At 60.9% G+C, this 113779-nt stretch carries 112 protein-coding genes, 2 pseudogenes and 1 riboswitch (1 of these 115 only partly in view); of the genes and pseudogenes, 43 read left to right on the forward strand and 71 right to left on the reverse strand.

Going from position 1 to position 113779, the window contains the following annotated elements; genetic code table 11:
• Window positions 1–12 precede the first annotated feature (12 nt).
• From AXG89_RS04900 to AXG89_RS04920, 5 genes are all read right to left on the reverse strand, one after another.
• Window positions 13–297, reverse strand: a complete 285-nt coding sequence (locus AXG89_RS04900; RefSeq protein ID WP_083637493.1) for a hypothetical protein — start codon at window positions 295–297, stop codon at window positions 13–15.
• Window positions 298–471: 174 nt separating this feature from the next.
• On the reverse strand, window positions 472–822 hold the full coding sequence (locus tag AXG89_RS04905) for a copper-binding protein (RefSeq protein ID WP_062168254.1): 351 nt from the start codon (window positions 820–822) through the stop codon (window positions 472–474).
• Entirely contained in the window at window positions 819–3995 is a 3177-nt protein-coding gene (locus AXG89_RS04910) for an efflux RND transporter permease subunit (protein WP_062168256.1), read from the reverse strand. The genes AXG89_RS04905 and AXG89_RS04910 overlap by 4 nt, the downstream gene beginning before the upstream one ends.
• Window positions 3992–5443 carry an efflux RND transporter periplasmic adaptor subunit gene (locus tag AXG89_RS04915; RefSeq protein WP_062168258.1) on the reverse strand — a complete coding sequence of 484 codons (1452 nt, stop codon included), beginning with the start codon at window positions 5441–5443 and terminating at the stop codon, window positions 3992–3994. Before AXG89_RS04915 ends, AXG89_RS04910 begins: the two co-directional genes overlap by 4 nt.
• A gap of 7 nt (window positions 5444–5450) precedes the next feature.
• Window positions 5451–6740, reverse strand: coding sequence for a TolC family protein (locus tag AXG89_RS04920; RefSeq protein WP_062168260.1), 1290 nt, complete (start codon window positions 6738–6740; stop codon window positions 5451–5453).
• Between the two features lie 195 nt (window positions 6741–6935).
• Between AXG89_RS04920 and AXG89_RS41990 the strand changes: the two genes are divergently transcribed.
• Window positions 6936–7235 (forward strand): hypothetical protein, encoded by a 300-nt coding sequence (locus AXG89_RS41990; protein WP_062168262.1) that lies wholly within the window; start codon window positions 6936–6938, stop codon window positions 7233–7235.
• A gap of 37 nt (window positions 7236–7272) precedes the next feature.
• Here AXG89_RS41990 and AXG89_RS04930 read toward each other — a convergent pair whose 3' ends face one another.
• The 6 genes from AXG89_RS04930 to AXG89_RS04960 form a co-directional block, all read right to left on the reverse strand.
• The gene (locus tag AXG89_RS04930) at window positions 7273–7947 is read right to left on the reverse strand and encodes a hypothetical protein (RefSeq protein ID WP_236873372.1); all 675 of its coding nucleotides are present in this window, start codon (window positions 7945–7947) and stop codon (window positions 7273–7275) included.
• A 261-nt stretch (window positions 7948–8208) separates the two neighbouring features.
• On the reverse strand, window positions 8209–8832 hold the full coding sequence (locus AXG89_RS41995; RefSeq protein ID WP_062168267.1) for a hypothetical protein: 624 nt from the start codon (window positions 8830–8832) through the stop codon (window positions 8209–8211).
• Complete coding sequence (locus AXG89_RS04945) at window positions 8829–9647, reverse strand: DUF2092 domain-containing protein (RefSeq protein WP_062168269.1); 819 nt, start codon at window positions 9645–9647, stop codon at window positions 8829–8831. The genes AXG89_RS41995 and AXG89_RS04945 overlap by 4 nt, the downstream gene beginning before the upstream one ends.
• Before the next feature lie 10 nt (window positions 9648–9657).
• On the reverse strand, window positions 9658–10632 hold the full coding sequence (locus tag AXG89_RS04950; RefSeq protein ID WP_062168271.1) for a SphA family protein: 975 nt from the start codon (window positions 10630–10632) through the stop codon (window positions 9658–9660).
• Between the two features lie 53 nt (window positions 10633–10685).
• Entirely contained in the window at window positions 10686–11144 is a 459-nt protein-coding gene (locus AXG89_RS04955; protein WP_062168273.1) for a glycine zipper domain-containing protein, read from the reverse strand.
• Between the two features lie 78 nt (window positions 11145–11222).
• Window positions 11223–12026 (reverse strand): hypothetical protein, encoded by an 804-nt coding sequence (locus tag AXG89_RS04960; protein WP_062168275.1) that lies wholly within the window; start codon window positions 12024–12026, stop codon window positions 11223–11225.
• A 719-nt stretch (window positions 12027–12745) separates the two neighbouring features.
• Between AXG89_RS04960 and AXG89_RS04965 the strand changes: the two genes are divergently transcribed.
• The 4 genes from AXG89_RS04965 to aqpZ all read left to right on the forward strand — a co-directional run bounded on the left by AXG89_RS04965 (window position 12746) and on the right by aqpZ (window position 16168).
• Window positions 12746–13150, forward strand: a complete 405-nt coding sequence (locus AXG89_RS04965; RefSeq protein WP_062168277.1) for a helix-turn-helix domain-containing protein — start codon at window positions 12746–12748, stop codon at window positions 13148–13150.
• Window positions 13151–13195: 45 nt separating this feature from the next.
• The gene (locus AXG89_RS04970) at window positions 13196–13804 is read left to right on the forward strand and encodes a hypothetical protein (RefSeq protein WP_062168279.1); all 609 of its coding nucleotides are present in this window, start codon (window positions 13196–13198) and stop codon (window positions 13802–13804) included.
• 31 nt (window positions 13805–13835) lie between these two features.
• A complete protein-coding gene (locus AXG89_RS04975) occupies window positions 13836–15248 on the forward strand; it encodes a DUF2252 domain-containing protein (protein WP_062168281.1) in 1413 nt (470 codons plus the stop codon).
• Between the two features lie 176 nt (window positions 15249–15424).
• Window positions 15425–16168, forward strand: coding sequence for an aquaporin Z (gene aqpZ / locus AXG89_RS04980; protein ID WP_062168283.1), 744 nt, complete (start codon window positions 15425–15427; stop codon window positions 16166–16168).
• Window positions 16169–16258: 90 nt separating this feature from the next.
• Here the strand turns inward: aqpZ and AXG89_RS04985 are convergent, their stop codons facing one another.
• Window positions 16259–16462, reverse strand: a complete 204-nt coding sequence (locus AXG89_RS04985) for a cold-shock protein (protein ID WP_056364527.1) — start codon at window positions 16460–16462, stop codon at window positions 16259–16261.
• Window positions 16463–16741: 279 nt separating this feature from the next.
• Here AXG89_RS04985 and AXG89_RS42970 point away from each other — a divergent pair, with 279 nt between their 5' ends.
• Together AXG89_RS42970 and AXG89_RS04990 are read left to right on the forward strand one after the other, a co-directional pair.
• Window positions 16742–17008, forward strand: a complete 267-nt coding sequence (locus AXG89_RS42970) for a hypothetical protein (RefSeq protein WP_236873373.1) — start codon at window positions 16742–16744, stop codon at window positions 17006–17008.
• Complete coding sequence (locus AXG89_RS04990; RefSeq protein WP_236873374.1) at window positions 16935–20141, forward strand: autotransporter family protein; 3207 nt, start codon at window positions 16935–16937, stop codon at window positions 20139–20141. The genes AXG89_RS42970 and AXG89_RS04990 overlap by 74 nt, the downstream gene beginning before the upstream one ends.
• Window positions 20142–20154: 13 nt before the next feature.
• On the opposite strand, the gene AXG89_RS04995 is transcribed toward AXG89_RS04990, so the two are convergent.
• A complete protein-coding gene (locus tag AXG89_RS04995; RefSeq protein WP_062168285.1) occupies window positions 20155–20433 on the reverse strand; it encodes a DUF6440 family protein in 279 nt (92 codons plus the stop codon).
• A gap of 56 nt (window positions 20434–20489) precedes the next feature.
• On the reverse strand, window positions 20490–21623 hold the full coding sequence (locus AXG89_RS05000; RefSeq protein ID WP_062168287.1) for an aminotransferase class I/II-fold pyridoxal phosphate-dependent enzyme: 1134 nt from the start codon (window positions 21621–21623) through the stop codon (window positions 20490–20492).
• A 108-nt stretch (window positions 21624–21731) separates the two neighbouring features.
• On the opposite strand from AXG89_RS05000, the gene AXG89_RS05005 reads away from it, so the two are divergent.
• A complete protein-coding gene (locus AXG89_RS05005) occupies window positions 21732–22625 on the forward strand; it encodes a LysR family transcriptional regulator ArgP (RefSeq protein ID WP_062168289.1) in 894 nt (297 codons plus the stop codon).
• Between the two features lie 151 nt (window positions 22626–22776).
• Window positions 22777–25046: pseudogene (locus tag AXG89_RS05010) on the forward strand (patatin-like phospholipase family protein).
• Between the two features lie 16 nt (window positions 25047–25062).
• Here the strand turns inward: AXG89_RS05010 and AXG89_RS05015 are convergent.
• Both AXG89_RS05015 and AXG89_RS05020 read right to left on the reverse strand, forming a co-directional pair.
• Window positions 25063–26178, reverse strand: coding sequence for an ATP-binding protein (locus AXG89_RS05015; RefSeq protein ID WP_236873375.1), 1116 nt, complete (start codon window positions 26176–26178; stop codon window positions 25063–25065).
• Between the two features lie 138 nt (window positions 26179–26316).
• The gene (locus AXG89_RS05020; protein WP_062170288.1) at window positions 26317–27030 is read right to left on the reverse strand and encodes a response regulator; all 714 of its coding nucleotides are present in this window, start codon (window positions 27028–27030) and stop codon (window positions 26317–26319) included.
• A gap of 170 nt (window positions 27031–27200) precedes the next feature.
• Here AXG89_RS05020 and AXG89_RS05025 point away from each other — a divergent pair, with 170 nt between their 5' ends.
• Window positions 27201–28175 carry a VirK/YbjX family protein gene (locus tag AXG89_RS05025; RefSeq protein ID WP_062168291.1) on the forward strand — a complete coding sequence of 325 codons (975 nt, stop codon included), beginning with the start codon at window positions 27201–27203 and terminating at the stop codon, window positions 28173–28175.
• An 81-nt stretch (window positions 28176–28256) separates the two neighbouring features.
• Window positions 28257–28532, forward strand: coding sequence for a hypothetical protein (locus AXG89_RS05030; RefSeq protein WP_062000579.1), 276 nt, complete (start codon window positions 28257–28259; stop codon window positions 28530–28532).
• 19 nt (window positions 28533–28551) lie between these two features.
• Here AXG89_RS05030 and AXG89_RS05035 read toward each other — a convergent pair whose 3' ends face one another.
• Window positions 28552–29241, reverse strand: coding sequence for a hypothetical protein (locus AXG89_RS05035; protein ID WP_075357263.1), 690 nt, complete (start codon window positions 29239–29241; stop codon window positions 28552–28554).
• Between the two features lie 135 nt (window positions 29242–29376).
• Window positions 29377–30759, reverse strand: coding sequence for a sigma-54 dependent transcriptional regulator (locus tag AXG89_RS05040; RefSeq protein WP_062168295.1), 1383 nt, complete (start codon window positions 30757–30759; stop codon window positions 29377–29379).
• 272 nt (window positions 30760–31031) lie between these two features.
• Between AXG89_RS05040 and AXG89_RS05045 the strand changes: the two genes are divergently transcribed.
• From AXG89_RS05045 to AXG89_RS05060, 4 genes are all read left to right on the forward strand, one after another.
• Window positions 31032–31310, forward strand: a complete 279-nt coding sequence (locus tag AXG89_RS05045; RefSeq protein WP_062168297.1) for a GlsB/YeaQ/YmgE family stress response membrane protein — start codon at window positions 31032–31034, stop codon at window positions 31308–31310.
• A 161-nt stretch (window positions 31311–31471) separates the two neighbouring features.
• Window positions 31472–31744 carry a hypothetical protein gene (locus AXG89_RS05050; RefSeq protein WP_062168299.1) on the forward strand — a complete coding sequence of 91 codons (273 nt, stop codon included), beginning with the start codon at window positions 31472–31474 and terminating at the stop codon, window positions 31742–31744.
• Between the two features lie 116 nt (window positions 31745–31860).
• Entirely contained in the window at window positions 31861–32100 is a 240-nt protein-coding gene (locus AXG89_RS05055; RefSeq protein ID WP_062170290.1) for a hypothetical protein, read from the forward strand.
• 24 nt (window positions 32101–32124) lie between these two features.
• Window positions 32125–32373, forward strand: coding sequence for a hypothetical protein (locus AXG89_RS05060; RefSeq protein ID WP_062168301.1), 249 nt, complete (start codon window positions 32125–32127; stop codon window positions 32371–32373).
• A gap of 231 nt (window positions 32374–32604) precedes the next feature.
• On the opposite strand, the gene AXG89_RS05065 is transcribed toward AXG89_RS05060, so the two are convergent.
• The 7 genes from AXG89_RS05065 to AXG89_RS05095 all read right to left on the reverse strand — a co-directional run bounded on the left by AXG89_RS05065 (window position 32605) and on the right by AXG89_RS05095 (window position 40080).
• Window positions 32605–33009 (reverse strand): DUF488 domain-containing protein, encoded by a 405-nt coding sequence (locus AXG89_RS05065; RefSeq protein ID WP_062168302.1) that lies wholly within the window; start codon window positions 33007–33009, stop codon window positions 32605–32607.
• A 260-nt stretch (window positions 33010–33269) separates the two neighbouring features.
• Window positions 33270–35087, reverse strand: a complete 1818-nt coding sequence (gene glmS, locus AXG89_RS05070; protein WP_062000587.1) for a glutamine--fructose-6-phosphate transaminase (isomerizing) — start codon at window positions 35085–35087, stop codon at window positions 33270–33272.
• A 61-nt stretch (window positions 35088–35148) separates the two neighbouring features.
• Entirely contained in the window at window positions 35149–36510 is a 1362-nt protein-coding gene (glmU, locus tag AXG89_RS05075) for a bifunctional UDP-N-acetylglucosamine diphosphorylase/glucosamine-1-phosphate N-acetyltransferase GlmU (RefSeq protein ID WP_062168304.1), read from the reverse strand.
• Between the two features lie 96 nt (window positions 36511–36606).
• The gene (locus AXG89_RS05080) at window positions 36607–37431 is read right to left on the reverse strand and encodes an aspartyl protease family protein (protein WP_162916006.1); all 825 of its coding nucleotides are present in this window, start codon (window positions 37429–37431) and stop codon (window positions 36607–36609) included.
• A 451-nt stretch (window positions 37432–37882) separates the two neighbouring features.
• Entirely contained in the window at window positions 37883–38827 is a 945-nt protein-coding gene (gene ttcA, locus AXG89_RS05085) for a tRNA 2-thiocytidine(32) synthetase TtcA (protein ID WP_062168308.1), read from the reverse strand.
• On the reverse strand, window positions 38824–39225 hold the full coding sequence (locus tag AXG89_RS05090) for a dihydroneopterin aldolase (RefSeq protein ID WP_062000591.1): 402 nt from the start codon (window positions 39223–39225) through the stop codon (window positions 38824–38826). The genes ttcA and AXG89_RS05090 overlap by 4 nt, the downstream gene beginning before the upstream one ends.
• 30 nt (window positions 39226–39255) lie before the next feature.
• Window positions 39256–40080, reverse strand: a complete 825-nt coding sequence (locus AXG89_RS05095) for an SDR family oxidoreductase (protein ID WP_062168310.1) — start codon at window positions 40078–40080, stop codon at window positions 39256–39258.
• Between the two features lie 13 nt (window positions 40081–40093).
• Between AXG89_RS05095 and AXG89_RS05100 the strand changes: the two genes are divergently transcribed.
• Together AXG89_RS05100 and AXG89_RS05105 are read left to right on the forward strand one after the other, a co-directional pair.
• Complete coding sequence (locus AXG89_RS05100; RefSeq protein ID WP_062168312.1) at window positions 40094–41308, forward strand: class I SAM-dependent methyltransferase; 1215 nt, start codon at window positions 40094–40096, stop codon at window positions 41306–41308.
• Window positions 41309–41312: 4 nt separating this feature from the next.
• Complete coding sequence (locus tag AXG89_RS05105; RefSeq protein ID WP_062000594.1) at window positions 41313–41507, forward strand: DUF2905 domain-containing protein; 195 nt, start codon at window positions 41313–41315, stop codon at window positions 41505–41507.
• On the opposite strand, the gene AXG89_RS05110 is transcribed toward AXG89_RS05105, so the two are convergent.
• The 4 genes from AXG89_RS05110 to AXG89_RS05125 all read right to left on the reverse strand — a co-directional run bounded on the left by AXG89_RS05110 (window position 41504) and on the right by AXG89_RS05125 (window position 46431).
• Window positions 41504–42742 carry a multifunctional CCA addition/repair protein gene (locus tag AXG89_RS05110; RefSeq protein ID WP_062168314.1) on the reverse strand — a complete coding sequence of 413 codons (1239 nt, stop codon included), beginning with the start codon at window positions 42740–42742 and terminating at the stop codon, window positions 41504–41506. The genes AXG89_RS05105 and AXG89_RS05110 overlap by 4 nt on opposite strands.
• Entirely contained in the window at window positions 42739–43359 is a 621-nt protein-coding gene (locus AXG89_RS05115) for a glutathione S-transferase family protein (protein WP_062168316.1), read from the reverse strand. The genes AXG89_RS05110 and AXG89_RS05115 overlap by 4 nt, the downstream gene beginning before the upstream one ends.
• 28 nt (window positions 43360–43387) lie before the next feature.
• Entirely contained in the window at window positions 43388–44341 is a 954-nt protein-coding gene (locus tag AXG89_RS05120; RefSeq protein ID WP_062168318.1) for a complex I NDUFA9 subunit family protein, read from the reverse strand.
• A 122-nt stretch (window positions 44342–44463) separates the two neighbouring features.
• On the reverse strand, window positions 44464–46431 hold the full coding sequence (locus tag AXG89_RS05125; protein ID WP_062168320.1) for a lytic transglycosylase domain-containing protein: 1968 nt from the start codon (window positions 46429–46431) through the stop codon (window positions 44464–44466).
• A 50-nt stretch (window positions 46432–46481) separates the two neighbouring features.
• Between AXG89_RS05125 and AXG89_RS05130 the strand changes: the two genes are divergently transcribed.
• A complete protein-coding gene (locus AXG89_RS05130; protein ID WP_119024651.1) occupies window positions 46482–47048 on the forward strand; it encodes a 5-formyltetrahydrofolate cyclo-ligase in 567 nt (188 codons plus the stop codon).
• A gap of 124 nt (window positions 47049–47172) precedes the next feature.
• Here the strand turns inward: AXG89_RS05130 and AXG89_RS42000 are convergent, their stop codons facing one another.
• From AXG89_RS42000 to AXG89_RS05140, 3 genes are all read right to left on the reverse strand, one after another.
• Window positions 47173–47451, reverse strand: a complete 279-nt coding sequence (locus AXG89_RS42000; RefSeq protein WP_162916007.1) for a hypothetical protein — start codon at window positions 47449–47451, stop codon at window positions 47173–47175.
• Between the two features lie 444 nt (window positions 47452–47895).
• Window positions 47896–49062, reverse strand: a complete 1167-nt coding sequence (locus AXG89_RS05135; protein ID WP_062168321.1) for an IS30 family transposase — start codon at window positions 49060–49062, stop codon at window positions 47896–47898.
• 191 nt (window positions 49063–49253) lie between these two features.
• Window positions 49254–49766, reverse strand: coding sequence for a winged helix DNA-binding protein (locus tag AXG89_RS05140; protein ID WP_062001020.1), 513 nt, complete (start codon window positions 49764–49766; stop codon window positions 49254–49256).
• Window positions 49767–49921: 155 nt separating this feature from the next.
• On the opposite strand from AXG89_RS05140, the gene pxpB reads away from it, so the two are divergent.
• From pxpB to AXG89_RS05165, 5 genes are all read left to right on the forward strand, one after another.
• Window positions 49922–50575, forward strand: a complete 654-nt coding sequence (pxpB, locus tag AXG89_RS05145) for a 5-oxoprolinase subunit PxpB (RefSeq protein ID WP_062168323.1) — start codon at window positions 49922–49924, stop codon at window positions 50573–50575.
• Window positions 50572–51603 carry a biotin-dependent carboxyltransferase family protein gene (locus AXG89_RS05150; RefSeq protein ID WP_062168325.1) on the forward strand — a complete coding sequence of 344 codons (1032 nt, stop codon included), beginning with the start codon at window positions 50572–50574 and terminating at the stop codon, window positions 51601–51603. Before pxpB ends, AXG89_RS05150 begins: the two co-directional genes overlap by 4 nt.
• A 21-nt stretch (window positions 51604–51624) precedes the next feature.
• Window positions 51625–52377, forward strand: a complete 753-nt coding sequence (gene pxpA / locus AXG89_RS05155) for a 5-oxoprolinase subunit PxpA (RefSeq protein WP_062168327.1) — start codon at window positions 51625–51627, stop codon at window positions 52375–52377.
• Window positions 52378–52545: 168 nt separating this feature from the next.
• Entirely contained in the window at window positions 52546–53265 is a 720-nt protein-coding gene (locus tag AXG89_RS05160) for a DUF969 domain-containing protein (protein ID WP_062000602.1), read from the forward strand.
• Window positions 53262–54218: a DUF979 domain-containing protein gene (locus tag AXG89_RS05165; RefSeq protein WP_062168329.1), complete on the forward strand. Its 957-nt coding sequence runs from the start codon at window positions 53262–53264 to the stop codon at window positions 54216–54218. Before AXG89_RS05160 ends, AXG89_RS05165 begins: the two co-directional genes overlap by 4 nt.
• A gap of 822 nt (window positions 54219–55040) precedes the next feature.
• Here AXG89_RS05165 and AXG89_RS05170 read toward each other — a convergent pair.
• The 11 genes from AXG89_RS05170 to AXG89_RS05220 all read right to left on the reverse strand — a co-directional run bounded on the left by AXG89_RS05170 (window position 55041) and on the right by AXG89_RS05220 (window position 66356).
• Entirely contained in the window at window positions 55041–56120 is a 1080-nt protein-coding gene (locus tag AXG89_RS05170) for a TraB/GumN family protein (protein WP_075357355.1), read from the reverse strand.
• Entirely contained in the window at window positions 56113–57117 is a 1005-nt protein-coding gene (locus tag AXG89_RS05175) for a peptide ABC transporter ATP-binding protein (protein ID WP_062000604.1), read from the reverse strand. Before AXG89_RS05175 ends, AXG89_RS05170 begins: the two co-directional genes overlap by 8 nt.
• A complete protein-coding gene (locus tag AXG89_RS05180) occupies window positions 57114–58109 on the reverse strand; it encodes an ABC transporter ATP-binding protein (protein ID WP_062000605.1) in 996 nt (331 codons plus the stop codon). The genes AXG89_RS05175 and AXG89_RS05180 overlap by 4 nt, the downstream gene beginning before the upstream one ends.
• Before the next feature lies 1 nt (window position 58110).
• Window positions 58111–59028 carry an ABC transporter permease subunit gene (locus AXG89_RS05185; protein ID WP_062000606.1) on the reverse strand — a complete coding sequence of 306 codons (918 nt, stop codon included), beginning with the start codon at window positions 59026–59028 and terminating at the stop codon, window positions 58111–58113.
• Between the two features lie 4 nt (window positions 59029–59032).
• A complete protein-coding gene (locus AXG89_RS05190) occupies window positions 59033–60043 on the reverse strand; it encodes an ABC transporter permease subunit (RefSeq protein ID WP_062000607.1) in 1011 nt (336 codons plus the stop codon).
• Between the two features lie 113 nt (window positions 60044–60156).
• Window positions 60157–61791: an ABC transporter substrate-binding protein gene (locus AXG89_RS05195; RefSeq protein WP_062168331.1), complete on the reverse strand. Its 1635-nt coding sequence runs from the start codon at window positions 61789–61791 to the stop codon at window positions 60157–60159.
• 421 nt (window positions 61792–62212) lie between these two features.
• Window positions 62213–63052 carry a methylenetetrahydrofolate reductase [NAD(P)H] gene (gene metF / locus AXG89_RS05200; protein ID WP_062168333.1) on the reverse strand — a complete coding sequence of 280 codons (840 nt, stop codon included), beginning with the start codon at window positions 63050–63052 and terminating at the stop codon, window positions 62213–62215.
• 34 nt (window positions 63053–63086) lie between these two features.
• Complete coding sequence (locus AXG89_RS05205; protein WP_060817653.1) at window positions 63087–63440, reverse strand: phage holin family protein; 354 nt, start codon at window positions 63438–63440, stop codon at window positions 63087–63089.
• A 66-nt stretch (window positions 63441–63506) separates the two neighbouring features.
• Complete coding sequence (gene ahcY / locus AXG89_RS05210) at window positions 63507–64928, reverse strand: adenosylhomocysteinase (protein ID WP_062168335.1); 1422 nt, start codon at window positions 64926–64928, stop codon at window positions 63507–63509.
• 33 nt (window positions 64929–64961) lie between these two features.
• Window positions 64962–65102, reverse strand: a riboswitch (S-adenosyl-L-homocysteine riboswitch).
• Window positions 65103–65155: 53 nt separating this feature from the next.
• Window positions 65156–65878, reverse strand: coding sequence for an LrgB family protein (locus AXG89_RS05215; protein WP_062168337.1), 723 nt, complete (start codon window positions 65876–65878; stop codon window positions 65156–65158).
• Between the two features lie 10 nt (window positions 65879–65888).
• On the reverse strand, window positions 65889–66356 hold the full coding sequence (locus AXG89_RS05220; protein ID WP_062168339.1) for a CidA/LrgA family protein: 468 nt from the start codon (window positions 66354–66356) through the stop codon (window positions 65889–65891).
• A gap of 130 nt (window positions 66357–66486) precedes the next feature.
• Here AXG89_RS05220 and AXG89_RS05225 point away from each other — a divergent pair, with 130 nt between their 5' ends.
• Entirely contained in the window at window positions 66487–67440 is a 954-nt protein-coding gene (locus AXG89_RS05225; RefSeq protein WP_062000613.1) for a LysR family transcriptional regulator, read from the forward strand.
• Window positions 67441–67540: 100 nt separating this feature from the next.
• Here AXG89_RS05225 and AXG89_RS05230 read toward each other — a convergent pair whose 3' ends face one another.
• A complete protein-coding gene (locus tag AXG89_RS05230) occupies window positions 67541–69199 on the reverse strand; it encodes an OmpA family protein (protein WP_062168341.1) in 1659 nt (552 codons plus the stop codon).
• 217 nt (window positions 69200–69416) lie between these two features.
• Between AXG89_RS05230 and AXG89_RS05235 the strand changes: the two genes are divergently transcribed.
• A complete protein-coding gene (locus AXG89_RS05235; RefSeq protein WP_062168343.1) occupies window positions 69417–71117 on the forward strand; it encodes an isovaleryl-CoA dehydrogenase in 1701 nt (566 codons plus the stop codon).
• A 17-nt stretch (window positions 71118–71134) separates the two neighbouring features.
• On the opposite strand, the gene AXG89_RS05240 is transcribed toward AXG89_RS05235, so the two are convergent.
• From AXG89_RS05240 to fliE, 5 genes are all read right to left on the reverse strand, one after another.
• Window positions 71135–71455, reverse strand: coding sequence for an EscU/YscU/HrcU family type III secretion system export apparatus switch protein (locus tag AXG89_RS05240; protein WP_372237079.1), 321 nt, complete (start codon window positions 71453–71455; stop codon window positions 71135–71137).
• 2 nt (window positions 71456–71457) lie between these two features.
• Window positions 71458–72753, reverse strand: a complete 1296-nt coding sequence (fliK, locus tag AXG89_RS05245; RefSeq protein WP_062168345.1) for a flagellar hook-length control protein FliK — start codon at window positions 72751–72753, stop codon at window positions 71458–71460.
• Window positions 72754–72851: 98 nt separating this feature from the next.
• On the reverse strand, window positions 72852–73181 hold the full coding sequence (locus tag AXG89_RS05250; RefSeq protein WP_062000618.1) for a flagellar protein FliT: 330 nt from the start codon (window positions 73179–73181) through the stop codon (window positions 72852–72854).
• Between the two features lie 24 nt (window positions 73182–73205).
• Window positions 73206–73619 carry a flagellar export chaperone FliS gene (fliS, locus tag AXG89_RS05255; RefSeq protein ID WP_062000619.1) on the reverse strand — a complete coding sequence of 138 codons (414 nt, stop codon included), beginning with the start codon at window positions 73617–73619 and terminating at the stop codon, window positions 73206–73208.
• A 248-nt stretch (window positions 73620–73867) separates the two neighbouring features.
• A complete protein-coding gene (gene fliE / locus AXG89_RS05260; RefSeq protein ID WP_062168347.1) occupies window positions 73868–74218 on the reverse strand; it encodes a flagellar hook-basal body complex protein FliE in 351 nt (116 codons plus the stop codon).
• Between the two features lie 347 nt (window positions 74219–74565).
• On the opposite strand from fliE, the gene fliF reads away from it, so the two are divergent.
• The 13 genes from fliF (at window position 74566) to fliR (ending at window position 86124) form a co-directional block, all read left to right on the forward strand.
• On the forward strand, window positions 74566–76344 hold the full coding sequence (gene fliF, locus AXG89_RS05265; RefSeq protein ID WP_062000621.1) for a flagellar basal-body MS-ring/collar protein FliF: 1779 nt from the start codon (window positions 74566–74568) through the stop codon (window positions 76342–76344).
• Window positions 76334–77329: a flagellar motor switch protein FliG gene (gene fliG, locus AXG89_RS05270; RefSeq protein WP_056356390.1), complete on the forward strand. Its 996-nt coding sequence runs from the start codon at window positions 76334–76336 to the stop codon at window positions 77327–77329. Before fliF ends, fliG begins: the two co-directional genes overlap by 11 nt.
• Complete coding sequence (gene fliH / locus AXG89_RS05275) at window positions 77322–78023, forward strand: flagellar assembly protein FliH (RefSeq protein WP_075359344.1); 702 nt, start codon at window positions 77322–77324, stop codon at window positions 78021–78023. Before fliG ends, fliH begins: the two co-directional genes overlap by 8 nt.
• Window positions 78017–79573, forward strand: a complete 1557-nt coding sequence (fliI, locus tag AXG89_RS05280) for a flagellar protein export ATPase FliI (RefSeq protein WP_062000623.1) — start codon at window positions 78017–78019, stop codon at window positions 79571–79573. The genes fliH and fliI overlap by 7 nt, the downstream gene beginning before the upstream one ends.
• A gap of 38 nt (window positions 79574–79611) precedes the next feature.
• Window positions 79612–80061 carry a flagellar export protein FliJ gene (gene fliJ / locus AXG89_RS05285; RefSeq protein WP_062168349.1) on the forward strand — a complete coding sequence of 150 codons (450 nt, stop codon included), beginning with the start codon at window positions 79612–79614 and terminating at the stop codon, window positions 80059–80061.
• A gap of 44 nt (window positions 80062–80105) precedes the next feature.
• Window positions 80106–81554, forward strand: a complete 1449-nt coding sequence (locus AXG89_RS05290) for a flagellar hook-length control protein FliK (RefSeq protein ID WP_062168350.1) — start codon at window positions 80106–80108, stop codon at window positions 81552–81554.
• 211 nt (window positions 81555–81765) lie between these two features.
• Window positions 81766–82257, forward strand: coding sequence for a flagellar basal body-associated protein FliL (gene fliL, locus AXG89_RS05295; RefSeq protein WP_062168352.1), 492 nt, complete (start codon window positions 81766–81768; stop codon window positions 82255–82257).
• Window positions 82258–82325: 68 nt separating this feature from the next.
• A complete protein-coding gene (gene fliM, locus AXG89_RS05300) occupies window positions 82326–83324 on the forward strand; it encodes a flagellar motor switch protein FliM (RefSeq protein WP_062000627.1) in 999 nt (332 codons plus the stop codon).
• Window positions 83317–83754, forward strand: a complete 438-nt coding sequence (fliN, locus tag AXG89_RS05305; protein ID WP_062000628.1) for a flagellar motor switch protein FliN — start codon at window positions 83317–83319, stop codon at window positions 83752–83754. The genes fliM and fliN overlap by 8 nt, the downstream gene beginning before the upstream one ends.
• Window positions 83751–84269, forward strand: a complete 519-nt coding sequence (gene fliO / locus AXG89_RS05310; protein WP_062168354.1) for a flagellar biosynthetic protein FliO — start codon at window positions 83751–83753, stop codon at window positions 84267–84269. The genes fliN and fliO overlap by 4 nt, the downstream gene beginning before the upstream one ends.
• Entirely contained in the window at window positions 84269–85036 is a 768-nt protein-coding gene (fliP, locus tag AXG89_RS05315) for a flagellar type III secretion system pore protein FliP (RefSeq protein WP_062168356.1), read from the forward strand. The genes fliO and fliP overlap by 1 nt, the downstream gene beginning before the upstream one ends.
• Before the next feature lie 26 nt (window positions 85037–85062).
• The gene (fliQ, locus tag AXG89_RS05320) at window positions 85063–85332 is read left to right on the forward strand and encodes a flagellar biosynthesis protein FliQ (RefSeq protein ID WP_056356411.1); all 270 of its coding nucleotides are present in this window, start codon (window positions 85063–85065) and stop codon (window positions 85330–85332) included.
• The gene (gene fliR / locus AXG89_RS05325) at window positions 85333–86124 is read left to right on the forward strand and encodes a flagellar biosynthetic protein FliR (RefSeq protein ID WP_062168358.1); all 792 of its coding nucleotides are present in this window, start codon (window positions 85333–85335) and stop codon (window positions 86122–86124) included.
• 164 nt (window positions 86125–86288) lie between these two features.
• Here the strand turns inward: fliR and flgL are convergent, their stop codons facing one another.
• The 12 genes from flgL to flgB all read right to left on the reverse strand — a co-directional run bounded on the left by flgL (window position 86289) and on the right by flgB (window position 98534).
• Window positions 86289–87542: a flagellar hook-associated protein FlgL gene (gene flgL / locus AXG89_RS05330; protein ID WP_062168360.1), complete on the reverse strand. Its 1254-nt coding sequence runs from the start codon at window positions 87540–87542 to the stop codon at window positions 86289–86291.
• Between the two features lie 10 nt (window positions 87543–87552).
• Window positions 87553–89511, reverse strand: coding sequence for a flagellar hook-associated protein FlgK (gene flgK, locus AXG89_RS05335; protein WP_062168362.1), 1959 nt, complete (start codon window positions 89509–89511; stop codon window positions 87553–87555).
• 356 nt (window positions 89512–89867) lie between these two features.
• A complete protein-coding gene (locus AXG89_RS05340; protein ID WP_062170296.1) occupies window positions 89868–90623 on the reverse strand; it encodes a flagellar brake protein in 756 nt (251 codons plus the stop codon).
• A 408-nt stretch (window positions 90624–91031) separates the two neighbouring features.
• Window positions 91032–92051 (reverse strand): flagellar assembly peptidoglycan hydrolase FlgJ, encoded by a 1020-nt coding sequence (gene flgJ / locus AXG89_RS05345; protein ID WP_062168364.1) that lies wholly within the window; start codon window positions 92049–92051, stop codon window positions 91032–91034.
• 12 nt (window positions 92052–92063) lie between these two features.
• Entirely contained in the window at window positions 92064–93188 is a 1125-nt protein-coding gene (locus AXG89_RS05350) for a flagellar basal body P-ring protein FlgI (protein WP_062168366.1), read from the reverse strand.
• Between the two features lie 2 nt (window positions 93189–93190).
• Window positions 93191–93889, reverse strand: coding sequence for a flagellar basal body L-ring protein FlgH (locus tag AXG89_RS05355; protein WP_062000636.1), 699 nt, complete (start codon window positions 93887–93889; stop codon window positions 93191–93193).
• A 50-nt stretch (window positions 93890–93939) separates the two neighbouring features.
• Window positions 93940–94728, reverse strand: a complete 789-nt coding sequence (gene flgG, locus AXG89_RS05360; RefSeq protein WP_062000637.1) for a flagellar basal-body rod protein FlgG — start codon at window positions 94726–94728, stop codon at window positions 93940–93942.
• Between the two features lie 58 nt (window positions 94729–94786).
• Window positions 94787–95542 (reverse strand): flagellar basal-body rod protein FlgF, encoded by a 756-nt coding sequence (flgF, locus tag AXG89_RS05365; RefSeq protein WP_062168368.1) that lies wholly within the window; start codon window positions 95540–95542, stop codon window positions 94787–94789.
• Window positions 95543–95589: 47 nt separating this feature from the next.
• On the reverse strand, window positions 95590–96822 hold the full coding sequence (gene flgE, locus AXG89_RS05370; protein ID WP_062000639.1) for a flagellar hook protein FlgE: 1233 nt from the start codon (window positions 96820–96822) through the stop codon (window positions 95590–95592).
• A 24-nt stretch (window positions 96823–96846) separates the two neighbouring features.
• Window positions 96847–97578, reverse strand: coding sequence for a flagellar hook assembly protein FlgD (locus AXG89_RS05375; protein ID WP_062168370.1), 732 nt, complete (start codon window positions 97576–97578; stop codon window positions 96847–96849).
• Between the two features lie 10 nt (window positions 97579–97588).
• Window positions 97589–98014: a flagellar basal body rod protein FlgC gene (gene flgC, locus AXG89_RS05380; RefSeq protein ID WP_056356433.1), complete on the reverse strand. Its 426-nt coding sequence runs from the start codon at window positions 98012–98014 to the stop codon at window positions 97589–97591.
• 28 nt (window positions 98015–98042) lie between these two features.
• Window positions 98043–98534, reverse strand: a complete 492-nt coding sequence (flgB, locus tag AXG89_RS05385) for a flagellar basal body rod protein FlgB (protein WP_062001023.1) — start codon at window positions 98532–98534, stop codon at window positions 98043–98045.
• A gap of 235 nt (window positions 98535–98769) precedes the next feature.
• Here flgB and flgA point away from each other — a divergent pair, with 235 nt between their 5' ends.
• The 3 genes from flgA (at window position 98770) to AXG89_RS05400 (ending at window position 101312) form a co-directional block, all read left to right on the forward strand.
• Window positions 98770–100242 (forward strand): flagellar basal body P-ring formation chaperone FlgA, encoded by a 1473-nt coding sequence (gene flgA / locus AXG89_RS05390; protein WP_062168372.1) that lies wholly within the window; start codon window positions 98770–98772, stop codon window positions 100240–100242.
• A 189-nt stretch (window positions 100243–100431) separates the two neighbouring features.
• The gene (gene flgM, locus AXG89_RS05395; protein WP_062000642.1) at window positions 100432–100770 is read left to right on the forward strand and encodes a flagellar biosynthesis anti-sigma factor FlgM; all 339 of its coding nucleotides are present in this window, start codon (window positions 100432–100434) and stop codon (window positions 100768–100770) included.
• 98 nt (window positions 100771–100868) lie between these two features.
• A complete protein-coding gene (locus AXG89_RS05400) occupies window positions 100869–101312 on the forward strand; it encodes a flagella synthesis protein FlgN (RefSeq protein ID WP_062000643.1) in 444 nt (147 codons plus the stop codon).
• A gap of 38 nt (window positions 101313–101350) precedes the next feature.
• On the opposite strand, the gene AXG89_RS05405 is transcribed toward AXG89_RS05400, so the two are convergent.
• The gene (locus AXG89_RS05405; RefSeq protein WP_062168374.1) at window positions 101351–101635 is read right to left on the reverse strand and encodes a BrnA antitoxin family protein; all 285 of its coding nucleotides are present in this window, start codon (window positions 101633–101635) and stop codon (window positions 101351–101353) included.
• Entirely contained in the window at window positions 101619–101888 is a 270-nt protein-coding gene (locus tag AXG89_RS05410) for a BrnT family toxin (RefSeq protein ID WP_062000645.1), read from the reverse strand. Before AXG89_RS05410 ends, AXG89_RS05405 begins: the two co-directional genes overlap by 17 nt.
• Window positions 101889–102072: 184 nt before the next feature.
• On the opposite strand from AXG89_RS05410, the gene flhB reads away from it, so the two are divergent.
• Together flhB and flhA are read left to right on the forward strand one after the other, a co-directional pair.
• Window positions 102073–103293, forward strand: coding sequence for a flagellar biosynthesis protein FlhB (gene flhB, locus AXG89_RS05415; RefSeq protein WP_062000646.1), 1221 nt, complete (start codon window positions 102073–102075; stop codon window positions 103291–103293).
• Window positions 103290–105392, forward strand: a complete 2103-nt coding sequence (gene flhA / locus AXG89_RS05420; protein WP_062168376.1) for a flagellar biosynthesis protein FlhA — start codon at window positions 103290–103292, stop codon at window positions 105390–105392. The genes flhB and flhA overlap by 4 nt, the downstream gene beginning before the upstream one ends.
• A 1123-nt stretch (window positions 105393–106515) precedes the next feature.
• On the opposite strand, the gene AXG89_RS44590 is transcribed toward flhA, so the two are convergent.
• From AXG89_RS44590 to AXG89_RS05455, 8 genes and pseudogenes are all read right to left on the reverse strand, one after another.
• Entirely contained in the window at window positions 106516–107031 is a 516-nt protein-coding gene (locus tag AXG89_RS44590; RefSeq protein WP_442861743.1) for a cytosine permease, read from the reverse strand.
• A gap of 73 nt (window positions 107032–107104) precedes the next feature.
• Window positions 107105–107752 (reverse strand): annotated as a pseudogene (locus AXG89_RS44595) (cytosine permease); the annotation flags it as partial.
• Window positions 107753–107780: 28 nt separating this feature from the next.
• On the reverse strand, window positions 107781–108179 hold the full coding sequence (locus AXG89_RS05430) for an allophanate hydrolase-related protein (protein WP_062168378.1): 399 nt from the start codon (window positions 108177–108179) through the stop codon (window positions 107781–107783).
• Between the two features lie 61 nt (window positions 108180–108240).
• Window positions 108241–109200, reverse strand: a complete 960-nt coding sequence (arcC, locus tag AXG89_RS05435; protein WP_062168379.1) for a carbamate kinase — start codon at window positions 109198–109200, stop codon at window positions 108241–108243.
• An 18-nt stretch (window positions 109201–109218) separates the two neighbouring features.
• Complete coding sequence (locus AXG89_RS05440) at window positions 109219–110625, reverse strand: DUF1116 domain-containing protein (protein WP_236873376.1); 1407 nt, start codon at window positions 110623–110625, stop codon at window positions 109219–109221.
• 7 nt (window positions 110626–110632) lie between these two features.
• Entirely contained in the window at window positions 110633–112189 is a 1557-nt protein-coding gene (fdrA, locus tag AXG89_RS05445) for an acyl-CoA synthetase FdrA (protein WP_062170299.1), read from the reverse strand.
• A 133-nt stretch (window positions 112190–112322) separates the two neighbouring features.
• Window positions 112323–113210 carry a DUF2877 domain-containing protein gene (locus AXG89_RS05450; protein WP_062168383.1) on the reverse strand — a complete coding sequence of 296 codons (888 nt, stop codon included), beginning with the start codon at window positions 113208–113210 and terminating at the stop codon, window positions 112323–112325.
• Between the two features lie 29 nt (window positions 113211–113239).
• Window positions 113240–113779: the 3' portion of a cysteine hydrolase family protein gene (locus AXG89_RS05455; protein WP_062168385.1), read on the reverse strand. Its footprint extends 129 nt past the window's final position; 540 of the gene's 669 nt are visible here — the last part of the coding sequence; its start codon lies beyond the right edge, outside the window; it ends in the stop codon at window positions 113240–113242.

The following is a 113779-nucleotide window of genomic DNA, read 5'->3' on the forward strand; positions in this document are numbered from 1 at the left end:
CCCCGTATTGCATTACTGCACGGTCTTGGAAGCGCCCGGAGCGTTGTTAGGTGCCATGGCGTCCATGCTCGTGCTTTTGTCCATGGTTGGGTTTTGCGCAGTACTGGACGTGACACTATTGGTGCTCGATACCGGATCGCCCCAGTGCGTCATTCCCGCCGTCGCCGCTCCATGCGCATTTCCGCCGCCGGTACCGCCCTGACCGTTGCCGCCACCTTGTGCGAATACCACAGCCGAAGCACACAGCGAAGCAACCGAAACGCCCGCCACCACAACTCTCAGCATTGCCTTTTTCATGGATGTTCCCCTTAAGGCGCGAGTGCGAAATTGCGTCGCGTCAGAGCTCTATACGTGGCTTACAGGACGCTGGATGCAGCGTGGGAATTTGAAGTTTCATTTCGGATTGGCATGACTCGCGCAAAGGCAAAAATAAATCGCGCTGCAAGAGCGCGATTTATCGTCCAACATGAGTTATTGCTTTCGCATCGTCACAATCGTCATGGTGCCGCTCACGTCTTCAACGCGCACCTTCACTTTGTCGCCCTCGTGCGCCTGCTTGAGCATTGCAGCGTCTTTCGCCTTGAACGCCATCGTCATGGCCGGCATGCCGACGTTTTGCAATGCGCCGTGCTTGAGCGTGACCATGCCAGACGCGGTATCGACTTTCTTGATTTCCGCATCGGTCAACGCGCCTTTGGTCGACGCAGCCGGACTCGTCATTGCCCCGTTCATTTTCATGCCGGCCATGTCGTCGGCAAGAACCGATTGTGAGACGGCGAGCGCAGCACTGAGTGCCATCGTTAGACAAACAAGCTTCTTCATTTGATTTCTCCAGATTGAGTAGAAGGCACCAACGTGCCAAGGGGATGCCGCAACTGCCGGCGCTTCACGAGCAACCATGCAGCGGGAATGACGAACATGGACAAGAGCGGCGCTGTGACCATGCCGCCGACCATGGGTGCAGCAATGCGCTGCATGACTTCCGAGCCCGCGCCGTGGCCGAGCATGATGGGGATCAGCCCTGCAAGGACGACGGCAACGGTCATTGCCTTGGGCCGGACGCGCAGCACCGCGCCTTCGCGGATGGCATCGATCAGAAGCGCCTCGGTCATCACAACTCCGCCATGAAGCCGATGATCGAGCGCCCGCTTGAGATACAGCAGCATCACCACACCAAACTCGGCGGCGACCCCGGCGAGCGCGATAAAACCCACAGCTGTCGCGACGGAAACCGCATGACCCAGAGCCCATATCAGCCAGAACCCGCCGACCAGCGCAAATGGCACCGTCGACATCAGCAGCAACGCATCAGCAGCGGAATTGAAAGTCAGGAACAGCAGCACGAAGATGATCACGAGCGTGACGGGAATTACCGTGCGAAGTTTCGCCGATGCACGCTCCAGATATTCGAACTGTCCCGACCACGCGATCGAATAACCGGGCGGCAACACGACCTTTTCGGCGACAGCGCGCTGCATTGCCCTCACTGCGGATTGCAGATCGGTATCCCGGATATCGACGTACACATAGCCCGCAAGCCGCGCATTCTCGCTGCGAATCATGGGCGGCCCGTCGGCGATCTTCAGCGCCGCGACATCGCCGAGCATGATTTGCGCGCCGCGCTCTGTGACAATGGGAAGCCGTCGCAAGTTCTCCAGTGAATCGCGAACCTCGCGCGGATAGCGGACGTTGATAGGGAAGCGCTGCCGGCCGTCAATCACCTCGCCCACATTTTCCCCACCCACCGCCGATGACACCACCGACTGGATATCGGCAATCGCAAGGCCGTATCGCGCAGCCTTGAGGCGGTCGATATCCACATCGATATAACGACCGCCGTTCAGACGCTCGGCGAGCGCGGACGACACGCCCGGCACCGTCTTCACGGTCGCCTCGACTTGGGTTGCGAGCCTGTCGATCACGCCGAGATCGCCGCCCGATATCTTTACGCCGACCGGCGTCTTGATACCCGTCGACAACATGTCCAGCCGGTTGCGAATAGGCGGCACCCATACGTTCGATAATCCCGGCACCTTCACCGTCTTGTCGAGCTCATCGACGAGTTTTTCCGGCGTCATTCCCGCGCGCCATTGATCGCGCGGCTTGAACTGGATCGTGGTCTCAAACATTTCGAGCGGCGCGGGGTCGGTCGCGGTATCGGCGCGTCCCGACTTGCCGAACACCGTTGCAACCTCGGGCACGGTCTTGATCAGGCGATCCGTTTGCTGCAATAACTCGGACGCTTTTTCCGCCGATATCCCCGGCAACGCGGTGGGCATGTAAAGCAGATCGCCTTCATCGAGCGGCGGCAAGAATTCCCCGCCTAAGCGCGAGACTGGAATCGCCGTCAGCCCAAGCGCGATCACCGCAAGCGCGATCGCAACCCACGGACGACGCAACGTTGCCTCAAGCAACGGCCGATACGAACGAATCAACACGCGGTTGATCGGGTTCGCGTCCTCGTGCGGAATGCGGCCGCGCACGAGATATCCCATCAGCACTGGAACCAGCGTGACCGACAACAACGCCGCCGCTGCGATGGTGTACGTCTTCGTGAACGCCAGCGGCGAAAACAGCTTCCCCTCCCGGCCTTCGAGCGAGAACACGGGAATGAACGACATCGTGATGATGAGCAGCGAAAAAAACAACGCGGGCCCGACTTCTGCCGCCGATGCCGCGATCAGTTCCCATCGCTGCGATGCGGTGATCGGCTGATCCGGGTGGGCGTGCTCATGCGCTTCGAGATGCTTGTGGGCGTTTTCGATCATCACGATGGCGGCATCGATCATCGCGCCAATCGCGATGGCAATGCCGCCGAGGGACATCAGGTTGGCATTGACCCCCTGATAACGCATCACAATGAACGCAGCCAAAACACCCAGCGGCAGCGAAAGAATCGCTACAAAAGCGCTGCGCAAATGGAACAGGAACAGCGCGCAGACCAGCCCGACGATCACGAACTCTTCGATCAGCTTGTCGCGCAGGTTATCGACGGCACGTTCTATCAGCTTCGATCGGTCGTAAGTCGTGACCACTTCGACGCCTGCCGGTAACGACTTCCTGAGCGTATCGAGTTTCGCCTTGACGGCGTCGATCGTGGTCAGCGCATTCTTGCCGGAACGCATCACGATCACGCCGCCCGCGACCTCCCCTTCACCGTTCAATTCAGCAATGCCGCGACGCATCTCCGGTCCGATCTGGATCCGCGCGACGTCGCCAAGCAATACGGGCGTGCCCGAATCACTGGTGCGCAGTACGACGTTGCGGAAGTCATCGAGCGAATGAAGATAGCCCGATGAACGCACCATGTATTCGGATTCGGCCAGCTCGATCACAGACCCGCCCGATTCCTGATTGGCTTTTTTCAGCGCGTCGGTGACGGTCTCTTGCGTGATGCCATAAGCGCGAAGTTTGTCGGGGTCGAGCACGACTTGATACTGACGCACCATCCCGCCAATCGATGCCACCTCCGACACGTCCGGCACCGCCTTCAGCTCGAACTTGAGGAACCAGTCGTTGAGCGCGCGAAGCTGACCGAGATCGTGCTTGCCGGTTTTATCGATGAGCGCGTATTCGTAGACCCAGCCTACGCCGGTTGCATCGGGTCCCAGCGAAACCGCCGCACCTTGTGGAAGCCGGCTTTGCACCTGGTTCAGGTATTCGAGAACGCGTGAACGCGCCCAATATTGATCGGTCTTGTCGTCGAAGAGGACGTACACGAACGCATCACCAAACGACGAATATGCGCGAATCGTCTTCGCACCCGGCACGCCGAGCAACGTCGTGGTCAGCGGATACGTCACCTGGTCTTCGACCACTTGCGGCGCCTTGCCGGGATACGACGCCTTTATGATGACCTGGGTATCGGACAGATCGGGCAGCGCGTCGAGCGGCGTCTGCGTGACCGAATACATGCCCCAGCCCGTGATCAGAAGCGTCGCCAGCAGGACCAGGAAGCGGTTCGTGATCGACCATCGAATCAGTCGTTCGATCATTTTCCGGCCTCCATGCGATCCACCTTGGTGAGTTGGTAGCCATCGTCGGATTGCCTGAACGCGAAGTGCACGGTCTCGCCGGGTTTGACATCGGCGAACGCGGTGGGCGACGGTTTGCCGAAGCTCATGGTCATCGCGCCCCATCCCAATGCAGCTACGGGCTGATGCGACAACGTGATGTCGTGGCCAGTCACGGCTTCGACCTTGCCGGTGGTTTCGTAGGTTTGAACCGCAGGCGCAAGCCTTGGCAAGACCGACTTCAAGCTCGCCTCGGAATCGATCAGGAACTGGCCCGATGCGACGACTTCCTCGCCTTCGTTCAAGCCGTTGAGCACTTCGGTATCGCCGCCGGTATCGATCCCCGTTGTGACCGTGACGGGTTGCAGACGGCCATCGCCTTGCTTGACGATCACGACTGAGCGACTCCCTGTTGTGATAACCGATTCCGAAGGCACGACAAGCCGCGATGCCTTGGCTGCGCCGCCGATGCGCGCGCGCATCAACATGCCGGGGGTGAGCTTCAGGTCTTTGTTGTCGATCGAAAGGCGCGCCTGCAACGTGCGGCTTCCTGCAGTGATGCCGGGCAGGATCTCGCGGATGTGACCGGTGAAATGCTGCGCGGCATCGCCCGCGAACACGGCATCCACGCTCATGCCGGGTTTGACTTGCAGCGCCATTGCTTCCGGCACTTCCACCACGAGCCACAGCGGATTCAAGCCCGCGATCTTGGCGAGCGTCTGGCCGGGTGCGACCATCGCGCCATCGCGTACGTCGAGTTCGCTCACCACGCCATTCGACGGCGCCGTCAACGTGACGTGCGTCTGTGCCTTGCCGGTGCGATCGAGGCTCGCGACCACGCCATCGGGAATCGACAACGCCCGCATGCGTGCACGCGATGCCGCGAGCATCGAATCGTCCATGCCGCTGCGTTTCAACGCCAGATATTCCTCTTGCGGCGCGAGCCAGTCAGGCACGAACAGCGACGCAACCGGCGCGCCCTTGCTGATGCGCTGCATCGGCGCGTTCGCATACAACCGGTCGATGTAACCCGTCACGCGCGACTGAATGACGTCGGCGAGGGATTCATCGAACTGCGTTGTTCCTACTGCATCGAAGCTCGTCGATACATCGACTCGGCGAGCGGTTGCGTATCGAATGCCAAGGTTTTGCTGAAGGCCCGAATCGATCTTGATGCCTGTCGAAGCACCGCCTTCGTCCGCGAAAACAGGCTCTAGCTGCATGTCCATGAAGGGCGACTTGCCGGGTTTATCGAAGTGCTGGTTCGGCGACATCGGGTCGTGCCAATAAAGCACCTTGCGGCCGGCATTGGCTTCCTTCGCGGGCGTGTCGTCTTTGGCGCGATGCGTCCCTGCAACGTAACCCGCCGCAAGCAACGCGGCCGCCGCGAACACGGCAAGGACAGCGCGCGTGATGGTTTTTTTGTTCATCGTGGTCTCACTGTCCGTAGGTCATCGATGGCGGCACGATCTGATACTCGAGCTGCGCCCAGGTGAGCGATACATCGCGTTGAAGATCGAGCACTTGCAGGCGTGCATCGAGCAACGCGCGTTTCGCGGCGAAGGTGTCAGCGAGCGACCCTGTTCCGGCTCGATAAGCCGCGGTCGATAACTGCGAGCGTTGATCCGCGGCCGGCACGAGCGACGTGTTCAAGTTGGCGACGCGATCGCGTCCGCTTGCGAGCGTGGCGGAGAGGGTGCGGATGTCGGCATCGACTTGTCGTCGAGCATCTTCATACATGAGACGCGCCTTGGTGCCGAGTTCGGATTTCTCGGCGGTATCGCGGTCCTGGCGGTCGCGCCGGTTGAGCGGGATCGGAATGCTGACGCCCACTGACACCATGTTCGAGTACTGGCCGCCGCGCTGCTGATACGAGACTTCCCACGTCCAGTTCGGATTGCGGTTGCTCTGCGCGACGGCGGTGTCGGCATCGGCAACGGCGATTTCCGACGATGCGCTGATCAACGCAGGTTCGACACGCTTCAATTCATCCGGTGGCAGCGACGCAACGACCGACGTTGGCGCGGGCGGATCGCCGGAAATATCGCTGATGGGCGCCGCCGTCCATCGCGACAAACCGATAAGCGCCGTCTGCAACACTTGCTGCGCCTTCAGCAATTGGTCGCGTGTTTGCGCGAGCATGAACTGCGCTTGCGTGACGTCGGCGGCGCTCGCTTTTGCGCCTCGATACGACGCCTGCGTCGCGGCCAACTCGTGCACCATGTGATCGACAAGTTCTTGCTGCAACAACAACGACTGCTTTGCGTAAGCCGCGTTGAGCCATGCGGTCGCCGTCTGCTCGCGCACATTCACCAGTTGCGCGAGATAGCCGGAGCGTTCGCGATCGACTTCCTGATTGGCAAGCGCCGTACGCAAACGCCTCTTCTCAGGCGACACCCATTCCTGTTCGATGCCAACACGCCGCATCGTCATGAAGTCCTGCCCGATGGTGAAGCCTTGCGACCCATTCACAGGCAAGTTGTCGATACCGGCCTTGAGCGTCGGATCGGGTAACTGACCAGCCCGGATGACGCCTTGTGAACTTGCACGGACCGATGACTGCGCGGCCTGCATGGAAGCAGATCGATCGGTCGCCGATTGCAGTGCTGCATCGAGCGTCAAAGGCGTTTCCTGGGCAAAGGCTTTGACGCCGCCAAGCAATAGAAGAAAAGCGAGCGCGCGCTTACGCCCATGCCGGAATACCGGCACGGTAATAGATGAATGCATTTCTCAACCCCAACGGTCGATCCCCATAGGGAATCACGTCCTGAGTGCAGGACGACCTCGCCGCGCAAGCAGCGAACATTTAGCGAAGGGAATTAGAGTGAGCGAGGAGGTTTCCACAAGCCATCAGGCTCGCGGACGAAGAGCGATTGTCTGGCGTGGAAAAACACAGGCCGATATGCCCGCAAGGTCCGTGCAATGCTTGGCGCAGAGGCCGGAATGGTCATGCAGCCTATTTGGCACTGCACGTCCATCTTGCATGGCGAACTTTTGGATTTGTTGTCATGCCCAGATGATGAATCCGATACCGATGCCATGGAATCACAACCCGGCATGGACTCAGCCATGGCGCTTGTGGCATCCATGGTCATGCTCTGCATGGGACACGGTCCGGCCGAGCCGCTGGCTGCCAGCCCTGTTAAGGGCAGCACCGAGCAAAGCCACAAGACGAACAATGTGCGCAGGATTTTCACGACGGGAAGTATATCTCAGCGATAATTTCCGTGGTTTGACACTGAAGCGCTTTTCTAAAGGCTCAGTATTTGTTGAGCGGCGGAAGCGGCGACTTGGAATTACGTAATTTACGCTTTTGCTTGATGGCCCGGTTGAGCGCCTTCTCCGATTTGCGCCAATCAAACCTGGTCTCAAGCTGATCGGAATAATGTCCATGGACGGCGCTAATTAGTACATCGAGCTGTGGCTCGCCTGGCGAGTTCAGTTCGTCCACTCGTGCCGGGTGCTTGAGTTCAGGGCTTCGATCCATCCATCGATAAAGCAAGGGAATCGCGGACTTCAACGATCCCTTGCGCGCGGCAAGACGCAACGCTCGCCATGCCGGGCCGGCGCCGTTCGCATGGCCTTTTCGCGCATCCAGCAGCGCTTGGCTTAAACGCCTGAAGCGTGTCGCAAGCCGCGGATATACCCAGATCAAAGCCAGCACCAATATCAGAAGCGAGGCCACCAGGATCGCTTGCCAACGATCGATTACCAGGATTCGATGCGCGCCACCTTTGGACAATGCATCTGCGGGAATATCGAATAGCGGCCTTTCCTTCGCAGCTAACGCCGTGAAACTTACGGCCGGCAAAGCGATTGATTCCCTTTTTTGCGTCGCGATATTCCACCACTCTATTGTCACGGGCGGCAGCTTGAAACTGCCGCTGCGATCAATGACGTAAGTCACGGAATCAGTGCGCTCGCCTGCCACCAAACCGGCACGATCCTGAATGACGTTCTTGGTCGACGATGGTTTTGCGTATCGCTTGAGTCCTTCCATTTCGAAAGCGTTTGTACGGCAAGACCGTACTTTGCAACGCGGCTCGTTCGAGAGTCTGGATGACAAGAGCCAGCGGATTCGAGTCCATACCCATCTCCGGTTGATCGATAATCATCGTCATGCGTACATGACGCACTGTGACGCAGGAAAGACCGGCTGGTTTCGATCAGAAAACCAGCCGCGCGATGAAGCGGGTTATCGGGGTGCTGTGACCACGACGTACTGCACTTGCGTTCCGTAGTATTGAGGCTGATACCAGTTCGGGCCGCAATGCTGATAAGCGATGCCGTTGACGATCACGTTCGAACAGCTCGGCGGTAACGTAGCGACCGTCGCGCCGACCACGACCGCCGTTGTCACGCCCACCGCCACGCCGACAGCAACAGGATCGACGTACCAGCCGTCGTGGTAATGATCGTCATCGTGATGATGGTGGTCATCGTCGTGGTGGCCGTCGTTGCCGCCGCCGTCGTTGTGATCGCCCCCGCCGTTGTTGTGGTCATCGCCTCCGCCGTTGTTGTGATCGCCGCCGCCATTGTTGTGGCTACCACCACCTCCTCCGTTGTTGTTATGGCCGCCGCCACTGCCTCCGCCACCATGGCTTTCACCTACGCCATGCTGCATGCCACCGCCCGGACGGCCGCCTTGCGGCATGCCGCCGCCGTGAAACCCTCCGCCGCCATTGAAACCGCCCCCCGGCGGCGCATGGATACTGGTGCGCGCGCCGCCGCGAAAGCCGAATGCATACGCGCTCATGGATGTCGCGAGGAAAACGCCGGCAATGCCGGCAACTGCAATTTGTCTGGTGCGAAACATCATTCACTCCCCTCAAACGGCGTGCGCACAGCAGGCTTGAGTTCAATAGCCTTCGCGTTTGCCGCCGGCCGGAAAGTAAAGGTCGATGCCGGGAATTCCGGATTGATCTTCCAGTGATAAGTCACGACGTGCCGCGGATGCGCACTCTGCGATGTATCGATGGTCGCCATGCGGCATGGCAACGGACGCGAGCCGCTCTGGATCCATATTTCCCAGTCGGCGCCGCTTTGCTGATAGGCATAGTGGTTGCACCAGCGTGTATCGACGCGCTCGAGCCCAATGAACAACGCGGATGTCAGCGTGGAGTCGTCGACCTTGCCGTCGCCCCAGTAGAACAAGTCGGCAAGCGGTGTATCGATGTTGTAGGTGCTCGCCAACTCGCGCACGAGTTCGTCGTTTGTCGGAGGCGCGGGGTTGGTCGAGTAATAGCCCGGCGTCGTGTCGTAGATCGTGAAATGGCGACCGTCGTAGACGAGTCCCTTCTCGCCACGGCTGCCCGTGATGTCCGCCCTCATGCGGTTCGGGCGCTGAACCTTGACATCGGTTTCGTGAAGAAACGCGACGGTCTGGCCGCTGTCGAGAACGGCATCGGTTGCGGTCGATGCCGAGACCTCGAAGCGGCTGAGCGAGCGCAGGTATTGCGACATTGCGCCTAATGCATCGAGGGCTTTTTGCTGGCGCTCGGGCTGCACGGTCGTTGCCGTGCCGCTGGCCGGCTGCGGACTGGACTGCGCTATTGCGTTTGTCGCGCCCATACCGTACGCGATGCACGCGACGGCAAGCGCGACGCGCGCGGGTTCAAACTTACGGCTTGGCACATCGTCCTCCTTACTGAAAAGTAGCGCTGATCGAAAGCTCGACCGCATTGCCCTTCGGCCGGTTGAGCACTTCGAATTCGTTCACCCATCTGAGCGACGCCGATACCGGCGTGCCGCTCACTTTTCCTGCGTACGTGACCATCGGTCCGAGACCAACGGAATGGCCCTTCGCACCTCCAATGACGTCGGCGAGACCACCGCTGTCATCGCTGATCTGCTGGATCCATCCGCCGACCACACCCACGCCCCAACCGCTTGTGAAACGCTTGAGGGCGAGCAGGTCGAGCACGCTGATTGGTGCGTTGTGATAGTGAGTTTTATCGTTAGGTGTATAGAAGTTGATGCCGTAGTTCGCTGAAAGCTCAATGTTGTGCTCCGGCAAGAGCTTCGTATAAGCAACGGTTGGAATAAACGTCCACGTGTTCTGTCCGGCATTCGCAAGCCGGCTGGTGCTATAGGCGCCGCTAGGCGCGTACATCTGGACGCTCAACGCAATATGGTCGGTCTTCGTCAGGTGATAACCCGCCACGACCGGCGTGAACAGGATGTCGGCGAATTGCGTGGCCTTGTCGTTCGGCAGCCGGCCGTTGAATGACGACGCCGATGTCCACTGGAACGGCACGCCGAACTGCGTGGCGAAGTTCCATCCGCCAAGCGTTACGCCCCACGTCTTCACCGCGTTCAACAAGGTGTACGAGACGTGATAGTTGAGACCCGCTGTTACCGTTCCCGCAACCGGGATGCTCCTGCTCGTTCCGAGCGAGCCTTCGTAGTAGATCGTTGTGATGGAAAAAATCCAGTCCGACGAAGGCAGCACGATGCCCGCATAAGGCATCACCTGCATGCCCGTAATCGGCCGTCCGATCCCGCCCTCCGTTGCTCGGCTGGCGACGGGAACAGAGAGTGTCACGGCGGCGCACACGACTGCACTAATGTCCTTGCGCAGGCCGCTGCGTTTGCGTGCCTGCCTGATCGACGTCTCCATACTGCCTCCTCGCTGATGGGTTGTCGTGCTCGCCTGAGTACATCTCCGTAAAGCTACTGGACCGTATAGCCGCGTCCCTGCATGCATGCCGAGTACGAGCGCCAGTAGGTGCTCATTTCAGCCTGCTGACTCGCCTGCGCGTTCTGTGCCTGTGCTGCATGCTGCCGCCGGCTTCGCACACCGCCGGCCACCGCGCCGGCCGTGGCGCCCACTGCTGCGCCGTGGCCGGCATCGTTATGATTGACGTCACCAATAAGCGCACCTGCCGCAGCACCTCGCGCGGCGCCGCCAACTCGCGCGCCGGTCGGCCCTTGCGGCGGTGGAGGCGTTCCTGCAACAATGGCAGGATCAATACCGGTGTTCTGCTTCGCCCACGCGTAACACGCGCCGTCGTCCTGCGACTGCTTTGCCGGGCTTTGCCCGTGCGCCGGATAAACGGCGGGTTTCTGGGCAAGCGCTGCATGAGTGGCTACGGCAAGCGCGGCTGCGATTGCTAGATTTGATACTTTCATGACAACCTCAAAAACGATGTGTGCAAAGGGAGCTCCTCTTGCTCGCCAAACTTTCGAACGTCATCTTGTTTTGGATTCCTACTTACTAAAGGTCATGTTCAGACCGGCAAACAGGGTGAACTGCGGAACCCCGCGCCCCGAATGCGCGACCGAATATTGCGGCTCGATAAACGCGTTATAAATGGTCGTACCGGACTTCCACGCTTTGCCGCCGCCCAGGCCCACCGGTATGTAATAAGTCCCGTGCTGCAAGTCGAACGTCCATGTGCCCGTCGAACGCACATACCATCCACCCGGCAGATTGAAGATACCGAACGGCTGTGCAGTCAGCGATTGCACCGTCGGGCGACTGTCCTGTCCGGCGAAGGAGTGCTGCCATTGCACAAGCGCGCCAAGCAAACGCGCCTTGGTCGCACTGACTGCGACCGCGGCAAGCCCGGCCTGCCACTTGCCGCTGCCAAGGCTCGGATCTGTCGCCGTCGGCATGGTGAGCAACGGTCCGATACCGACCTGGATGCCCTCCTGCGAGAGCAGGAAGATGTCGAATAGATTGATATCGCCCAAACCTGTGTTGTAGCCGCCCGCTGGATCGGGCCGAGTACTGATGGGCAGCGTCGCTCGGAATATCTGCGGTACGCCAATCAAGCCATTCGGCCCAATGGGAATAGTCGGACGCAAGAGAAAATCGTTCGTATGCGAACTCGCACCGAAAACGCTCGGCGTATAGTAATTTTGAATATTCAACGACGCAGCCAGATTCAGCGGATTATTACTTTTATTGGCTTCATCGGCCGCACTCTGTGCGAGCGCCACGCCCGAAAATGTCGCGGCACTTAAGCTGAAGCAGAATGACCGGACGAATTGCGGCGCGCAAATTCCCATGATCTTCTCAATGTGCCAATTTATGAAAACGCACAGTCGGCCGAAGCGTTCAGTGAAGAACGCTTGAGTTCCGGCCGCACGAATGAATCCCTCCGGCTCTAAAGAGGGATTGGTGTATTTCAATGAATCGATGCCACTCGACGAGTAGCGACAATGAGCCTCAGGCAATGCGCCTGATGCGGGCAGTGGCCATCACGAGTCCTCGCAGAGCCAAGACAGACGTGAACGTGTCCAGTAATTCCTACCTTTCGCGGCAGGTATTGTCTTCCACAGTGTTCTACATTTGAACGGATGCTAGCAAACGTTTTCTGGTTTGCCAAAATTATTTTGTAACGACACGACGATTTAAATTAAACATCGAATTCGTTTCCATAACGTTAGCAAACATCTGACACAACATTTTCCGACGAGTCTCATTAGGTGAATAGAGATCAAATTTCAAGCAAAAAAATTTTCACAGGATCGCCCCAAATCGTTTGAAAACAGATATTGGTTTGGACAGTGGCTTCCATTGGGACCTGTCTCATTGGTCGAGGGATGGTTTTATTAATTATTTCGTGAATTATCAAATCCGAGAGGACTCTTCGTTTTGAATTGTTTAAGTCGAAACGAATCCCAGGATTGTTTCGATATGAGACCCGGACGCCGCGGCAAACCGGGACGGTCAACAAGCGGCGACGGACTGCCGTGCATTCCTGAAGACAAGGACAAGTGCACAGATGCTTTCTCAGCCCGAAAACCTGCCCAGCGTAATGCGCCGGATGACCGCGGGACAGATGCTGCTCGACGGCGCATCGGTTGACCGCGTGGCCGAAGAGCTTCACCTGTCGCTCGCGACGGTCAGGCGCTACAAGGCGCTCATCGACGCAGGCGGCCTCGATGCCTTGCGGCAACTCGGCGTGGGCGGACGCACCTCGGTACTGGACCAGCGCGCGCTCGAATGGATATCGGCGGCGTTGCAGGGCTCGGCTAGAACCCACGGCTTCGACAGCGACGCATGGACCAATGCGCGGCTGCGGTCGTTGATCGAAACGCAATTCGGCGTGCGTTATTCGCGCGTATACGTCTGGCAAATCGCCACCAATCTCGGCCTCGGTCATCTGTTGTCGAAGTCTCGCCGGTAATCGTCACAAGCCCGCTTACCATTTCAAACCGTATAGGAACTGCACATGACCCGTCACCACACTTCGTCGAAAATCAGCATGCATCTTGTACGAATTGCCATCGTCGTTTTCGCCTTGATCGCTGCGCCCGTCATGGCGCAGACAGCAGCGTCCAGCGTGGGACCGGACGGCGTGGGTGCAGCGGCGACTGCCGAGGCAAAGGCGCAGGTAGTAGGTATCGATACCGCGTCGAACAGCGTTGCGTTAAAGGGCGAAAGTGGAAAGATCGTGAACGTCGCAGTCAATCCGGACATTGCGGATGTCGGCAAGCTGAAGCTCGGCGACACCGTGAACATCCGCTACGAAAACGCACTGCTCGTGCGGGCGACCAAGGTGAAGTCGGACGGCATCCGCGAACGGATCGATGAAACCGCAGCCGTTCCCGAAGCCAACGGATCGACCGCCACGGCGCGGCGCGTACAGGTCGTCGCGACAGTCCAGAAGATCGACAAGGCGCATCGGACCATCACGATTCGCGGCCCGTACAGGACGGACACATTGCACGTGGGTCCCGACGTACCGCTGAAAGACATCAAGGTGGGTGACAACCTGCGCGCGGAATTCGTGGAAGCGACTGCCGTACTCGTGACACGTGACGGTGCTCCAATCAAATAATCGGCCACCGGACGTTTGAAGAGAGGCGGTCATGTCAGGTGAAAGCAAGACGGCGTCGCGCGTTGCCGCGGGCAAGGCGCATCGGGACAACATGCCACGCTCCGCGCATGGCAAGCTCGGGAAAATCGATCGCGATCCCATCGAACTGCTCGAACAAAGCAGCTACGGTCGCGTGAACCGTCTTGTTCCGCTTCGATATGGCCGCATGATGGCATCGCCATTTTCGTTCTTCAGGGGCAGCGCGATCCTGCAGGCGAACGACCTCGCACAGTCCGCCAACACGGGCCTGGTCATGCCCATTTGCGGCGACGCGCATCTGATGAACTTCGGCGGTTTCGCCACGCCGGAGCGCCAGCTCGTCTTCGACCTGAACGACTTCGACGAAGTCGCGCTTGGCCCATGGGAATGGGATCTGAAACGGCTTGCCGCAAGCTTCATGATCGCCGCGCGCCACATGCGCCTGAGCCGGCTGACAGCCGAAAAACTGGTCGAAACGGTGGTGTCGCAATATCAGACCCGCATGCGTGAGTACGCGCAATTCAGCGCGCTCGAACTCTGGTATGAACGCATCACGTTCGACCGCATGCTCGAAACCGCCGTCAGCCCCGAACGCAGGCGCATCTTGCGCAAGGGCATGGAAAAAGCGGCGAGCCGCACGCACGACAGCATGCTAGAGAAGGTCGCGCAATTCGATGGCGAGCACTGGACGCTGCGCGACATGCCGCCCGGCATGTTCCACATCCACGGCACGAATACGCTGTTCGATGCAGACGACGACTGGGTCGCGCTCGGCAACTGGCAAGCGGTGATCAAAGGCATGTTCCCGCAGTACATGAAGACGCTCACGCATGATCGCCGCGCGTTGCTGCGCCACTTCACCGCGCAGGATCTCGCCTTCAAGGTGGTGGGCGTGGGCAGTGTCGGAACGCGTTGCCTCGTGTTGCTGATGCTGGACGAACTCGGCAAGCCGATGTTCCTGCAGATCAAGGAAGCGCGCCGGTCGGTGATCGAACAGCACTTCGAAGCCGAGACCCTGGGCCATGCCGGCGAGCGCGTGGTGCGAGGCCAACGCGTGATGCAGGCCGCCAGCGATATCTTCCTCGGCTGGGGCACAGGTCCCTCCGGACGCCACTTTTATTTCCGGCAACTGCGTGACATGAAGCTGTCGGCAAACATCGAATTGTTCGATATCGATGTCCTCGAAGGCTACGCCCGTCTGTGCGGCTGGATTCTGGCGCGCGCTCACGCGAAGGCGAGCGGCAAGGCAATCGAAATCAGCGCGTATCTCGGCCAGGGCAGCCAGATGGCAGAAGCGCTGGTGTCGTATTCGAAGAACTACGCGGATCAGGTCGAACGGGACTTCGATCTTTTTACTCAGGCGTGCAGAAGCGGACGGCTGCTCGCTCGCACCGACGAAGACATGGCCGCCGACTTTCATGTTTGAAAGACGCATTTGCAGGGTCGATTTTTAAAATCCCTGACCTACACTGATTGCGTGACCGGCATTCCGTATTTATGCGCCGCGTCACACAGCAGACAAATAGTCAGGAGGACTAAAACGAATCAAAGCGGTCGCGCCGATTCTTCTCGAAACCCGTCGTATCTAATGGATGTCACATCATGCGATTACAACAGCGTCTCATAGCGGAGTTATTTGGCACGTTTTGGCTAGTAATTGGCGGATGCGGAAGTGCGGTTCTCGCCGCGAAGTTTCCGGGAACGGGAATCGGTTTTGTGGGGGTATCGCTGGCATTCGGTTTGACCGTGCTCACCATGGCTTATGCACTCGGCCATATTTCAGGCGCCCATTTGAATCCGGCAGTTAGCGTCGGGCTGGCAGTCGCCGGCCGTTTTCCGGCGAAAGAGCTGGTACCGTACATCGTCGTGCAGGTGATCGGCGCGACCCTTGGCGCGTTCGTGCTGTATCTGATTGCCTCGGGCGTGCCGGGGTTCGACGCCGCCGCCAGCGGCTTCGCCAGCAACGGCTACGGGGCACGCTCGCCCGGCGGCTACTCCATGACCGCCGCCCTCATCTGCGAAGTCGTGATGACATTCTTCTTCGTGCTCGTCATTCTGGGCACCACCGACGGACGCGCCATCTCCGGATTCGCGCCGCTCGCCATTGGCTTGTGCCTGACGCTGATCCATTTGATATCGATACCGGTGACCAACACATCGGTCAATCCGGCGCGCTCGACCGGGCCTGCGCTCTTTGCAGGCGGGGCGGCGCTGGGGCAGCTCTGGCTCTTCTGGGTCGCGCCGATAATCGGGGCGTTCATCGCGGGGGCGCTGTATCCGCGGCTCTTCCCGGAAAAGGTCACGGCAATCGCGCCGGCGCCGCTCGCCATCGACGCTGCGCCCTGACCCGGCAGCGCGCCGCCATAAAAAATGGCCCGCCAAGGCGGGCCATTCATTCACGCGATCAAGCTAGCTGTATCGAATTGAAGCGTCGAATTACAGCGGCTGGATGTTCGATGCTTGCAGACCCTTCGGGCCTTGCTTCGCTTCGTAGCTCACTTTCTGGTTTTCCTGGAGGGTCTTGAAGCCTTCCGTGCGGATTTCCGAGAAGTGCGCGAACAGGTCGTCACCGCCGCCGTCCGGCGTGATGAAGCCAAAACCCTTCGCATCGTTAAACCACTTCACAATACCTGTTGCCATTTGCTGATTTTCCTAGAAGAGACGTAATTCCGTTTGGTAGCGTCACCCGCCGTCAAACGGCAAAGCGTTGCTGCCTCCTTTTACCACGCGAAAATGACACTTTGCAATTGGATTCTCCCCGGAGTTCCCGGAAATCCTGTCCAAATAGCGCGTGTGCATAGTGCGGAGACACCTGCCGTTCATCCGAGCGGACATGCGAATAATAATTAAAACATTTGGTAAGGCAAAGAAATAAGTCTATTTTTATCTCTCATTAGACGTTCTGAGAGACCGGAGACAATGAAGAAAGCAGTCGACTTGGGCATTTGCGGCGCTGTTGTTTTTTCGGGAGCGATCGCGGGGTCGGTGAATGCCGCGTGCAGTTCGACTGCGCCAACAAGCGGCGCGAGCGTAGTGTGCAGCGGAACCGGCGTTGGTCCGGTGGCCGCGCTGACCGGGCTCGACCGGGGTCAATATCACCATCGACTCGACCGTGGCCGCCGCGCTCACGCGTGCGGCTTCGCCGGTATCGTTCAGCGTCGTGGGGGCGAGCACGATCACCAATAGCGGCGCGATTACGCTAACCGGCGGCGGCGGCTCGGGAACCAATCGAGGTGCGGTCCTCCTGGGCACTGCAAATAACAATCAGCTTACAAACGCTGCGACCGGCAGGATCACCACGACTGGCGCCTACAACGACGGCATGGCCGCCAATGGCAGCGGCAATTCCCTTGTGAACAACGGGTCCATCTCGACCGCCGGGCCGAACGCGTACGGCATGTCCGCCGCCTGGGGGCAGACAAATGTTGGTCAGGCCAACAACAGTTTGACCAACTCCGGAACGGTATCGACGAGTGGCAGCAACGCGCGCGCGGCATCCATAGTCGGCGGCAGCGGGACGATCAACAACAGCGGCAGCTTGTCGACGTCAGGCGCCAACAGTCCCACAGCGTATCTTCAAGGCAACAACGATTCGCTCGTGAATACCGGCACGATCACCGCGACCGGCGCCGACTCCGACGCGGTGTTCTCCAACACTGCGGGGTCGAGCTTTGCGGCGACTATCGAAAACCGGACGGGCGGTCGGATTTTCAGCCAGACCGCGGCGGCTGTCCGGACGCTGAACGGCGCGAGTACCGTCACGAATGCCGGGCTGCTGCAGTCCGGCGGCCCGCTGGCGATCGCCATGGGCAATGGGGCAAACACGCTGATCCTGCAGACAGGCTCGCAGATCATCGGCGGTACCGATGGCGGCGGCGGTCCCGGCGTGAGCACGGTGATCCTGCAGGGAAGTGGTGAGGCATCGAATGCCTTCACGCGCTTTCAGACGTTGCGAATGGACGGCGATGCCTGGACGTTCAGCGGCACGGGGGATTTCAACCTCGCCGAAGTGCAGACCGGCACGCTCAACCTGACCGGCCTGTTTGCGCCGACGACCGTCGCCCTGGTCGATGCTCCTGGCACGCTCCAGGCCACGGCGCAGAACCTGCCGTCCAACGTAACCGACAACGGGCTCGTGCGCCTGGCTCAAGATGTCGACGGCACCTACAGCGGCACGATCTCGGGCACCGGCGCGCTGGAAAAGGCCGGCGCGGGCACATTGACGATGCCCCCCGCAGCAGCCGGCGGCAACACGTATTCCGGCGGCACGTCGGTTCTGGGCGGCACGCTCGCGATCGGCGCCGATAACGCGCTGGGCGCCCCGGCCGGCGGGCTGACGCTCGACGGCGGCACGCTGCGCCTGAACAATGCGCTCGATCTGGCCGCGACACGTCCCATCGTGCTTGGCGCGGCGGGTGGTGTCATCGATACGCAAAATTTCGATACCACCATCGAGCAGAACATCTCGGGCGCGGGATCGCTGACGAAGCTCGGCGCCGGGCAGCTTTTGCTGCAGGCGCCGACCACATTTACAGGCGGCACCACGTTGAGCGCCGGCACCCTCGCCGTAGGCGACAGCTCGCACCCCGGCGCATCGCTTGGCGGCGGCGGGCCGGTTTCCATCGCGGCAGGGACGAATCTGGGGGGCTACGGGAGCATCGTCGGCAATGTCACCAACAACGGCACGATCTTCGCGGCGAATGCGCTGCCGGCGTTTGCATCGGGAGGAACCGGCGCGTTGAACGTGCGCGGGCAGCTCACGAACAACGGCCTCGCGCAGATTGCCGGGGCAGGCGTTGGCAATCAGCTTGTCGTGACGGGCAGTTACGTCGGGCAGAACGCCCGGATTGCGCTCAATACGGTCGTCGGTCCCGACAACTCGGCTTCGGACAAGCTGGTCGTCAGCGGCGGTAATGCCAGCGGGTCCAGCACGTTGCTGATCCACAACGTTGGCGGCACGGGCGCCGCGACCACCGCCGACGGCATCCAGGTGGTTCAGGCCGCGAATGGCGCCACATCGGCCGCGGGTGCGTTCTCGTTACCGGCGTCCATCCAGGCGGGCGCTTATACCTACTATCTCGCGAAGGGCGGCGTCACGGCGGGGACGAGCGAAAGCTGGTATCTGCGAAATACCGTCGCCGCCGCAGCGCCGCCCGTAGTCACGCCGCCGACCTCGCCAGGAACGCCCGGAACGCCGACGACACCGGCCACGCCCGGGACGCCATCGGAGCCCACAACACCCACGACGCCCGGCGCGCCCTCCGGCACGACTCCGCCTTCGCAGGAAGCCCCGTCCGTTCCCACCGCCGCACCTGGCACGCCGCCCCTTCCCGCGCCGCCGCCAGCTGGTTCAGCGCCCATCCCGGTGTACCGGCCGGAAGTGGCGCTTTACGCCGCCATCCCCATGGTCGCGCGCGAACTCGGCTTCCAGCAGATCGACAACTTCCACGACCGCCAGGGCGACCAGTCCCTCCTCACCGAAACCGGCGCGCTGCCGGCCGCGTGGGGCCGCGTCTGGGGCGCGCATTCGGTGCAGAGCCAGGACGGCGCAGCCAATCCTGAATTCGACGGCTCTGTTTTCGGCGCGCAAGTCGGTCACGACATCTACGCTGACTCCACCGCAAGCGGCCACAAGAATCACTACGGCCTGTTCCTGGGTTTTGCGCGCGCGACCGGCGATATCGATGGTTTCGCGCTCGGCTTTCCGAACGTGAACGTCGGCCATTTGTCGATGAATGCGTACAGTCTCGGCGGCTACTGGACGCACGTCGGCCCCACGGGGTGGTACACGGACGCCGTACTGATGGGTTCGTCGATTACGGTCGACCCGTTGTCGAATCAGGGAACCGGCGCAGGGACGCACGGGACAGCCGTGACCGGTTCGGTGGAAGGCGGCTTCCCGATAGCGCTCGGCAACGCGTTCGTTGTCGAGCCGCAGGCGCAGATCCTCTGGCAGAACTTGTCGCTCAATGACTTCAATGACGGCGTGTCGTCTGTCTCGTTCAACAATGGCAACACGTACATCGGGCGCCTCGGTGTGAGGCTGCAACACACCTTCAGCAGCGCAGGCGTGACGTGGCAGCCTTATGCGCGGGTCAGCGTCCTGCGCGCGTTCGGCGAGGGCGACAGCACGACGTTTGCAGGGACCACGACCATCCCGGGGAGCGTTGGACAAACATCGGGACAATTGAACGTGGGACTCGTTGCCCAGGTCACGCGCTCGGGCAGCGCGTTCGTGACGGCGAGCTACCTCACCAATCTCGGCGGCTCGCATCAACGGACGATAGGCGGCAACGCCGGCGTCCGGTGGAAATGGTAGAACCGGCTGCGTCCTACTGACCGAGTTTCGGCGCGCTGCAGTCGGGCGTGCCGTTGCTTTTGAGGAGCGGCGTGATGCCCTGCGCTTGGGCGATGAGATATCGGCAACCCGTTTCGTGATCGGTTTCCAACTGCAGATTGATGTCCTCGGTGGTCTCGCGCGTGAATCGGTTAAAGCTCGCGCGAGAGGCGGGTTTCAAATCAGCGCTCGGGATCGTCGGGACATTCGGTGTGTTCTGGGCATGCGCTGCGAACGACGCGCTTGCCGCCAGCAATACCAACAACCTCTTCATGTGCGTTCCTCGTGACGTTTTGCGCGCAAAGACACACGCATTCCGTTCGATGACATCTACCGCCCGAGGTTCAACCTGCCGCCTTGCTCGCGCAAATAGTTATCGAGGATGGCCAGGACATCCGGCAGATTGCGCCGTCCCAGGCCGATACGAATATGGGTATCACCGTGATCCAGCAACGTGCTGGGAAGCAGCAGCACGCCGGTACGTTCGAGCACTTCCGCGCAGAAGCGCTCCGCGCCGCCCTGCTTCAACCGCGGAAAGGCTACCGTGCCGGCGCGTGGCCGGTGCCATTCCAGGATCTCGTGATGGCGCGCAAAAAATGGATCGAGCAAAGCCAGATTGCTCCGGACAATTGCTGTATTACGCTCGATCAATGCGCCGGTATTGCGCACCGCGATGGCCGCTAGAAACTCGCTCGGCGCGCTATTGCAGATGGTCAGATAGTCCTTGAACGTGTTCATGGCAGCCAGCACATCTCGATCGCGCGTTGCAACCCAGCCAACGCGCAAGCCCGCGAGACCATGCGACTTCGATAACGCGCCAAGCGAGATCGCTTTCTCGTAGACGTCGCACGCGGCAGGCAGCCTGTGCGCCGGATCATGCTCGAGTCCCCTATAGACCTCGTCGCTGAAAAGCCAGAGACCGTGTTTGCGCGCGAAGTCGACGATTGCATCGAACCGTTCTCGATCCGGAAGATAACCCGTGGGATTGTGCGGCGCGCAGATGAGCAAGGCTTTCGTTTCGGGACGCAGCAACGTTTCGAGTTCGTCGGGATCGAGCGCCCAGCCCTCGGCTTCACGCGCCATCCAGGGCGACACCGATACACCCAGCGCCTGCGCCACCGAGTAATGCGACTGATAGCCAGGCATATGCACGATCATGTGATCACCGGCCTCGAGCATCGTGTTCACGAACGAGTAGATCGCTTCCTGCGCGCCTGTGTGCACGATCAGATCATCCGTGCCGATCGACTCGTACAAGGTTGCCAGTTCTCGCCGAAGCTCGGGCGCCCCTGGGTATTCCGTGTAGCCCAGCCACGTGTTGTTGAAGGCATCGGCAGAACCGGGTTCGAGCGCGAGAAGATCCGCGACCGACATCGACTCCGGGTCGGAACTGCACATCAGATAGCGGGCGGTGAATTCGTGAACGGCGAAGTAGCGTTCGAGCGCAAATGGCGTGGGTTGCATGGCGGGTCCAGGGAGAAGAGGCGTGACGGACGCTGGTTAAAGGCGTAGTCTGCCGGTCGTACTTTCATAAATAAAGCTAACTCTCCTAATGCCACTTAAGAAACGCTAATGCTTGACTATGCCCTTCTCGATGCGCTCGGCGCCGTGGTGCGTCATGGCTCGTTCGATCGCGCGGCGCGCGAGCTCAATGTGACGCCATCGGCGGTATCGCAGCGCGTGAAGCTGCTGGAAGAGCGCGTGGGAAGCGTGCTGGTGAAGCGCGGCCAGCCGTGTATCGCGACGCCACCGGGCGCGCTGCTGTGCCGCCATATTGAACGCGTGCGCCGGCTCGAAACCGAACTCGGCAGTCAGATGCCGACGCTGCCCGGCATCCTTGCCGAAGCGTGGCCGACATTTCGCGTCGCAGTCAACGACGACAGCGTGGGGACGTGGTTCATCGATGCCGTATCGGAATTTTGTGTCGAACGAGAAATGCTCCTGGACCTGGTGATCGACGACCAGGACCACACCGCGCAGCAACTGCGCGACGGCAGCGTGCAAGGCGCGGTGACCACGCAAGCCGAAGCCGTGCAGGGATGCCGGTCGACCAAACTCGGGCGCATGCGGTACCTGCCCGTGTGTTCGCCCGCGTTTTTCGATCGATATTTCGCGGAGGGCCTCACGCGTGACGCGTTGCGCCATGCGCCGCGTGTCGAATTCAATTCGAAGGACCAGATGCAGCGGCGCTTCATCCGCCGCATCACGCGCGCGGATCTCGATCCCCCGCGGCACCTGATTCCGCACGTGGCGGGTTTCGTGCGCGGCTGCGCGTCCGGGATGGGATGGGGCATGTGTCCCGAACGCATGATCCGGCCGCTGATCGAATCGAGCGAACTCGTCCGCGTCGTGCCCGGCGCCCATATGGATGTCGATCTTTATTGGCAGAGCTGGCGGTTGTCCATCGGCTGGCTCGACGATTTCAGGACCATGCTGCAAAACCGCGCAAAGGCATTTCTTGATTAGTCCGCGGCCGCACATCACGATCGCGATTTCGGGATGCGAAACACTGTAATCTCTCGAACTCGTTCCTTCTGCATCGGATACACGAGTCTTGTCGAGCAAACATTCCAACGATAAAAAAACCGCCAATCGCTCGAATCTCGCACGTCGGCGCTTGCGTTATGCCGCCGCGCTGCTTGTGCTCGGCTGCGCCGGCGCAGAGCGTCCAGCAGCGGCAGAGGGTGCTGCGTGCGTTGCGGATGCAGGCCCGTCGCCCCGGCGCGCGGTCGGCCTCGTGCTCTCGGGCGGCGGTGCGCGCGGCTATGCGCACCTCGGCGTGCTGAAAGTGCTGGAGGCGAACCGTATTCCTGTCGACTGCATTGCGGCGGCGAGCATGGGTGCGGTCGTCGGCGGTCTGTACGCGAGCGGCATGAGCGCGCAGGACATGGACAACCGGCTCGCGAAAATCAATCTTGCCGACGTCGCATTCGACGTCACCGCGCGCGCCGATCTGCCGCAATCGCAGCGGGAAGACGAGCGGCTGTATATGAACAGCTTGTCGTTCGGCTACGGCTCGCGCGGCTTCCGCCTGCCCGCCGGTCTTGTGCAGGGCACGCAGCTTCAGGCACTGCTGCAGGACTGGACGAGCACGGTGCCCGGGAACATCTCGTTCAACGCACTGCCCGTCCCGTTTCGTGCGATCGCCACGGACTTGCAGACCGGCCAGAAGGTCGTGCTCGATCACGGGTCGTTATCGCAGGCGATCCGCGCGAGCATGGCGCTGCCCGGCCTGTTCGCGCCGGCGGATGTGGACGGACGCACGCTGGTCGATGGCGGCATAGTCAGCAACCTGCCGATAGAAACCGCCCACGACATGGGCGCCGACGTTGTGATCGCCGTGGATATCGGTTCGCCGCTGCGGCCGCTCGATGCGTTGGCGTCGCCCACCGACGTGATGCAGCAGATGATCGGCATCCTGATCCATCAGAACGTCGCGCGGCAACGCGAACAGCTCAAGGCCGACGACGTGCTGATCGAACCCGCGCTCGGTTCCCTCAGCTTCACGGATTTCGCCAATGCGCGCCAAGCCATTGCTGCGGGCGAAGCTGCCGCCACCGCCGCGCTGCCGAAGCTGCGGCATCTGGCGTTGTCGCCTGCGGACTACGCAGCGTATCGCAGGGCGCATTCCGCGCCCGCAAGCAAGCCGGTGCGCATTACGCGCATCGAGATTGCATCGCAGGGCGCGGTGCCGCAGGCGCGCATCCGCGAAACACTACACGTGCAAGAAGGCGATGTGTACGACCCCGCGGCGGTTTCCAGGGACTTGCTGTCGCTGACCACGCTTGGCAATTTCGAAAGCGCGACGCAGCAACTCGTCGATAACGCGACGAACACACGCTCGTAATCAATACCCGCGATAAATACTGGGGCCCGAACTTCCTGCTCTTCGGGCTCGGCTTGTCGAGCAGTACAACCGATTCGGGCGGCTTCCGGCTGCACTTGGGTTATCGGCGGCCGTGGCTGACGTCGTCGGGACTGGAGGGGCGTATTGACGGCACGGTCGGCAGCGACCTGACCAGCATTCACGCGGAGTTGCGGCAGCCGTTGTCGAATACGGCGGGTTATTACCTCGCGCCTTACGTGGACTTTCAGCGGCGCTATGCGAACCTCTACGACGAGGACGGCAACGTCAAGTTGACGCAATACCTGATTCAAACGGAACGCGCGGGGCTCGACTTTGGCGTGCCGCTTTCCACGCTGGGCGATTTCCGTGTCGGCGTTGCGTACACGCATGCATATGGATCGCCGCAATACAACCTGCCGTCCAACCTTTTTGATCCAAGCCTGCCTCCAACGGACAACCTGTTTCCCGAGATCTACGCGCGGCAAATCAGCGCCCGGGCACGGGTGGTCATCGATCAACTCGACGACCCGCTATTTGCCCGTAAAGGTTATTTCGGCGAGCTTCGCGTGGAGCATTCGCTCTTTGCCGGCAGCGATAGTTTCACCGAGGTGTATGGCAAGGGTATTGTCGCGGCAACGTTCGGACGCCATAGTTTCAATGCGAGCGCGGAGGCCGGCGGCAATTTTGGCAGCTCGACCAACCTCACCAACCCACTTGGTTTTACGCTCGGGGGATTTCAACACTTGTCGGCGTATGCCGCCGATCAGTTGGCCGGCGACTCGATGTTCTACGGGCAGGTCACATACATGAACCAGATTGCCAGCTTCAACACGCCGCCAATTCGCGGACTGTTTGCGGGCGTCAGCGCGGAAGTCGGAAACGTCTGGCTGAAGGACTCGCAGTTCGGCAGCGGATCGCTCAAGCGCAGCTTCACGTTTTTCACTAGCGTGACGAGTTCGTTCGGACCAATTTATCTCGGTGTAGCGTTCGCGCCGGGCGGCAGGACGAACTACTACTTCCAGCTCGGACACGCGTATTGAGTTTGATCGGTGGTCTTCAGGCAGCAGCGCTGACAGGCCAGCTCAATTCGAAACGCGCACCGCTCAACGTCACAGGATCGGTCACCGCAATATGTCCGCGATGTGCGTTCAAAACCTGACGCGTGATCGCCAGTCCGATGCCGTAACCGCCTGTCTGGCGATCGAGCCGCACGAACGGATCGAAGATGCGGTCGCGTTCGTGTTCGGGCACGCCGGCGCCGTCGTCTTCAACAAAGATATGTACGTGCCCCCGCTGCACGGACAGCCCGACCACAATCCGTGCCTGAGCATATTTGCTCGCATTGCGCAGCAGGTTGCGCATGGCATACGACATCAGGCGCGTGTCCATCGCAACGCATGCGCACGGATTGATATCGACGTCCCGCACAATGCGCATATGGGTGTAGAGCAGCGTGGCGTCGTGAACCTGCTTGTCGAACCAGCTCAAAAGCGGCGTTGCTTCCAGGTTGGATTGCAGCGAACTATGCTCGAGGCGGGCGTAGGTAAGACTCATATCGATGAGTTCTTCGAGTTCAGTCACATCCTGCCCGATGCCCGCCAACGCCTCGTCATACTCCGCTGCCGATCCCGGCTGGCGCAGGATTTCAAGCGCAAAGCGCACGCGCGCAAGCGGCGTGCGCAATTCGTGCGAGATGCCATTGGTCAGTTCGCGTTGCGCCGCAATGATGCGTTCCATGCGCGCGGCGAGCGCGTTGAGCATGCGCGCAAGCGGCCCGATGATCACGCTATGCGACACGCGTGCACGTATGTTGAAGCGCCCGCCCGTGAAGTCGCTTGCGCGCTCGCGGATGATCGTCAGGTCGTGCCAGACGGGCCGCATCCACCGGTATGCAATCAGCGCGGGGAATCCGAACGTCACCGCTGCAATCAGTATTAGCGCAATGCCCGGTATCTGGCCGGCGCGACCCGGAGCAAGGGCAGTTGCTACCACCACAGCCGTCAATATCGCGACACTCAGCAGGCGGAAATACGCGCGCAGATAGAATCGTGACCAGCTTGGCGTGCGATCGGCGCGCGTGTCGGTCCAGGTGCGGCGGAAATGCAGCCAACGCCATTTGCAGTATCGGAGGAAGGGAAGTTTTTGCGCGGTCGCGTTCATGATCGGAGGCATCGGGTTAAGAGCGCGGAGGAACGTGAATCAGCATTCATATGCGCGCTTGAATGTTAGTCTCAGCGCGCAGATGACATTGTCGATATTGCACCATGCGATGTGCATTTTTGTAGCCGGCCATGTCTGAATGGCCGTGCATCATTCCCATGCGATCTTGCTGAATTGATAACCCTTGCCGCGAATGGTCTTGATGCGCTGCGGCGTGGCTGCATCGTCGTTGAGTTTGCGGCGCAGACGTGAAACGCCGCCGTCGATGGTGCGATCCAGCCCGTCGAATTCGAGTCCGCGCAATTGCCGCATCAGGCTCTCGCGGCTGACCACCTCGCCCGCACACATGACCAGCGCCCAAAGCAGATCGAATTCCGCCGATGTGAGCTCCGGGCTGCTGCCGTCGGGCAACCGGACGCTGCGCGTCGCGCGGCTGATTTCGAATTTGCCGAACGCGAACATGTCGGGCTGCGTTGATGCGCCGGCCGTGCGTTCCATGACCGTCACACGGCGCAGTTGGGCCTTGATCCGCGCAAGCAGGATGCGCGGTTCGACCGGTTTGTGAACGTAGTCGTCCGCGCCGAATTCGAGGCCGAGCACTTCATCGAACTGATCGTCGCGCGCGGTCACCATTATGATTACGCCATCGAAATGAGCGCGTGCCTCGCGGCATATCTGGAAGCCGTCCTTGCCGGGCAGGTTGACATCGAGGATCACCAGATCCGGCTGACGCTTGAGTATTGCGGGAATTGCCTCGTTGCCATGCCGGACGACATCGACCTCATAGTCGTTCTTGCGGAGATAAGCCGCGACCAGCGCCGAAAGGCGTTCATCGTCTTCGACGAGCAAGATCCGGAAGGGCATGAGGGACTCAGTGGTGACGCAATAGCGCCGAATGACAAACAGGATAGCGGATGCGCCGCACGCCACGAGCATGCCCGTACAAAACTCGACAAGACTCCACGCAATTCGACATGCCGGCCACGGCGCATGGATAGCATCCGTTCGATCGCAATCCAGAAAGGTCGTGCACGATGCCCTTGTTCTTTGAATGGTTTGGCGCGGGCCCGCAATCGCTCGCCGGATGGTTCGCCCGTATCGCGAACTCATGTGCAACGATAAATCACGCGAGCCGCATCTTATATCCGGGGACGAGCCGTTTCGCCCGATGGCGGCGGATTCGATTCTGGCTGCGCTCGCTGCTCTGGTGGCGCACGACCACGACGTGGCTCGAGCGCTGTGCGACATCGCCGTTGTCGAGCCTCGTGGAGCGTCAGCCGGTCGCGCTCGAACGCATGCACCGGCCGTTCCTTCATGGATGCTTCAACGCACGCGAACGGCTCAAGGCGAGCCTCGATCATTGCGCGATCACGCAGCAACGCGCGCCGCGACTGGCGAATCGTATTGCATTTGAAGGACGAGTATCGATTGCACGCATCTCGGTCGATGCAGACAGTTGGGACGTATCGCTCGAATCGATCGGGCATTTTCAGCGCGAAGGCGACTGGTCACTTTGCATTCGCGATGCATCCGGCAGACGCGTGGTGTCGTGCACGTTCAGCCTGGCATATCTCGGCGGCAAGGTGCTGCGCCCGCGCATGTGCATTGGCGCGGTCCAGGGCCCCGACAAGTCGATGAACGGCCGCGACCTTTTTCGTACGCTCACCAAGAAGTGGCTTGGATTGCGACCCAAGGTCTTTGCGATTTATCTCGCGCAAAACGTGGCGCAGACGCTTGGCATGGGCAGTACGTTCATCGTGTCGAAACACGCACATGTCTATTCGAACTGGCGCTATTGCCTGCGCAAGAAACGCGTGTCGGCGGACTACGACAACCTGTCACGCGAATGCGGCGCTTTCGCCACATGGAACGGCTGGTTCGTGCTTGCCCCGCCCCGGTTGGATCTTGCGGATCGCGATGACTCGGCTAAGGGAAATGCGCTGCGCCGAAAACGCAATGCACTCAGGGAAGATGTTGTGTTGCAGATTCGCGAACGATTACGCGCGTAACAAACACGACCCGCTTATTAGCTGTTTTGGGCATGCCACTTGCACTACGTTCCCGTTCACTAAAAAGTACTGGGGCGACGCATGGCATCGACGATTTCCGCATCTACCAAATTCCGATCAGTACTAGCAGAGGGCGAGATCGATCATCTGGAAAAGATGCTGCGCCTGTCGCGGACGCAAGGGCCCGTTCCACATCTGAACGGCGCCTACTGGACGGCAAGACTTACATTCGTGCAAGAACATTTCGATCTCGTCGCGGAGCAGGCCAAACGCGTCAAAGCGCTGCTTTGTGTATCGGCGACAAACGATGCGCTGGAATCGAAGGTTGGCGGCGGCACGCGCTCATGGGTCGCTTGAGCGCATCACGCACATTCAATCACTTGCCGCCTGCCTGAGCGGCCTGAGCGACCAGCCGTCGCGCGGACACGCTCGACGCATCCACGGCGGAAGCCTGCGACGCATTGTCCGATACACATCGCCAGTCGCCCGTTGCACGGCAGCGTGCAGCGCGATGCAAAAGATCATCGCGCAAACGTTCTCGGGTAGCCAGGTCCGCGCGCATTTGCTGCAACTGAGGGTTGGCGTTGTCGTTTGACGGCATTGCCGCAAGAGTCCGACGCGCCACAAAAAGATTGCGGCTCCCCATAGCACGATAAAACTCGGAAGCACCCGGAATTGCCGGTATCACTGCGGGTGGCTGTGCCGGCGAGACGCTCGCGTTTGCAGGTGCAGGTGCAGGTGCAGGTGCACTTGCGTTAGCCCCGGCAGTTGCAGCCTGCATCCGGACGACCGCTCCGCTCACGAGCGCATGAGAAGAAACCGGCTGCGGCTTCAGATCCATGTTCGACGGACGAGAGCCACTCAGAGCCCATACGATCAACACGCCTCCGGCAAGCAGACCTGCCCATAGCAGTTGCTCCGTGCGTTTCGAGCGCGCCTGATAGAACTTCAGCGCGCCTTCAGCCAGTCCCGGATACGCGCCTTGCGAACGCTTGGGGCGCCTGATACTTTTCTTCTGAAATACCGTGGTTGCGAAGCTCGTCAAACGGTGCAAAAGGTTTGGCACATGGCCGCACCGCCCACATCTGTAAGTACCTGCAGGAAAGTCATTTCCGCACTCTTCGCATGTCGTCCACGCTGCGTAACCGATAGACTCCAGCATGCGCATAAAAGTCTCCATGTTAAGTGGGTACGGGTGTAATCAAAGGGCTGGGGCCGGATCGCCGGCTTCTTGCATGTCGTCGCCGGCGGCGCGTGTCGGCATTCCCAAATCCTGCATCAGCCGGTGCAAATGGACCCTGGAAATCCCGAGACCGCGCGCTGCATCCACGACGCGGCCCTTGTGTACGAAAAGCGCCAATTCTATCGCGCGCCGGTCCGCCGCCGCGCGGGCCTCCCGAAGCGAATCCGGTGCATTCGCAGCGTGCTCGGTTAGTTCGAGATCCTGAGCAGTGATGTATTTTCCCTCGGATAAAATAATTGCGCGACGTACACGATTAATAAGTTCGCGCACATTGCCGGGCCAGCCATAGTTATGCAAGGCAGCAATCGCATCCGGCGCGAACCCGTGTATGCGCCGTGCGCGTTCGTCCTTGAAGCGTTCAAGCGCGTACAACGCCAGTTCCGTAATATCTTTTCCGCGCATCCGAAGCGGTGGCTCCCGAATTTCCAGCACGCAGAGACGAAAAAACAGGTCGGCCCTGAAACGTCCTTCATCGACCGCCGTCTGCATGTCGACATGCGTCGCGGTAATCACGCGCACATCGACATCCACGCTTTCGATGCCGCCCAGCCTTTCGATTTTTCGCTCTTCAATGAAACGCAACAACGCTGCCTGACTTTCCGCTGGAAGGTCGCCGATTTCATCGAGAAACAACGTGCCGCCATTGGCTTCCTCGACACGTCCGATCTTTCTTTGCGTTGCGCTCGTGAAGGCGCCGCGTTCATAGCCGAACAATTCCGAATGCAGCAACTCGTGCGGGATCGCACCACAATTCACCGCGATGAACGGCATGTCGCGCCGCGCCGATCGTGCGTGAATCATCTGCGCGGTCAATTCCTTCCCCGTGCCCGATTCACCTGATATGAAAACGGTCGCATCCGTCGAAGCAACTTTTCCGATCGCGCGATGAAGCGCCCGCATCACCTCCGACGATCCAATCATGCTACTTGCCATAGCGCCATCGGCAAGTGCCGTGTCTCCTTCGAACCGTAGCGCTTCCATGCCGACCGCCTGCGACAACACGGTCAGAATGCGCTCATGCTGCGTAGGCACCGTGACGAAGTCAAAGCAATGCGCGGCGATGGCGTCGCGCACCTCCTGCAAGTCCCGCGATTCACGCGATACCAGCGCAACCCACGCCACCAGAGCAGAACGCGAAAGCTGTTCGACCCTCTCCAAATGCGGCTTGCTCACGCCGGCCGTCAAGTCGAGCAAGCCGGGCATGGGTGCATCGGTCAAATCACTTGATGCATTTGCGTTGATTGCGGGTACCACTTTCCACGCGGCATCGCTGAGACTCTTTACTAGCTTTTCGTCCGGCTTGTCGCCTATATAAAGAAGCGTCCGATGCACGCGGTCCATGGTTGTAGATATTCTCTGGTAAGCCCTTCTTTACACTTGGATGGGAACAGCCCGGCCATTCGCAGCAGGCGCAACTTTCCGGGTGACCCATCCTATAGACGCGCATTCGCCGCAGGTGAAACAGAAAGTTAGTTTGCGTATCCAGGAATGAAAAAGATCGTCAGATGTAACCGCGCCGCTTCGATCGAATCCGGGCACGTGGTTTGCGCCTACCGAAGCGCCGCGTTCAACTTGCGTTTCCCGCAACGCGGACCTACCCAACGGAGAACGCTATGGAACCTGTATCGCACGGAATCATCTTCTGGCTCATCATCGGCGCCATTGCAGGCGCGCTCGCCGGCCGGATTGTCGATGGCGGCGGCTTTGGGATCGTGGTGGACATCATTGTGGGTATCGTCGGCGCGTTTATCGGCGGATGGCTGGGTGGCGCGCTTGGCCTGCACCTGGGCAGCGGCATCATCGGATCCCTGATTACGGCCGTGATCGGCGCGGTGATTCTATTGATCATCGTGCGGCTCTTCAGCCGTGGGCGTGCCGGGCCAACTGTCTAATAGCGTTCCAGTACCAAAACCCCGTGTCCGCACGGGGTTTTTTATTGTGCAACGCCAATTGATCTCAAACCGCACAACTGCTTACAAATCTCACGTGAGGGCAGTGCACCGGCACTGCCGGGCGCGCGTTGTAGCAAGACGCACCCACCGCGAGGCTTGTCATGAGCACTAGTTGGCATCTTCACGAGCAGCAACGTCGCCGCATTCATTCGCTGATCGCCGTCACGGCCATTGCAGTGATCGTGGTGAGCGGTATTGGCATCGCGGCATTGACCGGCATTCTTTCGGCATCGAAAGCCGAGAGCGCGACCTCGAATGCTTCCCCTCTAATCGACACACACAGCGCCGATCCCCTCAGCGGACTGAAGCTCAACGCAGAACCCCTGCATGGGTTGGCGGTTGAGCAGCGCATAGGCATATCGGGCGCGCGGTAACTCCGCGTTACCAATCTCGCAAACCGGTTTCACTTGCGAGCGGAAACTGCACATAGACTTTTCACTACCGGATGACGTCGATGTCGATGCCGCCGGAAACCATCGAGGATCGTGGAATGAACAAGCGCAATATCGCTGCCGTATTGTCGATAACGCTCTTCGCGTTCGCCGGCTCGGCCAACGCGGCGGGATGTCTCAAGGGCGCAGTTGTAGGCGGCGTTGCGGGCCACGTCGCGGGTCATCATGCGGTGATCGGCGCAATGGGCGGGTGCATTGTCGGACATCACATGGCGAAGGAGAAAGCGAAAGAACGTGCAATGGAAGCAAGTCAGCACACCGCCGCGACACCGTCCTGAGCGGTTCACCGAACAGGAGGACCCATGCTGCGACCCCGAAGCCTTCGAGTCACAGCGCAAGCGGCCGGCACGCAAATGTGCGCTGACTACTGCGAGGAAACTGGCCGCCTTCGCATCCTTCAGGACGAAGTGGCGGTGCGTGAATGGTTTCCGCCCAACTCGTGGATGGCGATTGCATCGGTTGCCGGCGCGCGCAACTGGGGAACGCGGCCGGACTTGAACGAGCTGCGAGCATTGCTCGTGAGCCAAATGTCGCTGATGAACATCGGCTGAAAGATGTACGAGTTATCCGTTACAGCCTCTGGATAACTTCGGCATAACAACACGGATTGGTGTGCGCCAAATCTTGATAACCGCGGGCATGTTCGCAACGCCGCAGAAGTTATCCTTTGATCCACCCTGTTGTCCCGCACGCCTGCTTGCGGTTATCTGGTCTGTAGAGCATTGATCCAATGGCGCTTTCGACGCTTGTCCACAGAAACGGGCGATGCTTGTTAACTATTACTATGTATACATATCACTCACGATAAAACCTCTAAGGCGTGGAATATGAGCGTTGCCGATGGCGCTTAAAAAGTGAGCACGGCTCGTTGTCACAGTAAATGTTCGATGCTCAAGCGATTGGACCATCGTGAATTCAAGTATTCGACGGCAAGTCTTCGATGGCAGATCACCCGATCGGTATCGCTTGAGATGGTCGCGTTCGGGCGCAAGCTCACGAAGCTCGACGTATCTGATATCGAGTAGCTCGGAAAGGAAGAACTCGAGGTCCGGTTTTTTGGAGAAGCCCGCGAGTTGCGAAGTGTTGTTCAGACGGACATCGAGAAGGGTGCGGACTTCGGCTTGCTTTAACAGCGTGAAGAACTGTGCGGCCGATTTTTGCGTGAAGCAGATGGTGGTGACTTGCATGGCTTGAGATTTCGAACGAGCGAATGCGTTGAAGGTAACGAAGCGTGATATCTGGCGGGCTGTAGCGTCGTTCTGGTGGTTCCAGGCTTTCCTTGGTGCCCGTGAACACGAGAAGCCCATACCGACCGCTCAGGCCGTGTTACGCGCGCCTGCGGGCATTCAAAGAAAAAGCGCCGCGTGATGACAAGCATCGACGCAGCGCTTCAGGATTCGGCGTGGACTTCGTGACTTTGATGGCTGACCACAAAGCCCCTACCCCCTCACTCCACCGTCACACTCTTGGCCAAGTTCCTGGGCTTATCCACATCGGTCCCTCTTGCACAAGCCGTGTGATACGCCAGCAACTGCAGCGGTACCGTATGCAGGATCGGCGACAACAAGCCATAGTGCTCCGGCATCCGGATCACATGAATGCCGGCTTCGCTGACAATGCGCGTATCTGCATCGGCGAAAACATACAGCTCGCCGCCGCGCGCCTTCACCTCCTGCATATTCGACTTGAGCTTCTCCAGCAGCGTGTCGTTGGGTGCGATCGTCACGACCGGCATTGCCTCCGTGACCAACGCCAGCGGCCCATGCTTCAACTCACCCGCCGGATACGCTTCAGCGTGGATATACGAGATTTCCTTCAGCTTCAACGCGCCTTCGAGCGCGATCGGATAATGCAGCCCGCGCCCGAGGAAGAGCGCGTTTTCCTTGCGCGAGAATTCCTCCGCCCACGCGATGATCTGCGGCTCCAGCGCAAGCACGCTGTTCAGCGCCGCCGGCAGATGCCGCAACTGCGCGAGATACGCGGTTTCCTGCTTCGCGCTCACATGGCCGCGCAACGCGCCGAGCGTCACCGCCAGCACGAACATGCCGACCAGTTGCGTCGTGAATGCCTTCGTTGATGCCACGCCAATCTCGGTGCCCGCATGCGTGAGGAATGTCAGCTCCGTCAGCCGCACCATCGCGCTTGAACTCACGTTGCACACGGCCAGCGTGTGCTTGTGCCCAAGCGACTGTGCGTGCTTCAACGCGGCGAGCGTATCGGCGGTTTCGCCCGACTGCGATATCACCACGACCAGCGCCTTCGGATTCGGCACCGACTCGCGATACCGGTACTCACTCGCCACCTCGACCTGCGTAGGAATCCTGGCGATGGACTCAAGCCAGTACTTTGCCGTCATGCCGGCATAAGAACTCGTGCCGCACGCGAGGATGAGCACGCTGTCGATATCGGCGAACACTTCTGCCGCCTTGGCGCCGAACAGGTCAGCGGTGAACCGCTCGGCCTGGGGAATGGTGTCGGTGATGGCGCGCGGCTGCTCGAAGATTTCCTTCTGCATGAAATGCCGGTACGGCCCAAGTTCGACCGCGCCGCCGTACGCCGCGACCACGCGCACTTCGCGCTGCGCTGGAATGCCATCGCGATCGACGATCTTCACGCCATCGAGCGTGATCTCGACCACATCGCCTTCATCCAGGTATGCAAACCGGTCGGTACTGCCCGCGAGCGCCAGCGCGTCCGAAGCCAGGAAGTTTTCGCCATCGCCCACACCGACCACCAGCGGCGAACCTTCACGCGCGCCGACCACCGTGTTCGGCTGATCCTTGTGAATCACGGCGATGGCATACGCGCCGTGCAACAGTTTCACGGCCTCGCGCACGGTCTGAAACAAATCCCCGCGATACATGCTGTGTATCAGATGCGCGATGACTTCGGTATCGGTCTGCGATACAAATTCGTAGCCCTTTTCACGCAACGTGGTTCGCAGGCTTTCGTAATTCTCGATGATGCCGTTGTGCACCAGCGCCAGCTCGTTGCGCGAGAAGATAGGATGCGCGTTGTCGGTGACGGGCGCGCCGTGCGTGGCCCAGCGCGTGTGCGAGATGCCGGTCACGCCGTCCAGATGACTTTCGCGGACCTGTTCGGCGAGATCGGCGACGCGGGCGACGCTGCGCGCGCGTTTGGTTTCGCCATCGGCGATGACGGCGACGCCGCATGAATCGTAGCCGCGGTATTCGAGCCGCCGCAACCCTTCGACCAGCACCGGGACAATGTTACGTTGCGCGACCGCGCCGACAATTCCGCACATGGATCTATCCTTCAAATTGTTTTCGAATCGCCCGAATCACGCGAGCATTCGTGATTGTTTCTCAAGCTTTTTTCTTCACTGGCCGCACGTAACCGCTTTTGCTGATCTGCGTTTTCTCATTCATCACGAGCTGGTTTTCTCCAACGATGTCCTTCCAGACCGTCGTGCCCGCCGCGATCGTCGCGCCGCGCGCCACGCGTACCGGCGCAACAAGTTGCGTGTCCGAGCCGACGAACACATCGTCTTCGATCACCGTACGGAATTTGTTCGCGCCATCGTAGTTACAGGTGATCGTGCCCGCGCCAATATTCACGCGCGCGCCGACATCGGAATCGCCGATATAACTCAAGTGATTCGCCTTCGAGCCGCGCCCGAACACCGCGTTCTTCACTTCCACGAAGTTGCCGACGTGCGCTTCGTCGCCGAGCACGGCGCCTGGCCGCAATCGCGCATACGGTCCCAGCACGACGTTCGCGCCGGTCGTGCCGCCTTCAATGTGCGTGAAAGCATCAACGCGCGTGCCGGCGCCGATGCTTGAATTGCGGATGACGCAATTCGGGCCAATGGTCACGTTATCCGCGAGCGTCACGTTGCCTTCGAAGACGCAATTCACGTCGATGGAAACATCGCGTCCGCACGTCAGCGTGCCGCGCACGTCGATGCGCGCCGGGTCCATCAGCGTCACGCCTGCAGCAAGCAGATCTTCGGCGGTGTTGCCCTGATGAATGCGTTCGAGTTCGGCGAGTTGCTGCTTGCTGTTCACGCCGAGCGTTTCCCATTCGTCGTCGGGCTGCGAGGTCACGACTTCGATACCTGCTTCGAGCGCACGTTCGACGACATCGGTGAGATAAAACTCGCCCTGCACGTTGTCGTTCTTCAACGACGCCAGCCATTCGCCAAGCCGCGCTGTCGGCGTAATCACGATGCCCGTATTGATCTCGCTGACTTTCAGTTGATCGGCGTTGGCATCCTTCTGCTCGACAATGCGCTGAACCTTGCCCATCGCGTCACGCACGATACGGCCGTAACCCGTCGGATCGTCGAGGGTGACGGTGAGGACGCCGTAGTGCTGGCCGGCGGTATCGACGAGACGTTTTAACGTGCTTGCGCGCGTGAGGGGTACGTCGCCGTAGAGAATCAGCGTGGAAACAGCGGGGTCAAGCAGCGGCAGCGCTTGCATGACCGCGTGGCCGGTGCCGAGTTGCTGCTCCTGGATCGCGAACTGGACGTCGGGCGCGCCAACAGCGTTCTGCACCTGATCGGCGCCATGCCCGACCACCACGACAAGCCGCGTGGGGTTGAGCGTGCGCGCGACATCGAGCACATGGGACAAGAGCGGCTGGCCAGCCAAGGGATGAAGGACTTTAGGCAAGGCGGAACGCATGCGCTTGCCGGTACCTGCCGCCAAAATTACGATGTTCATGGCGTCAGCTTTTTGGGAAGTGTTGGAGCCGTCAATATAACATGCGGGCGTATCCCGAAATTGCGGCCCGGCCTTGCTGAGCAACGGTCCAGACGCTCAGGACGCGTCCATGCGTTGCATGAAAACCCAGCCCGTCGAGTATGAAAGCCAGACGCGGCGGCCTCGCAAGTAGTCCATGCCGAGAACCATATCGAAGTCCGGCAGCACGATGTCCCCCACCTCGATCGACGCGCTTGGGAACCGTTCGGCGCCGACCTCCAGGTCCACGCTATGCCGATAACTCGCAATCGGCTCACCATCCCAGCCAAAGTTGTACATGGGCACCGTTTTATCCATCCCGGTCAGGTCCGCTCCGGTCCCGGCTATGCTGGCCTTAGCCGCAATCGAGGTCTCCGCGCCTGTATCGATGACTGCCCGAATCGGATGTCCATTCGCCGATATATGCAGTACGAAACGGTTACGCCGCGTTAAATCGGCGGAAAAGGCAGTGAATTGTCCCGACCATGGAACAAACCGGCCGACGCAATTGGACACCGAATAGAGCGCTATGGTCCGCGCGGGAAAATCGAGTTCAACGTCGTACCGTGTCAGTATGTTGGAGCCCAGAAAGCCAATCGGTGCGGGCAATCGTGCTTCACGCGCCCGCTTTGCAACAAAAGCGAAAGAGGTCGGACTGACGCGGAGATCAATCCACTCGGGCGCTCCCAGTTTCAGGGACGAAAGGATGCGCGGATAATGCCAGCCTGCCTCCCCGCCGAGACCCGTTACCTTGTGCTCGCCGAACTTGTCCTCCTGCAGATGCCAGACATTCGCCATGGCAGGTTCAATAGTCGTCTGGTCGCTGCCCGTATCCACGACCATTGGATAAGTTCGTCCGTCGATCTCGGCCGGCACCGTGAAAAAGCCGAAGAATCTGGTCAAGGGCAACTTCGCCTCAAGCTGAACCCGGCAAGCGGCAATGTTCGACGTGGGAGGCGGCCGCCTCGCAGGCCTTGTCGCGGAAGCGCCTTTTGTAATTCGGGCACGCGGCTTCATGACACGTTCAACCGGAGCGCGTGTGAACGCTGAATGTGGTGATGACTGACCCTCGAAACCCGTATTTGCCGCGCTGCTGACCGCAAACAAGAGAAGCGCGCAACTGAATACTGTAAGTCCGCTGAGCTTCCGATAGATGATTAACCGCAACGAGATAATCTGCCGCATGCCTGCTCCGCTTATCGAATTGGCGATGGCGTTCAAGCATTTAAACTAAAGCTTAAAACACACAAACGGCGCAGCCTATCATCTCCTTCATCTCATAAACGTAGAAACTCCGCTGGATTCAAAACACCGGTTTAAAAAACAACTAGCGGTGCCGGATCACCAGACAGCTTCAAATATCGTCGAACTGGACAATCGAAATAGTCTGCGAAGCCGGTTCCGTCGAACATGGATCTTCGTCAAAAGCGATATCACCCGCCGGATCGGCCACGCCTGTCGCGCGCAAACCGCCGAACGGAAACAGCTTGTGATCCATCAAATGCGACGGCACCACGTTCGACAACGCGTTGAACATATTCTCCACGCGTCCGGGAAAGCGCTTTTCCCAATCGCGAATCAGCGCCTTCATTTCCGCGCGCTTCAGGTTTGGCTGGCTGCCGCACAGGTTGCAAGGAATGATCGGGAATTCGCGCAGTTCGGCGAACTTCTCCAGATCCCTTTCCTTGATGTAAGCGAGTGGCCGGATCACGACGTTCTTGCCGTCATCGGATTGAAGTTTTGGCGGCATGCCCTTCAATTTGCCGCCGTAGAACATATTCAGAAACAGCGTCTGCAGGATGTCATCGCGATGATGGCCGAGCGCAATTTTCGTTGCGCCCAATTCACCGGCCACACGATACAAAATCCCGCGCCGCAGTCTGGAACAGAGCGAGCACGTGGTCTTGCCTTCCGGCACGAGCCGCTTGACGATGCTGTACGTATCCTGATTTTCGATATGAAACGGGATATCGAGTTTGCTCAGATATTCGGGCAGCACGTGCTCGGGAAAACCGGGCTGCTTCTGATCGAGATTCACCGCCACGATGTCAAAATTGATCGGCGCGCGCTCGCGCAGCCGCATCAGCAGTTCGAGCATGGCGTACGAATCCTTGCCGCCCGAAAGGCACACCATCACCTTGTCGCCGTCCTCGATCATCTTGTAGTCGACAACCGCTTCGCCCACTTGCCGCGCGAGGCGCTTGAACAGCTTGTTGTTCTCGTACGCCTGCTTTTGCTCGTGGCGCGTCATCGGCTCGCGAATTTTCGGAACCGAAACTGGCTCGATAATCGAACTCATGCCGCCACCTCTTTGATGCGAAAGACCTCGACGCCAACGGCATCGCAATCGGGATAAACGTCCGGCTTTTCCGTCGATACCACCACTGCCCGCACATTTGGATGTTCGAGCAGCGCAGCGGCGACGTCGTCGCACAACGTTTCCTGCAAGTGGATATGCCCTTTGCCCACACGTTTGGCGATGGTCGAGCGCATGAAGTCGTAATCGACGACTTCGCGCAACTTGTCCTCGACCGGCGTCGATAAAGCCAGCGGCACGAACAATTCCACGTTGATCACGACGCGTTGTTCGCCCTGCTTCTCGAAATCGTGCACGCCGATGTTGATGCGCACTTCGTAATTGCGCAGAAAAAGGCGCCGGCAATCGGCGAGCCGGGGATGCGAAAGAACGGCAAGCATGGTCGTGTCCTGGGAATACTGATTAACTTACTAGGTGCGGTCGGCCATCAAAAACATGATGTCGCGCGGCGATGGCACGAGATGCTGCCCGCCGTCGACAACCAGCGTCGTGCCCGTCACACCGGACGCATCGGCGAGATAACACGCGGCCGCGACCACGTCTTCGACACGCGAAGCCCGGCCCAACGGCGTCACGCGATGCGCGGCTTCGAACTCGGCATCCGTCATGTCCGCCGATGGCAACGTCAGACCCGGCGCGAGCCCGACCACGCGCAACTTTGGCGCAAGCGCCTGAGCCAGCGCGACGGTCGCGGTTTCGAGCGCCGCCTTGCTCAACGTGTACGACAAATAGTCCGGATTCATGTTGTACAGCTTCTGGTCCAGCACGTTGATGACGCACGCGCGCCGGGTTTCGTCGTGGATGGCGGCCTCCGGCGTGGCTTCCTGAAGCGCACGCGCCAGAGCCAGCGGCGCGGCCACGTTGACCGCCATCATCTCGAGCAGACGCGCGTAGCTGAAATCACGCGCGGTATCTTCCGTGAACCGGGATGCGTTGTTCACCACGCAATGCAGGCCGCCCAACGCTTCGATACACCCCGGCACCAGTTTCGCGACATCGTCCTCGACGCCAAGATCCGCACCGAGCGCAACCGCCCGGCGGCCGAGCGCGCGGATCGCCGCGACGACTTCCTGCGCGTCCTGTTCCGAGCCGTTGAAATGCACGGCGACGTCCCAGCCGCGCGCCGCAAAACCAAGCGCCAGCCCCCGGCCGATACGTTTCGCCGCGCCCGTGATCAGCACGACGCGGGATTTGGGGGCGGAAGAATCAGGAGAAGTCGACGAAGAATCGCTCATTTACAATGCCGGAATGAATCCAAAAGCTCACGAATCCGACAGTTTACCTGCTCCCGGCCCCGACGCGCTCGCGCAATCCGAGCGGCTGACCGCGCGCATCCGCGAAGAAATCGCGTCCGTGGGCGGCTGGATGCCTTTCAGCCGATACATGGAGCTCGCGCTTTACGCGCCCGGCCTCGGCTATTACAGCGGTGGCGCGATGAAATTCGGCAAACGCGGCGACGATGGCAGCGATTTCGTCACCGCTCCTGAAATGTCGCCATTGTTCTCGGCAACGCTCGCACGGCCCGTCGCACAAGCGTTGCGGGACAGCGGCACGCGCAACCTGATGGAGTTCGGCGCCGGCACGGGCAAACTTGCGGCGGGTTTGCTGAACGCGCTCAAGGCGCTGGACGTTCCGTTCGACAGCTATTCAATCGTGGATCTTTCGGGGGAATTGCAGCAACGCCAGCGCGCGACGATCGACGCCGATGCGCCGGAACTGGCATCGAAAGTCCGCTGGCTGAGTGCATTGCCCGGACAATTCGAAGGCGTGGTGATAGGCAACGAAGTGCTTGATGCCATGCCCGTGCGCCTGGTCGTGCGCAAACTCGGCGATTGGCACGAACGCGGTGTCATCTGGAGCCACGATCATTTCGCCTTCGACGACAAACCCCTGTTGGCCGCGCTCGATAACCCGCTGCTCGCCGAAATCGATACGACTATCGATGAAGTCAACGACGAGCCTTTCATTGAATATGTGAGCGAGACGCACGAAGCCGCGCTGGCTTTCACGCGCACGATTTGCACGATGCTCACCCGCGGCGCCGCGTTTTTCATCGATTACGGCTTTCCCCGGCGCGAGTTTTATCATGCACAGCGCGCGCAGGGCACGCTGATGTGCCACTACCGCCACCGGGCGCATGGCGATCCGTTTCTGTATCCCGGCTTGCAGGACATCACGGCGCATGTGGAGTTTTCGGGGATCGCGGAAGCCGGCACCGAGGCGGGCGCTGACCTGCTTGGCTTCACATCGCAAGCGCGGTTCTTGATGAACGCGGGGATCACGGACGCACTTTCCGACCTCGATCCCACCGATGTCCGCCGTTTCCTCCCCGCAGCAAACGCGGTTCAGAAGTTGTTGTCCGAGGCGGAAATGGGCGAGTTGTTCAAGGTGATCGCGTTTTCGCGCGGTATCGATGAAACAATCGCCGCGTTCTCATCCGGCGACCGCTCGCACACGCTATGACGTCATGATCCGCTGGGTTCTCACCACGTTCATTGCCTTGACCATTCTTTCGGCCTCGTTGCCGTGGATGAAGAAACTCGGCATCGGCAAGTTGCCCGGCGATTTCACGTTGAAACTGTTCGGGCGCGAGTATTCGTTCCCGTTCATGTCCACCATCCTGCTTTCGATCATTCTTTCGCTGATCGCGCGGGCGCTCTAAGCGTTCTGAAGCGCCGCGTCCACGGCCGCAACCCGCGCCGCATGCACCGCGTCCTTGATCTTCGCCGGCTCGCTGGCGTATTGCTGCGCGACGGCGCCGGCATCGACCCCGCGCGCCGCCACCAGCGCCTCGCGCAAACGCTCGGCTTGCGGATACGGCTGCTGACTTAGACCAAGACGGCCGCGTGCGTCGGACACACAGGCTTGCAGCGCTTCGGCAAACCGCGCGGGCTTGCGCAACGCATCGCATCGTTCGAACAAGCGGACCAAGGCGGCCGCCCCGAACTCCATCACCCGATGAATATTCCCGTGCTCACGCGCGACCAGCAGCGCGAGGTCGCGGCAATCGTTCGGCACGCGCAGACGCTCGCATAGCGGCTTCAGCAAATCGACGCTGCGCCCTTCATGCCCGACATGGCGCGGCAAGATGTCTTCCGGCGTGGTCGCCTTGCCGAGATCGTGCGTGAGCGCGGCGAAGCGGACGGGCAACGTAAAACCGTGCGACGCCGCGTAATCCACGACCATCATCACGTGAATGCCGGTATCGACTTCCGGGTGATAGTCGGCACGTTGCGCGACGCCCCATAACGAATCCACCTCGGGCAAGATCCGCACGAGCGCGCCGCATGCGCGCAGCGTCTCGAACATGCGAGACGGCTTTTTTTCCATCAACCCGCGCGATACTTCCTGCCACACACGTTCGGGCACGAGCGCATCGACTTCGCCATCGGCGACCATGCGTTTCATCAGGGCAAGGGTTTCGTCGGCGATGGTGAAATCAGCAAAGCGCGCCGCGAACCGTGCAATCCGGAGAATGCGCACTGGATCTTCTATGAACGCCTCGCCCACATGGCGGAACACGCGCGCTTCAACGTCAGCCCGGCCATTGAACGGATCGATCACCGGTCCGGTCAGTTCGCCATCCGGCCGGACTTCGCGCGCCATTGCGTTGACGGTCAGGTCGCGCCGGGCGAGATCTTCTTCGAGCGTGACATCGGGCGCGTAGAAAAACTGAAACCCGTGATATCCCGCCGATGTCTTGCGTTCCGTCCGCGCCAACGCATATTCCTCGTGCGTCTGCGGATGCAGGAATACCGGAAAATCCTTGCCGACCGGCTTGAAACCCTGCGCTGTCATTTGCTCGGGCGTGGCGCCGACCACGACGTAATCGCGGTCCTGCACCGGCAAACCCAGCATTTCATCGCGGATTGCACCGCCTACGGCATAGATGTTCATTGCTCTTTCCGCGCGCCTGCAATCCATTCGGCGACTTCCGGCATGGTGGTGATGTGCTTGCAGTAGTCGCGCGCATGGTCGCTGATCTTCGGCGCGTACGAGTTGAAGCGCATGACGACGGGCGCGAACATCGCATCTGCGATGCCGAATTCCTTGCCGAACAGGAACGGTCCGCCGGGCGCGCTCAGACAGTTGCTCCAGATCTTGTCGATGCGCTTCACGTTCGACAACGCCCCCGCCGTTAACGGCTGGCCGAACGCCTGACGCTGGATGTTCATCGACATTTGTTCGCGCAGATCGCCGAAACCCGCGTGCATTTCCGCGCTGATGCTGCGGGCGTGCGCGCGAGCGGCGGCATCGCGTGGCCACATGGCGTGTTGCGGGAAAAGCTCGGCCAGCGTTTCCATGATCGCGAGCGATTCCCAGACGGCGTCGCCGGCATCGGTCACGAGGCACGGCACCTTGCCGGACGGTGAATGTGCCAGGATGTTCGCGGTCGAGTCCGGCTGGCCGAGGCGGATCAGCACCTCTTCAAACGGAATGCCGAAGTGCTTGAGCACGAGCCACGGCCGCATGGACCACGACGATTGGTTTTTGTCACCGATAACGAGTTTCATCGCAGAAATTTGAAGTTGAGTACTTGATTCAACGCCCCGCCGACGCACGGAACGTGTTGAAACGCGAACGCGTGGAGGCGCCCGTGAGATACATCGGCGCAATCGCCTCGACGCTCGCCGGATCGATGCCGAGTTCCGGCGCAATCGGCCCGCTGGCAATATTCGGCGCTTTCATTGAATCCAGATTATCGCGCGACATCATGGGTTCGCCGGGCGCGAGTTCCAGCGACATGGCCTGCAAGCGGCCAAGGCTGTCAGGCAAACGGATGATGCGCGCGTTCTTGCCGATCGCCGCGCCGCTGAAGCGCACGAGTTCTTCGAGCGTGTAGACCTTCGGGCCGGCGAGTTCGTATGCGCGACCGCTGGCGGCATCGAGATCGAGCGCGTTGACGAAGGCCTTGGCGACATCGCCGACAAATATTGGCTGGAATTGCGCCTGCGAACACGCGAGTGGAATGATCGGAAAGATCCGTTCAAGGAACGCGAACTGGTTCAGGAAGTTGTCCTCCGGACCGAAGACCACGGACGGACGAAAGATGGTGGTGGCCAGATTCGAATCGCGCACGGCTTTTTCGCCATCGCCTTTTGATCGCAGATACATGCTCGGGCCGTTCGAATCCGCTCCGAGCGCGCTCATGTGCAGAAGGCGTCGCACGCCTTTCGCCTGACACGCGGCCACGATCTTGTTCGGCAATTCGACGTGCGCCTTCGCGAATTGCGGACCGTAGGGCGCGCCACGTTTGCCTTGCAGCACGCCGACGAGATTGATGACGGCGTCGGCTTGCGAAACGAAAGCGGCGAGTTGAGCGGGATCGTAGACGTTGGTTTCGATCACATCCACGGGCAAGAGCGTGAGATGCGCCGCGTTCTCACGCCGCCGGGTGGCAATGCGCACGTTCTTGCCGACTTCGACAAGCGCGTTCACCAGATGACTGCCGATAAATCCCGACCCGCCGATCAACGCAATGGTTTGATGTCGCATATTCGCCTCTGTGAGTGACGTCGGCGGCGCGAGGGAAGCTTGAACGGCCGAGGCCGGGCGTGGCTTCCGGCGCGCCGCGTTGCCGGATAAGCGAAACGCGCGGCGAGTCTGATGCGATACGCTTACGGCGCGATGTAGCCGAGCCGCGCCTTCAGCGATTGCGGACGACCCTCGAACAACGCCGCGTAGTACACGGTGTTCGACAGCACGTTCTTGACGTAATCGCGGGTTTCGGTGAACGGAATGGTTTCAGCAAAAATCGCGCCCTCTACCGGACCGGTCAGCGTGGAGCGCCATTGTTTCGGCCGGCCCGGGCCGGCGTTGTAACCGGCTGTTGCCAGCACGGCGGAGTCGTCGAACTGGTTATAGACCATGGCCAGGTAGTTCGTGCCGAGGAGAATGTTTGTATCGATGTCATTCATCTGCTCGCGCGAAACCGGACCCATGCCGATCTTCTTCGCCACGAGCTGCGCGGTTCCGGGCATCAGTTGCATCAGGCCGCCCGCACCAACCTCGGACTTCGCGTTGATGATGAAACGCGATTCCTGGCGGATCAGGCCGTAGGCCCATTCGATATCCAGCCCGGTATTTTTCGATTCGCGGTCGACCACGTCCTTGTAGGGCGCCAGGTAACGCAGCGAGAAATCGTGCTCGGTCTTGGTTTTATCGGCGGTATTCACCGTGCGGTCGAACAATTCGATACGCCGAGCGTACTGCGCCGCCGCCAGCAACTGACGATCCGTCATGGTCCGTAGCGGCCAGTTCCATTCGCGGTTGCCTTCGAGGCGCAGGTTCATGTTGTAGAACTTCTGCGACAACGCGAAACCCGGAATGGTCTGGGCTTGTGCGATTTCGGCGTCGGTCACGGTCGTGCGCGGCGGCACGGTGATCTTCTGCCCCAGTTCTTCCGATGCCAATTGGCCGTAGAAATTGAACTGATCGGCGATGCTCGTGAATTCCTGCGCGGCAGTGGCGGTGTCGCCGGCCTGCTTCAAGGCACGTCCGTGCCAGTAGATCCACGTTGCTTGATTACGCAGCGCGGGCGGCATCTGCTCGATCGACCAGCGCACCATGGTCCAGTCGCCGGCAAGCAACGCCATGCGTGTGCGCCATTCGTAGGCCGGATTCGACAATTGCGCATTCACCGACAACCGGTACCAGTCCACTGCGCTCGGCATGCGCTTCGACGCAGCCTGATACGCAATCGTGCCCCAGCCGGTAGCGCGTTCCAGCGGCGTCAGAGCCGGCGCCACAGAACTGAACGATGCCGCGGCCATGGCCGGATCGTTGCGCGCCATGCGCGTGATGGCCAGCAACGCGAGCTGGTGCGACGACGTGTCCCGGCCTACGCCACGCGCCAGATAGAGCGGCGGCGTGTTCGAGGCGCTGTCGAAGGAATTCTGACTCGGGCGCTGCTGACCGAGCGCGTCGGCAATCTTGCTGGCGGTGTTCGTGTAGTTTTGCTCGTTCGCGAGACGAATTTGTTGCCAGACGTCATCGGACGTAAATTGCTGCGATACCGCCAATGCGTTGATCAGGTCCACGCAACCGTCGCCATACCATTTAGGATCCACGAGCAATGCCCGGGCGGCGTCCGACACGTTTTCCCCCCGCGATGCCCGTGCTTCGAGCGCGTAGCATTTCACCTGCGTGTCGTCGTTCAGGACAAAACGCTGATACTGATCGAGGAAATTGCGCCAGTCGTGGCGGGCGCCCAGCACGACGAGATAATCATTTCGCATGCGATCCGCGATAGCCTGGCCGTCGTAGCGCTGCAGGAACGAAAGCACGGGTTCATCGGGTGCATCCACGCGCGCGTGCCCTTGCGAGTCGAAAAGCTGCGGCTTGAGCGTGAAATATTCGACGTAACCCGGCGCCGGATAATTCGGAATTTGCGCCGCGAGCTGCATGGCGCGGCCGGCGTCATTCGAGCGCGCGGCTTCGCGCAACTGAATGAAAGTGCGGTCATCTTGCGACAGCGAATAATCGACTGAAGGACGAACCGCCGATGCGGTGCTGCACCCGATCAGCGTGATCGCGGCGAGCGCCGTGGCGGCTGCGAGATATACTCGTTTGAGACGTTTTGACATCGTTTTTTGTGGAGCGCGAAGTGATCCAGAGCATAGCATGCAACCCTCTGATGGAAGCCAAAAGCACGCTGCGCGCGAGCTTGCTGGCAACCCGCGAAACGCAAGGCGGCGAGGCTGATCACGAGGCGCGTGGCGAAGCGCTCGCGCGGCGCTTGATGGAGGTCGTGGGGCGGTATCCGGAGGCATCGTGTATTGGGTTTTACTGGCCTGTTGCCGGCGAGTTCGATGCACGCAATGTGCTGAGCGTCTGGCTCGCGCTGGCGGCGTCGCGGACGGCGGCGTTGCCGGTGGTTGTTGCTCCGAGGCAACCGCTCGTGTTTCATGCGTGGCGTTGCGACTCTGCCATGAAGAAGGGGCGTTATGGGATTGCAGTGCCGGAGGAGGAGCGGGTCGTAGTTCCGGATCTTCTGTTGATTCCCTGCGTGGGGTTCGATGCCGACCGGTATCGGTTGGGGTATGGCGGCGGGTATTACGACCGGACGCTGGCGTTTTGGCCCGCGGACAGGAAGCCCGCTACGATCGGGGTGGCTTTTGAAGCTGCCAAGTGTGATGCGTTGCCGCGGGGGGAGTTTGATTTGCCGCTGGGGGCGATTGTTACTGAATCGGGGATTTATTGAGGCTAGCGCCTGGTGGGTTTTAGTAGTGGTCGGAGTTTATGCCGGGTTGTTGCTGGTTGGGCTACCGCGCGGTTTACTTTGGGTGATTTCTTTAGCACTGTTAGCCACTGTCCGTGGCGGGACTTCATGTCACGGGTAATGCGCTGACGCTTGGTTGGTCTTTGGCAGCGGTCAGGATTGATGCTGGGTTGCTGCTTTTTAGGCTTTCGCGCGTTTTGTTCTGGCTGATTTCTTTAGCACTATTAGCCACTGTCCGTGGCGGGACTTCATTTCTTTGTCCAACGGCGAAAAAGAAACGAAGCAAAGAAAACGCCTTCCAACCGCTAATTCTTAAGTGTCCCGAGCGTGCAGTGACAACTGTTTGGTACTTCACAAGAACGCTCGACGCCGCAATCAAGAACACTTGAAACCCTCCCCCTCCGTCAACCGCAACCCACACGCTTCGCCACCAGTGTGGGAATCCGTTAACCAGGCCTCCGCGCTGCGCGCACTGGCGCCCAAATGGAGGAGTTGGCTGTACTGGTTCCGTTTTGCCGCGCGAGCCTGGGACCACCGGCGGCAAAGTCTCGGCAAGTTCAGGATGCTGTAGCGCCGTCATGTGTTCAACCCGTTGTTCACTTGGGCCAGGTTTCCGTATTGACTGCCACAGTTACTGGTGGCGAAGCGTGTGGGTATCTGTTGACGGAGGGGGAGGGTTTCAAGTGTTCCTGATTGCGGCGTCGAGCGTTCTTCTGAAGTACCAAACAGTTGTACGTGCACGCTCGGGACACTTAAGAGTTAGCGGTTGGAAGGCGTTTTCTTTGCTTCGTTTCTTTGTCGCCGTTGGACAAAGAAATGAAGGGCGGATTCAACCGGTCGATGCAACACCCACGATTTCTGCCAGCTTATTAGCTGGGGTCATAAAGTCGAGCGTTTTCCGCGGCCTTCCATTTAAAAGTGCGGCGACCTTGTTCAACTCGGCTTGCGAATACCCATCCAGACGCGTTCCCTTGGGAAAATACTGGCGCAGCAGACCGTTCGTGTTTTCGTTGCTACCGCGTTGCCAGGGACTGCGTGGGTCGCAGAAATACACCTCCACCTCGGTGGCAAGCGTGAATTCTTTATGGCTTGCCAGTTCGCGCCCGCGGTCCCACGTGAGTGTCTGACGCAACTCCTTAGGCAATTTCCTTACTTGTTTGCTTAAGGCCGATACGACACTCGCCGTGTCTTTCCCCGCGACCTTGACCAGCATCACAAAGCGCGATTGTCGCTCGACCAAAGTTGCAATGTGCGAGTTGTGCGAACCCGATATCAAGTCACCTTCCCAGTGCCCGGGCACCGCCCGGTCTTCGACCTCAGCAGGACGTTCGCTAATCGACACGGCATCAATGATCGCCCCTCTATTTTGTCCACTGCCCGATGCTTGCTTGGCCCGACGCATCACTCGATGAGTGCGCAAATGCTCCATCAACTCCTTCTTAAGGACGCCCCGGGCTTGTACGTACAGGCTTCGGTAGATCGTTTCGTGTGACAGTTGCATATGCTTGTTGACAGGGAACTCACCCTTGAGCCAGCCCGAGATTTGAGCAGGTGCCCATTGTAGTTTGAGCTTGCCGGCCACGAGCCTGCATAAGCGCGCCCTGCTCGATAGCGCGCACGCCTTGGGACGCAACGCCCGGGTTAGCGCATTTGCATCGGCTTGTTGTGCACGGTAATTGGTTCGGCCGCCGTTGCGTTCGATTTCGCGAGTGATCGTCGAGGGCGCGCGAGCAATACTGGCGGCAATGCGGTGTGCCGACCAGTTCGCGCTCAGCCCGCGAGAGATCGCTTCGCGCTCCTCTGGCCTGAGCGCGAGTGGCGAACGCTTTCTTGGCGGCGGTGCAATCCCGCCCCTTTTGGCAAGCATCCGATGAACCGAGCCCACCTCCCGCTGAAGCCCTCGTGCAATCTCACTAACAGACTCCGCTGCGCGCCAGCGCGTCCAGATCTCGCTCTTCTGCGTCGACGTCAACCACGGTTTTGCTTGTCGTTTCATGTAGCTCCATCCTCCATTTCCATATTGGAACAGAGGTGTTGCATCGACCGGTTGAATCCGCCAGTCCCGCCACGGACAGTGGCTAATAGTGCTAAAAAAGTCAGCTAGAAGAGAACGCGCGGTAGCCCAAAGAGCAACAACCCAGCACCAACCCCAACCGCCAAACCCCAGCCCAAGTGCGAACGAAAACCCTATAGTGAGGCAGCGGCGCGAGCCGCCGTATCGTACAACCCCGAGGCATTACGCAGCAATTGCGCCGCCTCTCCAATCTGCTCGTTCGAAAGCCCGCTCTCTTTCAGCGCGCTGATCAAACAGCTCTCCCGCACCTCCCGATACTTCCCGCACAGCTCCCGCCCCGCCGGCGTTGCGGAAAAGAACACCTCCTTCCCCACCTTTTCGCTCGCCACATAGCCCCGCGCCATCAACTTCTTCAAGGCATAGCTCGCAACGTGCGTGTCCTCTATATTGAGAACAAAGCAGATATCGGCGATCTTTTTCTTGCGGTCACGATGACTGACATGATGCAGCAGCGATACTTCCACCGCCGTCATGTCCTTCGCGCCCGCCGCCGACATGCAGCGCACCATCCATCGGTTGAACGCGTTGCCGGCCATGATCAAACCGTACTCGAGCTCGGACAACTCCGCGCTGGTTTCGGATACGAGATGCTCGGAGGAAACAATCTTGGTCGGGTGGCGAGGCATGGCATTCAACGAAACAATGTGCCAGCGAGTGTAGCGTATCGACCGAAATTTCAATAACAAACTCACCTTCTTATTGATAAATTGTCGATAATTTATTGACGATGTACATTCCATGATCGAATCGAGGCACAACCTCGACTACTGGCAAGGTCAGCATGACACCACCCAAAATTCATCCACTCGGCGACACCGCGCTTGTTTGCGAAGCGCCCGCGCCCGCCACGCTCGAATGCCAGCGCCGAATGTGGGCACTCGCCGACGCGGCGAGGCTCTGGCCGCATGTCGTCGAGGTGGTGCCGGGCATGAACAACCTGACGCTCGTCTTCGATCCGCTCCAACTGGAGCAGACCGACCTCGCGCAGCAACTGAAGAGCGCCTGGGACGAGGCGCTGGAAGCGGATGTCGGGACCACCGAAATCGAAATTCCCGTGCGCTACGGCGGGGCGGACGGGCCGGACCTGGCGTCGCTGGCGAAGCATTTGAAGCTGGATATCGATGAACTCGTGAAGCGGCACACGCAAGCCGATTACATCGTGTTCTTCCTGGGTTTTCAGCCGGGATTTGCTTACCTCGGCGGCCTCGATCCGACGCTCAACGCCCCGCGTCACGCGAAGCCGCGGCTGGAAGTGCCGGCGGGGTCCGTGGGGATCGGGGGCGAGCAGACAGGGATTTATCCGGCGGTGTCTCCGGGTGGCTGGCAGTTGCTCGGGCGCACGGACGTCAAGCTGTTCGATCCCGCCCGCAACCCGCCCACGCTGATGCAACCGGGCGATCACGTGCGATTCATCGCGCTGGAGGTGCTCGCATGATCGACGTGATTCGCGCCGGCATGCTGTCTTCAGTGCAGGACCTCGGGCGTCATGGGTACAGGCATCTGGGCGTGAGTTCGGGCGGTGCGCTCGACGCCTTGTCGCTGGAAATTGGCAACCGGATCGTGGGCAACCGGCCGGATGCGGCGGGTATCGAATTGACGCTCGGGCCGGCAACCTTGCGCTTCACGCGAGCGACGCGCATCGCGATCACGGGTACGGATTTCGGCGCGACACTCGACGACAAACCCGTCTACTCATGGTGGAGTCTTCCCGTCCAGGCCGGCCAGGAACTGACGCTGCGTGGCGCCAAGCACGGCATGCGGGGGTACGTGTGCGTGGCGGGTGGTATCGATGTCCTGCCCATGCTGGGTTCGCGCAGCACGGATCTCGGCGCGTGTTTCGGCGGCCTCGGGGGCCGGGCGTTGCGTGATGGCGACCGTCTTGCGACCGGCGTGCCGCAGCCGCCGAAGAACGGCGCGTTCTCGCCCACGGGCGTGGCATTCGGCGTGAAAGCGCCCGCCTGGTGCAAATTCGTGTACGTCGAAGAACCGGTGCGGCGCGGCAAACATACGGCGGGCAACGCGTGGTCGCTCCCGGTCCGGGTTTTACGCGGTCCCGAATACGAGACATTCACGAAAACGGCGCAGCACGATTTCTGGGACGAAGAATGGACTATCACGCCGAACAGCAACCGCATGGGTTTTCGGCTCGCGGGAACGGTGCTGGAACGTACCGATAAGGCCGATCTGCTCTCGCACGCGGTGCTGCCCGGCACGATCCAGGTCCCGCCGAACGGCCAGCCAATCGTGCTCATGGGTGACGCCCAGACCACGGGCGGTTATCCAAAGATCGGATCGGTGATCCGGGCGGATTTGTGGAAGCTCGCGCAAGCGCGGTTGAACGGCGGTGTGCGCTTTATCGAAACGACGGTCGAGGCCGCGCGCCACGCCCTCGCCGAAGAGCGCATGTATGTGAAACAGGTTGAAGCGGCGATCGCGATGCACGCCGAACGCCACGACCGGTAAATCAACGTGAAAGGAACGACCATGGATATCGATCTGAATGCCGATCTCGGCGAAGGCTGTGGTTCCGACGAAGCGCTGCTCGATCTGGTGAGCTCGGCGAATGTTGCGTGCGGCTGGCACGCGGGCGGCGCCACGGCCATGCGCGACTGCGTGCGCTGGGCGGTGGCGAAGGGCGTGGCTATCGGCGCGCATCCGAGCTTCAACGATCCCGAGAATTTCGGGCGCAAGGAAATGGATATTCCGGCCTCCGAGATCTATGCCGGCGTGTTGTACCAGCTCGGCGCCCTGGCCGCGATTGCCAAGGCGGAAGGCGGCAGGATCGCGCACGTGAAGCCGCACGGCGCGCTGTATAACCAGGCCGCGAAGAACCCTGAAATTGCTGAAGCGATCGTTGCGGCCATTCACGATTTCGATCCGTCGCTGCTGGTGTTTGGCCTGGCAAACAGCAATCTCGTCGATGCCACCCGCAAGGCGAACATGGCGGCTATCGAAGAGGTGTTTGCGGATCGCGGGTATCGGGCCGATGGATCGCTCGTGCCGCGCAAGGACCCGGGCGCGCTGCTCGACGACGAAGAAGCGGTCCTCGCCCGCACGCTTTCGATGGCAACCGAACGGCGCGTGCAGGCGGTCAGCGGCGAATGGGTGCCGATCAACGCGCAAACAGTCTGCCTTCACGGCGACGGTGCGCACGCACTGGCTTTCGCCAAACGGATTCGCGGCGCGCTGGAGACGGCGGGCATCGAAGTCCGGGCGGCGCACGCAGTTGCTGCATGAACTGAAACCAGCGCCTCTCAATTTACTTATTCAACGCCTCGGGTCAACACGGGGCGTTTTAGCAAGCGGCCATAGAGCTGCTTTTCGTCGAGCCGATGGAACAGACCACTCAAAGCAAGCGGTCCGTCCAAAGGCGGCAGGTCAATTACCCGAGCTTTGGAGATCTGAATGGGAACCGCAGTCAATCTATGGCCGCTAATTGGAGTGGTCGTCATCATCGTGGGATTTATCCTGCGCTTCAACCCGATGCTGATCGTGGCCGCCGCCGCCATCGTCACGGGGCTGGCGGCGCATTTTCCGATCGATCGAATTCTTACTGCGATCGGCACGGGATTTCTCAAGACGCGCAACATCCCGCTGATCATCTTGCTGCCACTGGCGGTGATCGGCTTGCTCGAACGCCACGGCTTGCGTGAACGCGCGCAGATCTGGATTTCGGGCATCAAGGCCGCGACGGTCGGGCGGCTTCTGATTGTCTACCTGCTGATTCGCGAGCTGACGGCGGCTGTCGGCTTGACCGGCCTCGGCGGCCATCCGCAGATGGTGAGACCGCTCCTCGCGCCCATGGCCGAAGGCGCGGCTGAAGCCCGATACGGCAAGATCTCCGATGAAACCCGCTACACGCTGCGTGCGTATTCCGCGGCAACCGACAACGTCGGACTGTTCTTCGGCGAGGACATTTTCGTGGCGTTCGGCGCCATCGTCCTGATGACGACGTTCCTGCGCGAAGCGGGCATCGTGGTCGAGCCGCTGCACGTCGCCGTGTGGGGTATCCCGACCGCGATCTGCGCATTCCTGATCCACGGCTTCCGGCTCTGGCTGCTTGATCGGCGACTCACTCGCGAACTCGGCGCGCTAACCAAGAACGTTCGTGGAGAAACGGCATGACGCTCACCATCAACTATCTGTTCTATTTGCTTGGCGTGGTGCTGGTGATCGTTGCGGGCATGATTTACGTCGATAAAAGCCATCCGCGGCGCCTCGCCGCTGGCACCTTCTGGCTCGTCTATGCGCTGATTTTCCTGATCGGCGACTGGTTGCCGGCGAATGTCGTCGGCGTGCTGGTCGTGGCGATGGCGCTGATTGCCGGCTTCGGTGGCGTGACGGCCGCAAAGCCCAAAATGCTCTCAGATGAAACCCGCCGCAAGACCGCAATCCGTCTTGGCAACAAGCTGTTCGTGCCGGCGCTGACCATTCCGGTGGTGACCGTGGTGCTGACGCTCGCCGCGAGCCATCTGGTGTTTAGTGGCAAGCCGCTGCTCGATCCGAAGAACGTCACGCTGATTGGTTTTGGCGTGGGTTGTATTGTCGCGCTGGGCGTGGCTTGCGTGATGACGCGCGACACTGTCGGTCAGTCGATGAAGGAAACCCGCCGTCTCGTCGATGCCCTTTCGTGGGCAGCAGTTCTGCCGCAAATGCTGGGCATGCTGGGGCTGGTGTTTTCGGATGCCGGTGTTGGCAAGGCCGTGGCGCACGTGACGACGGCTTACGTGAACCTGGATTATCGGCTGGTCGCGGTGGCGGTTTATTGCGTCGGGATGGCGCTCTTCACGATGGTCATGGGCAATGGTTTCGCGGCGTTTCCGGTGATGACCGGGGGTGTTGGTGTGCCGATTCTGGTGGGCGTTTTCCACGGCAATCCCGCGACGATGGTCGCCATCGGGATGTTCTGCGGTTACTGCGGAACGCTGATGACGCCGATGGCCGCGAACTTCAATATGGTGCCTGCGGCGTTGCTTGAATTGCCGGACAAGAATGCGGTGATCAAGGTGCAGGTGCCGACGGCTTTGTCGTTGTTGGTTGTGAATATCTTTTTGTTGAATTGGTTGATGTTTATTTGATTGGTGCGCGAGGGGGGGGGGCGGGGCGGGGTTGGTGCTGGGTTGCTGCTTTTTAGGCTACCGCGCGGTTTATTTTGGCTGATCTTTTTAGCACTGTTAGCCACTGTGCGTGGCGGCACTTCATTTCTTTGTCCAACGGCGACAAAGAAACGAAGCAAAGAAAACGCCTCCCCACCGCTAATTCTTAAGTGTCCCGAGCGTGCACGTTTAACTGTTTGGTACTTCAGAAGAACGCTCGACGCCGGACTTAAGAACACTTGAAACCCTCCCCCTCCGTCAACGGCAACCCACACGCTTCGCCACCAGTGTGGGAATCCGTTAATGAGGCTTCCGCGCTGCGCGCCCTGGCGCCCAAACGCAGGGGTTGGCTGTACTGGTTCCGTTTTGCCCGCGCGAGCCTGAGACCACCGGTGGCGAAGTCTCTGCAAGTTCAGGATGCTGTAGCGCCGTCATGTGCTCCACCCGTTGTTCACTTGGGCCAGGTTTCCGTATTGACTGCCACAGTTACTGGTGGCGAAGCGTGTGGGTATCTGTTGACGGAGGGGGAGGGTTTCAAGTGTTCTAAATTCCGGCGTCGCGCGTTCTTGTGAAGTACCAAACAGTTGTCAGTGCACGCTCGGGACACTTAAGAATTAGCGGTTGGAAGGCGTTTTCTTTGCTTCGTTTCTTTTTCGCCGTTGGAAAAAGAAATGAAGTCCCGCCACGGACAGTGGCTAATAGTGCTAAAGAAATCAGCTAGAACGGAACGCGCGGTAGCCTAAAAAGCAACAACCCAGCACCAACCCCGACCACCGCCCCCCGATCAAGCGCAAACGCCCCGCCCTAGGCCGGTTCGACCACAAACCCGCGCTTCCTAAGCAACGCCAGCACCCCCCGCTTCCCCCCTAAGTGCAACGCCCCGATAGCCACAAAAATCGGCCTGTTCGGCGCCGCCAACAAAACCGTCCGCGCCACAAACCGATAATTCCGGTCATAAACCACGCGGTTATCGATCTGAGCGGCCAGCACCTTCGACCGTGCGATCTTTTCGGTCTTGGCATCGTCCCAGGCCTTCAGCGCATCGGCATCGCCAATCCGCCATAACCGATGCAACTCCTTTACATCGGCAATATTCTCAGCCGGGGTCTGCACCAGATCCTGCTCAAGCATCTCCCGCTGCTGCGCCTGCGTCAGCCGCGTGAACGCCGATATCTGCTCGCTGATCGTCTCCAGCCCAACCACCCGTCCGCGCGGCCGCAAATACACATTCTGCAATTGCACCTCGGAACCATATTCAGTCTGAAACCCGGCCTTGATCGTATCGACTGTCTCAACGAGCATCGATGCAAGCCAGGGCCGCGACCGGCTGATATCGTCGAGCATGGCGGGGTTGCTGCGCAAGCGCGCTTCCAGGCGTTTCCACAGCGCATCGGGGAGCGCGCGCTGCAGGCAAGGCACCCGGCACGTGCCGTACTTGCTGACTTCATCCTGCGATACCAGCAGGTCATCGGGGGAAATTTCGAGCGCCAGCGTGGGCGATGCATCCAGCGCACCAAGGATCGGCGCGCGAAACGGCATGCTCGCCGGGTAGTCGTCCGGATAACCCACGTGCAGCGTGCCAAGCAAATAGATGGTGGTCTGGCCGCGCGTGGCGACGTAGAACGGCATATGCGCCGGTTGCGCCCGGACGGGGCCGCTGGCGGTGGTGCCGTCGGTCCGATCGGTGATGTCGGGCGCTGTTGGGCGCGGCGACGGCACGCTCAAACCTGGCAATGATGCAGAAGGCGCCGCCGATGGCGCAGGCGGCGACGCCACGCCGGTCAGCGCAAAGGCCACCGGCGCCGAGACGAATGAAGCAGCGACAAAAACCACGGAAACAGCGAAACGGCGCGCAACCTGCCGCGCCGCCGTTGTGTCAGGCATCGATCTCCCCGACCTCCTCGGCGCGGTGACACGAGACGTGCCGCCCATCAACGAAACGCAGCGCCGGTTCTTCCACGCGGCATTTATCGATTGCATACGGGCAGCGCTGATGAAATGTGCAACCTGATGGAGGGTTCAGCGGCGACGGCATTTCGCCTTGCAGCCGGATCTTGATGCGCCGGTCTTCTTCGAACAAGGCAGGTGTCGCCGACATCAGCGCGCGCGTGTACGGATGCCGCGGCCGCGCGTAGATGGTTGCTTTGTCCCCAAGTTCGGCAACACCGCCAAAATACATCACCATGACGTCGTCGGCGATATGTTCCACCACCGACAAGTTGTGCGAGATGAACACATAGCTCGTCCCGAACTGCTGTTGCAGGTCCATGAACAGGTTCAGGATCTGCGCCTGGATCGATACATCCAGCGCGGACACGGGTTCATCGGCGACGAGAATCTGCGGGTCGAGAATCATCGCACGCGCGATCGCCACACGCTGCCGCTGACCGCCCGAGAACATATGCGGATACCGCGCCGCATGTTCCGGCCGCAGACCGACGGTGCGCATCATGTGCGCAATGCGCTCGGCGCGCTCGTTCGCGGACAACTTCGTGTTGATCGCGAGCGGTTCGCCGAGCGTCTGCTCGACCGTCTTGCGCGGATTCAGCGACGCAAACGGATTTTGGAACACCATCTGCACGCGTTGCCGCAAGTCGGCGATCTTCGCGCGGTTCGCATCCGCCACATCTTCGCCATCGATCAACAATCGTCCCGACGTCGGCGCTTCGATCATCGTCAACTGACGCGCCAGCGTCGATTTGCCGCAACCGGATTCGCCCACCACGGCAAGCGTCTTGCCGCGCTGAAGCGAAAACGACACGCCGTTCAGCGCCTTCACCGTGCCTTGCGCGAACATGCTGCGCTTGACGCTGTAGTGCCTGGTGAGTTTATCGGCGACGAGAACCGTATCTTGAGTCGCTACTTGAGGAACTGCGTTCATTGCGCGCCTCCGTGTTCTGCCACGAGTTCAAGGTTCAGCGGCTTGATGCAGCGCGCGCGGACAGCCGGGTCGTTCGGGGCGAGTTGAAAGAGCGCCGGACGGGCCTTGCGGCAATCATCGACGGCGTATTTGCAGCGCGGCGCGAAAAGACATCCGACCGGACGGTCATCGCGGCCCGGCACCATGCCCGGCAACGCGGCAAGACGCTCCGCCCCGCGGCTGTGTTCAGGGATCGCGGCCAGCAATGCTTCCGTGTAGGGATGATGCGGCTCGCTGAAGATCGTCGGCACGTGATTCGTTTCGATAACCTCGCCCGCGTACATCACGGCCACGCGCTGCGCGACTTCCGACACGACCGCGAGATCGTGCGAGATCAGCACGAGCGCCATGCCGCGCTCCTTCTGCAGCTTCACGAGCAACTCCATGATCTGCGCCTGGATGGTGACGTCGAGCGCGGTCGTGGGTTCATCGGCGATCAGGAGCTTCGGGTTGCACGCAACCGCCATCGCGATCATCACGCGCTGGTTCATGCCGCCCGACATCTGGTGCGGGAAGGCATCGATGCGGCTTTTTGCATCCGGAATCCCAACCTGATCGAGCAATTCCAGGGTGCGCTGATGCAGCTTCGATCCTCGCAAACCTTCGTGGAGCCGGAGAACTTCCTTGATCTGATAACCGACCGTATAGCTTGGATTCAGACTGGAGAGCGCGTCCTGGAAAACCATCGCGATGTCCTTGCCGATGATCTTCCTGCGTTGCCGCGCCGAGGCCTTCAACAAGTCGATGCCGTTGAACGTGACCTGATCGGCGGTGACGATTCCGGGCGCGTCGATCAAGCCCATCAGGGCCATCATCGTGACGCTTTTGCCGGAACCGGATTCGCCGACGACCCCGACCACTTCGCCGGGTTTGACGGAGATATCGATCCGATCGACAGCGGGCAGGCCGTTGAAGCTGACCGCCAGATTGCGGATAGTAAGGAGATCGTCCATATCACGCCATCCGCTTGAGTTTGGGGTCGAGCGCGTCGCGCAGACCGTCGCCGAGCAGATTGATGACGAGCACCGAAATCAGGATGGACAGCCCGGGCATGGTCACGATCCACCACGCACTTTCGATGTAATCCCGCGCGGACGCCAACATCGCGCCCCACTCCGCCGCCGGAGGCTGAACGCCGAGGCCAAGAAAGCCGAGCGCGGCGGCATCGAGAATCGCGGAGGAAAACCCCAGCGTGGCCTGCACGATCAGCGGCGCAGCGCAGTTGGGCAACACTTGCGAGAACATCAGCCGCACGGTGCCGGCGCCGGCCACGCGTGACGCCGTCACATATTCGCGCTGCAATTCACCGAGCGCCGCAGCACGCGTCAATCGAACATAACCCGGCAACGCGACGATCGCGATGGCAAGCATCGTATTGACCAGCCCCGGTCCGATGATCGCGACCACCGCAACTGCCAGCAACAACGAAGGCAGCGCGAGCAGCACGTCCATGATGCGCATGATGGGGGTATCGGCCCATTTCTGGAAAAACGCTGCGATCAACCCGAGCACGACGCCCGGAATCAGCGCGAGCACGACCGAGACAAAGCCGATCCAGAACGACAACCGCGCGCCGTACATCAGGCGCGAGAGGATGTCGCGGCCGGCTTCGTCGGTGCCGAGGACAAAACGCCAGTTACCGCCATCCAGCCACGCGGGTGGGATCTTGACGTTGTCGCGATACTGCTCGATAGGACTGTGCGGCGCGATCAACGGCGCGAAGATCGCGACGAAGATCAGGATCAGCACGATCGCGCCGGCCACGACCGCGCCACGGTTGCGCGAGAAGTTGGCCCAGAATTCGCGGCCCGCCAGAAAGCGGCCGCCGGGGATCGGCGCCAGCGCGCCAGGATTGTTTTGGATATCGGCCATCGGCTTACCTCGTATGGCGAATGCGCGGATTCAGCACGCCGTACAACAAGTCGACGATTAGATTCACGAGAATGACGAGCGTCGCGATCATCAGGATACCGCCCTGCACGACAGGATAATCGCGGCGGCTGATGGCATCGATCAGCCACTTTCCAACCCCCGGCCACGAGAACAGGGTCTCGGTCAGCACGGCGCCCGCGAGCAGCGTGCCGACTTGCAGGCCGATCACGGTGACCACGGGAATCAGCGCGTTGCGCAGCGCATGCACAATCACCACGCGTCCGGGTGCAAGCCCCTTGGCGCGCGCCGTGCGAATGTAGTCCTCGCGCAAGACCTCGAGCATCGATGAACGCGTCATCCGCGCGATCACCGCCAGCGGAATGGTGCCCAGCACAATGGTCGGCAGGATCAGGTGGCTGACGGCGGACTTGAACGCGCCTTCGTCGTCGGAGAAAAGTGCGTCCCACAGCATGAAGCCCGTGCGGTGCGGAATGTCGTACTCCACCGCGATACGCCCGGAAACCGGCGTCCAGCCGAGCTTCGCCGAGAAGAACATGATGAGGATCAAGCCCCACCAGAAAATCGGCATGGAATAACCGGTGAGCGCGGTGCCCATCACGCCGTGATCGACAATCGTGCCGCGTTTCAACGCAGCCGCGACGCCGGCGGGCAAACCCACCACTAGCGCGAAGATCATCGCGCAGAAAGCGAGTTCCAGGGTCGCGGGAAAGCGGCCGAGGAATTCGCCCATCACGCTGGTGTTGGTGATGATCGACATGCCGAGGTCGCCTTTCAGCGCGTGTCCGACATAGTGGAAATATTGAACAGGAAGCGGCAGGTCGAGCCCGAGCCGCTTCATGGCTTCGGCGTGCATTGCCGGGTCCACGCCGCGCTCGCCCATCATGACTTCAATGGGATCGCCCGGGATCAGGTGGATGAGTGCGAAGGCAAGGATCGTGATGCCGATGAACGTCGGGATCACCATGCCTATGCGTCGCAAAACGAATCGGAACATGGTTCGTCTCTTTGGGGAGGAAAAATGCGACCGGCGACGCGGGCTTGTGACCCTTGTCGCCGGACCTTTTCGACTAGTTATGTTTTTCGTGCAAGAAGCGTACCGCGCGAAGCTTACTGCATGCCCACGCCGTCAAAGCGCAAGTAACCCAGCGGCTCGATCTTCATGCCCGTGACCTTCTTGCTCGTCGGTTGATAAACGGTCGAGTGAGCGATCGGCGAGAAGGGCAGTTGATCAGCGAAAATCTGCTGCGCCTGCATGTAAGCCTGCGTGCGCTGCGCCTGATCGGACGTATTGCGGCCCTTGATCACCAGGTCGTTGAACGGCTTGTAGCACCAGTGCGAGAAGTTGCTGCCGTTGACAGCGTCGCAACCGAGCAGCGTGCCGAGCCAGTTGTCCGGATCGCCATTGTCGCCCGTCCAGCCGATCAGCATGGCGTCGTGTTCGCCCGCGTGAGCGCGCTTGATGTACTCGCCCCACTCGTACGACACGATGTTCGCCTTCACACCGATCTTCGCCCAGTCAGCCTGGATCATCTCGGCCATCAAGCGCGCGTTCGGGTTGTACGGACGCTGGACCGGCATGGCCCACAACGTGATCTCGAAGCCATTCGGGAAACCGGCCTTCGAGAGCAGCGCCTTGGCTTTGGCGGTGTCGTAGGACGCGATCTTCAGGTTCTTGTCATAGGACCACTGGGTCGGCGGCATCGGGGCGATCGCGGCTTGTCCTGCGCCCTGATACACCGATTCGATGATCGCTTTCTTGTTGATCGCCATGTCCAGCGCGCGGCGGACATCGACGTTGTCGACGTTCTTCTTGGTCACGTTGTAGGCCACGTAACCTTCGTTGAAACCGGCCGAGGAAGGCGTGTCGAGATTGGTATCGGCTTTCAGCGGCGCGATGTCAGCCGGACGCGGATAGCTCATGACCTGGCATTCGTTGCTTTTCAGCTTTTGCACGCGAACGGCGGCGTCCGGCGTGATCGAGAAAATCAACTTCGAGATTTTGACCGCGCCCGCTTTCCAGTAATCAGGATTGCCGTCGAAACGGATGGTCGCGTCTTTCGTATAGCTGCGGAAAATAAACGGGCCTGTGCCGACCGGCTGCTGATTGATATCCGATGCCTTGCCCGCTTTCAGCAATTGCTGGCCATATTCATCCGATTGAATCGATGCATATTCCATCGCCATATTCTGGATGAACGGAGCATTCACTTCTTTCAGCGTGAACTTGACCGTGTACGGATCGACCTTTTCGATCTTCGTGATCAGCTTGTCGAGTCCCATGTCCGTGAAATACGGGAACGATGCCGGATACGCCTTGCGGAACGGCTGGTTCGGGTCGAGCATGCGGTTGAACGTGAAAAGCACGTCGTCCGCGTTGAATTCGCGCGTCGGCTTGAAGAACGACGTGGTCTGGAACTTCACGCCGTGGCGCAGGTGGAATGTGTAGGTCAGGCCATCAGCCGACACATCCCATTTTTCCGCGAGGCCCGGCTCCACTTTCGTGCTGCCACGCTCGAATTCCACGAGGCGGTTGAACACCGTGAACGTGTTAGCAGTGAAATCGGTGCCCGTGGTGTATTGGGCGGGATCGAAACCGGCCGGGCTGCCTTCCGAGCAGTACACGAGCGTTTTGTTGGGAATGGGTGCCGCATGAGCGACGCTCGCGGTCACGAGCGATGCCGCGATGGCGACGCTGACGGCCATCGACAGATGGGCAGCTCGCAACAGGCCAATTTTCTTCATGTTTCCTCCAGGTCTTGTGCCGGCTAAAACCGGCGTAGCGCGATATTACTGAGCTTTGCCGGGGGGAACAAGGCGACGAAATTCCTTATGGGAATTTGCCTCAGCACGAGTTTCCGGCGTATCGGGTAAATGACTGAAAAGGCCGCGTTTTGCTTGTTTACCCCAAGGTATTCGAGGATTTCTGACGATTTGGCGCGTTTTTATTGGAATGCGCAATATCGCCGAAATATAGCGCCGCGGCGAATTCGGGCGCTACCGTAGCACGAAGAACCGGCCAGGTTAAGTTAACAATTTTGGTGGCAGTGACGGTGAAAGCGAAAGTGCATCATGTTTCGTTATGCACAATGTTTCGATGTGATTGGATGCAAGCGAACAATCTGGAGAACCGCGCGACGAACGTCGCGCGGGTAATACTTGATTTCTACCGTCCCTGCAGCTTCAACCGCTCCCAAATCGTCTTGCTCGCAGCCGCGCCGTTCAGCGTATAAAAATGCAGCCCGGGCGCGCCTTCCTTCACCAGCCGTTCGCACAAACCCGTCACCACATCCAGTCCGAAAGCGCGGATGGATTCTTTATCGTCGCCGAAGCTTTCCAGGCGGCGTGCAATCCACTTCGGCACTTCCGCGCCGCACATCTCCGAGAAACGCATCAACTGCGAGAAATTCGTGATCGGCATGATGCCCGGCACGATAGGAACATCCACGCCCAGCTTGCGGGCGTCATCGACGAAACGGAAATACGCGTCCGCGTTGAAGAAGTACTGCGTGATCGCCGAATTCGCGCCCGCTTGCACCTTGCGCACGAAGTTATCCAGATCGGATTTCGGCGAGCGCGCCTGCGGATGGTATTCCGGATAAGCGGCGACTTCGATGTTGAACCAGTCCCCATGCTCGGCGCGAATGAAGCTCACGAGTTCCGACGCATATCGCAACTCGCCGACTTCGCCCATGCCCGAGGGCAAGTCGCCGCGCAACGCGACAATGTGCCGGATACCGTGCTCGCGATACCCGCCGAGAATCCCGCGAAGACTATCCTTCGATGACCCGATGCACGACAAATGCGGCGCCGCCTCGAGTCCCTGCTTCATCATTTCGAGGACGGTATCGAGCGTGCCTTGCTGCGTGGAACCACCCGCGCCGAACGTCACGGAGACGAACTTCGGATTGAGCGTCTTGAGCTGCGCGCCGGTGGCGCGCAATTTCTCGATTCCTTCCAGCGTCTTCGGCGGGAAGAACTCGAATGAGAGTTCGATCGGTTTCATGATGAAATTTAAACGGGCGCGCGAAACTGACGCGTTACCCGAAACTGCGCTGACCAAGAATCAGCGCGGACAGCAGCCAGGACACGATGCTGTACAGAATCGAGCCGAAGAATGCCGACCAGAAACCCGATACCTCGAAGCCCTTCAACAAGGAAGCGCACAGCCAGAAGCACAGCGCATTCACGACCAGGATAAAAAGCCCGAGCGTGAGAATGGTTACTGGCAACGTGAGCAGCACCAGGATCGGACGCAGGAATGTATTGATCAGTCCAAGCACGATCGCCACGATCAGCGCGGTGCCGAAACTGCGGATGTGAATCGATGGCACGAGGTAAGTGATGATCAACAACGCAAGCGCGTTGATCAGCCAGGTCAGCAACACGGACATCGATGGTCTCCTGGAACTTGAGGTCAGACGCGCATGGGCGAGTTGAACCCATGCGCGGACTAACGATTAATAGCGATAGTGATTCGGCTTGAACGGACCCATCTTGTCCACGCTGATGTAGTTCGCCTGATAATCGGACAGCACGGTCAGTTCAGCACCGATACGCCCCAGATGCAGACGCGCGACCTTTTCATCAAGGTGCTTCGGCAAGACATAGACCTTGTTTTCGTACTTGTCGCCGTGAACGAACAATTCGATCTGCGCGATCGTCTGGTTCGTGAACGATGCCGACATCACGAACGACGGGTGGCCCGTTGCACAACCCAGGTTCACCAGACGCCCTTCGGCCAGCAGGATCACGCGCTTGCCATCGGGGAAAATGATGTGATCGACTTGCGGCTTGATGTTTTCCCACGTGTACTGGCGCGTGGAAGCAACGTCGATTTCCGAGTCGAAGTGACCGATATTGCAGACGATCGCGTTGTTGCGCATCGCCTTCATGTGGTCGTGGCCGATCACGTGGAAGTTGCCCGTCGCCGTCACGAAAATGTCGGCTTTGTCGGCCGCGTATTCCATGGTGACCACGCGATACCCTTCCATTGCCGCCTGCAACGCGCAGATCGGATCGATTTCCGTGACCCACACCGTCGCGCCCAGACCGCGCAGCGATTGCGCGCAGCCCTTGCCCACATCGCCGTAACCTGCGACGACCGCGATCTTGCCCGCGATCATCACGTCGGTTGCGCGCTTGATGCCGTCGACCAGCGATTCGCGGCAGCCGTACAGGTTGTCGAACTTCGACTTCGTGACCGAATCGTTCACATTGATGGCCGGGAACGGCAGGCGCCCTTCCTTTTCCATCTGATACAGACGATGCACGCCCGTGGTCGTTTCTTCCGTCACGCCCTGAATGTGCACGAGGCGCTTGGAATACCACGTCGGATCCACGTCGAGATGGGCCGCAATCGACTTGTACAGCGCGACTTCTTCTTCGTTTTCCGGCTTGGCGATAACCGAACGGTCCTTCTCGGCCTTCGAGCCGAGGATCAGCAGCAACGTGGCGTCGCCGCCGTCGTCGAGGATCATGTTGGCGAATTCGCCGTTCGGCCATTCGAAGATGCGGTGGGAGAATTCCCAGTATTCGTCGAGCGATTCGCCCTTGAATGCGAACACCGGCACGCCGCCCTGGGCAATCGCGGCCGCAGCATGATCCTGCGTCGAGAAGATGTTGCACGATGCCCAGCGCACGTCCGCGCCAAGAGCCGTCAACGTTTCAATGAGCACGCCCGTCTGGATGGTCATGTGCAGCGACCCGGCAATGCGTGCGCCCTTCAGCGGCTGTTGGGTCTTGTACTCCTCACGCGTTTGCATGAGGCCGGGCATTTCCGTTTCAGCGATGTTCAGTTCCTTGCGGCCCCAGGCAGCAAGAGACATGTCGGCGACGAGGAAATCCTGGTTGGTTTTTGAATCGAGAACTGCGGCGTTCATCACGCCCTCCTTTCTAAATGGAAACATAGAAATTTGACGTGAGCGCCGTTCGATGCGGTGGTTCAACAAGCGCTTGAATAACTGACCGCGCTGGTCGCTCCGTCCGATTGAATGCTTCGAGCCTGGCAGTTTTCCGGGGTGCTGATGGAAACCGTCGCAACGCTCCTCGAAGCGAGTTCGGATTGTAGCAAATCGGGATAGGACGCGGTTGTCGCGATTCGAGGGAATTAAAAGGGCAAGAAAGTCAGCAAGGGCGCGAGCAAAACCATGACAACGCCGGAAATCATCATGGTCAGACTGGCCACGACGCCCTCTTCGTTGCCGAGTTCGCGCGCTTTCGCCGTGCCCACCCCATGCGCTGCGGCGCCGAACAGCGCGCCGCGGGCAAGCCGGGCGCGCAACGGCACGAGCGCCAGCACGATTTCACCGAAAAGCATGCCCACCACGCCGGTGGCAATCACGAACAAGGCGGTGAGGTCTTTCGGCGCGTGGAGTTTGTCGGAAACGGCAAGCGCGAAAGGGGTGGAAACCGAACGCGTAGACAGGCTGCGCTGCAATTCCGGCGATAAATGCAGCAGCTTCGCCAGCGCCAGCGACCCGCCGACGCCCACCAGAATGCCGACCGTCACACCCACCGATAACGACAACCAATGCTTTTTCAGCAGATGCCTGTACTCGTAGATCGGGACGGCAAAGGCCACGGTGGCCGGGCCGAGCAGCCACATCAGCCAGCGGGTATCGGCGAAATAAACGGAGTACGGAATGCGCGCAGCCATGACGATCACCACAAGCACGGCGGGGACGGTCAGCATGGGCGTGAGCAAGGGCCGGCGGAATCGGGCGTATAGCCGCTTCAACCCGAAGTACAACGCCACGGTCAGCACGAAGCAACCCGCCGCAATGAGGCCGGCGGTGTCATCGGACAAAAGGGAATCGTAGAAGTGTGGCATCGGGCTCGGCTCAGCCGCGCGCGGCCTGGCGGGCGCTCGTGATGCGGCGCAGTTGCAGGCGGCGTTCGAGCTTCGACGCCTGTTCGACGGCAAATGCCACCGCGATCATGACCATGAGCGTGCCGAACACCACGACCAGCGCGAGGCGCCAGCCGTCTTCGCGAAACAGGCCGCCGTACTGGACGGCAGCCACCGCGGCGGGAATGAAAAACAGCAGCATGTCCGTCAACAGCCAATCTGCGCCGGCCTTCACCCAGCGCGGCGCAATCCCGCCGCAAAACAACAGCGCGAGCAACGCCAGCAAACCGATAACACCACCCGGAACCGGCAAATGGAAGGTGCGCGCGGCGAGATCGGCGACCAGCCAGATGCCCGCCAGTGCGGCGCTCTGCAATGCGATCCGCATGAACCGGCCAAGCGGCGCCCGAGTGCGGGTGACGAATTTTGATAACGGCAAAATGGCGGCGAGAACGATCATGACGGGCCTTGCGGCGGTGACGTAATAAAAATAAGGGTTAACCTGTAGTCGAATATAGCGTGCGCCTAAATATAATTAAAATGACTTAAACTTATCGACCGCATTCCAACTTGGAATCTAAGAGGCGCGTATGGAGCTGCGATCGTTGCGGTATTTCGTTGAGGTCGTGAAGCAGAAAAGCTTCACCGCGGCTGCGGAAAAGATGTTTGTCACGCAGCCGACCATCAGCAAGATGGTGAAGTCGCTCGAGGACGAAATCGGCTCCCCGTTGCTATTGCGCGAAAGCCGCCAGATGGTCCTCACCGACGCCGGCCAGATCGTCTATCAGCGCGGACTCGAAGTCCTCGCGGCGCACGCGCAACTCGAAGCCGAACTCAACGATCTCGGCAAACTCGGGCGCGGCACGCTGACCATCGGAATCCCGCCGATGGGCGGATCGCTGTTCACGCCGGCCATCGCGGCGTTTAAAAAGCGTTATCCAAAGGTGGAGCTGAAGCTGTTCGAGCGCGGGTCGAAGGCCATCGAGGCTGCTTTGATCGATGGTGAACTGGAACTCGGCGGTGTGCTGGAACCCGTGGATCTCGCCACGTTCGATGTGCTGCCCGTCAGCCGGCAATTGCTGTGGCTCGTCGCGCAGAAGGGTTCGCGCTGGGACACGATGACTGACGTGCCGCTCGCCGATCTGGCATCGGAATCGTTCGTTTTTTACGGCGAAAGTCTCGCGTTGTCGGATCTGGTGTTGAACGCGTGCCGCGAAGTGGGGTTCACGCCGTCCATTGTCAGCCGCAGCGGGCATTGGGACTTCATGGCAGCGTTGGTGCAGGCCGGCGTTGGCATTGCGTTGCTGCCGGCGCCGTATTGCCGCCGCCTGGATGTCAACGCGTTCACCTGTCGTCCCGTGGTCGATCCGGAAATCCACTGGGACATGGCGGTTGGCTGGCGGCGCAACGGATATCTGTCGAACGCGGCACGCGCGTGGCTGGAAGTCGCCCGCCAGGCATTGCCGGCGAATCTGGGCGATGACTTCCTGCAGGGCGCGGCGGCACGATTCCCGGCGCGCGTGCGCGACGCTTCATCGAGATAACGTTCAAGCCAAGGCACAACGCAAAATCCCCGGTCGCGCTCACGCGCGACCGGGGGTTTTTACATCTGCCAACCGGACTCAACCACGTCCGGTCACACAATTACTCTTGAATCGCGAAATCGATACGGCGGTTTGCGAAACGTCCGCTGGCCGTCGAGTTGTCAGCGATCGGGTGCTGGTCACCATAACCCTGTGCCGTCAGAGCGTCGGCGGAAACACCGTGCTTGACCAGGAAGGCGCGCACAGCTTCAGCACGTTTCTTCGAAAGCGTCAGGTTCGAGCTAGCCAGGCCGACGTTGTCCGAGTAACCGCCAATGTTCAGCTTGACCGTCTTGCCGGTGTCCTGGCACGACTTCAACATCTCAGCCGACTTCGCCAGCGCCAGTTGTGCGTCTTGCGGCGGCACGTCCGAACCGGTACGGAAGTTGATGACTTGCAGGTTCAGCACCTTGGCGACATCGGCCGGGGCGCAATCGTCCTTCAGCGACGAGAACGCGCTCATGAACGATTCCTTCGCGTTTTCAACCGCTTGCTTGACGTCGAACGTACCAATGGTGAAGCCCGCGCCGAACAGCGACTTGAGCTTGTCCATCCAGCCGTTGCGTGCGTCCGCAGCCGTACCGCTCAACTCGATCTTCTCGCCCGACAACTTGGCTTCCGCGCCCGGCAATTGCATCAGCGGCAACAGGCCGTCGAGCTTGTCGAGCCAGCTGGCCGGCTTGGTTTCCGGATCGACCGTGATGGTCGCGTTCAGATGATCCGCGCCGAACTTTGCCGTCAATGCGGCGAGCAACTTGGCCTTCTCTTCTTCGCTGCCAACCGTCGCAGCAATGGCCGGTGCGCCGAGCTTGTCGACCGTGAACGTCAGCAGCGCGTCCTTCGTCGGTACCGGAGCAGCGACAGCCGCAGGGGCCGAAGCGGGTTCCGAAGCCGGCTGGGCGGCGACTGCCGGGGTCGAGTTGACTACGGGCGCTTCGGCCGGTGCGGTTGCCATCGGCTGCTGGGTCGTGCAGCTACGGCCAAACAGCAACGCCAGCAATGCAAGGGCGGCCGCGAGTGCCAGCCACCACCATTTCTTCGATGCTGCCTTCTCTTCCACCACGATCTTCTCAAGCGATGAATTCACCACCGACGGCGAACCGCCTGCAGTAGAAGGATGCTCCAGATGCGACGATACCGCCTTCAACTGCGCCGCCACGCCTGTCAGGAAGGTGCCCGCGCCGCCCAGACCCAGTGCGGTGGAGATGTCTTCCGACATGCTTGCCTTGACCATGGGCAATTGATGGCCGAGCAGCGTGGGCAACTGGCCGACGTTGCCGCCGGACCGTGTGAAGTAGTGTTTCAGCACGCCGAACATGGCGGTCGTGACAATCCCGCCCAGCGCGTGCGTAGCGCCCACGGACACGCCGGTTTTCGCAGCGACTGCGTTGCTCAATCCGTTGATGCGATCTTCGGACGCTACGCTCGTGGCGAGCCGCGTTCCCGACGCCAGCAGCGATTGCAGGCCGTCGCCGTGCACGAGTTGCGGCAGCATGTCCACGATGTTCGCGTTCGAATCCGGTGACATGATGGATGCGAACAAACCACGCGCGCCTTCCGGCGACGACGCCTTGTTCATAAGCGAACCGACCATTGCCGGCGCAATCATGCCGACTACGCGCTTTGCTGCTTCCGGTGCAACGCCCAGTTTCGTGGCGAGTTGCTGCAACACGCTTTCGGTCAAAGCGCCCTGTACTAGCTGAATAACATTGATGCTCATTTGATATGCCTTTCCTTACCTGCGTGATGTCGCCAAACGCCCAAAATGGGATTGGCGATTATAGGTTCGGGTTTTAAAGAGATAAGGACTTCCTAATAAAATCGGAAATACCTCAAGGCAGACGGTTTAAGACGGTTCTCAGGAATTCTTGGTTTGAGCGCGTCGATCCGGCGCGTGGCTTTTAGGAGCAGAATATTCGCTTCGACGGAGGTAACCGATGACCCCATCCACCTGCGGCCAGACCCACGAAATCACGAACCAGGCGCCGCCGCTCGAGCGCTACAACGCGATGACCACGGACGCGGCGCTGGTTGCCGCGCTGCAACGCGAAGGCGCGGGCTGGCATCTCGATGCACTCACACACGACGGCTTGGCACTGACCCAGCCGGACGTCCTTGCCCTTGCTGATCTGGCCAACCGGCATACCCCCGAACATCATCCATTCAGTGCGCGCGGCGAGCGGATCGATGCGATCGAGTTTCATCCCGCGTGGCATACGCTGCTTTCTATGTTGCGTGAACAAGGCCTTCACGCAATGCCGTTCGAATCAGGCACGTTCGGCCATCCGCGGCCCGGTTCCATGGCTGCGCGCGCCGCCGGATATTTTCTCCACGCGCAACTCGAAAGCGGATCGTTGTGTCCACTGACCATGACGTTCGCGAGCATCCCGGTGCTGCAAAAGGAACCCGCGCTCTACGCGCGCCTGCAGGCGCAATTGCTTTCGCGCAAACACGATCCACGCGATATCCCGCTCGATGCCGGCAAACAATCGATGATGATCGGCATGGGCATGACCGAAAAACAAGGCGGCTCGGACGTGCGCAGCAACCGGACGCACGCGGTGGCGCTCGGCGCGGGCGGGCGAGGCGCTGAATATCGGCTGGTCGGGCATAAATGGTTTTTCTCCGCGCCGCAATGCGACGCGCATCTCGTGCTCGCGAGGACCGGCGAAAGCGCCGATGAAAAAGGCCCGATTTCGTGCTTTTACGTACCGCGCTTCACGCCGGACGGTTCCAGGAACGCGGTGCAGATTCAACAACTCAAGGACAAGCTCGGCAACCGCTCGAACGTCAGCAGCGAAGTGGAATTCCTCAATGCCTATGGCGTGATGATCGGCGACGAAGGACGCGGGGTGCCGACGATCATCGAGATGGCGAACTTCACGCGGCTCGATTGCGTGATCGGCAGCGCGGCGTTGATGCGCGCCGCGCTGATCCACGCGATTCACCACGCGCGGTATAGGAGCGCGTTTGGCGCAAAGCTCGCCGATCAACCGCTGATGCGCAACGTCCTCGCCGATCTCGCACTGGAATCGGAAGCCGCGACCACGCTGTTCATGCGGCTCGCGGGCGCGTTTGAAAATTCATCGGCGCCGGAGGAGCGCGCGTGGCGGCGCATCGTGACGCCGGCCGCGAAGTTCTGGGTCTGCAAGCGCGCGCTCGAATTCACCGGCGAAGCAATGGAGGTCTGGGGCGGCAACGGGTATGTGGAGACGGGACCGATGGCGCGGTTTTATCGGGAAGCGCCGGTGAATTCGATCTGGGAAGGCTCGGGCAACGTGATGTGTCTCGACGTGCTGCGGGCGATCGAGCGTGAACCCGAAGCCGCGCACGCGTTATTCGATTCGTGGCGCGCGGCGGCGCAAGAATATCCGGCGTTGCGCGACGCGTTGAAAACCCTGCTCGGGATGCTTCAGGGCGAGCCGGCTGCGCGCGAGGCGTCGGCGCGGCGGATCGCGCAGCAACTCGTGCTGACGGCGCAGGGTGTGTTGCTCGCGCAGCACGCGCCGCCGGAAATAGCGGCGGCTTTTATCGAAACCCGTCTCGGCGATGCACAACGCACCACGAATCGCGTCTACGGCACGTTGCCGGCGCGCTTTGATTTCGCGGCGGTCATGGAGCGGGCGTTTGCCGCCTAGCACTCAGGACAGCAGGCCTATCCCTTCGGCTTTCCGGCGGCCGGCGCGACTTGCGGCGCCGGTCCTTCCTCAATGCCGTTTTCCAGCCTGTAGAGCCATGCCAGCAGTTCCGCCACCGCCTGATACAACGCGGGCGGGATGCGGGCATCGAGATCGACCTGCATCAGCAGCGACACCATGTCCGGCGATTCGTGCACGTACAAGCCGGCGTCCTTCGCGCGCTGCACGATCATTTCGGCGACGAGGCCATAACCCTTCGCGACCACGCGGGGCGCGGCGTCAGGTTTTTTCGTGTCGTAGGTGAGCGCGGTGGCTTGCTTGCGCGGATCGTTGCGCAGCGTCACGTTGCGGTCTCCACGCCGTCGCCCGGCGGGACGACGCCAGCCGATTCGGCGAGCGGGTCCATCGCGCGGACGGTGATGCCGGCGAGCTGCAGGCCGGCGGCTTCGAGTTGCTGCTGGAAATGCGCGCCGTCGCGGGCAAGCAGGATCGCGCCGTCCGCGCTGGCGTTGAGTCGCACAAGCAGCTTCTGCCCGGTGAGCACGAGGTTCGCATCCACGTTGCCGAGCGTCGGCAAGGTCAGCGTGACGCGCGTGTGCCAGGCGCGGTCATCGCCGAGGGGCACATTTGCAGCGCCATCCTGTGGGCCGCGCTCACGCGGCTGGATTTCCCACTCGAACTTCGCGCCAGGCCAGGCTTCGCCGGACCAGCGGAACTGGTTGGTCGCGAACAGATCGAGCTGCTGGCGCACGAGCGGAATGGTCGATGGATGGATGCCCGCGTTGATCGACGCCTGCACAGCCGGATCATGCGTATTTGCATCGGCGGCGGACGCGGAATCGGCGGCCAATCTTGATCCCGGCGGCGAAAACACATTCGGCGGCACCGCGCGTACCGACGCCGCCAGCGCCGCGGCCTGCTGCGGCGTGAGCGGCATCGGGACGAGGCGCACGGGGTTCATCGGATCGGGCGGATCGGCGGAAAAAGTGGACGGCAGCAGGGATTCATCGATCCAGACGTCTGCCGGAATATCCGTTTGCGGTTGCGGTACGTCGAACGGGAGCTTCGCCGTCACGTTGTCCGCACGCGCTTGCGGTTCATTGTTCAGCGACGCCAGCGAACGTTGTCCTGCAAGCCACTGCACGATATGACTTTCGTAGAACAGCCCGCTTTCGCTCACGGTTTTTGCCAGCACAGACGCCAGCACGTCAACCGGCAGGGCCGGCGCGACTTGATTGACCGCGGTCGTAGAAGAAGCGGTGGTTGTCTCCGGCGTGGAGAACAACGACCCGGACAAGGTGGCAAACGCGCTCGCGGCGAGAACCGGCCGGGGCGCGGTCGGCCATAAGGGCGTATCGCTTGTGATGGGCGGCGTGTTCTGACCGCCGAAACGGGAAATGGCGTCCAGCGTGCGCGCGACATCGCTGAGCGCGGTCTGCGCGGAAGCCGGCGGCGGCGTATTGGCTGCGTTTGCCGGAACGGGAACGGCGAACGGCGGGGTATCGACGAGAAGTTGCGACGTGCCGGTTTGCGCAGTCGCCCCCGAGCTCGATCCGCCCTGCGGAAGCAGCGCCGATAACAGCATGTCAGTGCGGCTGGCGATTAGCGCAGCGATCGCGGAGTCCAGACCAGGCATGCCGGTTTCCTCGGGTCACCGGTCAGCGCGATCGACACTCGGATCAGTCCGCCACCGGTTTTCGGCGGGCTGCAAACACGTGACCTGCAAAAACGTGTTTATCGCAGCCCGATCATCTTTTTCAAAACTCGCGCGGGTCTGTTCACTGTGAACAGCGCCGATAAACGCGCAAGGCTGGGTGCGCTCAGGTCGCGAATGGCGGCGTCGTCCGCGAGAATCCGGCGCACCAGCTCGAACTTGCGGGCGCGGGCGGTATCGTCGAGCTGGGATGCGGCATCGACTTCCCGCAAGCCGTCGATCAACTCGCGATATGCCCCTTGCATGATCTTCAACTCACTCCAGTCTCCACAGCGCGCCGCGGCCAGCATGCGCGCAGAAAGTTCAGCAATCGCTTCGTAATGAGAGAAATATTCTTGTGTCGTTTTCATTATGTGCGGACATATTTCGCAATGTCACGCCGCAGCCATTCTTGCTGCGTCGGGCGCAATTGCGATCCAGGCGTCTTCCAGAGTCGCCAACAAGCCATCGACTTCCACCAGCATCGGTTCGCTTTGCTGCACGTTCGCGGTCAACAGCCGATGCGACATATACGTATACAGCGCGTCCAGCCGCGCCGCGATTTCACCGCCGGCGTCCTTGTTCAGGGCCTGCTGCAAACCGCTTTCGATAATGCCGATCGCCTTCGTGATCGCTTCGCCGCGCGCCGCGATGTTGCCTTGCTGCAAGTGCATTCGTGCCTGAGCCACAGCCTGGCGCGCGCCCTGATACAGCATGACGACGAGTCTGTGCGGACTGGCGCCCATTACTCCGGTTTGCACGCCGACGCGTGCGTACGCGTTGGCTCCCGCATGTCCCTGGGAAAACATCCGACTTTCTCCTGATTCGATTTCCGCACGCTCGATCGCGAAAACCGTAATGAACCGATGCCGGCATTACGATCAAGACCTTCGATTCGTCTGACTGTTTGCCGAGCTGTACTTGGGTTATCGGAGAAAGCGGCGAAAGCTTTAGGAAGGCTTTGCGTCACAACGGGTTCCGGAAAGTGCAATGGCCGCGAGCAAGCGTCCAGATGCCGATGGCGCGGTTATCCATGAAGCGGGCTGCGCGCCCCGGCTCAGACGGAGATATTCATGATGTCGTTGTACGCGGACACCAGCTTGTTGCGCACTTGCAGGCCGAACTGCAACCCTACGTTGGCCTTCTGCATGTCGACCATGACGTCGTTGAGCGATACGTTCGGCGCACCGATTTCGAACGCGTGCGCTTCGCTCATGGCGCTTTTCTGCGAGCTGCTGATGTTATCGATGGACGATTTCAGCGCATCCGCAAAACTTCCCGCGCTCGCCGCCCCCGATTCAGGCACGACAGCGCCGCCCGCAACATTGCCCGCGCCCCCGGCGGCCTGCGTGGCCATGGACTGGAGTTGCTGGAGCGCCGAACTCAGCGGGCTGATGGATGCATTCATGGTGTCTCCAGAAGGAAGCGGAAATCAAACTCTCAAAAATAAGGTAACCGGCGGCAACGTATGGTGGGCGGTGCTGCTGGGACATATCGAACCGGGGCCTGTCCCGGGCCTGAGGCTGGCGTCTGCGCCGGAGCCTGGGCGGTTCGCCATACGGCCTGACCGATTACGAAAAAGTCTAGCAGCGGCGTGGTTTTGCAAAGCCGGGAAAGAGCGCCAAAAGCGGCTTCTGTTCGCTCAATCGACTTACTCGCCCTTACGGATAATTCCTCTCATGAAAGAGTCTGCGACTGCGCCCGGCTTTAACCGGACACTTCGCGGAAAACGCAAGATTCGGAGAGCTTCGACGCATGGATTCCACCAATAACCTGATCAACCCGGACGCCCGCATGGGTCTGGCCGGCGCGCAGCCGGCGGCCGGATCGATCGCGGCAGGTTCGGGCGGCGCGGGATTTGCCGGCAGTTCGGACTTCAGCGGCAACCTCGGCGGCCGCATGCCGATGCTCAACCAGTTCCGCAACAACCCGCGCATGCCGTTGATCATCGCCGTGGCGGTGCTGGCCATGGTGATTGCCGGACTGGTGATGTGGTCGCGCCAGCCGGACTACCGGGTGCTGTTCAGCAACCTGTCGGATCGTGACGGCGGAGCGATCGTCGCCGCGCTGCAGCAAGGGAACATTCCCTACAAGATCGCCGAATCGGGCGGTGCGATCCTGGTGCCGAGCGAAGCCGTGCACGAAACGCGGTTGCGGCTGGCATCGCAGGGATTGCCGAAGAACGGCTCGGTCGGCTTCGAATTGATGGACAACCAGAAGTTCGGCATCAGCCAGTTCGCCGAGCAGGTCAACTATCAGCGGGCGCTTGAAGGCGAGCTGGAAAAGACCATCGCGTCGATATCGTCGGTTCGCGAAGCCCGGGTGCACCTCGCGATTCCGAAGCCGACCGTGTTCGTGCGCGAAAAGGAATTGCCGACCGCGTCCGTCATGTTGAACCTGTATCCCGGCCGCGCGCTCGACGAAGCGCAAACCCTCGCTATCCAGCACATGGTCAGCTCGGGCGTGGCGGACATGCCAGTGAAGAACGTGACCATCGTCGACCAGGATGGCAACCTCCTGACGCAGCAAAGCAGCGGGCCGAACGGGCTGGACGCCTCGCAACTCAAGTACGTCCAGCAGATCGAGCGCAATACGCAATCGCGTATCGATGCAATCCTGGCGCCGCTGTTCGGTGCAGGCAACGCCCATTCGCAGGTGAGCGCGGATATCGACTTTTCGAAGCTCGAGCAGACCGCCGAAAGCTACGGTCCGAACGCGAATCCGCAGAACACGGCGATCCGCAGCCAGCAATCGAGCGAATCCAAGGACGGCGGCGGCGCGAGCGTTGGCGGCGTGCCGGGCGCATTGTCGAACCAGCCGCCGGCAGCGGCGTCGGCGCCTGTCGACGCAGCCGCGAGCGGCGCCGACGGCGCAAAGACGCAGCCGGTGAATGTGCGCAAGGACACCACGACCAATTACGAAGTCGACCGGACGGTGCGCCACTACGAGCAGCCGATGGGCGGCATCAAGCGCCTCTCGGTCGCCGTGGTCGTGAACTACCAGAAGCAAGTGGACGCGAAAGGCATCGTCACGATGCAACCGCTGCCCGCCGACAAGCTCGCGCAAGTCCAGCAACTCGTGAAGGACGCGATGGGCTACGACGAAAAACGCGGCGACTCGGTCAACGTGGTGAACAGCACGTTCCTGGTCGATACGAACGTGATCCCCGACATCCCCTGGTGGCGCACGCCGGACATGATCGCCCGCGGCATCCAGTTGGCGAAGTACGCGGGTATCGGGCTGGTGGCGATGTTCCTGTATTTCACGATGGTGAAGCCGGCGCTGCGCCGCGCCTTCCCGCCGCCGCCCCCGCCGCCCGCGCTCGGCGCGCCGGATGAACTGTCGCTGCTCGATGGTCCGTCCATGCCGAAGTCCGCAGTAGATGAAGACAAGGATGCCGAAGTCAGCTTGCTCGGCAACGAAAGCAACAAGGCCAAGTTCGAACGCAATCTCGACTACGCGCGGATGATCGCGCGCCAGGATCCGAGAATCGTCGCGACGGTCGTCAAGAACTGGGTGTCCGATGAACGCTGAAGGCCTCAATAAAGCCGCGCTCCTGCTGATGTCGATTGGTGAATCCGAAGCAGCGGAAGTCTTCAAGTACCTGGGACCGCGCGAAGTCCAGAAGATCGGCGCGACCATGGCGCAGTTGAAGAACGTCACGCGCGAGCAGCTCGACAACGTGATGACCGAGTTCGTGCACGAAGCCGAACAGCACACGGCGCTCTCGCTCGATTCGAGCGAATACATCCGCACGGTGCTGACCAAGGCGCTCGGCGAGAACAAGGCCGGCGCGCTGATCGACCGGATCTTGCAGGGCAGCGATACGAGCGGTATAGAAGGCTTAAAGTGGATGGATTCGGCGGCGGTCGCCGAGCTCATCAAAAACGAGCATCCGCAGATCATTGCGACGATTCTCGTGCATCTGGACCGCGATCAGGCATCGGAAATCGTGGCGCTCCTGACCGAACGCCTGCGCAACGACGTGCTGTTGCGCATTGCAACGCTCGACGGCATTCAGCCCGCCGCGCTGCGCGAACTCGACGATGTGCTCACCACCTTGCTTTCCGGCAGCGACAACCTGAAACGCGCGCCGATGGGCGGCATTCGCACGGCGGCGGAAATCCTCAACTTCATGTCGACGGCGCACGAGGAATCGGTAATCGAAAACGTCAAGGAATTCGACGCGGAACTGGCGCAGAAGATCATCGACCAGATGTTCGTGTTCGAAAACCTGATGGACCTCGAAGACCGCGCCATCCAGATGTTGCTGAAGGAAGTGGAATCGGAAACGCTGATTGTTTCGTTGAAGGGCGCGCAACCGCCGCTGCGCCAGAAGTTCCTCGCGAACATGTCGCAGCGCGCAGCCGAACTGCTCGCGGAAGACCTCGATTCGCGCGGTCCGGTGCGTTTGTCCGAAGTGGAAACGCAGCAGCGCAAGATCCTGCAGGTCGTGCGCAATCTCGCCGAAAGCGGTCAGATCCAGTTAGGCGGCAAGGCCGAGGACGCATATGTCTGACGCAGCAGAAGCCGCGAAGCAGGCTCACCCGACAGAAGCCGAAAAAAAGGCGCGTATGTCCGCGTATCAGCGCTGGGAAATGGCGTCGTTCGATCCGGTTCCCGTGGATCGCAGCGCCGCCGATCAGGCCGCGCTCGAAAAGCATCTGCGTCGTGTCCGCGACGAAGCCCACGCGCAAGGTCTGGCGCAGGGCCACGTCGCCGGCCAGGCGATGGGTTATCAGGCCGGCTACGACCAGGGTTATGCGAAGGGCGAAGAAGAAGGCCGCCTCGACGCACGGTCGGAAGCGGCGCGGCTTGCTTCGATGGCCGATGCCTTCAAGACCGCCCTGCAAGCCGCCGACGCCGTGGTCGCCGAGGCGCTCACCGCGCTGGCGCTGGATATCGCACAACAAGTGGTGTCGCAGCATTTGACGCTCGACCCGACCGCCGTGCTGGCTGTCGCACGCTCGGTGATCGCGGCCGAGCCGGCACTTTCCGGCGCGCCGTACCTGATCGTGAATCCGGCGGATCTGCCGATTGTCGAAGCCTATTTGCTGGAAGAGTTGCAAGCGGCCGGATGGACGTTCCGCACCGATCCGGACATTGAACGCGGCGGCTGCAAGGCACACGCGGCAAGCGGTGAAATCGATGCAACCAATGCGACGCGCTGGGAGCGCGTCGCAGCGGCGCTCGGGAGGACGCAACCGTGGTAACGCAAACGCATAACAACGCCGCAAGCGCTGCGCGCCGCGTGACGCAGGAAGGGTTGAGCGAACTCGAGCAGGAGCTTGCGCGCGCATCGTTTGGACCGCTCGCCGATCCCGACGTCACGCCCGAGCCGACGCTGGAAGACATGGCGGCGCAGACGATCGTCGAGTTGGCGGAGATGGTGAACAATCCGCATCTCGATGGATGGCGCGCCCAGCTCGAAGCCAGCAAGGCGCGCAGCCAGATATCGAAGCCGTTGCGCGCGTGCGGCCGGTTGACCCGCGCCGCGGGCCTCGTGCTGGAAGCCGTCGGATTGAAACTCGGCGTGGGATCTGAATGCATGATCGAGTTGCCGGCGGGCAGTTCCATTCCAATGGCCGAAGCCGAAGTCGTCGGGTTCTCCGGCGACAAGCTGTTCCTCATGCCGACCACCGAAGTCTCCGGCTTGCTGCCTGGAGCGCGTGTTTATCCGCTGGAAAGCGCGCCCATCAATGATCCGATGGCCGGTGCCAAGCGCCTGCCTGTCGGCTGGGAAATGCTCGGCCGCGTGGTCGATGCCTCCGGCCGGCCGCTCGATGGCCTCGGCCCCCTCGGCGCCAAGCGCGATGCACCGCTGTCCGCGCCGACCATCAACCCGTTGAATCGCGAACCGATCCACAAGGTCCTCGACGTCGGCGTGCGCGCAATCAATGCGTTGCTCACCGTGGGACGCGGCCAGCGCATGGGTTTGTTCGCGGGCTCGGGCGTGGGTAAATCCGTGCTGCTCGGCACCATGGCGCGTTACACCAGCGCCGAAGTGATCGTGATCGGCCTGATTGGCGAACGCGGCCGGGAAGTGAAGGAGTTCATCGAACAAATTTTGGGCGAGGACGGACTGGCGCGTTCGGTCGTGGTCGCGGCCCCCGCCGACGTTTCGCCCATCCTCCGTATGCAGGGCGCAACATATGCGACCTCGCTCGCCGAGTATTTCCGCGATCAGGGCAAACACGTACTTTTGCTGATGGACTCGCTCACGCGTTACGCCATGGCCCAGCGCGAGATTGCGCTGGCAATCGGCGAACCGCCCGCCACCAAAGGCTATCCGCCCTCTGTGTTCGCCAAGTTGCCGGCGCTCGTCGAGCGTACGGGGAACGGCCCGGAAGGCGGCGGATCGATTACGGCTTTTTATACGGTCTTGACGGAAGGGGACGATCAGCAAGATCCTATCGCCGATTCTGCCCGTGCAATTCTGGACGGGCATATCGTGCTGTCGCGGTCGCTGGCCGAAGCGGGGCATTACCCGGCCATCGATATCGAGGCGTCGATCAGCCGCGCAATGACGGCGCTCATCGACGATAAACATCTGGACCGCGTGCGCTTGTTCAAGCAAATGTTGTCGCGTTATCAGCGCAATCGGGACTTGATTAACGTGGGCGCGTATTCGAGCGGACGCGACGCGCTGCTGGACCGGGCAATAGCGTTGTATCCGCGCATTGAAGCGTTTTTGCAGCAAGGATTTCGCGAGCAGGCGATGTTCGAACCGAGTTTGGCCAAACTCGACGAACTGTTCGCGTGAAGACCCGATAAAGATAATCAGGAAGGAACCAGACCTCCATGTCAAAGCATCTGCCGATCAACACCCTGATCAACCTCGCAGAAGAAGAACTCGAAGCCGCGACCAAAAAACTCGGCAAGCTGCAGCAGGAACGCAACGAAGTGGAGACGCAACTGAATTCGCTCGTGACGTATCGCGATGAGTATCACGCGCGGTTCACGGCGTCGGCGCAAGAAGGCACGACCGCGCAGACCTTGCGTAACTTCCAGGCATTCGTGGATACGCTCGATTCCGCGATCAACCAGCAGCGCGCGTTGCTCGTGGCCGCGAATGCACGGCTTGAAGCGGCAAAGCCGGAATGGCAGCAGAAAAAGCAGAAGCTGGGTTCGTATCAGGTGCTGGCTGCACGCGCCGACGCGGTGCAGGCCAAACAGGACGCAAGGATCGAGCAGCGCGATTCCGACGAGCATTCCGCCAAGGTGCTGCGGATGCGTGCCGAACGGGCGTAGGTTTTAACGCGGATTTATCTTGCATAAGATACAAGAGGTCATTCATGTCGTCAGTTAATTCGGCCAGCGCGTTGCTGGGTATGTCGAGCGTATCGGCTGTTTCGCGCAGCACAGCAGCGGCGTCCGCTCGCGATGAAGCGGCGGCATCGTTTGGCTCGACCTTGCACAGCATCACCGCCAAGGCCAATGAGCGCGAAGCGGCACAAGCCAAAGTGCAGGAACGCGCTCAAGCCGATAAAGCCGCTGCAAAGGCGGCGGCTGCGCGCGGCAGCGTGCATGATGCGTCGAAACCGGACAACACGGATTCAACTGATCAGGCTAAAACAACGGACGGCGCGGATCAAAGCACGGCGACGGATCAGACGGATTTATCGAAGACCGACAAGACTGCGTCAGCCGATAAACCAGCTAACGCGACCAAGGCCGCGCCGGGAACGCCCGAGGCAATCGCGGCGGCGGCAGCGGAAAAGGCTGCGATTCTGAAAGCACGTGCTACCGGTGCCGGGAAAACGCCTGCCGATCCGGCCGACGCTGCGACGGCAAGCACGGACGCGACATCGACGGATGCCACCGACACGACGGCCGATACCCCCTCACCCGCCAAAGCCGCCGATGCCAAAGCCGCCGCCGATGCGCTGCAGGCGTCGCTGACGGCGGCCGCAAATGTGCAGACGCCGGCCACGCCGCTCAACGCGGCCGCCGCAGCAGCAATGGGCGCGGCGCACGCGGGCAACATGAACAACGGCACGCCCACGGGCACGACGACGGGCACGAAAGGCGGTCGCGACACGCCGCTGGCTGGTCTTTCGGCTGATAGCAAGACCCAGGGCAGCGCGGCGTTGACGCCACAAGGCGGCGCGGCAGCCACGCAACAAGCCGATGCAAACGCACTCGCTGCACTGACGCAATCCGACGACGGCAGCGCCGCATACAAGGCAACCGCGGCGAACGCCGACGCCACCGCGAACGCGAGCGTGCAGCAAGCGGCATCGGCGGCGACCAGCGGCGCGACCTTGCAAGGCGCCGCGACCGCAGCCGATAGCGCCGCCATCGCACCGCATGTCGGATCGAGCGGCTGGGACGATGCGTTCAGCCAGAAGGTGGTGTTTTTATCGAATGCACATCAGCAAAGCGCCGAGTTGACGCTGAATCCGAAGGATCTCGGGCCGCTGCAGGTGGTGCTGCAGGTCGCCGGGAATCATGCGCATGCGCTGTTCGTATCGGACCATGCGCAGGTTCGCGCGGCCGTCGAGGCTGCATTGCCGACCTTGCGTGAAGCGATGCAGGCAAGTGGCATTGGTTTGGGCAGCACGAGCGTCAGCGACGGCTTTGCGGGCAAGCAAGCGAGCTCGGGCCAGCAGGATGGCGGCGGACGGCCGTCGTGGACTGGTTCGGGCAGTAGCGGCGGCGGGATTGGAGCCGTAAGCGACGCATCGAGCTCGGTCAGCCTGCCGCTACGCCGTCAGGTTGGACTGGTGGATACGTTCGCCTAAAGCCCTACGGCCGCGTCAGACCCGGCAAACCAGCCGCGCGAGCCTCACCGCCGCGCGGCTTTTTCACGCCTGCCATCCCGCGCGTATCGCAAACGTAAAATCCTCCCCTTTGCGCAAACTCCCGAGTTAGCCCTAATAACCCCTTCTGTTCGACCCATCGCGCAACCTTACTTTCGCCAACAATTCAGGCTACAGAAAGAGGTCCGCAAACATGGCAACTACAGCAGCAGCACAACAACCCGTCACGCCGGCTAAAACCGGCAAGCTCAAGCGCATCATCCTGATCGCGGTGGGCGCAATCGTCCTGCTCGGCGCCGGCGGCGCAGGCGCGTATTTCTGGCTGCACAAAACCGCATCGCACGAACCCGCGAAGCCCGCACCCGCGGTGCCGCCGGTGTTCTACCCGCTCGACTCCATGACCGTCAACCTGCAATCCGATGACGGCATGCATTACCTGCGCATCGGCCTCACGCTGAAGCTGCCCGATGAAAAAGCGCAGGCCGCGCTGGCCGAGCGTATGCCGGAAGTGCGCAGCCACATCCTGATGCTGCTCTCGGCGAAACATCCCGACGACCTGGCCGGCATCGACGGAAAACGCACGCTCGCCAAGGAACTCCTCACTACCGTCAACACGTTCGGCGGTACGCCGGAAGCACCGGCGCACGTGCAGGAAGTGCTGTTCACAGAAATCGTCGTCCAGTAACGCGTTGCTCATACGCGCAAAAACGAAGCCGAACCAGACAAGCGCAAGACAGGAACCAAGGAACACTCATGGGCCACGAAGAGTTCATGTCGCAGGAGGAGGTCGATGCCCTGCTCAAGGGCGTCACCGGGGAAGTCGATGCTGTTGCCGACGAAACACGCTATCAAGGCGTGCGCCCCTACAACCTCGCGACGCAGGAACGTATCGTCCGGGGCCGGATGCCGGGCCTGGAAATCATCAACGACCGCTTCGCGCGTCTCCTGCGCGTGGGCATCTTCAACTTCATGCGGCGCTCGGCGGAAATTTCCGTCGGTCCGGTGAAGGTACAGAAGTACAGCGAATTCACCCGCAACCTGCCGATCCCGACGAACCTGAACCTGGTCCACGTGAAGCCGTTGCGCGGCACGTCGCTTTTCGTGTTCGACCCGAACCTGGTGTTCTTCGTCGTCGATAACCTCTTCGGCGGCGACGGCCGTTTCCACACCCGCGTGGAAGGCCGCGAATTCACGCAGACCGAGCATCGCATCATCAGCAAGCTGCTGAACCTCGTGTTCGAGCAGTACGCAGCATCCTGGAAAAGCGTGCGCTCGCTCAACTTCGAATTCGTGCGCTCGGAAATGCACACGCAGTTCGCAAACGTGGCGACGCCCAACGAGATCGTGATCGTGACGCAGTTCTCCATCGAGTTCGGATCGACCGGCGGCACGCTGCACATCTGCATGCCGTATTCGATGATCGAACCGATCCGCGACGTACTGTCGTCGCCCATACAAGGCGAAGCGCTCGAAGTCGACCGCCGCTGGATTCGCGTCCTGTCGCAGCAAGTGCAGTCCGCCGAGGTGGAACTCACGGTCGATCTCGCGCAGATCGGCACGACCTTCGAGCAGATCCTGAACATGCGGGCCGGCGATGTCCTGCCGATCAACGTGCCCGAAGAGGTCACGGCAAAAGTGGACGGCGTGCCGGTGATGGAATGCGGCTACGGTGTTTTCAATGGTCAATACGCGTTGCGCGTCCAGAAGATGATCAGCGCAACCGATACGATGAAGGAAGGTGGATATGAGTGACGTAACCGAACCGGGCACGCTGCCGTCCGATCCGCTCAAGGGCGAGGACTTCGGCATGGACGACTGGGCGAGCGCCCTGGCCGAGCAGAACGGCAATGAGACGCCGGCGGCGGCATCGTCGGCCGGGGTGTTCCAGCCTTTGTCGAAAGTCGCGGCGCCGACGACGCGCAATGACATCGACATGATTCTCGATATCCCCGTGCAGATGACGGTGGAACTCGGGCGCACGAAGATCGCGATTCGCAACTTGCTGCAACTCGCACAAGGATCGGTCGTGGAACTCGACGGCCTCGCCGGCGAACCGATGGACGTTCTCGTCAACGGATGCCTCATCGCCCAGGGCGAAGTGGTGGTCGTGAACGACAAGTTCGGTATCCGTCTGACCGACATCATCACGCCGTCGGAACGCATCAGGAAGCTGAATCGATGAAACGCCCGGCCGTCGCTTTCTCGACGCTTTTCGTGGCATTCACCGCGCACGCCGCCGATATGAACGCCGTCAATCACGCGGCCCAGATTGCATCGGGTGTGGGCGCGGGAACAGCCGTGCCGTCGCTTGGTGTCGGCGCCGTGTTGCAGACGCTGCTCGGGCTGGCGATCGTGATCGCGTTCGTGTTCGGCTGCGCGTGGCTCGCACGCAAGTTCGGGGTGGCAGGGACAAAACGCACGGGCCTGGTGAAGGTGATCGGCGGCGCGTCGCTCGGGAACAAGGAGCGGGTATCGGTGGTGGAAATCGGCGATACATGGCTCGTGCTGGGCGCGGCTCCCGGCAACGTGCGGCTGCTGCACACCATGCCGGCGGGATCGGCGGAACTCAGCGGCGTGGAAGCGCCCACGGCGCCCGGGCCGGACGGACTTCAAGGCAGTTTCGGTCAACGTTTTCGCGATGCCCTCGCCGGTGAAGCGACCAAACGTCTGCAAAAATTCGCGGGCGGGAGCAAGTAATGCAGTTTCGGTTTGTAGTTCGATGCGCGAAGCTGGCGCTGCCGGTCGTGATTGGCGCCCTTCCCTACGCAGCTTTCGCACAAAGCACGGCCGGCTTGCCGGCGTTCAACACCAGCCCCGGCCCGAACGGCGGCACGACGTATTCGCTCAGCGTCCAGACGATGCTGCTGCTCACCATGCTGTCGTTCCTGCCGGCAATGGTGCTGATGATGACGAGCTTCACGCGCATCATCATCGTGTTGTCGCTGCTGCGTCAGGCGCTCGGCACGACCAGCACGCCGCCGAATCAGGTCCTGGTCGGACTGGCGCTGTTTTTATCGTTGTTCGTGATGTCGCCGGTACTCGACCGCGCCTACACCGACGCGTACAAACCGTTCTCCGACGGCACGATCACCATGGATCAGGCGGTCACGCGCGGCGTCGCGCCGTTCAAACAATTCATGCTGCGCCAGACGCGCGAAGCCGATCTCGCGCTCTTCGCCAAGATCTCGAAAGCCCCGCCCATGAACGGTCCCGAAGACGTGCCGCTCTCGCTGCTGGTGCCGTCGTTCGTAACGAGTGAATTGAAGACCGGCTTCCAGATCGGCTTCACCATTTTCATTCCGTTCCTGATCATCGACATGGTCGTGGCGAGCGTGCTGATGTCCATGGGGATGATGATGGTGTCGCCATCGACCATTTCGCTGCCGTTCAAGCTGATGCTGTTCGTGCTCGTCGATGGATGGCAGTTGCTCATTGGTTCGCTCGCGCAGAGCTTCGTTTCGTAAGCCTTCAAAGCACAGAGATACACACGATGACCCCCGAATCCGTCATGTCGATCGCGCACCAGGCCATGTACGTGGCGCTGTTGCTCGCGGCTCCGCTGTTGCTGGTCGCGCTGGTCGTAGGCCTGGTGGTGAGCTTGTTCCAGGCCGCCACGCAGATCAACGAAAGCACGCTCTCGTTCATTCCGAAACTGCTCGCGGTCGCCGTCACGCTCGTGATTGCCGGACCCTGGATGATGGAAACGCTGCTCGACTACATGCGCCACGTGTTCACCATCACTCCGGCAATCACCGGCTAAATGTTTTCGGTCACGTACGCCCAGCTCAATGTCTGGCTGACGTCCTTCCTCTGGCCATTCACGCGCATTCTTGCGTTGATCGCGACCGCGCCGCTGCTGAGCCATCTGGCGGTTCCGGTGCGCGTCAAAGTCGGGGTGGCGGCGTTCATTGCATTGATCGTGGCGCCGACTATCGGCGCCGTGCCGCAGGTCACCGTATTTTCCGCCGATGGCGTGCTGATCCTCATCAACCAGTTCATGGTGGGCGCGGCGCTCGGCATGACGATGCAGATTGCGTTCGCGTCCATCGATGCAGCCGGCGAGTTCATCGGCCAGCAGATGGGTCTAGGTTTTGCGACGCTCTACGATCCGCGGCAAGGCGGAAACGCGGTTGTGATTTCGCGATATCTGAATACGATCGCGTTCCTCGCTTTTCTCGTCTTCGATGGTCATCTGCAAATGATCAGCGCCCTCGTGCAGACGTTCCAGAACGTGCCGGTGAGCGCAAACGTGCTGGGTTCGATGACCCACGCGCGCGGCTGGCAGACGCTCGCCACCTACGGCGTGAGTATTTTCTCGACGGGGTTGTTGCTGTCGTTGCCTGTCGTGGCGGCGTTGTTGATCGCGAACCTGGCGCTCGGGATCCTGAATCGCGCGGCGCCGCAGATCGGGATTTTCCAGGTCGGATTTCCCGTCACCATGCTGGTGGGTTTCCTGCTGATCCAGTTGATGATCCCCAACCTGATCCCGTTTTTCCAGCGGATCTTCGAGAACGGGATCGATCAGATGGGACGGGTCGCGGCGGCGCTATAGTTTTCACCTTGATCGATGAGTCGTGTCGCTATTCACCGCATATTTTGCGGTGAATAGCCGTCGTAATCACCGCACACCACCCGCAAACAAAAAGGGCCACCCAAAAAAGGTGGCCCGAAACACTTCCTAACTACCCACATCATTCCCCGAATTTCTACTCCCCATCAACTGCTGATGTACTGGAACAGCGACATCTTTTGAATGCTGGCAAACGCCTGCTGCGCGCCCTGCAACGCGTTCTGCGTCAACTCGTACTGGCTGATCGAGCTGACGAGATTGATGCTGGTCAGGTCCTGAAGCGAGCTGGCGGTTTGCGTCGATGTCGTCTGCATCGCCGTCTGCGTTGCGGTCACTTCCTGCTCGCGGCCGCCAACGGATGCCTGCGTCGTCAGCACGTTGTTGTACATGTTGTTGACCTTCGTGCCGCCCGTGGTCAGCGCGTTTTGCAACGTCGCCTGCGCAGCCGGGTTGCCCGAGGTCGGCTGCTTCAAGGCGCTGATCAGCGAATCGAGCGTCGAGAAGATATCGGTGTCGGAGGCTTTGCCGGTGTTTGCGGGCGCGACCGTGAACGAATCGCCGTTGGCCGGCGCGCCGTCGATGGCCACTTTCTGCCCGCCGCCCAAAGCAATGTCCTGCTGCGCCACATATGGTGTCGCGGGCGTGATCGTGGCGCCGTTCTGGTCCTTGACCGTGTAGGTCGTGGTGGCCGTGGAACCCGTGCCGCTGGTCGCGAACGAAATCGTATAGGTCGATGCATTGCCAGGGTTGCCCCGGTCGCTCACATTGACCGCTCCGATGGTGCCGGAACCCGTATTGCCCGCCGCCGACGATGAAACCGGCAAGCTCTCGTTTGGCGACACGCTCTGGAACACGGTCGCGCCGTTATCGGCGACGTTGATCGAGCGGTTATCGGAAATCTGCACCTGGCGCTGGCCGTTGTCGCCGGCGTAGGTCGCGCCCGTGCCCGATGCGTTGTCGGTGAACGGCTGCGTCGTGCCCTTGAAGCCCGAGAAGATGTAGTTGCCGTTGGCGTCGGTGGAATTGCTGAGCGTCATCAGGTTGTCGCGGTAACCCTGCAACTGGGTCGCCATCGACGCGCGGTCGGTATCGTTGAATGATGCGTTGCCCGCACGATTCACGAGCGTCTGCACGCTCTGCATCACGTTGCCGATGCTCGTCAGCGTCGAATCTTCCTGCTGCAACGAAGTCAGCGCGGCAGACTGGTTGGTGCTGTACTGCGAGAGCGTGGCGGACTGGCTGCTTAACTGCACGGCCTGCGCGGCGCCGAGCGGATCGTCCGATGCGGTCTGGATTCTCTTTCCCGACGAAATCTGCGCGTACTGCGCCGCGAGCGATGCCTGCTGGTCGCTCATCGTCTGAACGTTCATCGTGAAGTACTGCGAGCTGGAAATACGCATCGTGAAAACCTCAGTTGAAGATGCCGAGCAGTGTCTGGAACAACGAGGAAGCCGTCTGGATGACCTTGCTGTTAGCCTGATAAAGCTGCTGGTACTGGATCAGATTGGCGGCTTCCTCGTTCAGGTTCACGCCGGACACAGATTGCTGCGCCGATGTCGCCTGGTTCAGCACCGCGGTCGCCGACGTGCTCGATGACTTCAGCGCGTTCGTCTGGTTGCCGATCTGGTTGACGAAGTTCGCGTAGGAACTGGTCAGGGTGTCGGTGCCGCCGTTCATCGACTTGGCGGTGCCGATGTTGGCCATCGCGAGGGCATTGCTGCCGTCGCTCGTGCCGCCTGTGTTTGCCGCGATCGTGAAGCTGTCGCCCGTGGACGGCGTACCGTTGAGGGTCGCGCTTACTCCTGCACCGTTGGATACGGTGAGGCCTTTCGTGGGGTCGTAGGCGAATGCGGTGCCGGCCGGAACTTTCGTGTTGTCCGGCAGCGTGATCTCTACGTTCGACGTCATGGTCTTGGCCGTGGCGTCGTACGTCAGCGTGATGCTGCTGGGAATCGAGTACCCGGCCGTCACGCTCGCCGCCGAGATCTTGCCCGTGCCCGTATTGCCTGTCGCCGCCGATGACACCGCCGGCGAAGCCGCGGCAATCGCCGACGGGTTCGAGTTGCTGAGCGAGAAGTTAGCGAGGGAACCGCGCGTGGGCTGGATCGTGAACGAATCACCTTTCGTCATCGATCCGCTTGCAATCGATATGTTCATCCCGGCGATGGTGCCGCTCACCGCGCCCGTGGACGAAGCGGTCAACTGACCGACGACTGCGCCCGACGAGCGGTCGGTGAGCGTGTACTTCGAGCCATCGAAGCCGAGCGAGTAGTCGCTGGTCGGTGGTTGCGTGCCATCGGCGATGGACACATCAAGCGTCGCGTTGCCGCTGTTGCGCGCGTTTGCATAGACGGTCGGGCTGCCGGTCGAGAACAACGCGCCGCCGGCGTTGCCGTTCAGATCGACGCCCAGTTCGTTCTGGTTGTTCAACTGCGTGGCGAAGCTGGTCGCAATCGCGCCGAGATTGGCCTGCGCCGGATCGAGCGACTGGCTGCGAAAGTCGAGCAAGCCGCCGATCGTGCCGCCGCCGCTGAACATCGAATCCGGCAAATACTGAGTCTGTTTGGCCGTCTGCGTGGAACCGTCGGAAGAGGCGTATGCAATCGACAGTTCGCTCGGGTCCGAGGGCGACGTTGCCGTCGTCAATGCGTACGAACTGCTGCCGGCGACCAGCGGCTGGCCATTTCCAAACGATACGTTGTAGCCGCTGTTGTTCGTGGTGACCTGGACGCTGACCAACTGGCTCAGGTTCGATACCGCGAGATCGCGCTGGTCGAGCAACTGGTTTGGCGGCTGCCCGGCCGAACTCGCGCTGGCGATCTGCACGTTGAGATCGGCGATCTGCTTGGCGTAGGTGTTGACCTGCGATACCGCGCTCTGCAGCGACTGGTTGACGCCGTCGCGAAGCTGGTTGTAGGTCGTGGCCGCGGCGTTCATCTGGTCGGAGAGCGATTGCGCGCTGCTCATCAGCGTTTGCCGCGTGGCCGTCGTTCCCGGGCTGTTCGCGACCGACTGCAAGCCGGTGAAATAGCTGGTGATGCCCGCGCCGATACCCGTCGTCGGATCGCCGACGAGGTTGTTCAGTTGCGAGAGCATCGAGTAGTACGTGTTCAGCGAGCTGCTGCTCGACTGCGAGCTGTTGAGCTGCTTCGTGAGGAAATCGCTGTATGAGCGCGAGACTGTGGCCGTCGTCACGCCTTGTCCGGCATAGCCCGACGCCGTGTACTGCCCGGATGACTCCTGGTACACGGGGCGCTCGAGCGTATAGCCTGGCGTGGAAGCGTTGCTGATGTTCTGGCCGGTCGTCGTCAGTCCCCACTGGGCTGCGTTAAGACCACTCACGCCAATATCGAATAGGTTGCTGGACATGCAAGGAATCCTGGTAGGGGCATGACGGCCGGCCCGCCGAATGGCGACACTGATGTATATCGGCCGAAATGGAAAAAAGTTGAGCGGACGCGCGGCGTTTCTCGGCGTTTCTGTTAATTCCCGCCACTGCCGCGTGCCCACTGCGCCTTGTCCGGATTATTCACCCGAGGAGCTCGAGGCAATCCGTGAAGCAGCGGGGCAATCGGGGCCTAATTCATCGAATGAACCCGGCCGGAACGCGCACGTTACGGGAACGAACGGACGCAATGGGGTGACGTGGCCGGAACACCCGGCGCGCCGATAAAAAAGCCCGCGATAAAACCGCGGGCTCCTTTGACAATCATCACCGCTGAAACTCAGCGCGCGAGCGACCGCCGCTTCATTTCGAGTTGCGTGATCAACCGCTGCAACGTGTTCTCCGCCGATCCCGGCAAACTCATGAACTTGAAGCCCAGCGTATAACGCCGGTCGCCTTTCGCGTTCACGATCTGGCGGTTCGACATCAGTTGCACGTCGAGCACGACCTTGCCCGGATTGCTGAAATGAAGCTCCACGTCTTTCAGGATCACGCCGACTTCCAGCGCCGCAACGCGTTCGTCCATGGTCCGAAGCGCAACACCGCCAAGCGAGAGGTCGTTGACTTCAAAGCGAAAACGCTCGCCGCTCGGCAAAATGCCGCTGCAGATATACGGGTCGAGCACGGGCGCTTCCACACGGAAATACTCGCGTCGCTGCATATAAAACAGGACGGGCGGGAAGTCGGCTTCGAACGCCGGACGTCCTTCGAAAACGATTTCACGCGGCGTACCCGTCGCGAATTCGACGCGAACGCCATCCGGGCTCGCGCTGAACATCAGGTTCTCGGTCGAGAGGACGGCGGCGTTTTCATCGGCAACCGCGCCCCAGTCGAAGACGAACGTCCGGGCAGCGGGATTCACGTCGAGCAGGCGGGTCACGATCTGCCCCTTGCCGTGATCGACAGTGAGGAAATCGCCCCGATTGACGAGGTTGCGCAGGGAAACACCGATTTCCAGCGGATTACGCCTGCCAAAATCGGGATGGTCGGACTCGTCGTCAGCGATGTCGGAACCGTTCGACTCATTCATGTTCATGGGCTTGCCGTGTTCGTTTGCTCGCGCCGCCTCGAGTATCAAGGCCGGTGCGCGTCCAACCAGACCGTGTAGATCCGGCACTTCGGTGTTCCATTTAGCGGCAATAGGGCAGGTTTATTTAGGGCTGACAGCAAAAAATACCTAAAAATCCCGTTTTACCCCTGATTAACCTCGATTTCGCAACCGAAAACGTCCAAAGCGCACGAAAAGAAACAAACCCGCTCTCAGCCCCATTTTCTATGCGGCTCGGCCGGCGGCCCATCCCGCGCGCTGCAGAATGCGGGAATGGCTCACCGGCCGGCTTCGTCTTCTATTGCGACATTGGCCCCGTCGCTTATGACACATTACTCGTAATACGTTTCGCCTACCCGACAAATTGCAGCAAAACGCGCGCCAGTGCACGCTTCTTCACGCAATGTGTTTCATTATCGAAATCAGTTTCTTCGCGTATTGCGGATCGGTCGCGTATCCGGCTTTCTGCATGCCGTGCGCGAAGCCGGCGGCATCGCGCGATGCTTCGACCACCGGCGCGTAGCGCGGGTTGCTCTTGAGCACGCTGGCGTAGTCGGTGAGCGCGTCCTCGTAGGAGTCGTACGCACGGAACTTCTCCACCACTTTCTGCGGCTTGCCGTTCACGTATTCGGTCGTCACGGCGTTCGTGGTCTTGCCGGTCCAGTCGCTCGTCGCCTTGATCCCGAACACGTTGTGGCTGGTGCTGCCATCGGCATTCTTGATTTCGCGCTTGCCCCAGCCCGACTCCAGCGCCGCCTGTCCAATGATGAAGCGTGCCGGAATGCCCGTCGCGGCGCTCGCGGCCTGCGCAGGTGCGGCCAGCCGGTCGACGAACCCCGCCACCTTGTCCGTTCCCACACCGCGTGCGGCCGGTTCGAGCGCGCTGTTGGCGCTGTAGCCCTTGCCTTGCAGCGCATCCTTCGATGCACCCGATGCCGCCGTGTTCGCATAAGCCTTCGCCATGGCGTTCATTGCGGCGATGTTGCCGGCGTTCGCGCTGCTGTCGCCACTAGCGCCCGCGCCGGTCGGGTCAAGGCTCGAGGGCGTTCCCGCGCCCGCGTTGCGCATCAGTTGCTTGAGCATCATGTCCGCCACGCCGATGCCCTTCGATCCCATGTTCTGCGCCATTTGCTGGTCGAGCATGGACGTGAAGGTGGCGGTGTCGTGGGAATCGAACGGGCTGTCGGACGGCGTCGCCTCGCGCATGCTCTTCAGCATCATCTGCGTGAAGACCGTGTCGAATTGCTTGGCCGCCGCCTTCAAACCCGCCTGCGGCGAGGCGTTGGCCTGGGCGCGCATGGCGTCGAAACCTTGCACATCGAGCGCAAACCGGTTCGATAAAGAACTCAGGCCGCTGCTCGTGTCCGAGCCACCCAGTGATGCCAGCGTGCTGTTTGCCGTCCCGTTCGCGTTCATGTGCGCTTGTCCTTATATGATTTCCAGGTCGGCGCGCAAGGCGCCTGCTGCTTTCATCGACTGGAGGATCGAGATCAGATCCGCCGGCGTCGCGCCCAGCGCGTTGAGCGCCTTGACCACGTCGGCGAGCGTCGCGCTCGCCGCGACAGTCTTGAGCGCGCCCGTGTCCTGCTTCAACTGGATATTCGATTGCCGCGCGGCCACCGTCTGGCCGTTCGAGAATGCGCCCGGCTGGCTGACAGCCGTTTGCGTGTTGATCACCACGGACAGATTGCCGTGTGCGACGGCACAGTTCTGCAACGTCACCATCTGGTTCATCACGATGGAACCCGTGCGCGCGTTCAGGATCACCTTGGCGGCGGCCTGCGACGGACGCACATCGATATTCTCGAGCTGCGCCATGAACGACACCTGGCTCGTCGGATCGGTCGGGGCGCGAAGCTGGATCGTGCGGCCGTCCAGTGCGACTGCCGTGCCCATGCCGAACTGATTGTTCACGGCCGCCACGATCTTCTGCGCGTTGTCGAAGTCCATGTCGCGCAATTCCATCTGCATCGTGCCGCCGGGTTGGGTGAAGTTGCTCGGCACCGCGCGTTCGACCAGCGCGCCGCCCGAAATCCGGCCCGCGCCCAGCGAGTTCACCTGGACCTTGCTGCCGTTCGCGCTCGCGCCGGCGCCGCCGATTACCACGTTGCCTTGCGCCATGGCGTAGACCTGGCCGTCGGCGCCTTTGAGCGGCGACATCAGCAGCGTGCCGCCGCGCAAGCTCTTCGCATTTCCCAGCGATGACACCGTGACATCGATCGCCTCGCCCGGCCGCGCGAACGGCGGCAAAACGGCGGTGACCATCACGGCGGCGACGTTCTTCAACTGCATGTTCTGGGTGGTCGCGGCGTTCAACGTGATGCCGAGGTTGCCCAGCATGTTGGTCAGGCTTTGCGTGGTGAACGGCGTTTGCGATGTCTGGTCGCCGGTGCCATCCAGGCCGACTACGAGGCCGTAGCCAATCAACTGGTTGTCACGCACGCCCTGAAACGAGACCAGGTCCTTCAGGCGTTCGGCTTGCGCCGCCTGCGGCAGCACCGCGGCCAAAGCCAGAGCGAGTGCGCCAAAGCAAAAACGGAGAGCGAGTGTCATGATCAGAAGGGTGCCACGTTGAGGAAGAACCGCTGGAGCCAGCCCATGTTCTGCGATTCATCGATATAACCCTTCGCCGAATACTCGATCTTCGCGTCGGCAACTTGCGTCGAATAGACCGTGTTGGCGCCGGAGATGGTCGTGGGATTGACCACGCCGGAGAAGCGTACGAATTCGTTCCCTTGGTTGATGAGCATCTGTTTTTCGCCGCTCACGAGCAGGTTGCCGTTTGGCAATACGCCAGTGACGGTCACGGTCAGCGTGCCATTGAACGTGTTGGCCGCGCTTGCACCGCCGGAGCCGTTGAACTTCTGCGAACCGCTTGCCGAAAGGTTGGTGTTGTTGAAGAGGCCGCCGAAAATTCCCGGCGTTGTCGGCACTGCAAACGCCGCGGCGCTGCCGCGCGCCGCGTTCGCCGCTGACGACTTCGTTGCGTTGACGTTTTCCGCGATCACGATGGTCACGATGTCACCCGTATTGCGCGGCCGCTGGTCTTCGAACAGCGGCCGTCCCGCGTAGCCCGCGTTGTAGATCGCGCCCGGCGACTGCGCGTTCACGGGCGGCAAGGGCGGGCGCGCCGTCATCGGCTGCTGGGTGATCGGTTCTTTTGGCACGAGGCCGCACGCGCCCAGCGTGGCGGCGAGAAAACCTGCCAGCACGACGGTCGGAATACGGCGAAACGATAAAGAAATGAGCGACATCTTCGTGATCCTTCGGAAATACGTAGCAGCCGTGAAGCCGCTTGAACCTGTTAAACCTGCATCGAGCTAAGCGTCTGCAGCATCTGGTCCGACGTGGTCACGGCCTTGCTGTTGATCTCATAGGCGCGCTGCGTCTGGATCATGTTCACCAGCTCCTGCACCACGTTCACATTCGATGCTTCCACGTAGCCCTGTTGCAACGTGCCGCTGCCGTTCAGTCCCGGCGTCGTGACGTTCGGAACACCCGAGCCGTTGGTTTCGGAGAGCAGGTTCTCGCCCTTCGCGTCGAGGCCGGCGGGGTTCGCAAATGTAGCGATCTGCAATTGCCCGACCGTGGTGTTCGCCGTGCTGCCTTGTTGCGTGACTGTGACCGTGCCGTCTGAACCGATCGTCAGGCTCGTGTAGTTCGTCGGCAAGGTGATGGCCGGCGTGACCGGATATCCGCTCGATGTCACCAGTTGGCCCGTCGGGCTCGCCTGGAACGAACCATCGCGCGTGTATGCCGTGGTGCCGTCGGGCATGGTCACCTGGAAGAAGCCGTTGCCGTTGATGGCCACGTCCTTCGAGTTGCCCGTCTGCGACAGGGCGCCCTGCGTGTAGAGGCGTTCCGTTGCCACCTGTTGCACGCCGGTGCCCAACTGGCTGCCCGATGCGAGTTCCGTGGTTTGCGTCGAATTCGCGCCTGGCTGGCGAACGGTCTGGTACAGCAAGTCTTCGAACACCGCGCGCGAACCCTTGAAGCCGTTCGTGCTGACGTTGGCGAGGTTGTTCGAGATCACGTCCATCTGCGACTGCTGCGCGTTCATGCCGGTTGCAGCGATGTAAAGAGAGCGGTTCATGTTTTATTGGCCTTTGGGCTAAACAAGCTAAGCAATATGAAAAACGATAAGCGGCGGATCAGCTGAAATCGAGTAGCTTGTTAGCCGACTGGTCCATCTGGTTCGCGGAATCGAGCATCTTGGTTTGCATCTGGAACTGGCGCGCGTTGGTGATCATGTCCACCATCGCGGAAACCGCATTCACGTTGCTGCCTTCAAGCGATGCCGGTGCGACCGTCACGGCCGGATCGGCGTCGGCGGGATTGCCGTCGGCGGTGTGGAACAAGCCATCGTCGCCACGCGCCAAGGTCGACGAATCCGGATTGACGAGCTTCAACTGATCGACGGCGGCAATAGCCGTCGCGCGATCGCCCGGCCCGATGGCGCTTACCGTGCCGTCCTTGCCGATGGTGACTTCAGCGCCCGGCGGCACCGAGATCGGACCGCCCGTGCCGATCACCGGCAGGTTGTTCGCCGTCACGATCTGGCCGTTCGCGTCCACATGCAGGTTGCCCGCGCGCGTGTAGGCTTCCGTGCCGTCCGCGGCCTGGACCGACAGCCAGCCCGGGCCCTGAATGGCGACATCGAGCGGATTGCCGGTTTGCTGGATCGGACCCGGCGTGTAGTCGGCGGTCGGCGTGGACGCCAGCACGAAAGTACGCGAACTCGGATCGCCGTTCGCGCTGCCTTCGAAGCTCATCGGCACCTGACGGAACGCGGAGAGCTGCGCCTTGAAGCCCGTCGTCGATGCGTTGGCGAGGTTGTTCGCCACCGTGCTCTGTTGTTCGAGCGACTGGGCGGCGCCGGTCATCGCGGTGTAGATCAGACGGTCCATGGATTGGCTCTCTCTCGCTTGTATGCTGCTTGTGGCGCTAGTGGTGCTTACAGGTTGATCAGCGTCTGATCGACCGTCTGCTGCGTCTTGATGGTCTGCGCGTTCGCCTGATAGTTGCGCTGCGCCGTGATCAGGTTCACGAGCTCGCTCGTCAGGTCCACGTTCGAGTTCTCCACCGCGCCGCCCTGCAGCGTGCCGTGGTTGGTCGCGCCCGGCACCGAGATCTGCGCCGCGCCCGATGCGCCCGTTTGCGCGTACACGTTGCCGCCGAGATCCTGCAGGCCGTTCTGGTTGGCAAAGTTGGCGAGCGCGATCTGACCGAGCGCCTGCGTGTTGCCGTTCGAGTAATTGCCGGTGAGCGTGCCGTCCGTGCCGACCGTGAAACCCGTCAGGCTCGCCGATGCCGCGCCGTCCTGCGAACTGGCCGTGACGCCGCTCGTGGCGCCGTATTGCGTCGTGCCGCTGAAGTCCATCGTCAGCGCTTGCGTGCCGCCGGAGACAGCGCCGTCGGGGATCGTGAAGTTGAACTTGCTCGTGCCGGTCATGTTGCCGGATGCATCGAAGGTGACCGTGCCGAGCTTGCCGTCGGTGCCGGGTCCCACGGCTGCCGGGGGCGTGCCGGTCGTGCCGTACGCAGTCCATGAGCCGGTATCGTTCTTGACGAAATACACGGCCACCTGATGCGTGCCGCCGAGCGAATCGTTGACGTTGATCGAGCTGGTTGCGCTGTAGGTGCTCGAATCCGTCGGGTCGAACGGGGTCGTCGTGCTCGAGATGTTGGCCGATTGCGAATTCAGGTTGAATCCGAACTTGACGTTCTTGGTCGCGACCGGCGGAATGTTGGCCGTCGATACCGTCAGCGGCACCGTCGCCGCGCTGTTCACGACGCCCGAGCTGTTCGCCGCATAACCCATCAGCAACAGGCCCGCCGAGTTGCCGATGGTGCCGTCCGCGTTCAGATGGAACACACCGTTGCGCGAATACACCGACGAGCCGTTGTTCGACATCTGGAAAAAGCCGTTGCCGTTGATGGCGACATCGAGCGCCTGGTTGGTCGACGTGATCGTGCCCTGGCCGAACTGCTGCTGCACTTCAGCCAGTTTCGTACCAATACCCACCTGGTTGTTCACCGCGGTCGCGACGGAGTTCGCATACATATCGGCGAATTGCGCCTGGCTTTGCTTGAAGCCAACCGTGTTCGCGTTGGCGATGTTGTTGCCGATCACATCCAGGTCGCTCGACGCGCCCGACAAACCCGATAAACCTTGTTGGTAACCCATGACGGTCTCCGCTTTTGAATTTGATTAGAGGATCGAGGCAACGCTGGTCAGGCCGACCGTCGTGCCGTTCGCGAGCCGGAGTCCGGCGGTTCCATCGGCTTGTTGCACCACGCTTTGAACCTGTGACGCCGACAGCACCGTGGCGGTCGCCGCCTTGCCGCTGATCGTGCCCGTCGCCGAGATGGTGTACGTGCCGTCGGGCAGCGTTGCGCCGTTCTTGTCGACCGGCGTCCAGCTCGAGAGCGGCACCACGCCCGCCGGCTGCGCGCCGAGGTCGAGCGTATTGACGATCTGGCCGGACGAGTTCTTGACGTTGACGGTGAGGTCGTCGAGCGCATTCGCCGTCTGCACGCCGAAGGCCGTCGACTTGCCGCTTGCCACCGTGACGCTGCTGCCAGGGGCCAGCACCGTCGAGCCGATCAGCAACGCGGCTTGCGTCGACTGCCCCGCCGACAACTGCCCAGCCAGCGACGTCAGCGACGTATTCAACTGGCCGATGCCCGACACCGTGCTGATCTGCGCGAGTTGCGATGTCATCTGCGAGCTGTCGGTCGGGTTCGTCGGGTCCTGGTTCTTCAACTGCGTGACGAGCAGCGTCAGAAAGGTGTTCTGCAGGTCGGACGGCGACGTGCCGCCGGTCGAGCTCGTCGAACTCGTCGAGCTTGTCGATGACGTGCTCGACGAGCCGTTCATGGTGTCCAGCAGCGTCTGGGACACGGTCGTCCCGTTGTTGCCGATCGTGGTGTTGGTAGTCACGGGGTTGTCCTCAGGTTCCGATCGTCAGGGTTTTAAGCATTAGCTGCTTGGCGGTATTAAGCGTTTCAACGTTCGCCTGATAAGAACGTGACGCCGAGATCATGTTGACCATTTCCTGCACCGGATCGACGTTCGGCATGGTCACGTAGCCGTCCGGGTTGGCCGCAGGATTGGTCGGGTCGTAGCTGGTTTTCATGGGCGTCGGATCATCGATCACGCCCGTGACCTGGACGCCGCCCACTTGCTGGCCGGAGGCCGTGCGCGCGCCGCCGAGCGGGTCGACCGCGAACACGACCTGCTTCGCCTTGTACGGCTGGCCGTCCGGGCCGGTCGTGCTGTCCGCGTTCGCCAGGTTCGACGCCGTCACGTTCAGGCGCTGCGCCTGAGCTGACATGGCCGAACCGGCTACGTTGAAAATGTTCATTAAAGAAGGCATGGCCTGTCCTCGTGGGGTTTTCTAACGCCTAGTTAGACGTAATGGCCGAGATCATTCCCTTGATCTGCGACGAGATCACCGTCATGCCGGCTTCGAAGTGCAGGGCGTTATCGGCGAATTGCACGCGCTCGGAGTCCATGTCGACCGTGTTCCCGTCCAGCGACGGCTGGCTCGGAATCCGGTAGGCGAGCTTGCCGTAGTCGTCGGTGCTGCCGCCGCTTGACGTCAGCGTCGACGAACCCGCCATATGTCCCGGCGATGTCACCGCCAACCCCGCACTCGTCGACACGCTCACGGGCTGCGCCATGCGCAACGTCGCGCTTCCTGATGCCGACGTACCCGACGCGTCACCCGTCTTTTTCAGCGCGCCGGCGAGGGCGCTGGAGAAATCGACGTCGCGCGCCTTGTAGCCGGGGGTATCGGCGTTCGCAATATTCGACGACAGCAGTTCCTGCCGATACGCCCGTACATCGAGCGCTTCGCGGCCAAACGCAAATTCCTGGTCGAGCTTGTCAAGCATCACGGTTCTCCTTCGGCTTTCCGGGTCTTCGGTCTCTGCGCTGCATGGCATCGAAGACTTTTTGGCATGAGACGAATCTTAGGAGCGGGACGCAAGATGCAATCAGACGAATAGCAGGGAAAGGCGGCCTCTATTCGACGGTTGCCTTTCGCCGCCAATATCTAGAATTCGTCTCGTAGGTTGATATCGGGTTGATATCGATCGGATTTATCTGGATTTGCCTGGGAGAAACGCAATGCACAGCTTCGCTGCGCCCGACCGTCAGACGGCCACGCGCCGCCCGCAGACGGACGGCTCGACGAGCGATACCGCGTGGCGGCTGAACGCCGTTGCGTGCGGGTTGGCGCTGGCGTTTGCCGCGATGCCCGCTCACGCACAGCAAAATGGCGGCGCCATCATGATCTCGGGCCCGGGCGAGACAAATCCGGCTGCGGTCGTCGCGATGGCAAAGAACGCCGGCATGAATGTGACTGCGGCGCCGGGCGCGCAGCAACAGCCCGTCGCGCAACCGATGGGAACACCGAGCCCGCGTGGTTACGCCCGCGCTGTGAACGGCGCCAACGCCGCCATGCGCGCCGCAGCGCTCGCCCTCGATGCCCGCGCCGACGCCGCCGATGCGTCTTCCTCTGCGGGCGATTCGAGCGGCATGATCGTGATCCCGGGGAATGGCGAGGCAAAACCCGCGCAACCCAGACTGGCGATGACGCCGAGCCAGAGCACGTCCCAAAGCACGTCCCCAAGCGCGCCGCAAGGCCTGCCAGCCAGCGGCATGATCGAGATTCCCGGCAACGGCGAACCGTCCGCGCACGCTGCTATTAGTAATAGTGCGGCGGCGCCCCGGCCGATCCAGAAGGTGGCGGTATCGGCGAGAGATGTGACGCCGGTGATCGTACAGGCCGACGATGCCGCGAAGCAGGACGCCGTGGTGCCGAACCGTATCGCCACGCGCGGTTTTCAGGCACGGCCGATTGCCGCCGCGCCTGCCGTGCCGGTTACGGGCGGGATGATGGCTGTATCGATGCGTCCGGCCGCGCCCATCCGCGCCCCGCTCGCACCCGCCGCCGCAACGCCTCAAGGCGCGCAGCCCTCGCAGGATGGCGACTCCATCCGTGCCGCCGCGCTTGCGTTCCTGCAGCAGGAAGCCGCCGGATTACCCGGCAAAGCCGATATCACCGTGACGCCCGTGTTCCCGCGGGGCCTCGCGCCCTGCTCCACGCTCGAACCATTCATGCCGCCAGGCGCGCGACTCTGGGGCCGCACCACAGTTGGCGTGCGCTGCACGGGCGAGCGGCCGTGGACGCTTTATCTGCAAGCGCGGGTCTCGCTGCAGGCAACTTACTATCTGGCCGCCCGCGCCATGGTGCCCGGCGAAGTGCTGAGCGCCGCCGACCTGACCGCCCGCGATGGCGACATTACGTCGATGCCGCAAGCCATCGTCACCGATCCGTCGCAGGCCATCGGCGCGGTGACCTTGTCGCGGATCGTCGCCGGCTTGCCGCTGCGCACCGACATGCTGCGCGGCGCCAGTTCAATCGCAATTGGATCGTCGGTGCATGTGGTGACGAGCGGCGCCGGGTTTTCGATATCCGCGGAAGGCAGCGCCATGAACAACGCCGCGCCTGGCCAGCAAGTTCGTGTGAAAACGGCTGGGGGACAGATCATTACGGGGATCGTGAAGGACAGTTCGACCGTCGAAGTCCAGTTGTAGAAGCCGGGCTTGAGCGGCTTATGTGGGGTAACCCTCACTTGTTGCACTTTGTTTCAATTAGCTGGAAGCCTTGTGGGATAAGGCGTTCCAGCCGATGTAACCCGGCAGCGGGTGGTCCGGCAGGCGCAAGGGGTTAAGTTTTTACACCGCTTCGCCGATAAAAGGATCACATCGTCAGGGAAGACCATCGTGAAAATCGATTCCAGCAACACCAGCCAGATCGCAGCATTGCAGGAAGCTGCGCAACAACGTGCGGCGCAAGCCGAATCGCAAACGCCGGGCACCACCAACGGACCTCAGGCCACCACCAGCGTCACGGGCGGCTCGAATTCCACGGTGAGCTTGTCGGCTTTGTCGACGGATTTGCGTACGTCGAGCAGCGCCGACATCGACACGGCGAAAGTCGCGGCGATCAAGGCATCGATCGCGGACGGCAGCTACAAGGCCGATTCGAGCAAGATCGCCGACGGCATCTTGTCCAGCGCGAGCGAGTTGTTGAAGACGCAATCCCCGCCGACCGGCGGCTGAGCACGACGTCGCTTTACAGGCGGCGACGCAGCGCCGGGCGGCTTTATTGACCTTGGCACCGCCATTTGGCGCGGGCCGGAGTTTTTAGCGAGTCGCCCATGAAAGACGCTTTGCTTGCCACTGTTACGGAAGAAATCGCCGCTGTAGAGGCGTTTGAATCGCTGCTTGCCTACGAAGAGAGGGCGCTCACGGCTGCATCGCCGCTTGAGACGCTGCCTTCGATCATCGAACAAAAGGTTGCGTTGACCGGGCAGATCGCCGTGCTCGAACGCCGGCGCGATGAGCAGCTCGGCGCGCTGGGCCTGGCCGCGGGGTTTGCGGGCATGGAACAAGCCGTTATTGGCGATGAAGCCTTGATTGCCCGCTGGCAGGAGTTGCTGGACGTGGCCGGGCGGGCGAAGCGCAGCAATAACAATAACGGCGTGCTGATCCGTACTCGCATGGAGTACAACCGGACGGCGCTGGCGGCGCTGACCATTGCGCCGGTGAAGTCAGCGTTTTATGGGCCGGATGGGCGGGTGCCGGGGGTACTGGGGCTTTAAAAGGGGCTTTAAAAAGCCTGGCGCAATCTCAAGAGCGATCAAGCCAGGCGATGGGTCTGCAACCAGTCGCGCAGCGCATCATTCATGCGTGTTTGCCAACCGTCGCCGGTCGCCTTGAACTTGTCCACGATGTCCGCATCGTAGCGAACAGTCAACTGAACCTTGGGTGTCTCGGCACGTGGCCGGCCGCGCGCACCCAGGCGCTTCATTTTCTTGAAGTCCTCCCCAGGAACTTCATAGGTATCCGGATCGGCGGCGATACCACGATTGATCGCTGCGTCTTCCTCGTCGGTCGGCATGATGATCTTAGGTTTGTTCGACATAGCTTTTCACCTCTCGCTTGTTCGCCTTACGCATGCTGATGATGTGCATTGCGTCGCCGCGCTGCGTGAAGACCACGCAATAAAGTCGTTCGCTGATCACCCCGAACCCGACTTCTCGCAACTCTTTATAGTCTCTGCGGGTGTCGACATAAAACATCACGTCCGACCACTCGAATTGTCTTGCCTGATCTAGCCCAACCCCATGCTTTTCCATGTTGCTGGCGCTCTTGGCGGCGTCAAATGTGATGTCCATTCGATTAATTGTAGTTACATTTAATCGGCAGCGCAAGTATCACTTGCAGCACGTCATCGCCCGAATTACCCCCCTTTCCCCGCCCTGATCAGCCAATGGTCACGGTCAGCTTTTCGCAATAATCGCTTCACTGGATCAGAAGCTCAGGTCTTCATCGAAGGCCGGCTGACCGGAGTGCAGCGACGTGGCAGAAGAAAGCGATCTCGAAAAGACCGAATCAGCAACTCCCAAGCGCCTCGATAAGGCGCGGGAGGAAGGTCAGGTCGCGCGCTCACGGGAACTGGCTTCGTTTGCGCTGTTATCGGCGGGATTCTTTGGCGTCTATGGCATGTCCGGGCCGATCAACCAGCATCTGCAGTCCATCCTGCGCGGCGCGCTCACGTTCAACCACAACACCGTACTCGATACCAACCAGATGCTGATCGGCGCAGCAGCAGCCGGCAAGGAAGGTTTCTTCGCCCTCTTTCCCGTGCTCGCGCTGACCGCACTCGCCGCCGTCATTGCGCCCATGGCGCTCGGCGGGTGGCTTCTCACCACCAAACCGCTCTCTCCGAACTTCGGCCGGCTTAATCCAATCAGCGGACTGGGCAAGATCTTCTCGTCGCAAGGGCCTATCGCGCTCGGCATGTCCATTCTGAAGACGCTGGTTGTCGGCGGGCTTGCCGGCTGGGCGATGTGGCATCGGAAAGAAGAAGTGCTCGGTCTCGTGACAAAGCCGCTGAGCCTCGCCCTCGCCGATGCCATGCACCTGATCGTGGTGTGCTGCGGCATGGCGATCGCGGGCTTGTTCCTGGTCGCCGCGCTCGATGTCCCCTACCAACTCTGGACGCATGCCAAGAAGCTGCGCATGAGCAAAGAGGAAGTGAAGCGTGAACATCGTGAAAGCGATGGCGATCCGCACGTCAAGGGACGCATTCGTGCGCAGCAACGTGCAGCCGCGCGCCGCCGGATGATGACGGCAATCCCCACGGCCGATGTGATCGTGACGAACCCGACGCACTTCGCCGTCGCGCTCAAATACGCCGATGGCGAAATGCGCGCACCGAAGGTCGTTGCGAAGGGTGTGAACCTCGTGGCGGCACGCATCCGCGAACTTGGGCGCGAGCACAACATTCCGCTGCTCGAAGCGCCGCCGCTCGCTCGCGCGCTTTATCACAACGTCGAGATCAATCGCGAAATTCCGGGCGCGCTTTACGGCGCGGTCGCGCAGGTTCTGGCATGGGTGTATCAGTTGCGCAAGTTCAAGGAAAACGGTGGCGAGCGGCCGGACGAACCGGACAACCTCGAGGTTCCCCCGGAACTCGATAAAGGCAGCGTCCCCGAATCCGAAGCCGATCAGGAAGCTGCAGAAGCGCTGGCTGAAGAAGCCGCTAAAAACGAATCAGTCAAAGGAAGCAAAGCATGAACGCGCGCGCCGGATTTTTCTCGAAGCGTCCTGAGGCGTTGGGAACGCAGAACTTGAGGGCGCTGGCCGGGCCGGTGCTGATCTGCATGATCCTCGGCATGATGATCTTGCCGTTGCCGGCGTTCCTGCTCGACTTGCTGTTCACGTTCAACATCGCGCTTTCCGTGATGGTGCTGCTTGTCAGCATGTACACGCAAAAGCCGCTCGACTTCGCCGCGTTCCCTGCGGTGCTGCTGTTCTCCACGTTGCTGCGGTTGTCGCTGAACGTGGCATCGACGCGAATCGTGTTGCTGGAAGGCCATACCGGTCCCGATGCCGCCGGCCAGGTCATCGAATCGTTCGGCCACTTCCTCGTGGGCGGCAACTTCGCGGTCGGTATCGTCGTGTTCGTGATCCTGATGATCATCAACTTCATGGTGATCACCAAGGGTGCGGGACGGATTGCGGAAGTCGGCGCGCGCTTCACGCTCGATGCAATGCCGGGCAAGCAGATGGCAATCGATGCCGACCTGAACGCCGGCCTCATCAACGAAGATCAGGCGCGCAAACGCCGCGTGCAGGTCGCGCAAGAAGCCGAGTTCTACGGTTCGATGGACGGCGCGAGCAAGTTCGTTCGCGGCGATGCAATCGCCGGTTTGCTGATCATGGTGATCAATATCGTGGGCGGGTTGATCGTCGGGATGTTGCAGCACGACATGGACTTCGCGCACGCCGCCACCAACTACACGCTGCTGACCATCGGCGATGGTCTCGTCGCGCAGATTCCGTCACTGATCATTTCGACGGCCGCCGGCGTGATCGTGTCGCGCGTAGCGACCGAAGAAGACATTGGTACGCAATTGACCGGGCAGTTGTTCAGCAACCCGCGCGTGCTGATGATCACGGGCGTGATCATCGGGGTCATGGGGTTGATTCCGGGCATGCCGCATTTCGCGTTCTTGCTGCTTGGCGGCGGTCTTGTCTATGCCGCACGCACGATGAACCAGCGCGCCCAGGCGAAGAAGAAAGCGGACGCCGTGACCGAACTCGTGGCGCCCGCCGCCGCACCGGTCGAGAACAGCGAAGCGAGCTGGGACGACGTCGCGATGATCGACCCGCTTGGGCTTGAAGTGGGGTATCGGCTGATTCCGCTCGTCGACCGCAATACCGATGGCGAGTTGCTCAAGCGCATCAAGGGCATCCGGAAGAAATTCGCGCAGGAAATCGGCTTTTTGCCGCCGGTGATTCATATCCGCGACAACCTGGAATTGCGGCCGAACGGGTATCGGATTGCGTTGAAAGGCGTGGAAGTCGGCGTAGGCGAAGCGTTCCCTGGCCAGTGGCTCGCAATCAATCCGGGTCAGGTCACGGCCACGCTGCCGGGCAGTCCGACGCAAGACCCGGCGTTCGGCTTGCCGGCTGTCTGGATCGATACGAATTTGCGTGAGCAGGCGCAGGTCTACGGCTATACGGTCGTCGATGCCAGCACGGTTGTCGCCACGCATTTGAATCATCTGGTCGTGACGCACGCCGCCGAGTTGCTCGGGCGTCAGGAAGTTCAGGCGTTGCTGGAACGCGTTGGCAAGGACACGCCGACGCTGATCGAAGATCTGGTGCCGAAGGTCATGGCGCTGACCACGCTGCAAAAGGTGCTGCAGAACTTGCTGGATGAAGGCGTGCCGATTCGCGACATGCGCACGATCGTCGATGCGCTTCAGGAACACGCCCCCAAGATCTCCGATGCTCACGATCTGACCGCCGCCGTGCGTCTTGCGCTTGGCCGCGCGATTACGCAGCAGTGGTATCCGGGGAGTGGCGAATTGCAGGTGATGGGGCTGGACCCGGCGCTTGAGCGGGTGTTGTCGCAGGCTTTATCGACGGGGGCGAATCCGGGGCTGGAGCCGGGATTGGCACAGACGCTTTTGAATTCGACGCAGAACGCGATCATGAGACAGCAGAATATCGGGTTGCCGCCGGTGCTACTTGTGCAGCATTCTCTGCGGGCGATGCTTGCGCGGTTCCTGCGCAGGAGCTTGCCGCAGTTGAAGGTGTTGTCGTATGCGGAGGTGCCGGATACGCGGGGGATCAAGGTGGTGAATTTGATTGGAGCGCAGGGGTAGGGCGGGCGGGGGCGCTGGCGCTGGGGGAGGGTTTGGAGGGGTCGGGGGCGGGGTTGGGGTCGGGGTTGGGGTCGGGGTCAGTGCTGGGTTGCTGCTTTTTAGGTCTTCGCGCGTTCCGTTCTAGCTGATTTCTTTAGCACTGTTAGCCACTGTCCGTGGCGGGACTTCATTTCTTTTTCCAACGGCGAAAAAGAAACGAAGCAAAGAAAACGCCTTCCAACCGCAAATTCTTAAGTGTCCCGAGCGTGCAGTGACAACTGTTTGGTACTTCACAAGAACGCTCGACGCCATAACCACCAACACTTGAACCCCTCCCCCTCCGTCAACAGATACCCACACGCTTCGCCACCAGTAACTGTGGCAGTCAATACGGAAACCTGGCCCAAGTAAACAACGGGTTGAGCACGTGACGGCGCTACAGCATCTTGAACTTGCCGAGACTTTGCCGCCGGTGGTCCCAGGCTCGCGCGGGCAAAACGGAACCAGTACAGCCAGCCCCTCCATTTGGGCGCCAGGGCGCGCAGCGCGGAAGCCTGGTTAACGGATTCCCACACTGGTGGCGAAGCGTGTGGGTTGCCGTTGACGGAGGGGGAGGGTTTCAAGTGTTCTTAAGTCCGGCGTCGAGCGTTCTTGTGAAGTACCAAACAGTTGTACGTGCACGCTCGGGACACTTAAGAACTAGCGGTTGAGAGGCGTTTTCTTTGCTTCATTTCTTTTTCGCCGTTGGAAAAAGAAATGAAGTCCCGCCACGGACAGTGGCTAACAGTGCTAAAGAAATCAGCCAAAACAAACCGCGCGAAGACCTAAAAAGCAACAACCCGGCACCAACCCCGACCGCAAGGAACGGTACCCAAGCGCCAGCGCAAAACCCGTGAAATGAAGTGCCGCCACGCACAGTGGCTAACAGTGCTAAAAAGATCAGCCAAGACGAAACTCACGAAGACCTAAAAAGCAACAACCCGGCACCAGCCCCGACCGCAAAGAACGGTACCCAAGCGCCAGCGCAAAACCCGTGAAATGAAGTGCCGCCACGCACAGTGGCTAACAGTGCTAAGAAATCAACCAAAACAAACCGCGCGGTAGCCTCAAGAGCACCAACCCAAGACCAACCCCGACCGCCAGGTCACCCCGCCGCCAACGCCCCCCTCGAAAACCGGCTAAAAGCCGCATAACACGCGCAAGCGACCAAAATAGAATCAACCGAAGGAATACTCGTGAACGTAAACACGTCCTTCACAGTCAAAAACCCGACCATCGATCCGATGATCCACGCAACAAACGTCATCACCTTGATCTGCGGTTCGGCCACAAGCACCTTCTCGTCATACCCATTGCGCCGATAAAGCAAAAAATCCGCGATATAAATCCCCGCCACCGGCGGCGTCGCAATTCCAAGAAACAGCAGAAACGGGATGAACCATCCCATGATATCCATGCTCCCCACGATCACCGCAAGAACGCCCAGCGCAACGGTGATCTGCCGCTTGGGAAACCGCGTGAACAAGGTCGATACAACCAGCGTCCCCTGAAACATATTCCCTGCATTGCCCGTTACAGTAGCAAAAATCAGCAGCAATGCAGCCGGAAGGACGGCCCCGAACACGGCCATCGACCCGAGCAACGAACTCTGCCCTGTCATTTCCGCTCGGCGTCGCGCCCGCCCAGTACAACAGCGGATACGCAATCAGAAATGTCATCCCCGCACCAATAATCGCGTGCTTGCGGTCATGCACGAAGCTGCCGAAGTCCGGCAACGTGGCGACCAGCACGATGATCGTGCCAACAACCGTCGATACGGCCACGCCCGTATTCATCTCCGCAAGCCGCACGGGAACCTCGGCCGATCCATGCGCCGCGACGTAAAGACAATACGCAAGCATCAACGCAATGACGGGTACCGCGAACTGCGCGACCTTGCCCAGTAACTCGAAGCCAAACGCGGTCGCGGCGACGAAAATCACGCATCCGATGGCAACCAGAATCGGCACCGGAAGGTTGATCCCGTGTTGCGCCAGGAGGTCATGCACGGAATGCCCGAACATGTTGGCCGTGACGGCAATCCACCCGAACAGGCTGACGGCAAGAAGAATGTTGATCGCAATCGCGCCTTTCTCGCCGAACGGGTACTTCACGATTCCATACGTCGGCATGCGCGCTTTCTCACCCACGCAAATGGTGATGATCGACAGGATGGTCAAGATGATGCTGCCGAGCACCACGACCTTGATCAACGCCGAGCTGGACAACTGACTCCCCAGACTCGACGATGAAAGCAGAACCGGCGTCACCGCAATGCCCAGCAAAATCATGGCAATGCGATGTCCGGGCGCGGTATTCGAACGTTCGCTAGTTTCACGCATACAAATAGTCCTTGAAAGTCTCGTTCGCTCACGCGGAATAGAAATGGCCGGTGTAGGCGCGCCAGCTTCCGTGCGACGTGATTTCCTTCTGGTTTTCAACAAGCCACGGTTCGGCAAGAACGCCGAGTACTTGAGTGCCGTCACGCAATGTGACCTTGCCAATCGCCAATCCCGACGGCTCGCTCAGCAACAGACCGGCGAACGAAACCAGCGGCAACGCCCAGATCTCGAGCGCGACAGACGTGCCGCCAGCCGCGACGCGGATCATTCCCGGATGACGATCGCCGATACTCCATAGCCGGTAGTGCGCATCGGTATGGTCCTCGCGAAGGAAGACGCCCTGCGCGGCGATCATGTTCTTGTTCAATTCCAGTCCGCGCATCAGCGTGCCGTTGACGGCAAGCAGGGTGGTTTCCATAATCGACATGCCTTTATCGTTCGTTAATAAATCTGGATTGCTAAATAATCAGTACGTAAGTTACGAAAACCTATTGCGTGATCCATGTACCGGTTTTCTGGTCGAGCGCGCGACGAATCGCTTCAGGGCTCGTAATCAGGCCCTTGCCGTTTCCGCCGTTCGCGCGGCTATGCGTCACGAACCGCATGATTGCTTCGATCTTCGGCAACATGCTGCCCGCGCCGAATTGATCCTGCGCGATCAGGATCTTCGCTTCGGCAAGGCTCAACGTATCGAGCCAGCGCTGTTCCGGTTTGCCGAAGTTGATCGCGACCTGTTCAACGCCCGTGGGAATCAACAGCAAGTCGGCGCCGAGTTGCTCGGCGAGCAGCGCGGAAGCCAGGTCTTTATCAATAACCGCTTCCACGCCCGAGATCTGCTGCCTGTCATCCACCACGACGGGTATGCCGCCGCCACCGCACGCAATCACAATGCAACCCTGCGCCAGCAACGAGGCAATCACCTCGCGCTCCATGATTTCGAGCGGCTGCGGCGAAGCGACAGTTCTGCGCCAGCCGCGCCCCGCGTCCTCCATCAGCGTCCACCCGAGTTCCTGCTGGCGCCTGCGCGCGGTGTTTTCATCGAAAAAAGCGCCGATGGGTTTGGCCGGATTACGGAACGCCGGATCGTCGCGGCTCACGCGCGTTTGCGTCACAACAGTGACCACGCGACGATCGATTCCGCGTCGTCGCAACTCATTGCTCAACGCCTTCTGGAACATATAGCCGATAGCGCCCTGCGTGTCGCCGACCGCATAGTCGAGCGGAACGGGACGAACTTCGTCGGCGGCAAGTTCCGAGCGCCGCAAGATGAAGCCGACCTGCGGCCCGTTGCCGTGGGTGAGCACCAGGTCCCAGCCTGCCTCGATCATTTCGGCGATGTGTCCCGCGCTCTCGATCACAGCTTCATATTGATCAGGAATACTATTGTGTTCATCGTCGCGGATCAGCGCATTCCCGCCAACCGCGACGATCGCCAGAGGCTTCGTCATGGTGTGTTCCAGTGTGGATTAAACGTATTCGGCCAGCGCGCGAATGGCATCGATGAACCCCGGCATCGGCGCCGTGGTAATCCCCGCGCCGATCTGCCCGACACCCGCCTGCTTGTGCGCAATGCCTGTGTTGATGATCGGCAGGATGCCGCGATCGACGACCTTGCGTGCATCGATACCCGCGGCCGTCGGCGCGAAATTCAGCGCCGGCAGCGTGAACGCCGGATTCCCGCCGAGGGTGATCGCCTGCATCCGGCGGCTGTTATTGGTGGCATCGGCCGGTGTTCCGCCCACGAACTTGACGATAGCCGGCGACGACGCCATCGCGAATCCGCCGACACCTGCTGTCTCCGTAATGGCGCTGTCGCCGAGATCGGCCGCCGCGTCGTCCACGCCGTATCCGGGGAAGAACAGCCCTTCCACCGGATTGGCCGGCGCCTGGAACCAGCGGTCGCCGGTGCCCGACATCTGGATGCCGAAGTTCACGCCGTTGCGCGCCATGACGGTGATCATGGAACTGAAGGGAACGTTGTGGGCGGCGTCCATCATCGCCTTGCAGGCCGCCATGGACAGGTTCAGGAAGAAGTGATCATTCCCCACGATAAACGCCGTCACGCGCTGGATCGTGTCGATGGGCAAGCCGCTGGACAGCAGCGCGGGGATCAGGCGCTTGATGAGCAACCCAGTGGCGGCGGCATTGCGGTTATGCACTTCGTCGCCCATATGCAGGGCTTGCGCCATTATCGGCTTGAGTTCGACTTCGCCGAGCACCTTCAGCGCGGCCTTCAATGCAGGCGCGAGTTCGTCCTTCATCCAGTGAAGACGGTCGAGTACTTCGCCGTTGTTCGCACCGAAGCGCAGCACCTTGCCGAGCCCTTCGTTGAAGTTGCTGAATGTGCGCCGGCCGTTCGTCTTGTTCTCGATCACCCACAGCGGCATCGACGGGCTGATGATGCCGGCCATGGGACCCACCGCCTGATAGTGATGGCACGGCTCGAAGCGGATCGCGCCGTCCTGCGCCATTTTTTCGGCGGCTTCATGCGTCGCGGCCCATCCTTCGAACAAGATCGCGCCGATGATCGCGCCCTTGACCGGCCCGCACATGTTCGGCCAGTCGATGGGCGGCCCCGCATGCAAGATGAGCTTCTTTTGCGACATCGCGCTGATCGCGGTCGACGCGATCATCACATCCACCAGAACGGGTTGCGCCGCGATGTATCGGTGGAACGCCTGCTCGTTTGCCTGCTCGACCAGCGGATGGCGGATCAGCGACGCAAGGGCGAGCCCCGCTTCGACATCGCCGAGTGCGGGCGGTTGCCACGTCAGGTTGATCACATCGCCGCCGGCGAGCGCGAGGTTATCGGCGAAACTGGCCAGGCCCGCGTTGACCACATGGAGTGGCTGTTGAAATAGCGTATTCATCATGGTTCCGTTATTTTTGCGCCTGGATTTGAGCAATGTGGGATGCCCAGAGGGCAGCCTGCGCGTTGCACCCGGCGACCAGCACGCGGGCTTCGCGCAAGATGTCGACCTGGCGGCTGCGGACTTGCGGATCGGCCTGCGTGCCGCAAACGTGCGAGATCAGAACCGGCAGATCGCGGCCGGCCGCCTGAAGGCGCGCATGTTCGATGAGCGCGAGCAACTCGGTTGCGGGGTCCATCGACGCGCCGTAGCCGAGTACCAGGTCGAAGAGGACGACTGCGGTTTGCGCATCGTTCAGTTCGGCGAGGACGCGCTGGTTGCGCAGCGTCGGATCGATCATCGGGTGCGGACGGCCGCGCGTGAAATCGTCGTCGCCCATGTCGACGAGCGTGTGAGCAAAGCTGTGCCAGATATCGTCGAGCTTTTTGTTCTGTGCAACGGGCGTATTCGATGACGCCTCGAACCCGCGTTCGCGCAACAGCAACTGGCTCTCATAGCAGAACGTGCCGCCCGCGAACACGCCGCGAACGAAGCGGCGGATGGGCGGCATGGTGCGGCTGTATTCATCGAGACGCTTGGCGTCCGGCGCGGCCACCGCGGCAACCGATTCCGGCAGCGCGGTGCCCGCCAGCAGCGCGACGGCGTAGCCGGCCGCGTCGGCCAAAGTGTGCGCGGGCGTGATGCCGAACACGTTCATCTCGCTGGCTTTCGCCCCGAGGAAGTTCACGACAACCGGTTTGCCCGCCGCCCGTGCACGCGTCAGGATTTTCTCCGCCACCGCCGGTGCGGGCGGCTTGGAGATCAGCACGATTACCTTCGTGTCCGGGTCCTGGGCGAGCGCGTCGAGACCGTACAACATGGAGATGCCGCCGATCGCTTCGTGAAGGTCGTGGCCGCCGGTCCCGAGCGCCTGGGAAATCCCGGCGCCCAACTGATCGATACGGCTGGTCACTTCCTGCAGCCCCGTCCCTGATGCCGCAACCACGCCGATCGCCCCGCGCCGGACCACGTTTGCAAAACCAAGCGGCATGCCGTTGATGATCGCCGTGCCGCAATCCGGTCCCATTACCAGCAGGTTTTTATCGCGGGCGAGGGTCTTGATTTCACGTTCGTGCTCAAGGCTGACGTTGTCGCTGAAAAGCATCACCGACATGCCCAGATGCAGCGCCTTGGTCGCCTCCGCCGCGGCGTAGTCGCCGGGCACCGAAATCAGCGCGAGGTTCGATGCTTTCTCCTGCTCCGCCGCCATTTCCAGGCTCACGAGCGGCGGCGGCCGGATGCCGTCGCCGCCCGATTCCTGCGGCTTCGCGGAGAGCGCTTCTTCGGCTAGCGTGAGGGCAGCGTCACAGGCTGTATCGCCGCCACGCACGGCGATGACCAGATCATTCGGACCCGCCTTGACACCGTCGTCGAGATTCGCGTCGCGCAATTGCGCAAGGTTCGTCTCTGTTCCCATCGCGACCGATGCCTGCTCGATATCCGGCAACGCGCTGATGCGGGCCGAGATCTGCATCAGGGAGACGGAGTCCTGATACATGTTCCTGAAAACCTTCGTTCTTATGCTCATTTCCAATTCCGATTCCGGTGATCGTTGCACCCGATGCTCTAAAAGCGCCCGAATGCGGGCCTGGCGAATCCGGCGTTGCATACGCCGAATGCCATCGAACTGACGAACAGTGATTCGCTGGATCCTGGTCCGATCAGCGGGTTTCTTCTTGCGCTACCGTTTGAAGTGACCTGATTCCATGCAGGAAACCTCCGAGACAATCCACGCCAGAAGACGCGCCGAACTCCATGACCTTGTTTGCGGCAGTCGCGATATCCGATACCGGTGATCCGCGAATCAAAATACTGATCAAATGGTCGATGGGTTCCGAATAATGTCCCTTGAGCCCTAGCGTCAAATAATGCCGGCTAATGCTCGTAGTCCGATGCAACATGCTTTTGATCGCCAACTTCAACAGTTTCAAATGCGCGGCGATATTTTCAATATATTGCCAAGGCCGTAATGCGGCGAGATAACCTAAAAGATAATCATCGCCATCGGGCGTAAGTCCCGTGCCGAAGCCGATCAACTCGGCCACGGCTGCGTCGAGCGCAAGCTTTTCGTCCGCGACATTCAGGCGCGGCGCGCGTCCGTCCAGTGGCCAGCCTGGCAGCAACTGCAAATTGCTTCGCACCTCGCGCTGCCGGCAGTAAGTGATGAGCTGGCTGGCGAGCGCCGGATAGACACCGAGAAAGGCATCGAGAGAACACGCGTCCCGCTTCTTTTCCGGAGCAGGTCGCCAGCACGGCGCCCGGCTAAGATCGGCCCGCCAGCGCGCGGCGCGCAGCACGTTGCCCTCGAGCACGACGGGCTCGCGCGGACGCGACTGATGACGCCAGTCCCACCCCGGCGGCGTGACGATCCGGATAGCCGTCGGCAAGTTCTGGAAACGCGGGCTGAGCAAGGTCAGCAACTCCCCGCTCGCCGATGAAAGATTCAACGCATGCTGGAAGTGGCTGTGCACCCAGAACCGCCGCGTCTCGCGCGGACCGTGCTCGGCAAGGTAGCCGACTGAAGACACTTCAAACGTGAGGAGCGCCATGGTCCGGTGCCTGGGAAGTCAGTTGAGGATCAGCCGCGCAAACCGTCGATCACTGCCGTCGCGTCGCTCACCCAGCCAAAGATCGCGCCCTGCGCCTTGATCATTTCCAGCGCCGATTTCTGGAATTCGGGAAAATACGATCCAACGCAATCGGCCGGGATGATGCATTCGTACCCGCGATCATTGGCTTCGCGAACCGTGGTCGTCACGCAGACTTCAGTGGTGACGCCGCACACGATCAGCGTCTTGATCCCATGGTTTTGCAGGATCAATTGCAGGTCGGTTTCATAAAACGCGCCCTTGCCGGGTTTGTCGATGATGGGTTCGCCGATCGCCGGATACAGCTCCGGAATGATGTCGTGACCCGCTTCGCCGCGCACGAGGATGCGGCCCATGGGTCCGTCCGTACCAATGAATTGCTTGCCGCCGCGCGTGAGTTTGGCCGGCGGACAATCCGCCAGATCCGCACGATGCCCTTCGCGCGTGTGAATGATCAGGAGCTGAGCGTCCCGTGCGGCCTTCAACAATTTCCTGCATGGCTCGATGGCCGTGCGCACGAGCGATACGTC

This window comes from Burkholderia sp. PAMC 26561 (assembly GCF_001557535.2).
Lineage (GTDB): Bacteria > Pseudomonadota > Gammaproteobacteria > Burkholderiales > Burkholderiaceae > Caballeronia.

Bases quoted from the DNA above. Each gene is read 5' to 3' on its own strand.
- fliH (WP_075359344.1), top strand. From the start codon at position 77,322: ATGTCTGACGCAGCAGAAGCCGCGAAGCAGGCTCACCCGACAGAAGCC.
- fliS (WP_062000619.1), bottom strand. From the start codon at position 73,619: ATGTTTTCCCAGGGACATGCGGGAGCCAACGCGTACGCACGCGTCGGC.
- AXG89_RS05175 (WP_062000604.1), bottom strand. From the start codon at position 57,117: ATGAACGCAGTTCCTCAAGTAGCGACTCAAGATACGGTTCTCGTCGCC.
- AXG89_RS05355 (WP_062000636.1), bottom strand. From the start codon at position 93,889: ATGTCGCTCATTTCTTTATCGTTTCGCCGTATTCCGACCGTCGTGCTG.
- AXG89_RS04910 (WP_062168256.1), bottom strand. From the start codon at position 3,995: ATGATCGAACGACTGATTCGATGGTCGATCACGAACCGCTTCCTGGTC.
- flgE (WP_062000639.1), bottom strand. From the start codon at position 96,822: ATGGGTTACCAACAAGGTTTATCGGGTTTGTCGGGCGCGTCGAGCGAC.
- flgG (WP_062000637.1), bottom strand. From the start codon at position 94,728: ATGAACCGCTCTCTTTACATCGCTGCAACCGGCATGAACGCGCAGCAG.
- AXG89_RS05055 (WP_062170290.1), top strand. From the start codon at position 31,861: ATGAACAAGCGCAATATCGCTGCCGTATTGTCGATAACGCTCTTCGCG.
- flgC (WP_056356433.1), bottom strand. From the start codon at position 98,014: ATGCCTTCTTTAATGAACATTTTCAACGTAGCCGGTTCGGCCATGTCA.
- fliJ (WP_062168349.1), top strand. From the start codon at position 79,612: ATGTCAAAGCATCTGCCGATCAACACCCTGATCAACCTCGCAGAAGAA.
- flgL (WP_062168360.1), bottom strand. From the start codon at position 87,542: ATGCGTATTTCCAGCTCGCAGTACTTCACGATGAACGTTCAGACGATG.
- AXG89_RS04970 (WP_062168279.1), top strand. From the start codon at position 13,196: ATGACCCGTCACCACACTTCGTCGAAAATCAGCATGCATCTTGTACGA.
- flgA (WP_062168372.1), top strand. From the start codon at position 98,770: ATGCACAGCTTCGCTGCGCCCGACCGTCAGACGGCCACGCGCCGCCCG.
- glmS (WP_062000587.1), bottom strand. From the start codon at position 35,087: ATGTGCGGAATTGTCGGCGCGGTCGCGCAACGTAACATTGTCCCGGTG.
- pxpB (WP_062168323.1), top strand. From the start codon at position 49,922: ATGACACCACCCAAAATTCATCCACTCGGCGACACCGCGCTTGTTTGC.
- AXG89_RS05030 (WP_062000579.1), top strand. From the start codon at position 28,257: ATGGCATCGACGATTTCCGCATCTACCAAATTCCGATCAGTACTAGCA.
- AXG89_RS04950 (WP_062168271.1), bottom strand. From the start codon at position 10,632: ATGGAGACGTCGATCAGGCAGGCACGCAAACGCAGCGGCCTGCGCAAG.
- AXG89_RS05180 (WP_062000605.1), bottom strand. From the start codon at position 58,109: ATGGACGATCTCCTTACTATCCGCAATCTGGCGGTCAGCTTCAACGGC.
- flgF (WP_062168368.1), bottom strand. From the start codon at position 95,542: ATGGACCGTCTGATCTACACCGCGATGACCGGCGCCGCCCAGTCGCTC.
- AXG89_RS41995 (WP_062168267.1), bottom strand. From the start codon at position 8,832: ATGATGTTTCGCACCAGACAAATTGCAGTTGCCGGCATTGCCGGCGTT.
- fdrA (WP_062170299.1), bottom strand. From the start codon at position 112,189: ATGAGCATAAGAACGAAGGTTTTCAGGAACATGTATCAGGACTCCGTC.
- AXG89_RS05115 (WP_062168316.1), bottom strand. From the start codon at position 43,359: ATGAAACTCGTTATCGGTGACAAAAACCAATCGTCGTGGTCCATGCGG.
- AXG89_RS05225 (WP_062000613.1), top strand. From the start codon at position 66,487: ATGGAGCTGCGATCGTTGCGGTATTTCGTTGAGGTCGTGAAGCAGAAA.
- AXG89_RS05170 (WP_075357355.1), bottom strand. From the start codon at position 56,120: ATGCCTGACACAACGGCGGCGCGGCAGGTTGCGCGCCGTTTCGCTGTT.
- ttcA (WP_062168308.1), bottom strand. From the start codon at position 38,827: ATGAGTTCGATTATCGAGCCAGTTTCGGTTCCGAAAATTCGCGAGCCG.
- flhA (WP_062168376.1), top strand. From the start codon at position 103,290: ATGAACGCGCGCGCCGGATTTTTCTCGAAGCGTCCTGAGGCGTTGGGA.
- AXG89_RS42970 (WP_236873373.1), top strand. From the start codon at position 16,742: ATGAAGAAAGCAGTCGACTTGGGCATTTGCGGCGCTGTTGTTTTTTCG.
- AXG89_RS05060 (WP_062168301.1), top strand. From the start codon at position 32,125: ATGCTGCGACCCCGAAGCCTTCGAGTCACAGCGCAAGCGGCCGGCACG.
- AXG89_RS05340 (WP_062170296.1), bottom strand. From the start codon at position 90,623: ATGAACATGAATGAGTCGAACGGTTCCGACATCGCTGACGACGAGTCC.
- fliR (WP_062168358.1), top strand. From the start codon at position 85,333: ATGTTTTCGGTCACGTACGCCCAGCTCAATGTCTGGCTGACGTCCTTC.
- AXG89_RS05120 (WP_062168318.1), bottom strand. From the start codon at position 44,341: ATGCGACATCAAACCATTGCGTTGATCGGCGGGTCGGGATTTATCGGC.
- AXG89_RS04965 (WP_062168277.1), top strand. From the start codon at position 12,746: ATGCTTTCTCAGCCCGAAAACCTGCCCAGCGTAATGCGCCGGATGACC.
- glmU (WP_062168304.1), bottom strand. From the start codon at position 36,510: ATGAACATCGTAATTTTGGCGGCAGGTACCGGCAAGCGCATGCGTTCC.
- AXG89_RS05195 (WP_062168331.1), bottom strand. From the start codon at position 61,791: ATGAAGAAAATTGGCCTGTTGCGAGCTGCCCATCTGTCGATGGCCGTC.
- AXG89_RS05105 (WP_062000594.1), top strand. From the start codon at position 41,313: ATGATCCGCTGGGTTCTCACCACGTTCATTGCCTTGACCATTCTTTCG.
- AXG89_RS05430 (WP_062168378.1), bottom strand. From the start codon at position 108,179: ATGTCGATTATGGAAACCACCCTGCTTGCCGTCAACGGCACGCTGATG.
- AXG89_RS04985 (WP_056364527.1), bottom strand. From the start codon at position 16,462: ATGGCAACAGGTATTGTGAAGTGGTTTAACGATGCGAAGGGTTTTGGC.
- AXG89_RS05020 (WP_062170288.1), bottom strand. From the start codon at position 27,030: ATGCCCTTCCGGATCTTGCTCGTCGAAGACGATGAACGCCTTTCGGCG.
- flgJ (WP_062168364.1), bottom strand. From the start codon at position 92,051: ATGAACGCGAACGGGACGGCAAACAGCACGCTGGCATCACTGGGTGGC.
- AXG89_RS41990 (WP_062168262.1), top strand. From the start codon at position 6,936: ATGCTTGGCGCAGAGGCCGGAATGGTCATGCAGCCTATTTGGCACTGC.
- aqpZ (WP_062168283.1), top strand. From the start codon at position 15,425: ATGCGATTACAACAGCGTCTCATAGCGGAGTTATTTGGCACGTTTTGG.
- AXG89_RS05065 (WP_062168302.1), bottom strand. From the start codon at position 33,009: ATGCAAGTCACCACCATCTGCTTCACGCAAAAATCGGCCGCACAGTTC.
- AXG89_RS04915 (WP_062168258.1), bottom strand. From the start codon at position 5,443: ATGAACAAAAAAACCATCACGCGCGCTGTCCTTGCCGTGTTCGCGGCG.
- AXG89_RS05005 (WP_062168289.1), top strand. From the start codon at position 21,732: ATGCTTGACTATGCCCTTCTCGATGCGCTCGGCGCCGTGGTGCGTCAT.
- fliL (WP_062168352.1), top strand. From the start codon at position 81,766: ATGGCAACTACAGCAGCAGCACAACAACCCGTCACGCCGGCTAAAACC.
- AXG89_RS05045 (WP_062168297.1), top strand. From the start codon at position 31,032: ATGGAACCTGTATCGCACGGAATCATCTTCTGGCTCATCATCGGCGCC.
- AXG89_RS05410 (WP_062000645.1), bottom strand. From the start codon at position 101,888: ATGGACATCACATTTGACGCCGCCAAGAGCGCCAGCAACATGGAAAAG.
- fliO (WP_062168354.1), top strand. From the start codon at position 83,751: ATGAAACGCCCGGCCGTCGCTTTCTCGACGCTTTTCGTGGCATTCACC.
- AXG89_RS05220 (WP_062168339.1), bottom strand. From the start codon at position 66,356: ATGATCGTTCTCGCCGCCATTTTGCCGTTATCAAAATTCGTCACCCGC.
- fliE (WP_062168347.1), bottom strand. From the start codon at position 74,218: ATGAATGCATCCATCAGCCCGCTGAGTTCGGCGCTCCAGCAACTCCAG.
- AXG89_RS05100 (WP_062168312.1), top strand. From the start codon at position 40,094: ATGAATCCAAAAGCTCACGAATCCGACAGTTTACCTGCTCCCGGCCCC.
- AXG89_RS05125 (WP_062168320.1), bottom strand. From the start codon at position 46,431: ATGTCAAAACGTCTCAAACGAGTATATCTCGCAGCCGCCACGGCGCTC.
- AXG89_RS05110 (WP_062168314.1), bottom strand. From the start codon at position 42,742: ATGAACATCTATGCCGTAGGCGGTGCAATCCGCGATGAAATGCTGGGT.
- AXG89_RS05405 (WP_062168374.1), bottom strand. From the start codon at position 101,635: ATGTCGAACAAACCTAAGATCATCATGCCGACCGACGAGGAAGACGCA.
- AXG89_RS05450 (WP_062168383.1), bottom strand. From the start codon at position 113,210: ATGGCGCTCCTCACGTTTGAAGTGTCTTCAGTCGGCTACCTTGCCGAG.
- AXG89_RS05090 (WP_062000591.1), bottom strand. From the start codon at position 39,225: ATGCTTGCCGTTCTTTCGCATCCCCGGCTCGCCGATTGCCGGCGCCTT.
- flgB (WP_062001023.1), bottom strand. From the start codon at position 98,534: ATGCTTGACAAGCTCGACCAGGAATTTGCGTTTGGCCGCGAAGCGCTC.
- AXG89_RS05250 (WP_062000618.1), bottom strand. From the start codon at position 73,181: ATGAAAACGACACAAGAATATTTCTCTCATTACGAAGCGATTGCTGAA.
- fliN (WP_062000628.1), top strand. From the start codon at position 83,317: ATGAGTGACGTAACCGAACCGGGCACGCTGCCGTCCGATCCGCTCAAG.
- AXG89_RS05440 (WP_236873376.1), bottom strand. From the start codon at position 110,625: ATGATGAATACGCTATTTCAACAGCCACTCCATGTGGTCAACGCGGGC.
- fliM (WP_062000627.1), top strand. From the start codon at position 82,326: ATGGGCCACGAAGAGTTCATGTCGCAGGAGGAGGTCGATGCCCTGCTC.
- AXG89_RS05185 (WP_062000606.1), bottom strand. From the start codon at position 59,028: ATGGCCGATATCCAAAACAATCCTGGCGCGCTGGCGCCGATCCCCGGC.
- AXG89_RS04955 (WP_062168273.1), bottom strand. From the start codon at position 11,144: ATGAAAGTATCAAATCTAGCAATCGCAGCCGCGCTTGCCGTAGCCACT.
- pxpA (WP_062168327.1), top strand. From the start codon at position 51,625: ATGGATATCGATCTGAATGCCGATCTCGGCGAAGGCTGTGGTTCCGAC.
- fliQ (WP_056356411.1), top strand. From the start codon at position 85,063: ATGACCCCCGAATCCGTCATGTCGATCGCGCACCAGGCCATGTACGTG.
- AXG89_RS05160 (WP_062000602.1), top strand. From the start codon at position 52,546: ATGGGAACCGCAGTCAATCTATGGCCGCTAATTGGAGTGGTCGTCATC.
- AXG89_RS05230 (WP_062168341.1), bottom strand. From the start codon at position 69,199: ATGAGCATCAATGTTATTCAGCTAGTACAGGGCGCTTTGACCGAAAGC.
- AXG89_RS05235 (WP_062168343.1), top strand. From the start codon at position 69,417: ATGACCCCATCCACCTGCGGCCAGACCCACGAAATCACGAACCAGGCG.
- AXG89_RS05130 (WP_119024651.1), top strand. From the start codon at position 46,482: ATGGAAGCCAAAAGCACGCTGCGCGCGAGCTTGCTGGCAACCCGCGAA.
- AXG89_RS05140 (WP_062001020.1), bottom strand. From the start codon at position 49,766: ATGCCTCGCCACCCGACCAAGATTGTTTCCTCCGAGCATCTCGTATCC.
- AXG89_RS05000 (WP_062168287.1), bottom strand. From the start codon at position 21,623: ATGCAACCCACGCCATTTGCGCTCGAACGCTACTTCGCCGTTCACGAA.
- AXG89_RS05400 (WP_062000643.1), top strand. From the start codon at position 100,869: ATGAAAGACGCTTTGCTTGCCACTGTTACGGAAGAAATCGCCGCTGTA.
- arcC (WP_062168379.1), bottom strand. From the start codon at position 109,200: ATGACGAAGCCTCTGGCGATCGTCGCGGTTGGCGGGAATGCGCTGATC.
- AXG89_RS05205 (WP_060817653.1), bottom strand. From the start codon at position 63,440: ATGTCCGTGTTGCTGACCTGGCTGATCAACGCGCTTGCGTTGTTGATC.
- AXG89_RS05350 (WP_062168366.1), bottom strand. From the start codon at position 93,188: ATGACACTCGCTCTCCGTTTTTGCTTTGGCGCACTCGCTCTGGCTTTG.
- AXG89_RS05015 (WP_236873375.1), bottom strand. From the start codon at position 26,178: ATGCCTCCGATCATGAACGCGACCGCGCAAAAACTTCCCTTCCTCCGA.
- fliG (WP_056356390.1), top strand. From the start codon at position 76,334: ATGAACGCTGAAGGCCTCAATAAAGCCGCGCTCCTGCTGATGTCGATT.
- fliF (WP_062000621.1), top strand. From the start codon at position 74,566: ATGGATTCCACCAATAACCTGATCAACCCGGACGCCCGCATGGGTCTG.
- AXG89_RS05290 (WP_062168350.1), top strand. From the start codon at position 80,106: ATGTCGTCAGTTAATTCGGCCAGCGCGTTGCTGGGTATGTCGAGCGTA.
- metF (WP_062168333.1), bottom strand. From the start codon at position 63,052: ATGAAACCGATCGAACTCTCATTCGAGTTCTTCCCGCCGAAGACGCTG.
- AXG89_RS05050 (WP_062168299.1), top strand. From the start codon at position 31,472: ATGAGCACTAGTTGGCATCTTCACGAGCAGCAACGTCGCCGCATTCAT.
- AXG89_RS05135 (WP_062168321.1), bottom strand. From the start codon at position 49,062: ATGAAACGACAAGCAAAACCGTGGTTGACGTCGACGCAGAAGAGCGAG.
- AXG89_RS04900 (WP_083637493.1), bottom strand. From the start codon at position 297: ATGAAAAAGGCAATGCTGAGAGTTGTGGTGGCGGGCGTTTCGGTTGCT.
- AXG89_RS05040 (WP_062168295.1), bottom strand. From the start codon at position 30,759: ATGGACCGCGTGCATCGGACGCTTCTTTATATAGGCGACAAGCCGGAC.
- AXG89_RS04920 (WP_062168260.1), bottom strand. From the start codon at position 6,740: ATGCATTCATCTATTACCGTGCCGGTATTCCGGCATGGGCGTAAGCGC.
- AXG89_RS44590 (WP_442861743.1), bottom strand. From the start codon at position 107,031: ATGACAGGGCAGAGTTCGTTGCTCGGGTCGATGGCCGTGTTCGGGGCC.
- AXG89_RS05165 (WP_062168329.1), top strand. From the start codon at position 53,262: ATGACGCTCACCATCAACTATCTGTTCTATTTGCTTGGCGTGGTGCTG.
- AXG89_RS05190 (WP_062000607.1), bottom strand. From the start codon at position 60,043: ATGTTCCGATTCGTTTTGCGACGCATAGGCATGGTGATCCCGACGTTC.
- AXG89_RS04995 (WP_062168285.1), bottom strand. From the start codon at position 20,433: ATGAAGAGGTTGTTGGTATTGCTGGCGGCAAGCGCGTCGTTCGCAGCG.
- AXG89_RS05095 (WP_062168310.1), bottom strand. From the start codon at position 40,080: ATGAGCGATTCTTCGTCGACTTCTCCTGATTCTTCCGCCCCCAAATCC.
- fliP (WP_062168356.1), top strand. From the start codon at position 84,269: ATGCAGTTTCGGTTTGTAGTTCGATGCGCGAAGCTGGCGCTGCCGGTC.
- AXG89_RS05150 (WP_062168325.1), top strand. From the start codon at position 50,572: ATGATCGACGTGATTCGCGCCGGCATGCTGTCTTCAGTGCAGGACCTC.
- ahcY (WP_062168335.1), bottom strand. From the start codon at position 64,928: ATGAACGCCGCAGTTCTCGATTCAAAAACCAACCAGGATTTCCTCGTC.
- AXG89_RS04975 (WP_062168281.1), top strand. From the start codon at position 13,836: ATGTCAGGTGAAAGCAAGACGGCGTCGCGCGTTGCCGCGGGCAAGGCG.
- AXG89_RS05025 (WP_062168291.1), top strand. From the start codon at position 27,201: ATGCCCTTGTTCTTTGAATGGTTTGGCGCGGGCCCGCAATCGCTCGCC.
- fliK (WP_062168345.1), bottom strand. From the start codon at position 72,753: ATGCCTGGTCTGGACTCCGCGATCGCTGCGCTAATCGCCAGCCGCACT.
- flgK (WP_062168362.1), bottom strand. From the start codon at position 89,511: ATGTCCAGCAACCTATTCGATATTGGCGTGAGTGGTCTTAACGCAGCC.
- AXG89_RS05215 (WP_062168337.1), bottom strand. From the start codon at position 65,878: ATGCCACACTTCTACGATTCCCTTTTGTCCGATGACACCGCCGGCCTC.
- AXG89_RS04905 (WP_062168254.1), bottom strand. From the start codon at position 822: ATGAAGAAGCTTGTTTGTCTAACGATGGCACTCAGTGCTGCGCTCGCC.
- AXG89_RS04960 (WP_062168275.1), bottom strand. From the start codon at position 12,026: ATGGGAATTTGCGCGCCGCAATTCGTCCGGTCATTCTGCTTCAGCTTA.